This is a genomic window from Sphingomonas ginsenosidivorax, from assembly GCF_007995065.1.
GTDB classification, from domain to species: Bacteria; Pseudomonadota; Alphaproteobacteria; order Sphingomonadales; family Sphingomonadaceae; genus Sphingomonas; species Sphingomonas ginsenosidivorax.
The window spans coordinates 1-113,503 of the sequence record NZ_VOQR01000002.1 but is presented as its reverse complement, the minus strand read 5'-3'; the positions used below and the strand labels follow the sequence as shown (position 1 = coordinate 113,503).

General features: G+C 63.4%; 106 protein-coding genes and 4 pseudogenes (1 of these 110 cut by a window edge). 54 read left to right on the top strand and 56 right to left on the bottom strand.

Annotation, left to right across the window (positions count from 1 at the left end; genetic code table 11):
- Both FSB78_RS18695 and FSB78_RS18690 read right to left on the bottom strand, forming a co-directional pair.
- Positions 1-209, bottom strand: a protein-coding gene (locus FSB78_RS18695; protein WP_147084442.1) for an IS3 family transposase (it extends 912 nt beyond the left edge of the window). Within the gene, positions 1-209 belong to an annotated coding region that runs on past the window's edge; the region does not span the whole gene.
- A gap of 85 nt (positions 210-294) precedes the next feature.
- Positions 295-1,062 (bottom strand): MauE/DoxX family redox-associated membrane protein, encoded by a 768-nt coding sequence (locus FSB78_RS18690; RefSeq protein WP_147084394.1) that lies wholly within the window; start codon positions 1,060-1,062, stop codon positions 295-297.
- A gap of 62 nt (positions 1,063-1,124) precedes the next feature.
- Between FSB78_RS18690 and FSB78_RS18685 the strand changes: the two genes are divergently transcribed.
- Positions 1,125-1,532, top strand: a complete 408-nt coding sequence (locus tag FSB78_RS18685) for a MerR family DNA-binding protein (RefSeq protein ID WP_147084393.1) — start codon at positions 1,125-1,127, stop codon at positions 1,530-1,532.
- A gap of 2 nt (positions 1,533-1,534) precedes the next feature.
- Here the strand turns inward: FSB78_RS18685 and FSB78_RS18680 are convergent, their stop codons facing one another.
- Positions 1,535-2,113 carry a recombinase family protein gene (locus tag FSB78_RS18680; protein ID WP_147084392.1) on the bottom strand — a complete coding sequence of 193 codons (579 nt, stop codon included), beginning with the start codon at positions 2,111-2,113 and terminating at the stop codon, positions 1,535-1,537.
- Between the two features lie 367 nt (positions 2,114-2,480).
- Here FSB78_RS18680 and FSB78_RS18675 point away from each other — a divergent pair, with 367 nt between their 5' ends.
- Positions 2,481-3,656: a tyrosine-type recombinase/integrase gene (locus FSB78_RS18675; protein ID WP_147084391.1), complete on the top strand. Its 1,176-nt coding sequence runs from the start codon at positions 2,481-2,483 to the stop codon at positions 3,654-3,656.
- A gap of 249 nt (positions 3,657-3,905) precedes the next feature.
- On the opposite strand, the gene FSB78_RS18670 is transcribed toward FSB78_RS18675, so the two are convergent.
- Both FSB78_RS18670 and FSB78_RS18665 read right to left on the bottom strand, forming a co-directional pair.
- Entirely contained in the window at positions 3,906-4,097 is a 192-nt protein-coding gene (locus FSB78_RS18670; protein WP_147084390.1) for a hypothetical protein, read from the bottom strand.
- A 95-nt stretch (positions 4,098-4,192) separates the two neighbouring features.
- The gene (locus tag FSB78_RS18665; protein WP_147084389.1) at positions 4,193-6,277 is read right to left on the bottom strand and encodes a beta-glucosidase; all 2,085 of its coding nucleotides are present in this window, start codon (positions 6,275-6,277) and stop codon (positions 4,193-4,195) included.
- 243 nt (positions 6,278-6,520) lie between these two features.
- On the opposite strand from FSB78_RS18665, the gene FSB78_RS18660 reads away from it, so the two are divergent.
- Positions 6,521-7,180 (top strand): TetR/AcrR family transcriptional regulator, encoded by a 660-nt coding sequence (locus FSB78_RS18660; protein WP_158638047.1) that lies wholly within the window; start codon positions 6,521-6,523, stop codon positions 7,178-7,180.
- Between the two features lie 243 nt (positions 7,181-7,423).
- Here the strand turns inward: FSB78_RS18660 and FSB78_RS18655 are convergent, their stop codons facing one another.
- Entirely contained in the window at positions 7,424-8,344 is a 921-nt protein-coding gene (locus tag FSB78_RS18655; RefSeq protein ID WP_147084387.1) for an EthD domain-containing protein, read from the bottom strand.
- 22 nt (positions 8,345-8,366) lie between these two features.
- Entirely contained in the window at positions 8,367-9,428 is a 1,062-nt protein-coding gene (locus tag FSB78_RS18650) for an SDR family oxidoreductase (protein WP_147084441.1), read from the bottom strand.
- 102 nt (positions 9,429-9,530) lie between these two features.
- Here FSB78_RS18650 and FSB78_RS18645 point away from each other — a divergent pair, with 102 nt between their 5' ends.
- Complete coding sequence (locus FSB78_RS18645; RefSeq protein ID WP_147084386.1) at positions 9,531-9,911, top strand: winged helix-turn-helix transcriptional regulator; 381 nt, start codon at positions 9,531-9,533, stop codon at positions 9,909-9,911.
- A 127-nt stretch (positions 9,912-10,038) separates the two neighbouring features.
- Here the strand turns inward: FSB78_RS18645 and FSB78_RS18640 are convergent, their stop codons facing one another.
- The 3 genes from FSB78_RS18640 to FSB78_RS18630 all read right to left on the bottom strand — a co-directional run bounded on the left by FSB78_RS18640 (position 10,039) and on the right by FSB78_RS18630 (position 14,949).
- Positions 10,039-13,170, bottom strand: coding sequence for an efflux RND transporter permease subunit (locus tag FSB78_RS18640; protein ID WP_147084385.1), 3,132 nt, complete (start codon positions 13,168-13,170; stop codon positions 10,039-10,041).
- On the bottom strand, positions 13,167-14,258 hold the full coding sequence (locus FSB78_RS18635; protein WP_147084384.1) for an efflux RND transporter periplasmic adaptor subunit: 1,092 nt from the start codon (positions 14,256-14,258) through the stop codon (positions 13,167-13,169). The genes FSB78_RS18640 and FSB78_RS18635 overlap by 4 nt, the downstream gene beginning before the upstream one ends.
- 73 nt (positions 14,259-14,331) lie before the next feature.
- Entirely contained in the window at positions 14,332-14,949 is a 618-nt protein-coding gene (locus tag FSB78_RS18630; protein WP_147084383.1) for a TetR/AcrR family transcriptional regulator, read from the bottom strand.
- A 69-nt stretch (positions 14,950-15,018) separates the two neighbouring features.
- Between FSB78_RS18630 and FSB78_RS18625 the strand changes: the two genes are divergently transcribed.
- Positions 15,019-16,533 carry an efflux transporter outer membrane subunit gene (locus tag FSB78_RS18625; protein WP_242008460.1) on the top strand — a complete coding sequence of 505 codons (1,515 nt, stop codon included), beginning with the start codon at positions 15,019-15,021 and terminating at the stop codon, positions 16,531-16,533.
- A 20-nt stretch (positions 16,534-16,553) separates the two neighbouring features.
- Positions 16,554-17,009 (top strand): PaaI family thioesterase, encoded by a 456-nt coding sequence (locus FSB78_RS18620; protein WP_199743319.1) that lies wholly within the window; start codon positions 16,554-16,556, stop codon positions 17,007-17,009.
- Between the two features lie 172 nt (positions 17,010-17,181).
- Here FSB78_RS18620 and FSB78_RS18615 read toward each other — a convergent pair whose 3' ends face one another.
- The 5 genes and pseudogenes from FSB78_RS18615 to FSB78_RS18600 all read right to left on the bottom strand — a co-directional run bounded on the left by FSB78_RS18615 (position 17,182) and on the right by FSB78_RS18600 (position 20,883).
- Positions 17,182-18,297 carry a tyrosine-type recombinase/integrase gene (locus tag FSB78_RS18615; RefSeq protein WP_242008459.1) on the bottom strand — a complete coding sequence of 372 codons (1,116 nt, stop codon included), beginning with the start codon at positions 18,295-18,297 and terminating at the stop codon, positions 17,182-17,184.
- Between the two features lie 200 nt (positions 18,298-18,497).
- Positions 18,498-18,731, bottom strand: coding sequence for an integrase core domain-containing protein (locus FSB78_RS19800; RefSeq protein ID WP_422396736.1), 234 nt, complete (start codon positions 18,729-18,731; stop codon positions 18,498-18,500).
- 9 nt (positions 18,732-18,740) lie between these two features.
- Positions 18,741-19,498: pseudogene (locus tag FSB78_RS19795) on the bottom strand (IS5 family transposase).
- Positions 19,499-19,654: 156 nt separating this feature from the next.
- The gene (locus FSB78_RS18605; protein ID WP_147084381.1) at positions 19,655-20,308 is read right to left on the bottom strand and encodes a DUF2306 domain-containing protein; all 654 of its coding nucleotides are present in this window, start codon (positions 20,306-20,308) and stop codon (positions 19,655-19,657) included.
- A gap of 386 nt (positions 20,309-20,694) precedes the next feature.
- Entirely contained in the window at positions 20,695-20,883 is a 189-nt protein-coding gene (locus FSB78_RS18600; RefSeq protein ID WP_147084380.1) for an MBL fold metallo-hydrolase, read from the bottom strand.
- 162 nt (positions 20,884-21,045) lie between these two features.
- On the opposite strand from FSB78_RS18600, the pseudogene FSB78_RS18595 reads away from it, so the two are divergent.
- Positions 21,046-22,143 (top strand): annotated as a pseudogene (locus FSB78_RS18595) (IS3 family transposase).
- Positions 22,144-22,330: 187 nt separating this feature from the next.
- On the opposite strand, the gene FSB78_RS18590 reads toward FSB78_RS18595, so the two are convergent.
- Positions 22,331-22,774 (bottom strand): MarR family winged helix-turn-helix transcriptional regulator, encoded by a 444-nt coding sequence (locus tag FSB78_RS18590; protein ID WP_147084379.1) that lies wholly within the window; start codon positions 22,772-22,774, stop codon positions 22,331-22,333.
- 102 nt (positions 22,775-22,876) lie between these two features.
- Between FSB78_RS18590 and FSB78_RS18585 the strand changes: the two genes are divergently transcribed.
- On the top strand, positions 22,877-23,608 hold the full coding sequence (locus FSB78_RS18585; protein WP_147084378.1) for an SDR family oxidoreductase: 732 nt from the start codon (positions 22,877-22,879) through the stop codon (positions 23,606-23,608).
- 206 nt (positions 23,609-23,814) lie between these two features.
- Positions 23,815-24,711 (top strand): NAD(P)H-binding protein, encoded by an 897-nt coding sequence (locus tag FSB78_RS18580; RefSeq protein ID WP_147084377.1) that lies wholly within the window; start codon positions 23,815-23,817, stop codon positions 24,709-24,711.
- Here FSB78_RS18580 and FSB78_RS18575 read toward each other — a convergent pair.
- The 9 genes and pseudogenes from FSB78_RS18575 to FSB78_RS18535 all read right to left on the bottom strand — a co-directional run bounded on the left by FSB78_RS18575 (position 24,708) and on the right by FSB78_RS18535 (position 35,698).
- Positions 24,708-25,657 (bottom strand): annotated as a pseudogene (locus FSB78_RS18575) (integrase core domain-containing protein). The gene FSB78_RS18580 and the pseudogene FSB78_RS18575 overlap by 4 nt on opposite strands.
- Positions 25,658-25,931: 274 nt before the next feature.
- Positions 25,932-26,294, bottom strand: coding sequence for a cupin domain-containing protein (locus FSB78_RS18570; RefSeq protein WP_199743318.1), 363 nt, complete (start codon positions 26,292-26,294; stop codon positions 25,932-25,934).
- A 112-nt stretch (positions 26,295-26,406) separates the two neighbouring features.
- Positions 26,407-27,526, bottom strand: a pseudogene (locus FSB78_RS18565) (IS3 family transposase).
- A gap of 230 nt (positions 27,527-27,756) precedes the next feature.
- On the bottom strand, positions 27,757-30,102 hold the full coding sequence (locus FSB78_RS18560; RefSeq protein WP_158638046.1) for a TonB-dependent receptor: 2,346 nt from the start codon (positions 30,100-30,102) through the stop codon (positions 27,757-27,759).
- Positions 30,103-30,246: 144 nt separating this feature from the next.
- Positions 30,247-31,581 (bottom strand): MFS transporter, encoded by a 1,335-nt coding sequence (locus FSB78_RS18555; RefSeq protein WP_199743317.1) that lies wholly within the window; start codon positions 31,579-31,581, stop codon positions 30,247-30,249.
- Positions 31,582-31,814: 233 nt separating this feature from the next.
- Complete coding sequence (locus FSB78_RS18550; protein WP_147084374.1) at positions 31,815-32,612, bottom strand: EthD domain-containing protein; 798 nt, start codon at positions 32,610-32,612, stop codon at positions 31,815-31,817.
- A gap of 46 nt (positions 32,613-32,658) precedes the next feature.
- Entirely contained in the window at positions 32,659-33,228 is a 570-nt protein-coding gene (locus FSB78_RS18545) for an NADPH-dependent FMN reductase (protein ID WP_147084373.1), read from the bottom strand.
- Positions 33,229-33,293: 65 nt separating this feature from the next.
- The gene (locus tag FSB78_RS18540; protein ID WP_199743316.1) at positions 33,294-34,706 is read right to left on the bottom strand and encodes an amidohydrolase family protein; all 1,413 of its coding nucleotides are present in this window, start codon (positions 34,704-34,706) and stop codon (positions 33,294-33,296) included.
- Positions 34,703-35,698, bottom strand: coding sequence for a dioxygenase family protein (locus FSB78_RS18535; RefSeq protein WP_242008458.1), 996 nt, complete (start codon positions 35,696-35,698; stop codon positions 34,703-34,705). Before FSB78_RS18535 ends, FSB78_RS18540 begins: the two co-directional genes overlap by 4 nt.
- Positions 35,699-35,909: 211 nt before the next feature.
- Here FSB78_RS18535 and FSB78_RS18530 point away from each other — a divergent pair, with 211 nt between their 5' ends.
- Entirely contained in the window at positions 35,910-36,968 is a 1,059-nt protein-coding gene (locus FSB78_RS18530; RefSeq protein WP_147084372.1) for a maleylacetate reductase, read from the top strand.
- On the opposite strand, the gene FSB78_RS18525 is transcribed toward FSB78_RS18530, so the two are convergent.
- Positions 36,965-38,137: an alpha-hydroxy acid oxidase gene (locus FSB78_RS18525; protein ID WP_147084371.1), complete on the bottom strand. Its 1,173-nt coding sequence runs from the start codon at positions 38,135-38,137 to the stop codon at positions 36,965-36,967. The two genes, FSB78_RS18530 and FSB78_RS18525, sit on opposite strands and share 4 nt — an antisense overlap.
- Positions 38,138-38,315: 178 nt before the next feature.
- On the opposite strand from FSB78_RS18525, the gene FSB78_RS18520 reads away from it, so the two are divergent.
- From FSB78_RS18520 to FSB78_RS18410, 25 genes are all read left to right on the top strand, one after another.
- Positions 38,316-39,257 (top strand): LysR family transcriptional regulator, encoded by a 942-nt coding sequence (locus FSB78_RS18520; protein WP_147084370.1) that lies wholly within the window; start codon positions 38,316-38,318, stop codon positions 39,255-39,257.
- Between the two features lie 250 nt (positions 39,258-39,507).
- On the top strand, positions 39,508-40,026 hold the full coding sequence (locus FSB78_RS18515) for a nuclear transport factor 2 family protein (protein ID WP_158638045.1): 519 nt from the start codon (positions 39,508-39,510) through the stop codon (positions 40,024-40,026).
- Between the two features lie 46 nt (positions 40,027-40,072).
- Positions 40,073-40,993, top strand: coding sequence for an SMP-30/gluconolactonase/LRE family protein (locus FSB78_RS18510; RefSeq protein ID WP_147084368.1), 921 nt, complete (start codon positions 40,073-40,075; stop codon positions 40,991-40,993).
- 118 nt (positions 40,994-41,111) lie between these two features.
- A complete protein-coding gene (locus FSB78_RS18505) occupies positions 41,112-41,414 on the top strand; it encodes a YciI family protein (RefSeq protein ID WP_147084367.1) in 303 nt (100 codons plus the stop codon).
- 6 nt (positions 41,415-41,420) lie between these two features.
- A complete protein-coding gene (locus tag FSB78_RS18500) occupies positions 41,421-41,741 on the top strand; it encodes a Dabb family protein (protein WP_147084366.1) in 321 nt (106 codons plus the stop codon).
- Positions 41,742-41,801: 60 nt separating this feature from the next.
- Complete coding sequence (locus FSB78_RS18495) at positions 41,802-43,490, top strand: GMC family oxidoreductase (protein ID WP_147084365.1); 1,689 nt, start codon at positions 41,802-41,804, stop codon at positions 43,488-43,490.
- Positions 43,480-44,163: a 3-oxoacid CoA-transferase subunit A gene (locus tag FSB78_RS18490; protein WP_147084364.1), complete on the top strand. Its 684-nt coding sequence runs from the start codon at positions 43,480-43,482 to the stop codon at positions 44,161-44,163. Before FSB78_RS18495 ends, FSB78_RS18490 begins: the two co-directional genes overlap by 11 nt.
- Before the next feature lie 14 nt (positions 44,164-44,177).
- Positions 44,178-44,813 carry a 3-oxoacid CoA-transferase subunit B gene (locus FSB78_RS18485; protein ID WP_147084435.1) on the top strand — a complete coding sequence of 212 codons (636 nt, stop codon included), beginning with the start codon at positions 44,178-44,180 and terminating at the stop codon, positions 44,811-44,813.
- 11 nt (positions 44,814-44,824) lie between these two features.
- On the top strand, positions 44,825-46,033 hold the full coding sequence (pcaF, locus tag FSB78_RS18480) for a 3-oxoadipyl-CoA thiolase (protein ID WP_147084363.1): 1,209 nt from the start codon (positions 44,825-44,827) through the stop codon (positions 46,031-46,033).
- A gap of 285 nt (positions 46,034-46,318) precedes the next feature.
- Positions 46,319-46,777 (top strand): MarR family transcriptional regulator, encoded by a 459-nt coding sequence (locus FSB78_RS18475; RefSeq protein WP_147084362.1) that lies wholly within the window; start codon positions 46,319-46,321, stop codon positions 46,775-46,777.
- Positions 46,778-47,325: 548 nt separating this feature from the next.
- Positions 47,326-48,660, top strand: coding sequence for a plasmid replication protein RepC (repC, locus tag FSB78_RS18470; protein ID WP_147084361.1), 1,335 nt, complete (start codon positions 47,326-47,328; stop codon positions 48,658-48,660).
- A gap of 241 nt (positions 48,661-48,901) precedes the next feature.
- A complete protein-coding gene (locus FSB78_RS18465; protein WP_242008457.1) occupies positions 48,902-49,828 on the top strand; it encodes a replication initiator protein A in 927 nt (308 codons plus the stop codon).
- Between the two features lie 176 nt (positions 49,829-50,004).
- The gene (locus tag FSB78_RS18460) at positions 50,005-54,222 is read left to right on the top strand and encodes a strawberry notch-like NTP hydrolase domain-containing protein (RefSeq protein ID WP_147084360.1); all 4,218 of its coding nucleotides are present in this window, start codon (positions 50,005-50,007) and stop codon (positions 54,220-54,222) included.
- A gap of 127 nt (positions 54,223-54,349) precedes the next feature.
- Positions 54,350-56,428 carry a ParB/RepB/Spo0J family partition protein gene (locus tag FSB78_RS18455; RefSeq protein ID WP_147084359.1) on the top strand — a complete coding sequence of 693 codons (2,079 nt, stop codon included), beginning with the start codon at positions 54,350-54,352 and terminating at the stop codon, positions 56,426-56,428.
- A 140-nt stretch (positions 56,429-56,568) separates the two neighbouring features.
- On the top strand, positions 56,569-57,492 hold the full coding sequence (locus FSB78_RS18450; RefSeq protein WP_147084358.1) for an ArdC family protein: 924 nt from the start codon (positions 56,569-56,571) through the stop codon (positions 57,490-57,492).
- Positions 57,489-57,944 carry a hypothetical protein gene (locus FSB78_RS19600; RefSeq protein WP_242008456.1) on the top strand — a complete coding sequence of 152 codons (456 nt, stop codon included), beginning with the start codon at positions 57,489-57,491 and terminating at the stop codon, positions 57,942-57,944. Before FSB78_RS18450 ends, FSB78_RS19600 begins: the two co-directional genes overlap by 4 nt.
- A gap of 30 nt (positions 57,945-57,974) precedes the next feature.
- Entirely contained in the window at positions 57,975-58,211 is a 237-nt protein-coding gene (locus tag FSB78_RS19595; RefSeq protein WP_242008464.1) for a phosphoadenosine phosphosulfate reductase domain-containing protein, read from the top strand.
- Between the two features lie 245 nt (positions 58,212-58,456).
- The gene (locus FSB78_RS18440) at positions 58,457-58,666 is read left to right on the top strand and encodes a hypothetical protein (protein ID WP_147084357.1); all 210 of its coding nucleotides are present in this window, start codon (positions 58,457-58,459) and stop codon (positions 58,664-58,666) included.
- Between the two features lie 73 nt (positions 58,667-58,739).
- Positions 58,740-59,375 carry a hypothetical protein gene (locus FSB78_RS18435; RefSeq protein ID WP_147084356.1) on the top strand — a complete coding sequence of 212 codons (636 nt, stop codon included), beginning with the start codon at positions 58,740-58,742 and terminating at the stop codon, positions 59,373-59,375.
- 24 nt (positions 59,376-59,399) lie between these two features.
- Complete coding sequence (locus FSB78_RS18430) at positions 59,400-60,011, top strand: DUF6927 domain-containing protein (protein WP_147084355.1); 612 nt, start codon at positions 59,400-59,402, stop codon at positions 60,009-60,011.
- The gene (locus FSB78_RS18425; RefSeq protein WP_147084354.1) at positions 60,004-60,948 is read left to right on the top strand and encodes a hypothetical protein; all 945 of its coding nucleotides are present in this window, start codon (positions 60,004-60,006) and stop codon (positions 60,946-60,948) included. Before FSB78_RS18430 ends, FSB78_RS18425 begins: the two co-directional genes overlap by 8 nt.
- Complete coding sequence (locus FSB78_RS18420) at positions 60,941-61,162, top strand: hypothetical protein (RefSeq protein ID WP_147084353.1); 222 nt, start codon at positions 60,941-60,943, stop codon at positions 61,160-61,162. The genes FSB78_RS18425 and FSB78_RS18420 overlap by 8 nt, the downstream gene beginning before the upstream one ends.
- An 88-nt stretch (positions 61,163-61,250) precedes the next feature.
- Complete coding sequence (locus FSB78_RS18415; protein ID WP_147084352.1) at positions 61,251-61,562, top strand: hypothetical protein; 312 nt, start codon at positions 61,251-61,253, stop codon at positions 61,560-61,562.
- Positions 61,563-61,931: 369 nt separating this feature from the next.
- Complete coding sequence (locus FSB78_RS19175; protein ID WP_158638044.1) at positions 61,932-62,102, top strand: hypothetical protein; 171 nt, start codon at positions 61,932-61,934, stop codon at positions 62,100-62,102.
- 226 nt (positions 62,103-62,328) lie between these two features.
- A complete protein-coding gene (locus tag FSB78_RS18410) occupies positions 62,329-63,267 on the top strand; it encodes a DUF2493 domain-containing protein (protein ID WP_147084433.1) in 939 nt (312 codons plus the stop codon).
- Positions 63,268-63,351: 84 nt separating this feature from the next.
- Here the strand turns inward: FSB78_RS18410 and FSB78_RS18405 are convergent, their stop codons facing one another.
- Positions 63,352-64,545, bottom strand: coding sequence for a C40 family peptidase (locus FSB78_RS18405; protein WP_147084351.1), 1,194 nt, complete (start codon positions 64,543-64,545; stop codon positions 63,352-63,354).
- A 522-nt stretch (positions 64,546-65,067) separates the two neighbouring features.
- On the opposite strand from FSB78_RS18405, the gene FSB78_RS18400 reads away from it, so the two are divergent.
- Together FSB78_RS18400 and FSB78_RS18395 are read left to right on the top strand one after the other, a co-directional pair.
- On the top strand, positions 65,068-65,475 hold the full coding sequence (locus FSB78_RS18400; protein WP_147084350.1) for a single-stranded DNA-binding protein: 408 nt from the start codon (positions 65,068-65,070) through the stop codon (positions 65,473-65,475).
- A gap of 122 nt (positions 65,476-65,597) precedes the next feature.
- On the top strand, positions 65,598-65,936 hold the full coding sequence (locus tag FSB78_RS18395; protein WP_147084349.1) for a hypothetical protein: 339 nt from the start codon (positions 65,598-65,600) through the stop codon (positions 65,934-65,936).
- Between the two features lie 115 nt (positions 65,937-66,051).
- Here FSB78_RS18395 and FSB78_RS18390 read toward each other — a convergent pair whose 3' ends face one another.
- Positions 66,052-69,015, bottom strand: a complete 2,964-nt coding sequence (locus FSB78_RS18390) for a TrlF family AAA-like ATPase (RefSeq protein WP_147084348.1) — start codon at positions 69,013-69,015, stop codon at positions 66,052-66,054.
- On the bottom strand, positions 69,012-69,821 hold the full coding sequence (locus FSB78_RS18385; RefSeq protein WP_242008455.1) for a hypothetical protein: 810 nt from the start codon (positions 69,819-69,821) through the stop codon (positions 69,012-69,014). Before FSB78_RS18385 ends, FSB78_RS18390 begins: the two co-directional genes overlap by 4 nt.
- Before the next feature lie 732 nt (positions 69,822-70,553).
- Between FSB78_RS18385 and FSB78_RS18380 the strand changes: the two genes are divergently transcribed.
- Together FSB78_RS18380 and FSB78_RS18375 are read left to right on the top strand one after the other, a co-directional pair.
- Positions 70,554-71,039, top strand: coding sequence for a toll/interleukin-1 receptor domain-containing protein (locus tag FSB78_RS18380; RefSeq protein ID WP_242008454.1), 486 nt, complete (start codon positions 70,554-70,556; stop codon positions 71,037-71,039).
- A 390-nt stretch (positions 71,040-71,429) separates the two neighbouring features.
- Positions 71,430-71,834, top strand: a complete 405-nt coding sequence (locus FSB78_RS18375; RefSeq protein WP_147084346.1) for a single-stranded DNA-binding protein — start codon at positions 71,430-71,432, stop codon at positions 71,832-71,834.
- Between the two features lie 47 nt (positions 71,835-71,881).
- Here FSB78_RS18375 and FSB78_RS18370 read toward each other — a convergent pair whose 3' ends face one another.
- Both FSB78_RS18370 and FSB78_RS18365 read right to left on the bottom strand, forming a co-directional pair.
- Positions 71,882-72,736, bottom strand: a complete 855-nt coding sequence (locus tag FSB78_RS18370; protein WP_147084345.1) for an Abi family protein — start codon at positions 72,734-72,736, stop codon at positions 71,882-71,884.
- A 335-nt stretch (positions 72,737-73,071) separates the two neighbouring features.
- Positions 73,072-75,024 (bottom strand): competence protein CoiA family protein, encoded by a 1,953-nt coding sequence (locus FSB78_RS18365; RefSeq protein ID WP_147084344.1) that lies wholly within the window; start codon positions 75,022-75,024, stop codon positions 73,072-73,074.
- A gap of 632 nt (positions 75,025-75,656) precedes the next feature.
- Here FSB78_RS18365 and FSB78_RS19350 point away from each other — a divergent pair.
- Positions 75,657-75,821: a hypothetical protein gene (locus FSB78_RS19350; protein WP_199743313.1), complete on the top strand. Its 165-nt coding sequence runs from the start codon at positions 75,657-75,659 to the stop codon at positions 75,819-75,821.
- Between the two features lie 83 nt (positions 75,822-75,904).
- Here the strand turns inward: FSB78_RS19350 and FSB78_RS18360 are convergent, their stop codons facing one another.
- Complete coding sequence (locus FSB78_RS18360; protein ID WP_147084343.1) at positions 75,905-76,582, bottom strand: SOS response-associated peptidase; 678 nt, start codon at positions 76,580-76,582, stop codon at positions 75,905-75,907.
- Positions 76,582-76,908 (bottom strand): hypothetical protein, encoded by a 327-nt coding sequence (locus FSB78_RS18355; protein ID WP_147084342.1) that lies wholly within the window; start codon positions 76,906-76,908, stop codon positions 76,582-76,584. Before FSB78_RS18355 ends, FSB78_RS18360 begins: the two co-directional genes overlap by 1 nt.
- Before the next feature lie 253 nt (positions 76,909-77,161).
- Between FSB78_RS18355 and FSB78_RS18350 the strand changes: the two genes are divergently transcribed.
- A complete protein-coding gene (locus FSB78_RS18350) occupies positions 77,162-77,554 on the top strand; it encodes a DUF3768 domain-containing protein (protein WP_147084341.1) in 393 nt (130 codons plus the stop codon).
- A gap of 31 nt (positions 77,555-77,585) precedes the next feature.
- Here the strand turns inward: FSB78_RS18350 and FSB78_RS18345 are convergent, their stop codons facing one another.
- Positions 77,586-77,825, bottom strand: a complete 240-nt coding sequence (locus tag FSB78_RS18345) for a hypothetical protein (RefSeq protein ID WP_147084340.1) — start codon at positions 77,823-77,825, stop codon at positions 77,586-77,588.
- A gap of 1,510 nt (positions 77,826-79,335) precedes the next feature.
- Between FSB78_RS18345 and FSB78_RS18335 the strand changes: the two genes are divergently transcribed.
- The gene (locus FSB78_RS18335) at positions 79,336-80,016 is read left to right on the top strand and encodes a ParA family protein (RefSeq protein WP_147084338.1); all 681 of its coding nucleotides are present in this window, start codon (positions 79,336-79,338) and stop codon (positions 80,014-80,016) included.
- Positions 80,013-80,348 (top strand): hypothetical protein, encoded by a 336-nt coding sequence (locus FSB78_RS18330; RefSeq protein ID WP_147084337.1) that lies wholly within the window; start codon positions 80,013-80,015, stop codon positions 80,346-80,348. The genes FSB78_RS18335 and FSB78_RS18330 overlap by 4 nt, the downstream gene beginning before the upstream one ends.
- A gap of 486 nt (positions 80,349-80,834) precedes the next feature.
- On the opposite strand, the gene FSB78_RS18325 is transcribed toward FSB78_RS18330, so the two are convergent.
- The 12 genes from FSB78_RS18325 to FSB78_RS18270 form a co-directional block, all read right to left on the bottom strand.
- Positions 80,835-81,443 carry a TrbG/VirB9 family P-type conjugative transfer protein gene (locus FSB78_RS18325; protein WP_147084336.1) on the bottom strand — a complete coding sequence of 203 codons (609 nt, stop codon included), beginning with the start codon at positions 81,441-81,443 and terminating at the stop codon, positions 80,835-80,837.
- 1 nt (position 81,444) lies between these two features.
- Complete coding sequence (locus FSB78_RS18320; protein WP_147084335.1) at positions 81,445-82,122, bottom strand: VirB8 family type IV secretion system protein; 678 nt, start codon at positions 82,120-82,122, stop codon at positions 81,445-81,447.
- A 440-nt stretch (positions 82,123-82,562) separates the two neighbouring features.
- Positions 82,563-83,600, bottom strand: a complete 1,038-nt coding sequence (locus tag FSB78_RS18315) for a TrbL/VirB6 family protein (RefSeq protein ID WP_147084431.1) — start codon at positions 83,598-83,600, stop codon at positions 82,563-82,565.
- Positions 83,601-83,668: 68 nt separating this feature from the next.
- On the bottom strand, positions 83,669-83,938 hold the full coding sequence (locus FSB78_RS18310; RefSeq protein WP_147084334.1) for a hypothetical protein: 270 nt from the start codon (positions 83,936-83,938) through the stop codon (positions 83,669-83,671).
- Between the two features lie 2 nt (positions 83,939-83,940).
- Positions 83,941-84,660, bottom strand: coding sequence for a TrbJ/VirB5 family protein (locus tag FSB78_RS18305; RefSeq protein ID WP_147084333.1), 720 nt, complete (start codon positions 84,658-84,660; stop codon positions 83,941-83,943).
- Position 84,661: 1 nt separating this feature from the next.
- Entirely contained in the window at positions 84,662-87,028 is a 2,367-nt protein-coding gene (locus FSB78_RS18300; RefSeq protein ID WP_147084332.1) for a VirB4 family type IV secretion/conjugal transfer ATPase, read from the bottom strand.
- Positions 87,021-87,362 carry a VirB3 family type IV secretion system protein gene (locus FSB78_RS18295; RefSeq protein ID WP_147084331.1) on the bottom strand — a complete coding sequence of 114 codons (342 nt, stop codon included), beginning with the start codon at positions 87,360-87,362 and terminating at the stop codon, positions 87,021-87,023. The genes FSB78_RS18300 and FSB78_RS18295 overlap by 8 nt, the downstream gene beginning before the upstream one ends.
- Positions 87,355-87,681, bottom strand: a complete 327-nt coding sequence (locus FSB78_RS18290; RefSeq protein WP_147084330.1) for a TrbC/VirB2 family protein — start codon at positions 87,679-87,681, stop codon at positions 87,355-87,357. Before FSB78_RS18290 ends, FSB78_RS18295 begins: the two co-directional genes overlap by 8 nt.
- Before the next feature lie 15 nt (positions 87,682-87,696).
- Positions 87,697-89,004 (bottom strand): LPD7 domain-containing protein, encoded by a 1,308-nt coding sequence (locus tag FSB78_RS18285; RefSeq protein WP_147084329.1) that lies wholly within the window; start codon positions 89,002-89,004, stop codon positions 87,697-87,699.
- The gene (locus tag FSB78_RS18280) at positions 89,001-89,600 is read right to left on the bottom strand and encodes a lytic transglycosylase domain-containing protein (protein WP_147084328.1); all 600 of its coding nucleotides are present in this window, start codon (positions 89,598-89,600) and stop codon (positions 89,001-89,003) included. Before FSB78_RS18280 ends, FSB78_RS18285 begins: the two co-directional genes overlap by 4 nt.
- Positions 89,597-89,779, bottom strand: coding sequence for a hypothetical protein (locus FSB78_RS19790; protein ID WP_422396735.1), 183 nt, complete (start codon positions 89,777-89,779; stop codon positions 89,597-89,599). The genes FSB78_RS18280 and FSB78_RS19790 overlap by 4 nt, the downstream gene beginning before the upstream one ends.
- A 167-nt stretch (positions 89,780-89,946) precedes the next feature.
- Positions 89,947-90,630: a muramidase gene (locus FSB78_RS18270; protein ID WP_242008452.1), complete on the bottom strand. Its 684-nt coding sequence runs from the start codon at positions 90,628-90,630 to the stop codon at positions 89,947-89,949.
- 413 nt (positions 90,631-91,043) lie between these two features.
- Here FSB78_RS18270 and FSB78_RS19590 point away from each other — a divergent pair, with 413 nt between their 5' ends.
- The 8 genes from FSB78_RS19590 to FSB78_RS18230 all read left to right on the top strand — a co-directional run bounded on the left by FSB78_RS19590 (position 91,044) and on the right by FSB78_RS18230 (position 100,071).
- Positions 91,044-91,742: a hypothetical protein gene (locus tag FSB78_RS19590; RefSeq protein ID WP_242008451.1), complete on the top strand. Its 699-nt coding sequence runs from the start codon at positions 91,044-91,046 to the stop codon at positions 91,740-91,742.
- A gap of 3 nt (positions 91,743-91,745) precedes the next feature.
- Positions 91,746-92,069: a single-stranded DNA-binding protein gene (locus tag FSB78_RS18260; RefSeq protein ID WP_147084325.1), complete on the top strand. Its 324-nt coding sequence runs from the start codon at positions 91,746-91,748 to the stop codon at positions 92,067-92,069.
- 219 nt (positions 92,070-92,288) lie between these two features.
- Entirely contained in the window at positions 92,289-92,732 is a 444-nt protein-coding gene (locus FSB78_RS18255; RefSeq protein WP_147084430.1) for a hypothetical protein, read from the top strand.
- A 225-nt stretch (positions 92,733-92,957) separates the two neighbouring features.
- Complete coding sequence (locus FSB78_RS18250; protein ID WP_242008449.1) at positions 92,958-93,890, top strand: DUF7146 domain-containing protein; 933 nt, start codon at positions 92,958-92,960, stop codon at positions 93,888-93,890.
- 163 nt (positions 93,891-94,053) lie between these two features.
- Positions 94,054-94,815: an ImuA family protein gene (locus tag FSB78_RS18245; RefSeq protein ID WP_199743312.1), complete on the top strand. Its 762-nt coding sequence runs from the start codon at positions 94,054-94,056 to the stop codon at positions 94,813-94,815.
- A gap of 160 nt (positions 94,816-94,975) precedes the next feature.
- On the top strand, positions 94,976-96,514 hold the full coding sequence (locus tag FSB78_RS18240) for a Y-family DNA polymerase (protein ID WP_147084427.1): 1,539 nt from the start codon (positions 94,976-94,978) through the stop codon (positions 96,512-96,514).
- Positions 96,511-99,774 (top strand): error-prone DNA polymerase, encoded by a 3,264-nt coding sequence (locus tag FSB78_RS18235; protein ID WP_147084324.1) that lies wholly within the window; start codon positions 96,511-96,513, stop codon positions 99,772-99,774. Before FSB78_RS18240 ends, FSB78_RS18235 begins: the two co-directional genes overlap by 4 nt.
- Before the next feature lie 3 nt (positions 99,775-99,777).
- Positions 99,778-100,071 (top strand): hypothetical protein, encoded by a 294-nt coding sequence (locus FSB78_RS18230; protein ID WP_147084323.1) that lies wholly within the window; start codon positions 99,778-99,780, stop codon positions 100,069-100,071.
- Between the two features lie 197 nt (positions 100,072-100,268).
- On the opposite strand, the gene FSB78_RS18225 is transcribed toward FSB78_RS18230, so the two are convergent.
- The 5 genes from FSB78_RS18225 to FSB78_RS18205 all read right to left on the bottom strand — a co-directional run bounded on the left by FSB78_RS18225 (position 100,269) and on the right by FSB78_RS18205 (position 104,068).
- Entirely contained in the window at positions 100,269-101,009 is a 741-nt protein-coding gene (locus FSB78_RS18225) for an SDR family NAD(P)-dependent oxidoreductase (RefSeq protein WP_147084322.1), read from the bottom strand.
- Between the two features lie 29 nt (positions 101,010-101,038).
- Positions 101,039-101,665, bottom strand: a complete 627-nt coding sequence (locus FSB78_RS18220; protein ID WP_158638043.1) for a TetR/AcrR family transcriptional regulator — start codon at positions 101,663-101,665, stop codon at positions 101,039-101,041.
- Positions 101,666-101,813: 148 nt separating this feature from the next.
- The gene (locus FSB78_RS18215; protein ID WP_147084320.1) at positions 101,814-102,458 is read right to left on the bottom strand and encodes an RES family NAD+ phosphorylase; all 645 of its coding nucleotides are present in this window, start codon (positions 102,456-102,458) and stop codon (positions 101,814-101,816) included.
- Complete coding sequence (locus FSB78_RS18210) at positions 102,458-103,216, bottom strand: hypothetical protein (RefSeq protein ID WP_147084319.1); 759 nt, start codon at positions 103,214-103,216, stop codon at positions 102,458-102,460. The genes FSB78_RS18215 and FSB78_RS18210 overlap by 1 nt, the downstream gene beginning before the upstream one ends.
- Positions 103,217-103,666: 450 nt before the next feature.
- Positions 103,667-104,068: a MerR family transcriptional regulator gene (locus FSB78_RS18205; RefSeq protein ID WP_242008448.1), complete on the bottom strand. Its 402-nt coding sequence runs from the start codon at positions 104,066-104,068 to the stop codon at positions 103,667-103,669.
- Between the two features lie 69 nt (positions 104,069-104,137).
- Here FSB78_RS18205 and FSB78_RS18200 point away from each other — a divergent pair, with 69 nt between their 5' ends.
- From FSB78_RS18200 to FSB78_RS18190, 3 genes are all read left to right on the top strand, one after another.
- Complete coding sequence (locus tag FSB78_RS18200) at positions 104,138-104,800, top strand: cation efflux transmembrane domain-containing protein (protein WP_147084426.1); 663 nt, start codon at positions 104,138-104,140, stop codon at positions 104,798-104,800.
- 358 nt (positions 104,801-105,158) lie between these two features.
- Positions 105,159-105,479, top strand: coding sequence for a phosphoribosyl-ATP diphosphatase (locus tag FSB78_RS18195; RefSeq protein ID WP_147084317.1), 321 nt, complete (start codon positions 105,159-105,161; stop codon positions 105,477-105,479).
- 412 nt (positions 105,480-105,891) lie between these two features.
- Positions 105,892-108,255, top strand: a complete 2,364-nt coding sequence (locus tag FSB78_RS18190; RefSeq protein WP_147084316.1) for an FdhF/YdeP family oxidoreductase — start codon at positions 105,892-105,894, stop codon at positions 108,253-108,255.
- A 33-nt stretch (positions 108,256-108,288) separates the two neighbouring features.
- Here the strand turns inward: FSB78_RS18190 and FSB78_RS18185 are convergent, their stop codons facing one another.
- The 5 genes from FSB78_RS18185 to FSB78_RS19360 form a co-directional block, all read right to left on the bottom strand.
- Positions 108,289-110,112 (bottom strand): glycoside hydrolase family 15 protein, encoded by a 1,824-nt coding sequence (locus FSB78_RS18185; RefSeq protein ID WP_242008463.1) that lies wholly within the window; start codon positions 110,110-110,112, stop codon positions 108,289-108,291.
- Positions 110,105-110,917: a glucose 1-dehydrogenase gene (locus FSB78_RS18180; RefSeq protein WP_147084315.1), complete on the bottom strand. Its 813-nt coding sequence runs from the start codon at positions 110,915-110,917 to the stop codon at positions 110,105-110,107. The genes FSB78_RS18185 and FSB78_RS18180 overlap by 8 nt, the downstream gene beginning before the upstream one ends.
- A gap of 31 nt (positions 110,918-110,948) precedes the next feature.
- Positions 110,949-112,082 (bottom strand): Gfo/Idh/MocA family protein, encoded by a 1,134-nt coding sequence (locus FSB78_RS18175; protein ID WP_147084314.1) that lies wholly within the window; start codon positions 112,080-112,082, stop codon positions 110,949-110,951.
- Between the two features lie 172 nt (positions 112,083-112,254).
- Complete coding sequence (locus tag FSB78_RS18170) at positions 112,255-113,151, bottom strand: polysaccharide deacetylase family protein (RefSeq protein ID WP_147084313.1); 897 nt, start codon at positions 113,149-113,151, stop codon at positions 112,255-112,257.
- Positions 113,152-113,314: 163 nt separating this feature from the next.
- Positions 113,315-113,503: hypothetical protein (locus FSB78_RS19360; protein WP_206752118.1), on the bottom strand; the 189-nt coding region annotated here is incomplete at its 5' end.

The window sequence follows — 113,503 nt, the reverse complement described above, 5'->3', positions numbered from 1 at the left end:
AGCAGCTTCTTCAGCCGGCGGTTCTCGTCCTCGAGCGCCCGCAACCGCGCCGCCTCCGACACGGTCATCCCGCCGTACTTCGCCTTCCAGTTGTAGAACGTCGCGTCACTGATCCCATGCTTCCGGCACAGCTCGGCGGTCTTCACGCCGGCCTCATGCTCGCGCAGCACGCCAATGATCTGATCCTCGGTAAATCGGCCTCGCCGCATCACTCGTCTCCATCTGACGAGCTAACTTACCAATGGCATGATTTCCGGGGAGCAGGTCACAGCCTCTCCGCCCGAAGTTAACGGCTCAATGAGCCGCTGCGAGTGCAGCAGGCGCCACGATCATCCACAAGGCCATCGCTACCATCGTCACATTTTCCGTCAGCGACAGGAAGCCAAGAGGCACATTGCTGTCTCCACCTACGCAGGCGCATTTGAGTTCACGTTTGTCTACGTAAGCCGCCTTGACGACCGAAACCGCTCCGATCGTTCCAATGACGAGCGCGATCGGCACCGACAGCCAGGTCAGTACGCCTGCCGCCATCAGCACGCCCGCTGCCCCTTCCGCGTAGGGGTAGATGTAGGAATAGGGCACCCACCGGCTGGCGAGCAGATCATAGTTGAGGAACATACTCGAAAAGCTCTCCACATTTTGGAGCTTGAGCATGGCGAGCACGCACATCGAGAAGGCAATGAACCATTCACCCGCGCGCACCGTGAAGGGTGTGCCGAGCACGGCATAGCTGGCGGCTAGCGCCATCAGCGCCGTCATGGCGAACACCGCAATCACCGGCCGATAAGTGACGGCCTGGGAGTCGCGGGCCGCCTTGCCAAAAAAGCGGCGCAGATCGTCGTAGCCCCCGACCCGCTTACCTCCAATAAAGGTTTGAGGTGTCGTCTTGACTCCATGCTCGGCTTTGAACGCGTCCGTTTCCTCCCGCGTGCGCAGCCAATGGTCCTCCACCTCGTAACCTTGCCGACGCAGAAGATCCGTCGCCTTGATCCCGTAGGGACAGGTGTGGGTCGGCATTACCATCCGATAGATCGTCGCCCTCTTGGGCGCCAACGTCGCCATTTGTCTTCTCCGGCCTATGTGCCGACCTATATGGGATCCGTACCATAGTACGGAGTCAAGAAATGACCGGCATGACCATTGCGGGGCTTGCACGCGAGGGTGACGTGGGGGTGGAAACGATCCGCTACTACCAGCGCCGCCGTCTTCTCGAGACACCCGACAGGCCGAACAACTCCGGGTCCGGAGGCGGTATCCGCCGCTATGGTTCGGAGGATGTTCGCCGGCTGCGCTTTATCCGGTCGGCACAAGGCGCCGGCTTCACGCTCGAGGAGATTGGCGAGCTGCTCGAGCTCGACGCCACCGACGATCGTGTGCGGGCGCGGGAACTCGCCAATAAAAGGGTCGCAGCGCTAGATGCGAAGATCGATGAGCTGAAGCGGGTGCGGAGCTCGCTACACCGGCTCGCCCGCGAGTGCGGGGCCGGCTCGGAAGGCCCCTGCCCCATCCTGACGGCTTTTGAACCCGACTGACGCTATTTCCCTTCCGCGTTGATTGCATCTTCCATCGGCGCCGGAAAATGGCGGTAGATGGTCGGGATCGACACACCGATCATCGAGGCAACCTCGCGCCGCTTCACCCCAGACGCCAGAAGGGTGCGAGCCGCCTCCAGCTTTTTGGGCGTCATTACCGTCTTTCGGCCGCCCACCCTTCCCTGCCGTCGAGCCACATCCAGCGCGGCCGTCGTGCGCTCCCGGTTCAGATCGCGTTCCATCTCCGCCATGGCCGCCATGATGTGAAAGACGAGCTTCCCGGCAGTACCCGCCGTATCAATGCCATCCGTCAGCGAGCAGAACCCGATGCCGCGGTCGGCCAATTGTGCAGCGAGGTCGACAAGGCCTTTCATTGTTCGACCAAGCCGGTCGAGCTTCCATACCACGATTACGTCGCCAGCCCGTGCGTGAGATAAGGCGTCGGCCAAGCCCCCCAGATTGGCCTTGGCTCCGCTCGCCTTATCGGAAAAGATCCGCTGACACCCCGCCTTGTGTAGCGCGTCGGCCTGCATCGTCAGAGCTTGTTCGGGCGTCGACACCCGCGCGTAGCCGATCAGCATAGATCCGTCTCAAAACCCATCTCGCGCAGCTAACATGACACGGACCATGTGAGAAAGCGTTTTGATAAGCTGCGGCAGCCTGCTAGACGTTCTCACATGGTCGCGCTTCAAAATCGATCGTTTGCGGGACGGAGCAGAAGCTTCCTCGCCTCGCGGGCGGTGACGGCGCCTTGCAACTGCGGCAGGGTGTGAGTGTGTGATATCCACTGTTTTAAAACAGATGCACCTTTTGAGATCACAACCAAGAAGCGAAGATCGTCCCCGGTCCCAAGAATGCCGACAGCTGGGTCGGCTACGTATGTCGGGTCTAAGCGACTTCGGGTGATGTCCCGAGCTAGCCTCTCTCACTTTGCGATGCCGAGCAACCATGATCTCAGATGAGAAGCCTCCGCATACCGACGACGGAACCGCGACATCGGCTGTCGTGACCTCTGCGGACGACCTAGCGCCAAGCTTCGATCGTCCGGCAGATCTCGACGCAATCATCAGTGGTGCACTTACCGTGCTCGATCGCGTCGAACCTCAAGAGCTCTATCTTCCGGATCTGGCGCCCGACGATCAGGAGCGCGTCGACCATTTCCTGCGTCGAGGTCGCGCAGAAGCGACGCTGCAATCCTACCGGTCGGACTGGGACCTGTTCCTCGCCTGGTGCTCAGAACGACGCTATCGCTCGCTGCCCGCGACGCCGGCAACGGTCGCGGCGTTCCTGACCGAGCTGGCTACTACAGGTTTCACGCCTGCAGCTGACCAGTTCACAAAGACGGGCAAGCTTCGCATGCGGCGCGAGCCAAAGCCACTGACCCGGGCGACGATCGACCGCCGACTTGCCGCGATCGTGTTCGCGCATCGGATGGCCAAGGTAGAGCCGCCGACATCGCAGCCGGGCGCGAGCGACCTGGGACTTGTTGTCGGAGGCATCCGCCGCACCAAGAAGGACGATGAGGTCCACAAGAAGCGCGCGGCCGATGGCGACATTCTGCGCGACATGCTCCGCAGCATCAGAGGCGACGATCTGCGCGCACACCGCGACCGCGCGCTGCTCGCGATCGGCATGGGCGGCGCGTTCCGCCGCTCAGAGCTGGTGGCGATCACGGTCGCGCGGGTGACGCGCGATCCCGAGGGGCTCACCATCAAAGTGAAGTCGTCGAAGACCGACCAGTTCGGCGAGGGCCAGGGCGTCGCGGTACTCGACGGGCCGAGGCTCGAGCCGGTGCGCCACTATGAAACCTGGATCGAGAAAGCAGGGATTACATCCGGGCCAGTATTCCGGAAACTCACCCCGCAGGGTCGCCTCACCGACAAGGCAATGAGCACTAAGGGCGTGGCCCTAGTGGTCAAGGCGGCCGCGGCCACAGCCGGCTACCCGCCGGAGCTTTTCGCGGGCCATTCCTTGCGTGCCGGATTCCTGACCGAGGCCGGGCGACAGAATGCGAACCTGTTTAAGATGCGCCAGCACAGTCGGCACGCGTCGATCGACATGGTGGCGGAATATGTGCGGGACACAGAACGCTACCGTGATCACGCCGGCAAGGGGTTCATGTAGCGGCTCCCGCTCGGTCAGGCGTGCCTGCGGACAATGCTCAGACATCGGGTAACTGAAAGCACAAGACCGATCGAATCAGCCGAACGTCGGATCGAAGCCTAAAACAGCACGTGCTATCAGTTACCGTATCCTCCTGCTTCGCTCTGCAGGGTGCCAGACAACCCATAGGGAAACTGAAAGCACGAGAGTTTCCGGGATAAGGTAACAGATAGCACGAGAAGCGGAGCGCGCCTCTCGGCCGGTGAGGCCTCAATCCACTACTGTGCCGACGACGGCACCCCCGGCTCCACCCACGGTCACGCCCTTCTTCACGTCACCGTCGGTGGCCGCTGCGACGCCGGCGCCCCCCGCCGCGCCCAGCCCCGCGCCCTTCAGCGTCGAGCAAGCGGACAGGCCGCTCATGGCCAGCGTGAGCGCGGCGAGCGAGAAAATGGTCTTCACGGTTTTGTATCATTTGGTCAGTCATCGAGCGCGAACTGCGATGATCGGAGTGATGAATTAGGAAGCGGCCGTGTGAAAGCGAGCCGAGCACATGCTCAAGGCCCAAAGGTCGCCGCGGGGAGCTCAAGCGTCGCTTTAATGCCGGGATCAGCCGCGTCGTTCGCCAGACGGACCTCGTAGGTGCCAGCGGCGATCCGCCACAGGCGGGCGGTCGCGTCGTACCGCGCCAGCAGCCGGGGATCGATCCGCACCTCTATCCGCTCACGGGCCGCCGGGGCGAGATCGACGCGATCGAATCCGGCCAGTCGCGTGACGAAGCCACCCTTGCCGGGGCGGGCGACGTAGAGTTGCGGCACTGCCGCGCCCGCGCGGGCGCCGGTGTTGGCGACCGTGAAGACGGCGGTGATGCTGCCCTTGTCGGCCTGTACAGACAGGTCGCCGTGCCGGAAGCTGGTGTAAGACAGGCCGTGGCCGAACGGAAACAGCGGCGTCAGACCCTGCCTCGCATACCAGCGATAGCCGACGTCGGACCCTTCGACATCATAGTCGACATGGAACACGCCGCCTTTGGGTTTCAGACCGGGGTTCGACGTCGTCGTTTCAGGATCGCGCTGGTCGGGATGCGGTAGCTGCGCGACGCTTGCCGGGAACGTTATGGGCAGATGCCCCGACGGATTGACCCGACCGAACAGCACCCCTGCAATCGCCTCGCCGCCGCCTGATCCAGGATAGAAGGCGGCGATGACCGCGGGGACGTTGGCGAGCCACGGCATCGCCACCGGGCCGCCGGACTCCAGCACGACGATCGTCTTCGCATTGGCGCCCGCCACGCCGTCGATTAGCGCGTCCTGATCGTCGGGTAGGCCGAGCCCCTGCATGTCGAGCCCTTCCGACCGCCATTCCTCGGCAAAAATGACGACGATATCGGCCTTGCGCGCCGCGGTGATCGCGGCGGAGCGATCGGTCCCGTCGAGGAAGTCGACCTGCGCCGCATTGGCCTCTGCACGGATCGCGTTCAGTGGCGAGGAAGGGTGATAGACCTTCTTCATCTCCGTGCCCATGAACGACATGCCCTCGGTTTCGAGGCTGCCGACCGGGGTCACCGCTGACGAGCCCCCGCCCGCGAGCACGCCAACATCGGCGCGGCGGCCGATGACGAGGATGCGCTTCGCCCCCTTGGCGAGCGGCAGCGCGTCGCCTTCGTTCTTGAGCAGCACGAGCCCGCGCTCGGCCGCCCGCTGCGCGACCAGACGGTGCGCCATATAGTCGATCGGCGCGCCGGGCTGCGGCGGATTGTCGATGACGCCGACCGCATAGAGGCTGCGCAACTGCCGGCGCACCATGTCGTCGATCCGGGTCTGCGGGACTTTGCCCGCGGCGACCGCGGCCTGCAGCGGCGCGCCGAAATAGGGATCGGGATCGAGGTTGGCCCCCGACTGCACGTCGAGACCCGCGAGCGCCGCCTTGACCGTCGAATGGACCGCGCCCCAATCGGACATCACCCATCCCGGATAGCGCCACTCGCCCTTGAGGACGGTGTTGATGAGATAGGCGTTCTCCGACGCCCAGTGGCCGTTCACGAGGTTGTAGCCCGGCATCACCGCTCCCGGCTGGCCGATCTCGATCGCGATCTTGAACGCGAGTAGGTCGGACTCGTGCATGGCGGCGGGCGACAGGTCGGAGCTGACCAGGACGCGGCCGGTCTCCTGCGCGTTGACCGCGAAATGCTTGACGGTGGCGACGACGCCCTGCGACTGGATGCCGGCGACCGAATTGCCCGCGATGATCCCCGTCAGCAGCGGATCCTCGGAGACATATTCGAAGTTGCGGCCGCCACGCGGCTCGCGGATCAGGTTTGCGCCGCCGGCGAGCTGGACGGTGAAGCCCTTGGCGCGCGCCTCCTGCCCGACCAGCGCACCCGTTTCGCGCGCACCCTCGGGATCGAACGCGGCGCCGAGCAGCAGCGAGGAGGGCAGCGCGGTCGCGTTGTCGCCGGGGCGGACGCCACCGAGGTTGCCGACACCCAGGCTGGCGTCGCTCTGCTGCTGCGCGGGGATGCCAAGGCGCGGGATGGCGGGGTAATAGGCCGCCGAGCCGAGCGCGCCTTCGGGCTTCTTCGTGTCGCCGATCGGGATCGCCATCGGGCCGGAGATCCACGCGAACTTCTCGTCCTGCGTCATCTGCGCGACCGTCCTAGCGGCGCGCGCGTCCGGCGTACCCTCTGTTTCATGCGAATCGCTTTGGGGCTGCGCAACAGCGACGTGCGGCGACAACGACGATAATACGGCGCACGACACAGCGAGGCGGACCTTGGCAGGCATGACGATCTCCGGCAGGGATTTAACTATTAAAGATACGAGCAGTATCTTTAGTTCCATCGCGAAGTCGATTGTTCATGACGTGGCGTGTATTCATCCGTTATGATGGACGACCGATCGACGCTGGCGCAGGCGGACCCGAAGCGCAGGCAAGGCCGCCCGAGCGAGGCCGAACGGCGTGTCATCGACGAGCGCCTGATCGACGCCGCGTTCGAGATCTTCAGCGCGCAGGGGTTCGAGGCCGCCCGGATGGACAGGGTCGCGGCCGCTGCCGGCATCACGAAGATGTCGCTGTACCGACGCTTCCCCGGCAAGGGCGAGTTACTGGCTGCGGTGATCCAGCGTCAAGCCGCGCAATTGCACGCCGACATCCCGGTGCCGCCGATCGCGGCCGACCCGGTTGCCGACATCAAGGCGCTGATGTGGGCCTATCGGGAGCGGATCGGGGCCGAGCGGATGCTCGCGCTGCAGCGGCTGGCGCTCACGGCGTTGCGGGAAGACGCCGTGCGTCGGGCGCTCGCCGATGTGCGCGCACGCTATGTCGCGCCGGTCGACATGCTGGTCGACGCGGCGAAGGCGGACGGCGCGTTGCCGGCGTTGCCGACCGAGGAGCTCCGGGAGATCCTGTTCGACCTGCTCGTCAACGACGCGGCATCGCTGCCGCTGCACGGCTATCCGTCGGTCGACGACCAACGCCGGATTTTCCGCCAGCGCTGGCAGGTTCTGGAACAGGGATTACTGCAAGACGCAGCTACCAGTTCCTGACGGTATCGTTGGCGACACATCCGCAGTCGGTATCCTCCGCAGACATGGAGTCTCGGCTGACTGTCTGCTGGTCGAATGCCGCATTTCGTACGATGGCTGTGTACGCTACTCGCGCCTTTATCTGCGAGGGAACAACGGGCTGAAGCCGGGGGCGGCCGACCGCTCGTCGATGTCCGAGACGGGATGAGCGCTGAACAGGAGAGCCCCGTCATTCTCTTGGAATGCGCTCTTACGACCCCGCTTTCAATCGAGCGTGCCTGTCAGCATCAGGTGACGAACATCCTCCGCTGTCTGGTTGACCGCGCCCAGCTGCTCGATGAGCTGCGCCGGCCGACTTCCCCTCAGACCCGCAAGCGTCAGCTCCTTGTCGCGGACGTAGGTGTACATCCCGCTGACCGCGAAGGCGGTGACATGGCCGATACGCTGCTTCTGCTCGTCGATAGTGCGGGAAAAGCTGTCCGACGCGAAGAAGCGCCGCCGTGTGAGTGGCGTGGCGAAGGTCAGGTCCAGGATCGCCAGCCGTTCGCGTTCAGGCGGCACGGTATGGGCGACATCCGGCGCAGGCGGTGCAGGAGCGGCATTGTCATAGGCGTCCGGCAGATGCAGCCGAACGCGCAGTAGCGCCGGGTCGGTCGCGAGCGTCTCGGCGAAAGACGCCATGAAGGCCGCGAACGCCTCCGGAACTCTGGCGCCCGGACCGAAATGGACGTGCATCCGGTCGAGCGTGTCGTTGCCGTTGGGGCTCGGCTCCGCGATCCGATCCACCAGCGTCCGCGAGCCTTGGGGAAGCGCATAGGCAATCGTCGCGGCGAACATGTTCTGCTCATCCGAGAACAGGATGGATGACGCTTCGTTGAAGACGGCTTGATCGGCAGCGTTTGCAAAGCCGATCTCCACGCCGCCATCGAGCACATAGTCTGGAAACGGCGCGATCCCCTCCTGCGCAGGCCAGAGGTGCGCGTCCTGTTCGCGGTTGAGATGGTATTGGACGTACCAGGCCAGCCCCGGCACCCGCGAGCAGAGCGGGCCATGGACGTCGCGCCAGTAGGTCGCGAACACCTCGTGCGGGACCTGCTGCCGCTTCAGGACGGTCGTGTAGGTGTTGATCGCGATGGCGGCGTCGCGATCCGCGTAGTCAGCGTCGGGGCGATGTTCATGGGTCATGGCAGGTCTCGTGTCTGTCGGGTCAGGGGATCAGGCGATCGGTGCGCAACTGCTCGAACAGCGCAAAGAACGCATCGTCGGTAGGTTGGTAGCCCGTGAAGCCGAGCCTGCGGCTCTTCGACATGTCGGTCACCACCTCGATCGGTCGGCCGAGATCGGCATCGGTGTGCCACGGCGATGCGAGCCGGGAGAGGTCGGGTTCGACCAGATGGTCCCGCTCGGCGATGCGGCGCCACAACTCTGCGTCGTCCGCCATCTGTTGCTCGAGCGGCTGCGGCGTGCCGTCGAACGGTGCTGCCTCCAACCCGAACCATTTGGCGATGCGGGCCCACATCCACTGCCAGCGGAAGACGTCGCCGTTGACGATGTTGAACGCCTGATCGTGCGCCGCTTCGGTTTCCGCGGCCCAGAGAAGCTGCCGAGCGAGCTGTCCGGCATCGGTCATGTCGGTAAGCCCCGACCATTGCGCGGCCGAGCCGGGAAAGGTGAAGGGACGACCGGTCTCGCGGCAGAGGGTGGCGTAGACGGCAAGCGTCGTTCCCATGTTCATCGCGTTGCCGACCGCCTTGCCAATCACGGTATGCGGGCGGTGAACGCTCCAGGTGAAGCCGTCGCGCTCAGCGGCCGCGAATACCTCGTCCTCCTGCGCATAATAGAAGTTCTCGATGTCGAGCCGGCCTTGTTCCTCCCGGAACGGCGTCTGCGGCAGCTTGCCTTTACCATAGGCCTCGAACGGCCCGAGATAATGCTTGAGCCCGGTGACGAGCGCCACGTGGCGCGGCCGGGTCGGCTTGGGCAATCCGTGGAGGAGGTTGCGCACCATCGCCGAGTTGACGCGGATGTTCTCCGCCTCGCTGTCCTGCCGCAGCCAGGTTGTGATAAACACCGCGTCGGGTTCGATGCCGAAAAGCGCCGTCTTTGTCGCTTCGGCATCCTGCAGATCGGCCACGACCGGGTGCACGTTCGCCTGTCCGGTTGGCCGACGGGCAAGCCCATGCACCGTCCATCCCTGCTCGACGAGAAGCGCTGCGGTTGCGCTGCCGACGATGCCGCTTGCGCCCACTACCAATGCCGTCTTCGTCATACTGGTCTTTCCCTCGATCTCGATCATGCAGAGCTAGGCAGCGTCGCGGCCGGGTTCTAGACGGCACCAAACAGGCAACCAGGCACCAAGAGGTACCCACCGATGCAGCCCGGATCGACCGAGGACGAGTGGCGCGAGGACTGCGCACCGCGGCGCGTACTGGCGTTGTTCGCGACCAAGTGGACAAGCATGGTCCTGCACACGCTCCACGTGCGTCATCAGGGTGCCTGCCGGACAGGTGCTCTTCAGCGTAGCCTGCCGGGCGTGTCCAAGAAGATGCTGACCCAGACGCTGCGCGAAATGGAGGAGGTGGGGCTTGTCACCCGCCACGTGCAGAGTGCGATCCCGCCGGCGGTCGAATACAGGCTCACACCGCTCGGCCAACGCTTCGTGGAGCCCGTCGAGCTGCTCTACGCCTGGGGACGCGACAACGCGGACGCGCTTGACCAGCTCGGCAGCAGATCCTCTGCAAGAAGGCCCTGATTGCAGGACTAGACCGCGCTCTGATCAGAATGGACGAGCGTCTGACATCCCGACGCCCTGATCGGACTGTCATTGACCGATCCCGAACCTTTAATCGACCCTGATGTAGCTGAATAGGAAGCGACGATCACACCAGAGCGGGAGCGTTAGCAGTCGAAAGCTCTTCAGGCGTCTTGGCGGCTGGCCCGATCTGGAACCACAAGGCGTAAAGCGCGGGCAGGAACACCAGGGTGAGGACGGTGCCGCCGAGCGTACCGCCGATCAGCGTCACCGCCATCGATCCCCAGAACACCGAACTGATCAGCGGCACGAACGCGAGCACTGCGGCGAGCGCGGTCAGGATCACCGGTCGCGAGCGCTGCACCGTCGCCTCGACCACCGCATCGTACGGGGCCATACCGCCGCGTTCGTGATCGTGGATCTGGCCGATCAGGATCAGCGTGTTGCGCATCAGAATGCCCGCCAGCGCGATCAGCCCGAGGATGGCGTTGAAGCCGAACGGTTGCCCCGTCACCAGCAACGTCGGCACGACGCCCACCAGCCCCAGCGGTGCGGTGAGCAGCACGATCGCCATCGCGGACAGGCTGCGGACCTGCAGGATGATGACGACCATCATCAGCACGATCATGATCGGGAAGATCGGCGCAAGCGCCTTGTTGGCCTTGCCGGCTTCCTCGATCGAGCCGGCCATGTCGATGTGGTAGCCCGTCGGCAGCGTCGTGATCAGTGGCTGAAGTTTTTCCAACATAGCGGTGGAGACGTCGGGGGGCTGGAGGCCGTCGGCGATGTCGCCGCGCACCGTGATCGTCGGCACGCGGTCGCGACGCTGGAGGATCGGATCCTCCATCCGCACGTCGATCTGGCCGATCTGGCTGACGGGCACGCGCTGTCCGGCGCTGCCGGTCAGCGTGTAGTCGCCGATCCGGGCGGGATCGAGCCGATCCGCGCCCGCAGACCGCGCGACCACGTCGACGGTGCGGATGTCCTCGCGCGCCTGGCTGACCACCGCGCCGGTGAGCAGGAACTGCAATTGTTCGGCGACGTCGCCCGAGGTCAGGCCGAACGCGCGCAGCCGATCCTGATCGAGCACGAAGTGCAGCGCGGGAGCGCGGTCGCCCCAGTCGGCGTTGACCGTCCGCATCGACGGATCGGCTTGCAGCACGCCTTGCGCCCTCGCCGCGATCGTGCGGACGGTCGCGAGGTCCGGGCCGCTGACGCGGAAGGCGACGGGGAAGGGGGAATAGGGGCCGAAGGTTAGTTTCGTCGCGCGCACCCGCGCCTGCGGAGCGAGCCCGTTTACGGCGGCCTGGCGCAACCTGACGGCCAGCGCGTCGCGCGCGTCCTCGTCGGGGGTGAGGACGATGATCTTGGCGAAGGACGGATCGGGCAGTTCGGGCGACAGCGACAGGAAGAAGCGCGGCGCGCCCTGTCCGACATAGCTGGTGACGATCGTCGCCTCGGGCTGCTTGCGCAGCCACGCCTCGATCTGGCGGGCCGCGGCATCGGTCTGCGCGATCGCGGTGCCCTTGGGCATCTGCACCTCCACCAGCACCTCGGGCCGGTCGGAGGCGGGAAAGAACTGTTTCTTGACCAGCGCCATCCCTGCGCCGGCGACCAGGAACGCCGCCAGCGTCGTCAGCGTGACGAGCAGCTTGCGGCGGACCGCCCAAGCGATCAGCCCGCGCACCTTCTCGTAGCGCGGGGTCCGGTAGATCGCGTCGTGACCGCCCGCCACGGTCTTGATGTCCGGCAGCAGCTTGACGCCCATGTACGGCGTGAAGATCACCGCGACGAACCACGACGCGATCAGCGCGAAGCCGACGACCCAGAAGATGTTGCCCGCATATTCGCCCGCGGTCGACTGCGCGAAGCCGACCGGCATCAACCCGATGACGGTGACCAGCGTGCCCGCGAGCATCGGCGCGGCGGTGTGGCTCCAGGCATAGGCGGACGCGCGGATGCGGTCGTAGCCCTCCTCCATCTTTACCACCATCATCTCGATCGCGATGATCGCGTCGTCGACCAGCAGGCCAAGCGCGAGGATCAGCGCGCCCAGCGTGATGCGGTCGAGCGCGCGGCCCGTCGCCCACATCACCACCAGCACCACCGCCAGCGTCAGCGGAACCGCGGCGGCGACGACGATGCCGACGCGCCAGCCCAGACTGACCAGGCTGACGACCATGACGATCGCCAGCGCCTCGAGGAAGGTGTGCATGAACTGGTCGACCGAGTCGGCGATGTTGACCGCCTGATCGGTGACCGGCGTCAGCGTCATGCCGAGCGGCAGTTCGGCGCTGATCTTCGCCACCTCGTCCTTAAGCGATCGGCCGAGGTCGAGGCCGTTCCAGCCCTCGCGCATGACGACGCCGAGCAGCAGCGCCGGTTCGCCCTGGCTGCGCACGAGGAAGGTCGCGGGATCCTCGTAGCCGCGCGTGACAGTCGCGATCTCGGACAGGCGCAGCGTGTTGCCGCGCGCGACGATCGGCAGGTCGCGGATCTTCGCCAGATCGTCGAACGCGCCGTCGAGCCGCACGACGACCTGTTGCCCCTTGCTCTCGATCGCGCCCGCAGGCGTGACGAGGTTCTGCCTCGCGAGTGCGGCGAAGATGTCGCGCGGCGACACGCCGAGCGTCGCCAGCCGTTCCTCCGCGAACTCGACATAGATGCGTTCCGGGCGCTCGCCGACGATGTTGATCTTGTTGACGCCGGGGACGTGGAGCAGGCGCTGGCGCAACTGCTCCGCCTCGCGTGCGAGCAGGCGTTGCGGCTCGCCCTTCACCTTGAGCGCGTAGAGCGCGAAGGTGACGTCGGCATATTCGTCGTTGACGAAGGGCCCCACGACGCCGCGCGGCAGGCTGGCGGCCTCGTCGGACATCTTCTTGCGCGCCTGGTAGAACTCGTCCGCGACCGCGGCGGGCGGCGTGGTGTCGCGCAGCGTCAGCGTGGTGAAGGCGAGGCCGGGGCGCGTGAACGTCTCGCTGCGGTCGTACCAGCGCAGCTCCTGCAGGCGCTTCTCCAGCGGCTCGGCGACCTGATCCTGCATCTCCTGCGCGGTCGCGCCGGGCCAAGCGGTGACGACGGTCAGCACCTTGATCGTGAAGCTGGGATCCTCCGCGCGGCCGAGCTTCGTGAACGCGACGACGCCCGCCACGATGATCGCGATCAGGAAGAACAGCGTCACAGATCGCTCGCGCACCGCCAGCGCGGACAGGTTGAAGCGCGACGGGGTATCGCGCCGATCGTCGGGCCGACCGCTCATCGGGCCGCACCCGGCGCCGAGGCCGCGATGCGGACCCGCTGGCCCTGATGCAGCATATGCGCGCCCATCGCGACGAAGCGTTGCCCAGCGGCAAGCCCGGCCGCGACCATCGCGGTTTCCTCGCCGATCGCCGCCACCCGGACGGGGTGCCACGCGACCGTCGGCGTGGCGCCGGCGCGGACGATCCACACCCCCGGCCCGCGCCCGGTGTCGCGCAGCGCGCCGAGCGGCACCTCCATGCCCGCGGCCTTGCCCGGCAGGGCGAGCGCGACGGTGACGGTCGAGCCGAGCGGCGCGTGCGCCGCTGCCCCGCCCAGCACATAGCGCGCCTCGAACGTGCGCGATGCCGGATCGGCGGAGTCCGCCAATTGGCGCAGCGTCGCGCTGCCCCCGCTGCCGTCGATCGTGCGCGTGCGCGCGACCGAGCCCAGCCGTGGGCGCAGCGTTTCGGGCAATTGGACCAGCGCCTCACGCGGTCCCGACCGCGCCACGCGCACGACGAGCTGCCCTGCGGCGACGACCTGGCCCGGCTCGGCGAGCGTCTCCACCACGGTGCCGTCGGCATCCGCAAGCAGCGTAGCATAGCCAATTTCGTTGCGCGTCTGCCGCGCCTGCGCCTGCGCCGCGGACAGTTGCGCGCGGGCGGCGTCCGCTGCGGCCTTCGCCTGATCGTAGGCGGAAGCGGACACCGCGCCGGCGCCGACCAGATCGCGAAAGCGCCGTTCATCCGCCGCCGTCTGCCCGGCGCGTGCGCGGGCCGCGTCGACGGTGCCGAGCGAGGCGCGCGTCGCCAGCGCCAGATCGGCGGCATCGATCCGCATCAGCGGCTGGCCGCGGCGTACGACCTGCCCCGCATCGACGAGCCGCGCGACGACCTTGCCACCGATGCGAAAGCCCAGGTCGCTCTGCACGCGGGCCGCGACGATCCCGGTGAACTCGCGGGTGGCATCGCTCGCCGGACTGGCGGTCGTCACGCGAACCAATGGCGGCTGCGTACGGGGATCGGGCGCGGCATGGCCGCACCCCGCTACCGCTCCACCGAGCAGGATCGGGGCGGCGATGACACGATAATGACAGCTGTTCGGCACGCGACGATCCCTCCACGACGAGGCGGATCAATGTCGTCGAGTTACCGATATGTCAACCGGTCACATCTGATTGTCAGGGCGCTAGGCTGCGCAAGATCAGGCTGGTCACCTCGTTCTGCGCGTCCGGCAGCAGGTCGAGATTGCGTTCGAGGTGGAGCGGATCGATGAACGGCATCATCGCGTAGAAGATCGCGCGGCAGGTTTCGTCGAGCGGCGTCTTGCGCTCGAACTCGCCGTTTTCGCGGCCTTCGCGGACGAGCTCCTCGACGATCGAACGCAGCGTCGCCGCATAATGTCTCGCGGAATTCCATTGCTCGAGCGCGGACAGCGCGGCGACCTCGTAGATCTTGCGATCGTCGAAGAACAGCGCGACGCTCAGCGCGGTCACGCTACGGAACATCCGCCGGAACCGGTCGGTCGCGGTGCCGCCCTCGTCCATCGCGACACGCGCCTCCGCGATGATCCGGTCGAGCCGATCGCGGCAGATCGCCTCGCCGATCGCCTGCTTGGAGTCGAAGAAGCGGTAGATGTACGCCTTCGAGAATCCGATGGTGCGCGCGAGGTCGGCGACGGTCGTCTTCTGATAGCCGTAGCGCGCAAAGCAGGCGTTGGCGGCTTCGATGATCTGGTCGCGCACGACATGCTCTGCAGGGCCGCGCGCTAGGGTCTCGGGGGTCTGTGCCTGGCTCATCAGTCCCAATAATCCGATGTACCCGCATTGACAACAAGTGACCGATACGTCCATCAGTTACTCGATGCTGTGACCAACGAGCTGTCTGAGGTGTTCGAGATGCAATCCTTGCCGCGTGCGCCGATGTCGATCCTCGCCCTGCTGCTGGCGTCCGGCTGCGCGGTCGGGCCGCACTATGTCGCCCCGGTGTCGTCTGCGCCCGCGACCTATGTCGGCGGCGCGTCGGTCGAGGCGCGTGTCGTCGGCGCCGATGCCGTCGACATGGTGCGCTGGTGGCAGTCGTTCGGCGATCCGACCCTCACCGGACTGGTCGAGCAGGCATTGGCGCAGAACCTCGATCTTCGGCAGGCGCAGGTACGCGTCGTGCAGGCGCGCGCCGCGCTCGGGACCGCCAATGCCGCGCTGCTGCCGTCGGGGCAGGTCAGCGGGCAGGCGGGCGAGGTCTATCAATCGCTGGAGACGCCGATCGGACGTATCGGCAGCGCCTTTCCGCAATTCGAACGCTCGACCGAGACGTACGAGGCGAACCTGGGTGCGAGCTGGGAGCTCGACGCGTTCGGCGGGCGCGACGCCGCGCGCGATGCGGCGCGCGCGGACTGGCAGGCATCGGCGGCGGGCGCGATCGCGGCCCGGCTGGCGGTCGCGGCACAGACTGCGGACAGCTACATCCTCGTGCGCGCCTTGCAGGGACGGCTCGACGTCGCGCGCGCGCAGGCCGCCACCCAACGGCGCCTCGTCGATCTGATCGCGCTGCAATATCGCAAGGGCGTTGCCGCCGAACTCCAGCTTCGACAGGCGGAAGGGGCCGCGGCACAGGTCCGCGCGAGCGTGCCGGCGCTCCAGAACCAGCTCGATATCGCGATGAACGCGCTCGACGTGCTCGTCGGTGCGCAGCCCGGCGCGACCCGGTCGCAGCTCGGCGTGCCGGCCGCCATACCGTCGCCTCCGAAGGTCTCGGCCGCGGGTGGCCCGGCCGCGCTGTTGCGGCGGCGGCCCGACATCATAGCGGCCGAGCGGACGCTGGCGGCGTCGAACGCCCGGATCGGCGCGGCGATAGCGGAATATTACCCCAAATTCTCGCTCAGCGGTCTTATCGGGTCTGCGACGACGGCGGCAGGCGGGCTGTTCGGCGGCAATGCGACGCAGGCCAACGGCGTGCTGGGCTTGCGCTGGCGCCTGTTCGACTTCGGCCGGGTCGATGCGGAGATCCGCGCGGCGAGGGGGCGCAACGCGGAAGCGCTGGCGGCCTACCGCCTGACCGTGCTGCGCGCTTCGCAGGATGTTGAGGATGCGTTCTCGACGCTCGTCCAGCAGGAAGCGCGCGCCGCAGCGCTGACGCAGGGCGAGGCGTCGCTGGCGCGCGCGCGGGCGACGTCGGACGCCGCGTATCGGGGCGGCGTCGTCAGCCTGGTCGAGGTGCTGGACGCGGATCGACGCCTGCTGGAGACGCGCGACGGCGCGATCCAGGCGCGCGCGGCGGCAAGCCGCGGCGCAGTGGCATCGTTCCGCGCGTTGGGCGGAGGATGGGATCCGGTCGGCGTCGCAGCGCCGGTAGATGGCGGCGCGGTGATGGCCAGCCGCTAAAGCTGAAGGAGAGAATGACGATGTCATCGACCACGACCGACGGTCCCGACGGGCTCGCACAGGTGCGCGCGCTGCTCGCGGCCGGACGGCAGCCGCCGCTCGGCGAGAAGCTGGGGATCGCGCTGATCGAGGCGGATCACGGCCACGCCGTCTTCGAAGCCACGCCCGACGGTAGCTCATACAACCCGATGGGAGGGGTGCATGGCGGCTACATCGCGACGATCCTTGACAGCGCCTGCGGCATCGCCGCTCATACCGCGCTGAAACCGGGATACGGCTATACGACGCTGGAATTGAAGGTGTCGTTCGTAAAGGGACTCAGCAGCACCAGCGGCACGGTCCGCGCAACTGGCCGCCTGATCTCGATGGGGCGGCGCGCCGCGTTCACTGAAGCTACGCTTACTAACGACAAGGGTCAGGTCTGCGCGACCGCGACTTCAACGTTGCTGGTGTTCGAGGTGCCAACTGGAAGGTAGCTGGCGCGTTCCTCACAGCATCGTCCAAACCCTTCGCTAAATTGCGTGAGTTCTGGCGCGCAGGTGTAGACCTACAGCTACTGCGTCAGTTTAATCATTACAAGAGGGGGGCAAACCCTGGGCGCCCTGGTAAGCTTGCGACTAAAGAGGGGAGGGTCTTTAAATAGGGAACCTACAAGAATCGCTCGCCCGCGTGTTCGCGAAACCGCTCATGATCACGGACATATTCGGCTACCATCTCGAGAGATGCGTGGCGGCTGTGCTCCTTCATCTTGAAAAGGTTGGCGTTCTGCCGTCCGGCTTCAGTGAGAAAGCCCGCTCGCAGGCTGTGTCCGGAGAATGAATCGGGCGGGTAGCCGGCCGCGAGCGCTGCCGCCTTGACGACGAGTGCCACGCCCTGCGGGCTCATCGCTTTGTCTGTGAGGCGGCCTTGCGGGGTGAGCTTTCGGAAGACCGGTCCGGCGGCAATCCCAGCCTTGTCGAGCCAAGCGAGGTAATGGCGAAGCGGTTCAAGCCGCCGACCGTCGGGTATTGCGACCGAATGGCCATGGCCTTCTTGGTCAGTCTTTGATGAAGGAATCCGCACCAGCAGACCTCGACTGTCCTGCGTTACCCGGCTCACGGTGATCGCCACCAATTCAGAGCGGCGGAAGGCGCCGGCCATCCCGACGGCGAGCAGAGCCCTGTCCCGATAAGCGCGAAGGTCGTTCCCGACGACGCTCCGCAACATGTCCCGAAGCACATCACCATCAGCAGCTCGCTTCTTCCCCGGCACCTCGCCCTTTTTGTCTTTACGGATGCCCCGCATTGCCTTCTCCAGCCGTGCAGCGTCTGGTTGGCTGGTCGGAGGCTCCATGTCAGCTGCGCGATGCGCGAAGACGATCGCGGCCAACCGGCGCCCGATCGTAGCCCGGCCGAGCGGCGCGGGATGCTTGCGTGGCAGGAGCTTGCCGCGCTTCGTTCGTCTCGGTTCGGCAGGCACGTAACCACGCTCGGCGAGGAGAGTCAGAAATGCAGCGACGCTCGCCGGCGACGCCGGGAGCGGTCGATAGCCATTTTCCGCGCACCAGGTGCAGAACAGCCGCCAATCTGATTTATACGCGCGCAAGGTAGCGTCGGCAGAGGCCCGCGCGACATAGGCATCGACGCGTTCGCGATCGTCGGGCGCGAGTTGCGGCAAGAACGGCTCGAGCGACGTGACCTGATCGAGCACGACCACGGCGCCGGCCATGATCGCGTCGAGGTTGTCCGCGTTTGCGCCGGCGTCAGATGGGGTGTCAGTCACCACCAAAGCTTATCTGGGCCCGCTGCGATCGGCCAGCATGTTTTTAGCAGGAATCGGGCTTATCGCTAATTACGCGTTGGCTGCTGCTGGGAGTTTTTTTTGTTGAAATGCCGCTTCCTGGGAAAGAGGATGTGGCCGGACGGGGTGGGTGCTGGTGAGGGTCCGCCGGTTTCTCATCCAATCTGAAGTTGAGTTTCTGGCGCTCATTCGGCCGCTTTGATGGCCGCGGCGGCAGCATATTCGACCGGCGTCATCCAGCCGAGCGATGTGTGAGGGCGGCTCTCGTTATAGTCCCGCCGGACCTCGATCTTGGCTCTGGCGTCCGTCATGGAAAGGAACCAATGTGCGTTCAGGCATTCGTTGCGAAGGCGACCGTTAAACGACTCCACGAAGGCATTGTTGGTGGGCTTGCCCGGCAGGCTGAAGTCCAGCGTCACGCCGTTCTCCTACGCCCAAAGGTCAAATGCCTTCGAGATGAACTCCGGCCCATTGTCCACGCGAATGGTCTTGGCCGCGCCGCGGACCGACGAGATCCGTGCCATCGCCTCGACCACCTGCTCGCCCTTGATGCCCTGGTCGACGTCGATCGCCAGCGCCTCGCGCGTGAAGGCGTCCACCACCGTCAGTGCGCGCAGCCGACGTCCGTCGAACAGCGCGTCCGAGACGAAGTCCATCGACCACATCTCGTTCGCCGCCAGTGCCGCAGGTTGGCGTTCGTGGTTGGCAGCGCTGACGTTGCGCCTCGGCTTCTTGAGCCGAAGGCTGACCTGCCCGGCGGTCATGAAGAAGCTCAAGGGCCGCCCGTCCGCATCACTGACGGCGTGAAGCTTGGTGTTCATGCCGCCTTTAGTGCGACCGATTAGCCGTCCGAGGCTCCTTTTCAACTCGCAGGCTCGATGCCGTGCAATGTGCCTTTAGCTAGTCGCGCCGATCATGACCGTTTTCGGTACGGCTTCCGCTGCCGCAAGCCCCTCCATCATGGGCAGGAAAACACCCTTTCGCCCCACCGCTTCCAGCGCTTGTAGAGCGTCTTGTGCGGGCCATAGTCGTTCGGCGCATCACACTAGCGCAGCCCGTTGCGATTGACGAAGACGATGCCGCTCAGCACCCGCCGGTCGTCCACCCGCAGCTTGCCGTGGCTCTTGGGGAAATACGGCTGCAGACGCGGCATCTGCTCATCCGTCAGCCAGTACAGGTCGCTCATCCACGCTCTCTTCACGGAGCCTGAATCAGATCGCGCCTCCACATTGATAGGTCTGACCTTAGTCAAGTAGCGTGGCGAGCGTACCCATAGAAATATGGGCAAACTGGCTTCAGGATCTGCGCCCGCGTTGTGGGTGGCAGACGAACATCGATCCGCCTAGCCGTGAGTATCCTGTGCGCCCTTGCCAACTGGCCGAGCCGATAGGCTGAACTCTCGTAGATAGAGTTCCGCGAGCAACAGGTTCGGAACCCAGCTTAAAAAGGAGATCACCCGATAGCTTTCGAAGAAAGGGAGTCCGATCAATGTCGCAATTGGGACATAGACGCGCAAAGTCACTGCCGAGAGCGTCAGCGCCCATGAGCGGATCATCCACGCTCGATGATCATCGAACCGACGTAACAATGCGTATCGCAAACCTTGCGCAGTGACGCTAATCCAGGCCACGCCGAGAAGTCCGAAGCCGGCCGTTGCGATCGGCCCAGAAGAAGACCCAAACGCAAGTACAATGCCCGAAATGCCACCGAAGAGGCAGCTCAGAACGTACAGCCGACCAATGCCGCGGTGCGTTTCGAGCCACCGTGAACGAATGACACCGCTAAATTGGATCGAGCCGATTAGTAGCGCAGTGGATGCACTCGCGACATGCACGAGCAACCATGGCCGACGGAGCACGTTCGTTGCGATCGAAGGCGGCACCGGCCCTACTCCAGCGAGATATCGGAAGGATATGGCAGCGACCGCCGTCGCAAGGACGGTCAACGTAATCTTCAAGGGTTTGGCAAGTAATCTGGTTCGGAACTCAGCGGTCATTGCCTGCCTCTCTCTGTTGATCACTAGAATTCTATCCTTCGCGGCTCTTCATAGCCATGCTCTCAAGTGCGTAACTTCGTTGCCATCGTCCGAGATGACCTGCTGGTGAGCTGACGTCTTCAATGGCGTAAACGAGCACGCTGGCGATCGCTCGTCCTCACTGATCAACTATATAGGCCAACCACCGCACCCAATCACGCGCAGGGTAGTTACGCGCCTACGGTAGCAACCAGACTGTTCCAGGTCGCATGGCGGGGAACGCTCGCGCTTGATCCCGCGCAGATCAAGCGCGCTAGCAAGGTCCGCTACGGTTGCTCGTACCCTTCGTCGGTAAGCTCAAAAGTCCCCGAACGGCAGCCCAGGCCATTTTCCCGCGCCGAGAAGTTTTAATGCCAGAACGCTTCCTCCGGGTTCATGTGCTGCTCCTTCATGAACCAACGCAGAACGTAGGCGCCGATTGAAAGCATCGCTACGTCGATCTCACCGGAAGCAATAGCCGCCCGCGGAAAATGGAGGCCGTTGCCGAAGCCTGTGTCTCCGGCGAGATAGACAGTCTGATCGCCGAGGCGAAGCATAAACGCGTTCCAAAAGAGCTCGATTTCGGTCTGAAATCCCGCGAGTTGACCAGTGTCGTGCGGGTTCGATTCGAACGCTGGCTTTGACGTCCCCCCTATTTTTCCCTCCAGTTTGAGCGAGAGTTTTCCGGCCCTGTAGAGCCTGCGGGCGAGGAGCTGGATGTGAAGAAGTCGAAGTATACGGACGAGCAGATCGCGTTCGCGCTGAAGCAGGCGGAGACTGGTACGCCGGTGGCGGAGGTAATCCGTCGGATGGGGATCTCGGAGCAGACTTTTTACCGTTGGAAGAAGGTCTATGGCGGTCTCGGCGTGGGCGAGTTGCGGCGCCTGAAGTTGCTCGAGGAGGAGGATCGCAAGCTCAAGCAGCTGGTCGCGGACCTCAGCCTCGACAAGCATATCCTGCAAGACGTTCTGTCGAAAAGGTCTGAGGCCTGGGCGGCGGCGCGAGCTTGTCGCGCACGTCCAGGCGTCTCATGGTGTGAGCGAACGGCGCTGTTGCCTGGCGCTCGGCGTCGATCGGTCGTCGGTTCGATACCGTTCGCACCGGCCCGATCAGGCACCGCTGCTGTTGCGCATCCGTGATCTTGCAGCGACGCGGACGCGGTACGGCTACTCCAGGATCTACATCCTGCTGCGCAGGGAAGGATGGTTTGTGAACCACAAACGTGTCTACCGGCTTTACCAGGACGATGGTCTGAGCCTTCGGCTCAAGCGGCCCCGGCGCAACGTCAGCGCTGCCAACCGCCAGCGGCAACCCACGGCCTTGGCGGCGAACGAGATGTGGTCGATGGACTTCGTCTCGGACGCGCTGTTCGACGGACGTCGGCTGCGCGCACTGACGGTGGTGGACGCCTTCACGCGCGAGGCGCTGGCGATCGACGTCGATCAGGGCAACAAAGGCGAGCAGGTGGTCGAGGCGATGACGCGCATCACGCTGTCGCGTGGTGCGCCTAGGACCATCCGGGTGGACAATGGTTCTGAGTTCATCTCGAAGGCGCTCGATCGCTGGGCGTACGAGAACGGCGTTACGCTCGACTTCAGCCGTTTGGGCAAGCCGACGGACAATGCGTTCGTGGAATCGTTCAATGGCCGCCTGCGCGACGAGTGCCTCAACACGCATTGGTTTTTATCGCTGGAAGACGCCCGGGCCAAGATCGACGCCTGGCGGCGGGATTATACGAGAGCCGTCCTCACACATCGCTTGGCTGGCTGACGCCGATCGAATATGCTGCCGCCGCGGCTGCCAAAGCAACCGAGTGAACGCCGGATACTCACCCTCGACCTGGATGAGAAACCGGGGGACCTTCATACCAACCCCGGACTCCAGTTATGACTGGTAGAGCTTTGGGGAGCACGTCAGGCCAAAGAAAGCCTTGAAAGTCTACCACCTATCACAGCATTTTAGCTAGGTTTATGCGAGTTCCTAACAGCCCCTGTTATCGAAACATCAGGTCTGAGGCCCCAAACTCAAAGCGTGCTCTATTTTCTTGAGTAAGACGACAACCTCCTTTAAAAAGTATTCACTATCCGTGGCTTGAATAAGCCTATCCGTCCAAGCTTGCCTTATTTTACCAATGTTTATGTCGGCCAAAGCGGTTGGATATAAAAGGATACCACGACCGTCTTTTATATCAGCATCTCGCCGTACTAACCCCTTACTTTCCAAGCTTCGTAGAGATCTACTGAGGTTGCTTGTCGGTAAACCTGTAGCTGCGGCGGCATCGCTTGCCGATACTCCGGGGTTTTGCTGCACATAACGCATCACCGTAATCTCGATCGGTGTGCACGGACCGGGAACAAGATCGTCGGGCACCCTTAACTGGCGCGCGATCCCATGCACTGCGTCGGCAAGTTCGAAAAGAATCTGTTCGTCGTCCGGCACCACAATCATGAACCCCCTTGAAAGATAGCTATCAAGTGATAGCTATATGCTTCTACAGGCGGGGTTGTTGTCGACAGCCCTGATCCGACTGACAAACCAAAGGAGAATTTTATGGACATTAATGGCTCAGTAATGCTGATCACAGGCGCATCATCGGGGATCGGGGCAGCAACGGCAAGGCTCGCCTCAGCACAGGGAGCGTGTCTCATTCTGGCGGCACGCCGCGAGGATCGCATTCAGGCGCTCGCTGATGAACTAGGAAATGCCCTTGCCTTGCGCTGTGACGTCACGAACGCGGCTGAGGTTGTAGAGACGGTCCGGATCGCCGGCGACCACTTTGGACGTATCGATGTTCTGGTAAACAATGCCGGGCAAGGGCTGCAAGGATCCATTGAGGAAATACAAGTCGACGATTTTCGCGCACTCTTGGAGCTCAACGTTCTTGCGCCGTTTATGACGATGCAGGCAGTTCTGCCATTAATGCGTGCTCAACAACGGGGTAGCATCGTAAATGTGAGTTCGGGCATCATCTTCACGCCCCTCCCGAATACCGGAGCTTACAACAGCTCCAAGGCTGCCTTGGCGACACTGTCGAATGTAGCGCGTGCCGAGTTGATCGATACGGGTATTGTCGTATCTACGATGTTTCCGTTTATCACTGAGACCGAGTTCATCGTTTCGTTGAAGGCAGGATCAGAACAAGCGAAAAAAATGGAGGCTGGTGTAGCGAACTACCGTCACTCGCCTGAGCAGGTAGCGGCCGCAATTATTGAATTAATCCGGTCGGGCAACGAGCGAGCTGACCTCGTGCCGGTGCAGTTTGGGGGAACGTACAAAGGCTAGACTTCTTACCAAATCGATCCATGCGGCAAAATTATGATGGTCCAAGTCTCTCGGATCGACTCCGTAAGGAGGCTCAGGCGCGACGTCTGCTAGGCCCGTAATTAAGAATACTGAATGTCCTGGAATTCCCAGTCCAAGCGCTTTCCTGTCGTTGTACATGCTGCAGGCGAGCCGTTGAATATCGGCAAAAGATCGGAGCTCGGTTGATGATTGTTGTTACTACCCCTACTGGCAATATTGGCCGACATGTCGTCCGCCATCTTACTGAGGCGAGCGAACCTGTCCGCGTTGTCGCGCGCGATCCAGCCAAGTTGCCCCATGATCTGCGGGATAAGGTCAAGGTGGTGACTGGTTCGCATGGCGATGCAGCTACCGTTGATAAGGCGTTTGAAGGAGCGGATGCCGTATTCTGGCTCTGCCCGCCGTCCCCGGCGTCAACCCCTGCTGCCGCGACAGTGGACTTCGCACGGCCGGGCGCAGAAGCGATACGCCGGCACGGCGTCCGTCATGTCGTCGCGGTGACCACTCTTGGCCGGGGCACCTCATGGCAGGAGCATGCAGGCAACGCGACTGGTTCGATCCATATGGTTGATCTGCTTCGATCTACCGGAGTTGCGATCCGCGGCATCGCACTACCGGCCTTCATGGACAACGCTTTGAGAATGGTTGGCCTCCTTTGTGACGGTCGGATGCCCGGTCCGATCGCGCCCCACAAGAAACTACCCCACACTGCCGCCCGGGATAGCGCTGCGGCTGCTGCGGGGCTGCTAATCAATCGTAACTGGTCCGGGCAGGAAGACGTACCTGTCCTCGGGCCCGAAGATCTCTCATACTTTGATTTGGCGGTTATCATTTCTGAGGTGACAGGCCGAGATATTCAATATCAGCATCAGACGTACGAAGCGTATAAAGAAGCTGCCATGGCAAGTGGACTTACCGATGCATTCGCCCAAGGGTTTGTAGATATGCTGCGTGCTAAAGAGGAGGGGATGGACAACGTTGCATCGCGTGCCAAGGCGTTTATTGGCACAACTACTTTCCGACAATGGGTGATTGACGAATTACAGCCGGCTATGGCGAACTATAACGTTGCAAACACCTAGGTGTTTAGTTCCGGTATCTGAGAGATCGGATCGATGATGGGCCTATCCGGCTCTGACGTCGAGATTTTGGCGATCTATTCGTAAGGCGTGAGGCGACTGAGTGTCTTAAGCCGGCGGGCGAAATTTTAGGCTTCCATGAAGTCTTCGAGGTGCACTCGCAGTTGCTCGTGGCTCTCGTAGTGAAGGCGTTTGACGGTCGCTTCCTTAATCGTGCGGTTCATCTGCTCGACCTAACCGTTGGCCCAAGGTTGGTTCGCTTGGTAAAGCCGATGCTCAATGTCATTGGCTTCGCAGATCATGTCAAAGCGTATTTGGCGCAACCAGGCGGTGTTGCGGTTGCGTGGTTGCTCGGCGAACTGGATGCCGTTGGCGGTCAGGATCGTGTGAATGCGGTTCAGCAGGTGTTCCATGAACTCTCACGCTGTCCGTCGATCAGCCTTGCCGACAAGTTGAGTGACCTCGAACTTGCTGGTGCGGTCGATGCCGATGAACAGGTAAAGCCTGCCCTTTGTGGTCTGCATCTCAGCGATGGCCACGTGAAAGAAACCGATAGGGTAGCGCTTGGAGCGCTGTCGCTTCAGCTTGCCCCCTCATTGTCCGGCAGACGGGATATGCCATGACGCTGAAGGCAACTGTCAGCGCTGAGCGTGTCAGATGCGGCATCGACGGCTGCAACGCATAGAGGCAATCGTCGAGCGGCAGGAGTGTGTGACGCCGGAATGCGACGACCGCTGCCTCCTCGGCTTCGGTCAAGGTCGTGGAGCGAGGGGTCTTCGGCCCAATCTTCAGAAAAAGCCTCGACCTTCGCTCGCTTGCGCTACTTCGCCGCCGTCTTCGGGGTGATCCCAAGCTCTCGGCTCAGCGTCGAGAGCGAAGCTTGCGATCGCGGTATTGCTGCTCGGACAGCGTGCGTGGTCGTGGCGCTCCCGTGACGTACCTGTCCCATACTGCTTCCTTCCATTCTTACGAAAGGATCGCACCATCAAACCGTGGGATCAAACAGGTAACGGCCACGGCAGCGATGGCGTCGGGGCCATGGGCGCTGAAGTCGGTGCCCTTGCGAACCCGAAAATCAATATTATGCTGCCGCGGACAACATCGATATGGCGGCGTGACTCACCCAACGCCTCCGGTGGACCCGGCGCGGTTCACAACGACGTCCGCGAACTCCCTCGTTTAGATCGACGACTGGTGCGGTTGGCAGCAGCAGCGTAGCTAAGCTATAGCTGCTGCTTTAGAGTGCGGGTGCGCGAAGTCATTTCATTGCCGGTGTGCTTGGTATCAGCCGGCTCGATCAGAAGCACCCAGCATTCCTCCCGAGCCACGGGGTTATGGCGAACACCTCTAGGTACAGTCAGGAAGTCCCCTTTCTTAAGATCGACCGCGCCATCTTCGAACTCGATCCGTAGAGAACCTTTTACGATGTAAAACAATTCGTCCTGGCCATCATGGGCGTGCCAAATCAACTCGCCTTTCAGCTTCGCAGCCTTGAGAAGCTGGTTATTGACTTGGCCGATCACCTTCGGAGACCAATGTTCGGTGACGCGATCGAACACAGCGGTGAGGTTTGTAGGCGGCAGCACATTCATCTCCAACCAGCAACATAGTAGGACAGCATGGGAATAGCGGTGGCGGGGGCTCATGGCGATGCAAATAGTATGAAAGCCAGTTTAGCGGCTGACGTGCCGCCCGTTTTCAGGCCGCTGATACCTTAGTTTCGATGTCCATATGCCCCTGGCGTGGGCGGTTCGTAAACTCGGCGGGTGCCATCTTGCCAAGGCTGCTGTGCGGGCGCACGGTGTTGTAGTCCGTCCGCCATGCCTCGATGATCCGTCTCGCCGCAGCTAACGAGGAGAACAGGTGCTCGTTCAGGCACTCGTCGCGCAAGCGACCATTGAACGACTCCACAAAGCCGTTCTGCTGCGGCTTGCCCAACGCGATGTAATGCCACTCGACCCCGGTGTCCTGGCATCAGGCGAGGACGGCGTGACTGGTGAGCTCGGTGCCATTGTCGCTGACCACCATGCACGGCAGCCGGCGACGCTCGGCAATGGCGCTTAGCTCGCGAACGACCCGCCGACCCGACAGCGAGGTATCGACAATGCATCCCAGGCACTCCCGACTGTAGTCGTCGATGACGTTGAGCATACGGGACCGCCGGCCGAAGGCCAACGAGTCCGACACGAAGTCGAGCGATCAGCGCTGATTGGGTTGCTGCAGGATCGCCATCGGCGCCCGCGTTCCCAACGCGCGCTTGCGGCCACCACGCTTGCGGACGCTCAGTCGCTCCTCGCGATACAGCCGGTAGACCTTCTTTGAATTCATGCCTTTCCCTTCGCGCTTGAGAAGGATCGCCAGCCGCCGGTAGCCGAACCGCCGGCGGTCGTTGGCGATCTCGCGTATCCGCTTGCGCAAACATCGTCCTGCCCGCGTAGTGGCTAATAGTCCACGCCGACAGATTGACCCCGATCAGCCTGCAGGCGCGACGCTCAAATAAGCCGTGATCGGCCATTAACTTCTCCACCACAGCGTAGCGCTCCACAGACCGGGTCAGTTAGTTTTTTCCCAGCAGATTCTTCAGCTGAAACGTCGAGCATCGACTCCGCCGGCAGCTTCTTCAGCTGTCGGTTCTCATCTTCCAGCGTGCGCAACAGTGCGCCTCCGACACTGTCATCCCGCCGTACTTCGACCTCCAATTGTAGCTTGTAGCATCGCTGATCCCGTGCTTGGGGCACAGATCGGCCGTCTTCACGCCAGCCTCATGCTCGCGCAACGCCGCAATGATCGTATCTTCGGTAAAACGGCCTCGCGGCATCACTCGTCTCCATCTGACGAGCTAACTTACCAATGGCATTATTTCTGGGGAGCAGGTCATCCCCCATCGTCACCTCTTGTCCTCAGAATTAGGATCGAAGTTATCCATAACTCTAGGTCAATTCAGATTGGCGTCTGGTGACGCGATCCGAGCCTAACACCAAGTTAGGAAGGCGGTAGCTCACGTCTCCAAGCAATGAAACGACTTTTCGGATGTCCAGTCAATTCCGACTAGTAGCGATAACTAAGCGTAGCTCCAAAGGTACGAGGTTGACCTGTATATTTAATTACCACGTTGGGACCCGACTGGAAGGTGTTCGTCCAGTAATATTTGTCGGTGATATTTCGCACAAAGGCGACCAGACGCCAGCGGTCGTCGGGCGTCTCGATACCGACGCGGGCATCAAGAAGCGTATAGGAGGGAATGGCAAACAACGGGTTGGTACCAAGACCGGCGTGGGTCGCCCCTTGGTGATTAATACTGCCACCAACAAATGCCCGCATTTCGCTGGACAGGGCAAATTCATACTGGCCATCGCCGGTCGCCTGCCATTTTGGCGTCAGCGGGAGTGCCTCGCCTGAAAAATTTCCGAACTGCGAAAGCGCGTCATAGTTCAAAAAGTCACCTCGGATCTTGGAATCCACGTAGGTGGCGCCGGCGCTGATCGTCAGTCCCTTAGCCGGGCGCAAAGTCGCCTGGATCTCTCCACCAGTTATGGACGATTTGGGAACATTCACCAAAACGTTCAGGGAGCCGAAAATCTCATCGATCCGGCGACCGCGAAGTTGCTTGTTGCGATAATCGTAGTAGAAGCCAGCGCCATTGAGTTGGAGAGTCCTGTTGAAGGCTGTAAGCTTGAAGCCCGCCTCATAGGCGATAACATCCTCCTGAATCGCCGCGGCAAACTGCAAATAGTTTGTTGCATTTGCCACTGGAAACGCACCACTCTTATAGCCGTGGCTGACGTTCGCGTATAGCAGGGCCCGAGGAGTTACCTGCCAATTGATCGCAGCTCGCCAGGATACGTTGTCTTCATTGAGCTTCTCCCTATCGAGGATCGGCAGAAAATCGGGGCCCAGCGTAACGCAACTACCCGCGGGAAAGACCACTGGCCGCCCGAGCAGCCGACTTGCGGCAGCCGACTGCGTGGCAGCGAGATCGCCAGCGCCACTATCGTAAAGACAACCATTGAACTTGCGGTGGAGGTCTGTGTAGCGGACGCCTCCTTGTAAGGTGAGCGTATCGGTAAACCGATAATCGAGATTGCCGAAGATCGCGGCGGTGTTCACCTTCTGGTTGGCCGTCCCGATCGACTTCTTGAAGGGAAGGCTCGAGACGTCCGCGAGCGCATTGGCCGAGTCTTTGACGTTGTCGTACGAGTAGCTTCCGCCTAGCACATAACGAACACGGTCGATGTCTCCTGACAGCCGAAGCTCCTGCCCAAAATCACGCGAGGAGCCTGGGGTCGCGGCTGCGAAGTTTTGCACGCGGGTGCCATCGGCCGAGGTCACACTGTCGCGATCGAACGTGTCATAGGCCGTAATCGAGGTAAGCTGCATAGCGTCGTTGATATCGTAGTCGACGCGAACAGATGCCTGCAGGAAGTCGGCCTTGCGTCGATAGGGGTCGAGATCGTCCCAGTCAGCAGCGCGGTTGTTTCCTGGCGGCAGCGGCTGGGCTTTGACAACGGCCGGGGCGGACGGGAGCACTGCCACAAGTTGTGCGGCCTGGTTGTCGGAGCGGTCCGTGTAGCCGTTGACGTTTATCCGAACCTTGAGGCGGTCAGATGGCGTCCAGTCAAGCAGCACGCGGCCCATGAAGACGTCGCTTTTACCGCGCTTGGCATCATGCGTGTAGCTGTATTGCCAGTCGCCGCTATGCTCGTTGCTGAAGGAGATGCGGGCTTTCAAGGTATCGGAAATCGGGCCGCTGACGAAGCCCCCGACGTTCAGACGGTTGAAGTTGCCATAAGTCGCGTCGAACCCGGCTTTGAACGTGCTGGTCGGCTTTGCCGCGATGTAGTTGACCGCGCCTCCGGTCGAGTTTGCGCCAAAGAGCGTGCCCTGGGGACCTTTGAGTACCTCGACACGCTCGAGATCGAGTGTTGCGCCGATAGACATGATCGAGAACGGCAACAGGACTTCATCGACATACACACTGACGGCGGGCGGTGCGCCTAGGCTGGTATCATAGTAGCCGACGCCGCGTAGCGAGTAGACCGGGGCGCCATAGTTACTCTGGGTAAAGTTGAAGCCGGGGACGATTTTCACCAGATCGATGGCGCTCGTGATCCCCCTGAGCTTCAGGTCGTCTCCCGATGCGGCTGTGATTGACATCCCGACCCGGTTTGCCGTCTCCTGGCGCTTCTGTGCCGTGACAATGATATCCTGTACACCACCCTGATCTGCGGACTGCGCTGACGTTGTCGCCGCCGGGGCGTTCGCGGCAGGCGCTTCGGAAGCGCCCGGCGCCGTTACCACGGCCGGGGGTGAAGCAGTCTGGGCGCCCGCAACCGAAGCGCTCAGCAGCGGACACGACGAGACACTCATCAGCAGATATTTCGCCCTCTTAGTCATCATCATCCTCCCTCGTTATTTTTGCTTGATTGAGTGCAAACGCCCCCCCGCTCACAGACGACTGGGCGTCGGTGATGTCTGGACGATCGGCTTTTGTCGGCTTGCGCGACGATTAGGGTGGCACGCGCTTCATAGACGAGCCCCTTAGTTCGAGATGCTCATGCCGCGTGTTTCCGGAGACAGCGCGACACACAGCATCGAGATCAGGCAGAAGCCGATTAGGAAGGCGCAAACACCAACGACGGTGGTGCCCCCACTGGCGGCATAGATCGAGGTTACGATCAGCGGGGTGAGGCCGGCACCCAAGGTCGAGCCGAGTTGATAGCCGATCGACGCGCCGGTATATCGGGTCTGCGTGCTGAACTGCTCGCTGAGGAATGCGCCCAGGGATCCGTAGATCGGCCCGGCCGCGAACGACCCGAGCAGCCAGAAAGCCAGCACCGTAAGATAAGGATTGCCGGTTGTGACCAGCATGAAATTGGGGCCGACGAGCAGCAGCGAGAGCAAGAAGCCAACGAGCAGCACGGGGCGGCGACCGTACTTATCACTCAGGTGCGCGCAGACCGGAAACCAGGCCAAATTGACCAGATTAGCGATTGCCAGCGCAAACAGCGCAACGGTCGTATCGAAGCCAATCTTCTCGATGTAGGTCTGGGTGAACGTCGATCCGACAATGAAGACAGCAAGCGGCCCTGCCGAAATCACCACGGAGAGGATGACGGGCTTCCACTCCAAGCGTAATAATTGTCCGAGCGGGAAGCGGTTGTCGTTGCCTTCCCGTTCCAGTGCTTCAAGGAATACCGGGGATTCGCTGACCTGGTTCCGGATGTAGAGACCAAGTCCGAGCAGCACCGCACTCGAAAGGAACGGCAGCCGCCATCCCCAATCCAGGAATTGGTCGTTGGGCAAAAGCCTGACCAGGCCGAATGCGATCGAGCCCAGCACGGTACCTGTCGGCGCGCCGATCGCGATGAGTGAAGCGAAGAAGCCGCGACGAGACTGGTCGCCATGCTCGACCGCCATCATCAGAGCGCCGCCATACTCGCCCCCTACTGCCAGACCTTGGACAACCCGAAGGAAGACCAGCAAGGCCGGCGCGAGCCAGCCGATGGTCGCCGGCGTTGGAAGCAACCCGACCAGCACAGAGGCGATGCCCATCATCCAAATCGTGATGATCAGCATCCGCTTGCGCCCGAGCCGATCTCCGAAGTGTCCGAAGATAATACCGCCGAGCGGCCGCGCGATGAAGCCGGCGGCAAACGTCGCATAGGCCGCGACCGTGCTCATCAGTGGAGAAAGGTCGCCGAAAAAGACAGGCCCAAAAACAAGCGCGGCTGCGGCACTATAAAGGAAGAAGTCGTAGAACTCGATTGAACACCCGAGATAACCAGAGACGATCACGCGCCGAAACTCGCGTCGATCCGCGACAGCGTCAGACCTGTCGGGCAGGATCGGCTTATCAGACGCAACCATGCTCATGACTCTCCCTCACTGCTCGTGCCAAGTGCTGGCATCTTTGTTGGCGGAAGGAGACCCGGTCTTGCCGCAAGGCGGCATGGCAGCCGTCAGGAAGGCATAGAGATCACTTCCGCTACTATGAAAGGTAGAACACGATTCCAGCTTGATAAACGGCAGGTTGGATAAATCTCTTTTCCAGTGGCCGGAAAAATCGCTTTGATGAACGAGCTAAATCCATGGAGTCGGGCGTGGCGTCATTCCGGGAGGATGATGACCGGGTTGACGAGGCACGCGTATTCACGCCTGATTGAAAAATGGCCTGTCGGGTCGTCGCGTATGGCGACCTTGAATCCTCTCGAAGCGAAGGCTGTCACCGCCGCGTTCACCGTGTCGAACCAAAATTCGGAAGCGCCGTCGAAGTCCTCGCTCGCTTCGAGAGGCTCACCTGAAAGGTAGCGACTTTCGCCCGCGATCAGAGGATTTTGGCGATAGCCGCGAATTTCTTGCGTAAAGTCGACCTGTTCAAGGAGGCGGTCCTTGTGAGCGCCCTGCCAGTGCTCGATGAACGACTCTAGCGTAGTGCCTGGGTATCGACGATGGAAGACGATGACTTTCACCGCTGCGCTGCCGGGCAGAACGATGTGTTCGAGCGTCTTGAGAACAATGACGCGCTCGCGATCGAGGAAGCTCAATTCGTCGGGAACGACCTTATCGTGGAAAACTGGTAGCTGCGGAAAGGCGGGGCCGCCCTCGGTCCCTGGACGGACGAACACCTGCGTCACGCCATCATAGGGAAACGTCCAATCGCCGATCAGGCCTGATCCGATCAGGTGGTTCTGGACGTAACCGCTACGCAGCCGCGACCATTCCGGTATTGATCTCAGCAACGCTGCATGAACGTTCAGCCAATGATCGGTGAATTGCGCCTGCGTGAGGGAGGCCAGGCGTTTGAGAAGGTAGAGCGGCTTCTGTTTGGGCTGCGCCATTTCGGTGCCTCTGGAAGGGCTCGGCAGCAACGCTTCTGGGCGGCGGCCGGAAAGAAGGGCGATCATGACAACAGGCCCGCCCCATCGCGAGCGAGCCTGCCGGGTAGTGGGTTCAGTTCGTGCTGGTCATCCGCTTCACCGCACCGATCCAGTGATGGAAGGCCGTCATCTGATCGTTGGCAAACTTCTTGGTGACCTCGTCCCTACAGCTGCCATCCTCGGCAAATTTGCCAACCGCCCCGCCGATGAAGACCTCCGGTTTGGCAAGCACCTGCGCATTCATGAACAGCAAGACCTTGCGGAGATCATATTGCACGCGGGCACCGCCGACCGGGCCGGGCGAGGCCGAGAGAATGGCTACCGGCTTATAGTTGAACGGCTGATCGTCGCCGCGGCTTACCCAATCGAGGGCATTCTTGAGCATGCCGGGAATGGAGTAGTTATATTCCGGTGTGGCGATGACGACGGCATCGGCCTTCCTGATCCGCTCGCGCAGCGCCACGACTGACGCTGGAAGCCCTTGAGCGAGTAGGTCGCCGTCGAACATCGGAATTTCACGCATGTCGATGAGATCAAGCGACATTTGCTCCGGCATCGACTGGCCGATCAGCTGAAGCGCTAGGCGATTAATGGAACCGGCACGCAGACTACCGCAGATTCCGACTATATCGAGTTGGGTCATGATAATTGTGTTTCCTTGAGGTTGGGTGGCGGTGATCCGCCGGCTGATGCGCACTTGATCGCGCGCTATGAGTCGCCGAGCAGAGACCGGAGGCCGACGTCTGCGGCGAGGCGTGCGCCCGAGGCGCGCAGCGGATCCAGCCATGCCGCCGGGTCGAGCGCTCGGCCCATCTCATCGACGAGCGCACCGCGTCGCTTGCGCCAGATACCCGCGACCATAACAGAGGCGATGTTTGCCAGGCTGGTCTGCATCAGCGCGCTGTTGATGAGATCATGTACAGGCTGCATATTAGGAAGGCGCGCGTCGATCAGAACGATATCCGCGTCCTTGCCGGGCGTCACCGAACCAATCCGATCGAGTTGCCCGATCATGCGGGCGCCCTCGATCGTCACCCACCGAAGCGCCTCGGCCGTCGCGATCGTCGATGTCGACGGAATAGGTGCCTGATCGACGGCAGCGGCTGAACGGAACGCGGCGTTATCGAGCGAGCGCTGGTGGACGAGCGCGGTGCGGGCTGCGGTGAACATCTCACCGGACAGGCCGGACTCCAAATCCACGCCGATCGATGGCGCGACACCGCGATCCCGCAGCCGGCCGATGATCGGGTGGCCATGGCCCTGTGTCATCTCGTTTTCCGGTGTGACCGAGAAACTCATTCCATGATCGACGAACCGGTCAAGCCGGTCGTCCCCAAGGTCGTTGCCATGGACGATATTGATGTGGGGCCCGAGAAGGCCCTGCTTCTCGAGTTTGTCCCAGCCTCCCGGCTCGCGCGGCGCCCCCCCCCCTTGGTGCATCGACGCAGTAAGGTTGAGCTCGCGCGCTAGAGCGAAGTCGGCTAGGGAAACCTCGAGTGTCGAGTAATGCGGCCCGAGGATCGCCATGCCGAGGCTCAGCAGCGACCCCGGGCCAAAGCGGGCCTGGGATAGCAGTCGTTCGACCTCTTGGCGGGGATGTGCGACCTCCCAGAATGGCCGTTCACCGGGTTTAGGGTCTGGCTTCGGGCTTCCGTGGAAGAAGGCGGCGCGGATACCGCTACGCTCAAGACCATCGATCGCTGCATCGGTATGAGCAGGGGTCGGATTATTGTGACACCAATCGACGAGGGTCGTTGTGCCCACGTTCAGCTGGTTCATAGCACCCGCATAGGTGCCAATTTCAAGATCAGCGGGCGTAAATCTGGTCGCCAGGCCGGCATGAACCCAGCGGAAATATTCCGCGAGCGTCCAGTTGCTGGCGACGCCGCGTAGCGCTGTCTGCCAGGTATGCATGTGCGCGTTGATAAAGCCGGGCACAATGATGGAACCCGTTGCATCGATGCTTTCGTCGACGTCATCAGCGCTGATCGGAAGATCGACGCCGACGTCGCGGATCTTCGTGCCCTCGATGAGGATCGAGGCGCGATTGAGCACGCCGATCTTGTCATCCATCGAAATCAGGCCCGCGCCGGTGATCAGGGTTCGCTTGTCGCGCATCATGTCGCTCGCGTGGCTGATGCCCGCTTCCGCCGTACCGGCAGTTCCCCTTGTACAGCGAGCGGGTTCAGGACAAATCGGAAATCCATGGTGTAGAACGCTGTCTCGCTGTGCCCGCCATCAGGGGTTTCCCCGGCGGGATGCTCGATCCATTTGGTGATGAGCGAAGAGCGCACCCCAAAAACGGCGTCCGAATCTAGATACTTGTCACCCTCGCGGAAAACGTGGGTGATCAGGCGCTCATACCCTGGTGCGGTTATCATGAAGTGCAGGTGCGCCGGCCGCCAAGGATGCCGACCGAGCGCTTCCAGCATCCGCCCAACCGGCCCGTCGTGGGGGATTGGGTAAGCTTCGGCGCGGACCGTCCGAAAATGAAATTGACCGCGTTCGTCCGCGTTAAGGGTGCCGCGCGCGTGATGCTCATGGGTTCCGTCAGGAAGCGCGTCGTACTGGACATCATACATCCCCGTAGCGTCCGCCTGCCAGACCTGTAGCTCGGCACGCGGAACCGGCTCGTCGTCAAGGCCGACGATGCAGCCCTTGACGAAACACGGCTCCCCTAGGACGCCTTCCGAAACGTCCTCTCCCAGTTCGAAATGCGGAGAGCCTTCGACATGGAAAGGACCGAACACAGTCGCCTCTGTGCATTCACGGGGCTTCTTGTTGTTCAAGGCAGTTACCAGCATAGAGAGGCCGAGCGTGTCGGACAGCAGGATAAACTCCTGCCGCACGTCGGTTGTGATGTGGCCCACGTTCGTAAGGAACTGAATCCCTTCAAACCACTCCGCTTCGGTGAGCTGAACGTCCCGCGCGAAGGCGTGAAGATGCTGCACCAGGCTGGTCATCACCTGCTTGAGTCGGACACTTTGCGCTCTCGCGTGCATCGCGAGAACAGCGCGGGTGATATTGTCTTCGTCGAGGTTGCGCATGGGTTCGCCCAATTTCACCAATGGCGCGAGGTAGCGGTGAGCACGAACGAACACCAAGCCAGCCACGCGGAAATCATATTTCCGCCCGCTGGAACAACGGCTGCAGTGCATAACCGGACGTTCGATATTGTCTGACCTCGCATGCCGGTCCGCGATCGTTCCGGCTGGTGGAAGGTTGTTTTGCTCGGGGGTGGCATGATCCGCGTTAGGCAGGTGTGTATCTGATCGGCTCTGGCTCTACCGTCGTGCGATCCCGCACGCCTGGAGATATCCCGCGATGGACTTTGTTTACGCTGCTAATCCGAGCCGTGTGGTGTTTGGTACAGGTACTATCGAGCGCCTTGGCGACGAAGCGGAGCGGCTTGGTCTTGAGCGGTTGCTCATTGTCTCAACCGCCGATCAGACTGACCAAGCGCATCTCGTAGCCTCCCAACTCGGTGCACGCGCGGCCGAGATGTTCGCCAACGCTGTGATGCACACACCCGTGGAGGTTACCGAGCGCGCGATGTCAGTCGTCGGCGACGCACGGGTTGACGGCATTGTCGCTGTCGGCGGCGGTTCGGCGATTGGGCTCGGGAAGGCACTGGCGATGCGCACCGATCTTCCGCAGATCGCTGTGCCGACCACCTACGCCGGCTCCGAGATGACCCCGATCCTCGGCGAGACGAAGGATGGGGCGAAAGTTACGCAGTCAGACTCAAGGGTCCTGCCGGAAGTCGTGGTCTATGACGTGGATCTCACCCTGTCGTTGCCACCGAGGTTATCCGGCACGAGCGGCCTGAACGCCATCGCGCACGCTGTGGAGGCGTTATATGCGCGCGACCGCAATCCAATCGTCTCGCTGATGGCGCTGGAGGGCATCGGAGCGCTGACGCAGGCGCTGCCTGGGATCATGGACAATCCCGACGATCGCGGTGCACGCGCCAAAGCGCTCTATGGTGCGTGGCTGTGCGGCACATGCCTTGGAGCCGTCGGCATGGCGATTCATCACAAGCTTTGCCATACGCTCGGAGGTTCGTTCAACCTGCCGCACTCCGAGACGCATACAATCGTGTTGCCGCACGCGCTCGCCTATAACCTGCCGGCGGTGCCGGAGGTCAAAGCGCAGCTAGAGGGGGTGCTGGGGCCGGACCCGGCTCGGGCGCTCTACGAGCTGGCGGGAACCGTAGGAGCAGCGCGCGGGCTGAAGGACTTAGGTATGCTTGGTACCGCGATCAACGAAGCAACCGAGCGCGCCTTGGCCAACCCCTACTGGAACCCACGAGCGCTCGAAAGCGCCCCTATCTGCGCTCTGATCACGCGGGCCTGGAACGGGGAACCGCCGCAATCAGACTAAGCAGCGGCTGTTCGGCCCGCGGGGACGAACGGACCGGAGAGCAGGATATCTCTGCTGACCGTTCGGATGTCTCGGTGCCCGCAAAGCGCCATCGTCACATCCAATTCATTGCGGATGATCTCAAGGCAACGCGCTACTCCCTCCTCGCCAAGCGCACCAAGGCCGTAGAGGAATGGCCGCCCGATCATCGTCGCATGCGCACCCAATGCGATGGCCTTAAGTACGTCCTGGCCCGAACGGATGCCGCCATCGACCCAAACCTCGGTTCCGCTACCAACCGCGTCTACGATTGCTGGCAGCGCCTCAATAGAACTCGGGGCGCCATCCAATTGTCGACCGCCATGATTGCTGACGATCAATGCATCGGCTCCAGAATCCGCCGCAAGCCGTGCGTCCTCCGGATCCATGAGGCCTTTCAAGATAAGCTTGCCACCCCAAAGCTTGCGGACCCATTTAACGTCGTCCCAATCAAGCTTCGGATCGAACTGCGTGGCTGTCCACGACGATAGGCTGCTGACATCCTCGACGCCCTGTACGTGTCCGACGATGTTGCCGAAGCTGTGGCGGCGGGTGCGCAGCATCGATGTCCACCAGCGCGGCTTGGTCGCAATGTTCACGATATTCGGGATCGTGAGCTTGGGGGGGGCCGACAGCCCATTACGCAGGTCTTTGTGGCGTTGACCGAGGATTTGCAGATCGAGGGTCAGGACGAGAGCGCTGCACTTTGCAGCGCGTGCCCGCTCGATGAGCCGCTCCATGAACCCGCGATCGCGCATCATGTAGAGCTGGAACCAGAAAGGAGCGCTCGTGTGGGTGGCAATGTCCTCGATTGAGCAGATGCTCATCGTCGACAAGGTGAACGGTATCCCGAATTTCTTGGCAGCGCGCGCGGCGAGGATTTCGCCGTCCGCATGCTGCATCCCGGTTAAACCCGTCGGCGATAAAGCCACTGGCATGGCGACAGGAATGCCGACCATCGTCGACGCTAGCGTGCGATCCTCCATGTTCACCGCCACGCGTTGCCGAAGCTTAATCTTGGCAAAGTCCGTCTCGTTGGCGCGGTAGGTGGTTTCCGTCCAGGATCCTGAATCCGCATAATCGTAGAACATGCGCGGTACGCGCTTCCGAGCCAGAAGCCGAAGGTCTTCCACGCAGGTAACGATGGGCATGCTTTCCGACCTTCTCTGGAGGTCCGTACGAGCAGTCCGAAGAGCCTCCAATCCTCAAACTACGCACATCGTATGGCAGCAGGGCTGCCGACGTTAGCGCCAATAGGTTCAAATGACATTTCCGCCAGATGGAACTATCATGGCGTCCAATCACCAATAATTAATAGCGGAGAGATGCATGGATCGGTGGAGAGAGGTCGAGGTTTTTGTCCTGACCGCAGAGCTTGGTAGCCTCTCGAAAGCGGCTGAAGCGCTGGGCATGTCCAATGCGGCAACCAGCCGGCATCTATCGTCTCTCGAGGAACGGCTCGGTGCCCGCCTGATCCATCGAAGTACCCGACGGCTGACGCTCTCGGAAGTCGGCGAGAGTTACTATAGCAGCTGCAGGACGTTCCTGGGTGACATGCGCGAAGCGGATACCGCTGTAAACGCGACCAGCCTTAATCCGACAGGCGTTCTTCGCGTATCTGCATCGCTGTTCTTCTCGGTGCATATCGCCCCCCTGCTTGACGAATACACGGCGCGCTACCCTAACGTTACCGTACATGTGGAGGTCGCTAATCGATACCATGATCTGGTTGATGACAATATCGACGTAGCGATCCGCGCACGCGAGTATGAAAACGATTCGGCAATCATGATCCGCCGCCTGGCACAGACACGCCGGATACTAACCGTGTCACCTGAATACCTCGCCAAGCACGGGCCACCAGAAGGGGTCGAATCCCTCTCGAGCCTGCCAATGCTCATCTACACGTATGATAAATCACCCAATGACTTGGTTCTTCGCCGCGGCAAAGAAACCGCGCAGGTCAAATTAAAGGGGTTGCTGGAATCGAATGACGGCCATGTGCTGCGCGCCGCTGCCCTAAAAGGCATGGGCATTCTCGTTCAGCCGAAATGCGTAGTTTATGACGATCTGATTGCTGGTCGCCTGATATCGGTCCTCGACGAATGGGACATGCCGCGGCTCCAGATCAATCTCGCCTTTCAAAGTCGCCGGCACATGTCGGCGAAAGTCCGAACTTTCATCGACTTCCTGGTCGAGCACTTTCATCGGATGGACTACGAAAGCAAGTGGACCAGCTTCGATCGAGATCCGGTCGGATTGGAGAATTAGGACTGAGTGCCTTCCAGCCGCCTTCCCTAAGACCCCGGCTCACAAGGCCGATGAAGACCGCGCGGCTCTGAAAAACCGCGATCTTTCCGCCAAACGGAAAAGACATTTCGCCGGATCGCCTTTATCCGAGCGCGACTTCCGGCGTAAAACCTGGGCCCGGGAAATGGAGTTTAGCCCGCGGGTTTACGCACGCGGTCACCGTGCGCCGTTAGGTTTAAAGGCTTGTCGGCAGCGAAATTTGGGGAGAGACATGGAAGATAGCGATATTGAGGCTCTGAAGAAGCGCCTACAAACGCTTGAGGATCGAAACGCCATAGTCGACACGCTGAACCAATATGGTCAGGCGCTGGATTACGGTGATTTCGACCGGTTGGTCGACGTCTTCACAAGAGACGCGATTCGAGAAACGAAGCGTCTCGACGGTTCAGTGAACCGCTGGGAAGGCGAAGCCGGCACGATCGACTTTGCGCGCCGCCATTCGCATGCGCCGGACCTCTACCACAAGCACCTTGCCTTCAATCCGCGCGTCCAGATCGACGGAGATACCGCCGAAGTGGTGAGCTACATGTTCCGTTTCGATCCACGCGACGGCGAGCCGTCGTTCATCTGGGGTATGGGCCGCTATCTCGACAAACTGCGCCGCGAGGCGGACGGGAAGTGGCGGATCACGCACCGCATATCAGAGATCGAAGATCAATGGCCTGGCCGCTTCGCTCTCAAGGGCGGCCCGGGTTCGATCCCTGCATCTGATCCCGTCAGCGCGCAGTGACACAGGCGCAAGGCGTTCAGTACAGTTTAAAAGCGAGCGAGCGATAATGCTTCACCTGCCCCTTCATCCCGATTTCGAGCGTCTGATCGATCTCGACGCTGCCCCTCGGCAGGTCGGAACTGGCTATATTTGGATTGAAGGGCCGGTGTGGCACCCGAGCGAGGACTATCTTCTTTTCTCCGACATCCCCGGTGACGTTCGTCGCCGCTGGGACGGTGTCGCGATCACCGAGGTGATGCGTCCCAGTCATAATGGCAACGGAATGACTTATGATCGGACACTAAACCTTCTCATATGCGAGCAGGCAAAGTTCGCGGTAACCCGCTATTCGCCTGACGGTAAACCCACCATTCTGGCAACGCATTTCGAAGGTCGCACGCTAAATAGTCCGAATGACATCGTGGTGCGCGATGATGGGTCAATCTACTTCACCGATCCGCTCTACGGTCGAATGCCGGAATTCGGCGGTGTCGATATCGCGGCCGAACTCGGTTTCCAAGGCGTCTACCGCATTCCACCCGATGGTGAAGAGCCACAGTTGCTGGTTGACCGAGAAACCTTCGGTCAGCCCAACGGACTTTGCTTCTCACCCGACGAAAGACTGCTCTACATCAACGACACGGAGCAGACGAACATCCGCGTCTACGATGTTCAGTCCGATGGATCGCTCTTTAATGGTCGGATATTTGCGGATGGCATCGTGCAAGATGATGATCCCGGCCTCCCGGACGGAATGAAATGCGACGAGCTTGGCAATGTCTGGGTGACCGCACCAGGCGGACTCTGGGTCTATTCGCCGGACGGCGATTTGATCGGAAAGGTGCAGACGCCTGAGCGCGTCGGCAACTTCCATTGGGGTGGGCGGGATTGGCGGACTTTATACCTTGCTGCGTCGTCGTCTCTTTACACCCTCGAAACAAAGATAGGGCCGCGGAAAGAGCCGTTCATGCTCGGGTCCGCGATCTGAAGATCGGTCATGGACGGCGATTGCAGCCGTCCGAAAGAAACGTGGCTGACCAGAGTGATCAACTATACTCGCCGGGTAATGCGCGCGCTTGACCGGTTAAATCGACAGGAGTTGTGCCGTGTTATTTGCTTTTTATCTCATTGACCGTCCGGCCGCTGCAGATCTGCGGAAGGAGGTCCGTCCCCGGCATGTGGCCTATCTTGCTGCTGTGGCGGACAGCATTGCGTTTGCCGGTCCATTACTGAGTGACGACCTCCAATCGTCATTGGGGAGCCTGCTCGTCGTCGACTTTCCGGACCGAGAGGCTGCGGAACGATGGGTAGCAGGCGAACCGTTCACCGCTGCCGGTATTTACGCAAACTGCACCGTCCATCCGTTCAATAATCTTTGGCCTCAAAAGGTCGGCTTTCCGGAAAGCTGAGAAAGCATGCCTGTCAAACATATTGTCATGTGGGACGTGCGCGGCGATTCTACGGCGGAAAGAGAGCGAGTTGCTCACCTTGTGAAGGCAAAGTTCGAGGCGCTGCGCGGCGAAATCCCCGGGCTCCTCCTTCTCGAGATTGGCATCGACACGAGCCGCATCGAGTACGCTTGCGACGTCGTTCTCTACAGCGTCTTTAATAGCCAGGAAGCCCTATGCGCTTACGCGACCCATCCAGCGCACGTGCGGGTACGCGACGAATTGGGCGACCTGCGCATCCGCAGGCACCAGGTGGATTATCCCACGCTGGACGAGGTCGCAGCGTAGTGCGGGCCAACGCACCTATGGCGATTTGTTTGCCGCCGGCGCCAACGGTGAGAGACGCGTATGCAAACTGACGTTCTCGTAATCGGTGGAGGCACGGCAGGTGCCATCATGGCTGCCCGTCTTTCGGAAAATAGCCTCTGTAGAGTCGTTCTTTTGGAGGCAGGCAGGGACGTTGGGATCCCGGAGCCGGATGACGTCCGCGACCCCTTCCCCGCGGCTACGCTGAATGAGGAATACTTCTGGAGCGGTCTTACCGCGAGAATGCGCGATGATGCCGTGCCGGCCCCCTATCCCCAGGCGCGCGTCATGGGAGGCGGCTCTAGCATCAACGGAATGTTTGCTATGCGAGGCACGCCTTCGGATTATGCGCGATGGGCGGAATCTGGTGCCGAGGGCCTCTCCTGGGAAGAGGTTGTGCCCTACTTCCGGAAGATCGAGAATGACCGGGAGCGCCAAGATAGACCTGCTGGTCCGCATCCCATCTCCCGCATCCCCAAAGAGCAATGGCCGCCCTTCGCCCGGGCGATGGAGCAGGCGGCGGAACGCTCCGGCCTGCCCTATCTGGTAGACATCAACGAGCAGCCCGGCGACGGCTTCTTCGCCATTCCAAACGCGATCGATGACGCGGCTCGCGTGACCTCAGCGAGTTGCTATTTGACCGCAGAGGTCCGCGCGCGGTCCAATCTGCAGATTCTTGGCGATACGCACGTCACCCGGCTATGCATGTCCGGCACCGAAGTGACGGGGATCGAAGCGGTACGCGAGGGCACTATCATCAATGTGCACGCGCGCCGGATTATCGTGTCGGCAGGCGCGATCTATTCCCCGGCCCTCCTCTTGAGGTCAGGTATCGGTCCCGGCGACGAGTTGTCGGCTATTGGTATCGAGCCTGTACTGGAGCGCGCGGGCGTCGGCCGAAATCTTCAAAACCACCCATATATGTTTTTTGCGCTGACGCTCCCGCGCGGGAAGCGTATCGCGAACCATCTGAGACGCTGGGCCTTTGCCGGACTAAAATCATCATCGAACCGGCCTGGCACGCCGCCAAGCGATTTGTTCAATTTTGTGATCGGCAGGGTTAGCGGGCAGTCCTATGGGCCGAGTTTTGCACTGGTTGGAAGTGCGCTCTATTCCCCAAAATCCCGAGGAACGGTCACGCTCAATCCAGACGATCCGCAGGGTAATCCCAACATCAATTTTCGCTTCATGTCGGACCCTGACGACCCGCCCCGTATGATCCAAGCTGCCCGGTGCGCAGAGCAAATGCTCCGCGACCCCGGCGTCTCCGCCGAATATAACGAGGCTTTTCTGCTGCCCGGAGCCCTGGCGGTCAAGCAGTTCAATCGACCAGGTCTAGCCGGAAAGTTTCTAGCGTTAGCCGCAGAAGCCGCCGCGAGCGCACCAACGCCGATCCGACGGGCAATTTTCAGTCGCGCTTTCAAGAGCGGCGCGCCAGCGGCTTTCCACGGCGGCGGGCGGACGGTTTCCGATCAGCAGATCCTCTCGTCGATTAGCCCAATGGGGCATCCCGTGGGCACCTGCGCCATGGGACGCGCCGACGATCCGATGGCGGTGGTCGATGAAAGTTTTCGGGTCTACGGCACCACGAACCTGTACGTTGTCGATGCCTCCGTTATGCCAAGCATCCCCGGGGCGAACACCAACCTACCGACAATGATGCTCGCAGAACTTGCGGCCGAGCGGATCAGCGCTTCCTTCGAGCGGGAGGACAGTTCGAATGATCGATAAGTCTATCCGTCAAGTAGAGGCGGCTGTGGCTGACATCCATGACGGGGCGTCGGTGATGATCGGTGGCTTCGGCACTGCCGGAATGCCCGACGATTTAGTCGAAGCCCTCCTAGCCTCAGGCGCGCGGGATCTCACGATCGTTAATAACAACGCCGGCAACGGCGAGCGCGGCGTCGCAGCACTCATTCGGGAGGGCCGGGTCCGCAAAATCATCTGTTCCTTCCCACGCCAGTCGGATTCGCATCACTTCGATGCAGCCTATCGGGCTGGAGAGATCGAACTGGAGTTAGTGCCGCAAGGCAATCTTGCGGCACGCATCCAAGCGGCCGGTGCGGGCCTTGGCGCGATTTTTACGCCTACTGGGTTCGGGACGCTTCTCGCCGAAGGCAAGGAAACGCGCCGCATCAATGGTCGCGACTACGTCCTAGAACTCCCAATCTACGCCGACTTTGCGTTAATCAAGGCGCACCGGGGCGATCGCTGGGGCAACCTCGTTTACAGCAAGACAGCCCGGAATTTCGGCCCGATCATGGCCAGCGCCGCGAAAATTACGATCGCGCAGGTCAACGAAATCGTGTCCTTGGGTGCACTCGATCCCGAAGTCATCGTGACGCCAGGTATCTTCGTGCGGCGCGTTGTGGAAATCACCTCTAAGCCGGTAGTTGCGGCATGACCGGAGTTGCTAGTGTGCAGCGTTTATCCCGTGACCAGATGGCAGCACGCGTCGCCGAGGATATCCCGGAGGGGGCCTATGTAAATCTCGGCATTGGCCTGCCGACCAAGGTTGCGAATTATCTGCCGCTCGAGCGGGAGATCGTGCTGCAGAGCGAGAACGGCGTGCTCGGCATGGGGGCGGCACCGGCTCCTGGCGAGGAGGACTGGGAGTTGATCAACGCAGGCAAACAGGCAGTGACCCTGCTTAAAGGTGGCAGCTTCTTTCATCATGCAGACAGCTTCGCGATGATGCGCGGCGGTCATATTGATATCTGTGTGCTTGGCGCCTTCCAAGTGTCGGTCCGAGGCGATCTCGCCAACTGGCATACGGCAGAAGCAGGCGCGATCCCGGCCGTCGGGGGAGCAATGGATCTCGCAATTGGTGCGCGAGAGACCTTCGTGGTGATGGAACTCCTGACTAAGCAAGGCGAAAGCAAGCTCGTGGAGGCTTGCACCTACCCTTTAACGGCGCTCGCTTGCGTCTCACGGGTCTATACGGACCTCGCAGTCTTCGAGATTCGTAAGAAAGCAGTGCGCGTTATCGAGATGGTCAAGGGCCTATCTTTGGACGAACTCGGCCGTCTTACGAACCTTTCGCTCATGGCATGAAAGGAAACGTCATGGCAGAAGCCTTGATCTGCGATGCTGTTCGAACGCCGATCGGGCGTTACGGCGGCGCTCTAGCGAGAATTCGTGCGGACGATCTGGGAGCACTTCCCCTTAAAGCACTCCTGGAGCGCAGTCCGGAATTGGACCCGGTCGCGATCGACGAGGTCTTCTACGGCTGTGCCAACCAAGCAGGCGAGGACAATCGCAATGTCGCTCGGATGAGCCTGCTGCTAGCGGGGTTACCGTACACCGTGCCGGGCGTCACGCTCAACCGGCTGTGCGCGTCCGGGCTTGAAGCTGTCGGCGCCGCTGCGCGGGCAGTCCGCAGCGGGGAAATGGCGATCGCCATTGCTGGTGGCGTAGAGAGCATGTCGCGCGCGCCCTTAGTCATGGGAAAAGCCGGCAGTGCGTTTGGCAGGACCCAGACGCTAGAGGACACCACTATGGGGTGGCGCTTCGTCAACCCCTCGCTCGATGCGCTTTACGGTACCGAGACAATGCCGCGAACGGGTGAGAACGTGGCACGCGACTTTGGTATATCGCGCGCCGATCAAGACGCGTTTGCGCTCCGCAGCCAACAGCGTGCGGTTGCTGCTCAGGCGAACGGCTTCTTCATGAAAGAAATAATCCCGGTCTCTGTGCCAGGTAAGAAGAAAGGCGAAACGTTCGATGTTGTGGTCGACGAGCATCCGCGTGCCGCCACGACAATCGATGTGTTGCAGAAGCTCAGACCATTGTTCGGGGCGGACGGTACAGTCACAGCCGGCAACGCGTCCGGCATCAATGACGGTGCTGCGGCGATGGTGATCGCGACAGAAGAGGCGGCTCGGACCCACGGGTTTACACCGAGAGCGCGTATCCTTGGCATGGCATCGAGCGGGGTCCAGCCACGCGTTATGGGGATTGGTCCCGTGTCAGCGACGCAAAAGCTCATGGAACGGCTTGGTCTTGCCATCACCGACTTCGACGCGATCGAGCTAAATGAGGCCTTTGCTAGCCAGAGCCTGGCAGTCATGCGCACGCTTGGTCTTGCCGACGATGCTGAGCACGTCAATGCAAACGGCGGCGCAATCGCCCTCGGCCATCCTCTTGGAATGTCCGGAGCTCGGATTGCCATGACATTGGTGCATCAGCTTGAGCGAATTGGCGGGAAGCGCGGTCTCGCTACGTTGTGTGTCGGTGTAGGAATGGGGCTCGCGTTAGCTATCGAAATGCTTTAATAATCAAACAGCGGGCCTTGCACCCTCACCTCCCTGAAAGTCTCTCCGAGGCATATCGGGTTACGGCCATGCCCACCTCGATTGGCGGAAGGGCACGAGCCCGGCTCAGCTCGCTTTACACACAACGAAATCAACATCGTGGCCGCAGCTGGGACCGTTTGGTCGTTGCTAATCGGCTGTAGGCAATGGTCGAGCCGATATAGCTATTGATCGTGTGACGTCCCCCTGGGACCTCCCGTCTAGCGCGTCACGTCGAGCCTCATGTTCGGAAGGATCGAGACGATTATGGCTACGACATTTGAAGGAGACGAGCTGATCGACGTTGTCGTTCGCCTGCCTCGTAAGGCGATCGAGGACACTTTGCTGACCGCACGGGCATCGAACCCAGAAAGTGAAGAGCGCCGGCACCTCGCCGCCAAAGCCATCTTAGCGGGGCGCCGGCGACGGGCGAAAAAATTCGCTGGTGTCCGGTTCTATGATCCTAGCTGGGACATGATCTTGGAGCTTTATGTGGCCACGATTGAACAGCGTGCGCTCGCCGTCTCGGAACTCTGCAGCCTGAGCGGTGGATCGACCACCACAGCCTTGCGGCACATAGAAAATATTGAGGCCCTCCGGTACATCAGCCGTGGTCCAGACCCCGACGATCGGCGCCGTCTGATTGTGACCATGTTGCCATTGCTCGAGGACTCGTTGAACCAGTGGCTCGACTTACAGATTGTCGCTGAACAACTCGGTCTCTGAGTTAAGCAAGCGGCCTTGATCTTCGGATATGCGTTCCCGTGCCACTGAAAAGAACGCTTTCTTGCCGCGCTACATGCCACCGGGCGACTGCCGAATCACCTCGCTCTCACGCCGTTACTGAAAGCACGAGTAAAAGCGCGACGGCGTTACCGATAGCACGTGCCCTAGCGGCACCGCGTTATCGATAGCACGAGCGACGATCGGCGCTTCGTTATCGATAGCACGTGATTATCCCGGGTTTCGTTACCGATAGCACGATTCATTCCACACGACTGACTGGCCGGCGGTGCTTAACAACTGGCGCTGTGGATCGGCTCATCGCCGACCGCCGCCGTCCCACCCGGGCGGGCGTCACATCGAATTAAGGGGTACGCTGTGCCGACATGAAAAACCCGGCACGACGCCGGGCTTTTCGGGACGCCTGCTAGGGCGGAAGTGAGAAACCTCACTTAGCTGGCTCCCTTCCATATTGCCACCCTCAAAGCGCCGTTCGTGGCGCCACGGGGTTGTTTTGTCTGCACGGCCTCCCCTCCCAGGGAGAACGAACGATGGCTGCTGCCCAGAGCCCCGGCAGGGGACTGCGTCGGTTTGACGAGCATGCCGCCAAGGCGACAAAGCTTGTCGAGGAATTTCGCGGGCTCGACACCGGCATCGCGCCTTCTAACGCGCTTGCGGCGCTCAAGCGTGCGGCACCTTATATGGGTGTTCCCTCGCGCGTGGTCTCCGTGATTGATCTCCTTTTTGCCTGGACGAAGCCGCAGGACTGGCAGGGAGGGCAAATCCCGGTCGTTTGGCCGTCGAACGACCTGCTCGCGCAAAAGCTTGGAGTGACCGTTCGTCAGGTCCAAAAGCTCCTGAATCAGGCGCAGGCGTTCGGTCTCATCAGCTTTCGAGATAGTCCCAACGGGCATCGTGGAGGACGCCGCGGGGTCGAGGGCTTCATCACGTGGGGTTACGGCATCGTCCTCGCTCCGATCGGCACCAGGATACAGGAGTTCGTAGCTCGAGCGGCCAAGGGAGCCGCAGAGGACGCGGCACTGACAGTGCTGCGCAAGCGCCTTGCCGCCAGCCGCAGAAATATCAGGGCCTTGGCCCAAACTGCATTCGACGCCGGGCTCCACAATCTGAAGGCGGACGACGATCTCGCTTTGGCGCTGATGGCTACCGATCAGATGCGCGGTGTTCGCGACACTGGCCTTCTCACAGCCTGTGTGGAGCAGATCGAGGAGCGTGCGCGTCGCCTTGCCGAGGCTGTGGCGGCCGAGATCATCGACCCCACCGGTTCCTTACATAAGGACAATAGTTCATGCTGGGATGCCTCTGAAGACATCGACTCTACAACTACAAAGCACCTCCAATCTGCTAACGCAGATACCCGTAGCGGCTTGGCGAAAAAGAGTAGTGGAAATGAGGGCGCCCTCCCCTCTCAACCTCAGACCGCCGTCGAGGACGATCTGGAGAAGCACGGTGTCGATCCGGGGTTCATCATATCGATCGCGCCGGAGCTCTGTTCCGGTCTGTTCTATCGCGATGGGTCGTGGGGCGAGGTGGTCGCCACCGCGGAGCGACTTGCGGGCCAGTCGGGGATCAGCAGTCACGCGTTCAAGGAAGCGTGTCGCATCATGGGTCAACGAGGTGCTGCTGCCTCGGTCATCGCCACCATCCAGAAATACCGGCGCGGCGAGGTCCAACGGCCTGGCGCGTATCTTCGTGGAATGAGCAGCAAGGCTGGGAAGGGCGAATTGAACCTCGGGCGAACGCTCCACGGGCTCAAGGACACGAGCCACGCTGTTGCCATGCGCGGGATGTCGGATGGGACCGACGCGACGCCGATCGGGAGCCTGATGTCGCGGCTGGTTAACCGGGGAGTTGGACTTCGGTGACGGGATCTCATCATCTTTTCAGTGACCTGCACGTCGAACTGCGCACCGGGTCTCGCCAAGGCACCCACGGCGTTACCGATAGCACGAGTCATGCTGGTGTTTGCCGCGGCCCGCACCTGCCAAAATGTCAAACCCGTCCCGATTTGCCGACTAAATCGCTCCAAATCCTCGTGCTATCGATAACGCGGTCGCTTATCCGACTGCAGGTTTGTGCCCGATCCGTTATAAGCCCTTTTGCTGGATGAAGCTGGTGGGAGCCCCGACGATGGATTCGCGAGAAGTCGCTCTCACACAGGGCAAGCTGTTCGACTATCTCGACAGCCCGCTGCACGGAAAAGTTCGCGGCGAACAGAGCATTATGGACTTTCCGCTATTCTCGCTGGCGAAGCGGCCTCAGATGGAGGCGATGACCTATGAGATGGACGGCGTCAAAATCGAGATCAAACCCAGTTCGAGCGGTATCGCGACGATGTGGGATAAAGAAGTCCTGATCTACGTTCTTTCGCTGATGGTGCAGCATATTGGCCGGACTGGTGGTGAAGTACAGAACGTATTCACCTTCAACGCACATGACTTTTTCAGGGCCACCGGCGTTGCCCGCCCTTCAAAGCGGGATTACGATCGCTTTATCGAAGCGCTCGGTCGTCTGCAGGGCACGCAGATTCGCACTAACATCAAAACCGGTACCGTTGGTACAAAGGGCTTCTTTTCCTGGTTCGCGGAAGCGCAGGCGACCACTCGCGAAACGGCAAGCGGCGTCGATCAACTCATGCCGGTCCGCGTCCAGCTCTGTGATTGGCTCGTCCGCGCGGTCTCGCGTGACAGCCGCATCTATGATTATCACAACGACTATTTCCGTCTCGGCTCGATCGAGCGGCGCCTTTATGAGTTGGCGCACTGCTATTGTCGTGATGAAGAATATGAGATGCCCTTGGAGATGCTGGGTGCCAAAATCGGCTCATCATCGCCGCTCCGCACTTTGAAAAGCCAGCTAAAGAAGATTGCAGCTGAGAATAAGATTCCGAGCTATTCGATCGACGTTCGTGAGGTCGTCCCCGATGTCCCTGCACGTGATAAGCTCGGCCGGAGGGTCGGAAAGCCTGAAACGGTCGTTGTAATGCGGCCGAAGGATCGATCGGGCGGCGGTCGGGCCGCATTGGCCGCCTAAGATCGAAGCATATGCCTGACACGCTGCCCGATTAGGGTCTGACGATGTGTCCCAACCGGTTGAGACAGTTTGCTTCGCGGAAGCGACACTCCGCCAAGAAGCGGGGTCCAGAGGAGAGGGAGCCTTCGGCTTGTTGATCCGGTGATGAGCACCGGGCGACAGACCGGAGGCCCACGATGCGCACTTCAGCCGCAGCTCTCGAACTCGATTTCACCGAACCGTCGATCACCGCAGCCAAGGCGGTCGCGTGTTCCATCGCTCAGAACGGATCCCTCCAGCGCGAGACGCTGCTGTGGGTGATGGAGCAAGCCTATGGCGGATCGTCGGCCGATGGCCGCTGGTCCCTCCGCGACGCCTACGACATGCTCGAACTCGCCGAGGTCATGCACCTGGCGAAAGCCGATCTCCCCGCTGATCCTGGCGCGTGCCTCACCGCGCTCACCGAGCTGGTCGCGAGCCTGCCGACGCACACGGTTCGTAGCGAGGAGCAGATCGAACTCCAGCAATTCTCCACGCCTGCCCCGATCGCCTACCTCGCTGCGCTCGCCGGCCGGATCGCGGCTACGGATCTGGTCCTCGAACCCTCTGCCGGCACCGGTCTCCTCGCCGCCTTCGCGCACCGCGCGGGCGCGCGCCTCGTCCTCAACGAGATCGACCCCGCGCGCGCCGAGATGCTCGCCGCAGCCTTCCCTGGCGTGGCTGTCACCCGGCACGACGCCGAGCTGATCCACGATCTCCTTCCATCGACGATCCGGCCAACGGCCGTCCTCATCAATCCCCCCTTCTCGCGCAGCATCGGCCGTCATGCCGACCCGCTGGCCGCGTTCCGGCACCTGCGTGCCGCGTTGATGCGGCTTGCGGCCGGAGGCCGCTGTGCCGCGATCCTGCCCGATCGCGTCGACACCTCAAGCCGCGCCTGGGCGAAGGCGACCGAAGGATGCACGCTGACGCTGCACCTCGAGCTGCCGGCGAACGCTTATGCCAAGCATGGCACCAGCCAACCTGTGAAGATCATGGTGCTGGAGAAAGGCACCGGCACGCCTGCCGAGCTGATCCGCTGCGCGTCTCTCGGTGACGCGCTTGCCGCGATCGGCGCCGGAAAGTCGGCTCCACCCGTCACGCCTGCGGCCCGCCCGCTGTCGCTGCTCGCCCGCCCTGCCGGTCGCAGCTCGCTGCTTGGCGGAGCGCTGAGCAAGTCGCGCCTGACCGCCCCTGCTCCGAAAGTGGCGCAGTCACAGGCCGCGCACACGATCGACTATACCGTGTTCACCGATCCGCTCCCGACCGGCGAGTCCGTCGGCGTGTACCTGCCCTATCGGCCGAGCCGGATCGCGATCGCGTGCGCGTCCGCCCATCCGACCGCGCTGGTGGAATCGATCGCCATGGGCTCGATCACGGCGCCCCGGCCGTCCTACGTCCCTACCCTCTCGCAGTCGGTCGTCGACGCGAAGACGCTCTCCGACGCCCAACTCGAAACGCTGATCTATGCCGGGGACGCCTTCGAGCGCGACATTCCCGGCCTGTTCAAACCCGTCGAAGAGGGCCTGTCGCTTACTCCGGACGAGAATGGCCGCGCCTATCGCACCGGCTTCTTCCTCGGCGACGGCACCGGCGCCGGCAAGGGCCGCCAGGTCGCCGCGATCATCCTCGATCAATGGCTCCGCGGTCGCCGCAAGCACATTTGGATCTCGAAGACCGAGACCCTGCTCGAGGACGCGCGTCGCGACTGGACCGCCGTTGGCGGTCTCGCGCTCGACATCCAGCACCTCAACCAGTGGAAGCTCGGCACCCCCATCGGCGCCGGGGAGGGCATCCTCTTCCTTACTTATGCGACGCTCCGCTCCAATCGCGGCGACAAGGGCACCCGCCTCCAGCAGATCCTCGAATGGGTCGGCGACGACTATGACGGCATGATCGTGTTCGACGAGGCGCACGAGATGGCGGGTGTCGCAGGCGGCGAAGGCCGCTTCGGCACCAAGGACGGCTCCGACCAAGGCATTGCCGGTGTCCGCCTGCAGAACCTCCTCCCCCGCGCCCGCGTCCTCTACGTGTCCGCGACGGGCGCGTCCGACGTCAACAACCTCGCCTACGCGACCCGGCTCGGGCTGTGGGGGCCGGGCACGGCGTTCGCCGATCGCCGGACCTTCGTCGACAGTCTGCGCCGTGGCGGGATCGCGGCGATGGAGCTGATCGCCCGCGACCTCAAGATGCAGGGGCTCTATGTCGCTCGCGCCTTGAGCTTTGCCGGCGTCGAGTACGACATCCTCAATCACAACCTAACCCCCGACCAGATCGAGGTGTACGATGCCTATGCCGACGCTTGGGCGATCATCCACGCGAACCTGCGCGCCGCGCTCGACGCGACCCGCGTGACCGACAGCTTCTCGAAGGACACTTACAACAGCGGCGCCAAGGCGGCCGCGCTCTCCATCTTCGAGTCCACCAAGCAGCGGTTCTTCTGCCAACTGCTCATCGGCATGAAGCTGCCTGCCTTGATCCCCGCGATCCGCGCCGATCTCGATCGCGGCGAGAGCGTCGTGATCCAGCTTGTCTCCACGTCGGAGGCGATGCTCAACCGGGCGCTTGCCGCGCTGACGGTCGAGGAACGCGCCAACCTCGACATCGAGCTTTCCCCGCGCGAGTTCGTCATGTCGTACCTGACGGCCGCCTTCCCGGTCCGGCAGATGAAAACCTATGTCGACGACACCGGCAAGACCCGCTCAGAACCGATGTCGGATGAGGACGAGCGGCCCGTGTTCAGCCAGGAGGCGCTCGAAATGCGCGACAACCTGGTAGAGCAGCTTTGCGCTCTTCCCGTCGTCGGCTCCGCCCTCGATCATATCATCGGGCATTTCGGCACCGATGCGGTCGCCGAGGTGACGGGGCGCAGTCGGCGCGTCATCATGGACGCGCACGGTCGCCAGCGCGTCGAGAGCCGCAGCCCGCGCACCAATCTTGCCGAGACCGACGCCTTCATGCGCGGTGCCAAGAAGATCCTGATCTTCTCCGATGCTGGCGGCACCGGCCGCAGCTATCACGCGAGTCTGACGTGCGAGAACCAAACGCGTCGCAACCACTATCTCCTCGAGCCGGGCTGGCGTGCTGACGCCGCCATCCAGGGGCTCGGCCGCACGCATCGCACCCATCAGGCGACCGCGCCGCTATTCCGGCCGGTGTCGACTGATTGCCGGGGCGAACGCCGCTTCATCTCGACGATCGCGCGCCGGCTCGACAGCCTTGGCGCGCTCACGCGCGGCCAGCGGCAGACGGGCGGACAGGGCCTGTTCGATCCGCGCGACAATCTCGAAAGCGACTATGCGAAGGAGTCGCTGGAACAGTGGTTCCGGCTGCTCGCTGATGGCAAGCTGCGCTCGACCACGCTCGACCAGTTCCAGAAGCTGACCGGCCTCGAGCTGGAGGGCGAAGGGGGCGGTCTCAAGGAAGACCTGCCGCCCATTCAGCGCTGGCTCAATCGCATCCTGGCACTGCGCATCAGGCTCCAGAACGCGATCTTCGACGAGTATCTCGGTCTGATCGAGGCGCGCATCGAGGCAGCTAGGCAAGCCGGCACGCTCGATCTGGGCGTCGAGAGCATCAACGCCGAGCGCATCACCATCCTCGATCGCACCGTCATCCGGCGCGACCAGACCAGCGGCGCCGAGACCGAGATCCTCCGGCTCGAAACCGAGGAACGCTACAAGCCGCTCGCGCTCGATCGCGCGTTGCGGATCCTCGGCGACGATGCACGGCCGATGGTGAACCGGAAATCGGGCAAGGCCGCGATCCGGTGCAGCACCTATTCGCTGACCGACGACGATGGCGAGATCGTGCGCCGCTACGAGCTGGTCCGCCCGACCCGCAGCGAGCGGATGCGGCAGGATCTTCTCGTCGAGACGATGTGGGAGGAGGCGAGCGACGATGAGTTTGCCGCCCTGTGGCAGGCTGAGGTCGAGGAGATGTCGGGCAAGACCCGCACCAGCACGCTCTACCTCGTCACCGGCCTGCTCCTGCCCGTCTGGGATCGCCTGCCCGACGATCACGTCCAGGTCTGGCGGCTCAACACTGACGACGGCGAGTCCTTCCTCGGCCGCATTGTCCCTGCCCCGCTTGTCTCCAAGCTCGCGGACGCCTTCGGCATCGCCGCGACCATCACAGTCTCGGGGGCAGAGACCGCCAAGCACGTCATCACCAGCGGCGAGATCGCGGCCGTGGGCGCGTACCGGCTGAAGCGCAGCCTGGTCGCGGGCCAGCAGCGCCTCGAACTGCTCGATTGGCCGCACACGCGGCTGCCTGAGCTGAAGGCGGCCGGCTGCTTCACCGAGATCATCCAGCACAAGACGCGGATGTTTGTGCCCGTCGCGACCGCCGCGACCGTGATCGACCGGATCACCTGACGAACCAAGGACTTCCTCTCCGCTCGATCAAAGGGAGGGGAGGAAGCCTTCGGCTTTTTGAGCTTGGAGGACCAGGCTTGCGTGACCGTCGGAACGGCTGCGCTGATCCCCGAATGGAGTATGACCGATGATCCAGTCCGTGAAGGTCAAGAACCTGTCGCTGTCGAAGGACAACGTGCGCAAGTCGAACCGCGATGCCGGCATCGACACCCTCGCCGCCAACATCGCAGCCCAGGGGCTGTTGCAGAACCTGATCGTCACCCCGCTCAAGAAAGCGGGTACGTTTACCGTGAAGGCAGGCGGTCGTCGCTTGCGCGCGCTCCAGCTCTTGATCGAGCAGGGCACCCTTCCCGCTGACCATACCGTCCCGGTCCTTGTGCTAAGCGACGACGACAACTCGATCGAGGTGAGCCTCGCCGAGAACTTCCAGCGCGTGCCGATGAATCCGGCCGATGAATGCACCGCGTTCAACTTCCTGATCCAGAAGGGCATGACCGCCGAGGACGTCGCCAAGCGTCAGGGCGTCACCACCCGCTTCGTCGAGCAGCGCGTGCGCCTCGCCGAGCTGGCGGCGTGCGTCTTCGAGGCGCTCGCCACAGGCGAGATCACGCTCGGCGTCGCGCAGGCATACGCCGTCACCACCGACATCGACCGTCAGGCCCGCGTGTTCACCCAGATGAACAACTCCTACTATGGCGACAATCCCGACAATATCCGGCGCGCCATCCTCAACGGCACGGTCAAGGCTAACGACGCCAAGGCCCGCTTCGTTGGTCGCGATGCCTATGTCGCCGCAGGCGGTCGCATCGAGGGCGACCTCTTCGCGACCGAGGGCGACGAGAACTGGATCGACGTCGATCTGATCGAGACGCTCGCGGCCAAGAAGCTGGAAGCGGCCGCGGCCGAACTGGCGCAGGCCGAGGGCCTCGCGTTCGTCACGCCCATAGCGGCCACGCACGTCCCCTACGACGTCGCGAACCAGCTCCACGAGTTTCACGCTCCCGCGCGTGCGCTCACCGAGGAGGAAACCGCGCGTGTCGAGGCGCTGTCGGCCGAGAACGACACTCTGGTCGACCAGCTCGAGCAGGAACTCCCCGATGGCAGCATCGAGGCCGAAGCCGCCAGCGCGCGCATCGAGGCGATCGAGCGCGAGCTGGAAGCGATTGACGATGCCCGTCACGAGATCGATCCAGCGGTGAAAGCGCAAATCGGCACGTTCGTCTATATCGGCGGCGACGGCGAGCCCCGCGTTCACACCGGCCTGTTCAGCGAGAAGCCGGTTGTCGACCCCAACGCACCGCCCAAAGCGTCAGGCGGCGCAGCCGGTGACGGTGATGCCGGCGACTTCGATCAGGGGCCGAAACTGAGCGCCACGCTGATCGACGAACTGGCGACCCGACGCCGCCAGATCCTCGTCGCGCACCTCGCCAGCGATCCCTCAATGGCGCTTGACCTGACCATCTTCCTGATGGCGCAGAATGTCGTGTTCGAGCAGAGCCACATCCCCAATCACTCGACCCTGAAGTCGGGTGCAGCCGCCTTCCCGATCTTCGCCTTCCGCGACGAGGGTTCGATGGCGTCGCAGACCATCGACGACCAGCGCCAGCGGCTCGACACAAGCTGGGCGGGCCACAAGACCATGACCGAACGGTTCGACGCCTTCCGGGCGCTCGATGACGAGGCCCGGGGCGCATGGGTTGCATACTCGATAGCACGAACTCTCGAACCGACGCTCAACGTCGCCGAGGGCTATCGCAGCAACGGCTTCCACGACCATCTCGGCCGCCTCCTCGACATCCAGGTCGAGAATTGGTGGCGCCCGACGGCCGAGAACTTCTTCGGCCGCGTCAAGAAGGGCGTCATGCTGGAAGCGCTCGAGGAGATTGGCGGGCCGATTCTGCGCGGCCGCTACAAGGACGCCAAGAAGGGCGACCTTGCCGCGACCTGCTCGTCACTGTGCAACGGTCAGGGCATCGTCGAGGCCGAGATCCGCGAGAAGGCGACGGCCTGGTTACCCGAGGCGATGCGTTTCGAGGCGCAAGAGAAACCCGCCAGGACGGCGCTTCGCTCCAGCTTCGTCGATGACGAGCGCGGCACAGACCCCGACGAGGACGAGGATACCGACACCGACGCCGGCGCCGACATCGATGATGAGGGCACCGACCACGATCAGGACGACGATCAGCATCTGAGCGAGGCGGCCTAGCCCCTCCCTCCCGCGTAGTTCGAGGCGACTGGGGGCGGCACTCTTCGCGAGTGCCGCCCCTCTTTTTGTGACCCGACACCGCCCTTCCAGAGGGGAGGAAGCTGACGCGGGTCGCCTCAACCAGATCAGGAGAACGTGTCATGGCACAGACCAACGACAAGCCGTCGCCTGCCGACATCATCACCAACACCATCATCGACAAGCTAGAATCGGGCGTGCGCCCTTGGGTCAAGCCTTGGCGCCCCGGCCTTGGCGGCCGTCCGCTGCGCGCGACCGGCGACCCCTACAAGGGCATCAACTGCTTCTGGTTGTGGCTGTGCGCCGAGGGCGCGGGCTACAACTCGCGCACCTGGATGACGTACAAGCAGGCGCAGGCGCTTGGCGGCCAGGTCCGCGAAGGCGAACGCTCGCAGATCGCCATCTTCTACAAATCCTACAGCAAGACCGTAGAATCCGTCGTCACCGGCGACACCACGGACGAGATGCGCCGCGTGCTGCGCTCCTACGCCGTGTTCAACTGCGACCAGATCGACGGTCTTTCGCCGGAATACTACCCGAGCCCGGTCAGCATCGTCCCTCCCGCTGACCAACTTCCCGACCGCGCGCAGCGCTTCATCGACGCGCTGCCGGCGAAGCTCCAGATGCGCGGCGATCGCGCGTTCTACGACCGCATCGCCGACAGCATCACCATGCCGCCCGTCGAGCTGTTCTCGACCCGCGCCTATTGGGCCTCGACGCTCGCTCATGAGGCGGGCCATTGGAGCGGCCATCCCGACCGCCTCGATCGCACCTTTGGGAAGCGTTTCGGCGACGACGCTTACGCGTTCGAGGAGCTGTGCGCCGAGATGACCTCCGCGCTGCTCGGTGCCGATCTCGGCCTGCCGACCTCGCACATGGACGACCACGCCGCGTATATCGGCTCGTGGTTGAAGGTCCTGCGCAAGGACAGCCGCGCGATAATGACCGCAGCCGCCAAGGCCGAGGCCGCAGCCGGCTACCTGCTCCGCGCAACGGGTCTCGTCGTCTCGGCCGAGTCCGAGGATCAGATCCGTGAAGCAGCATGACCGCGCAGGACGCCCGCCTCGACCTAGGCGCCTACCGGCGCTTCGTCGTGGCGTTCAGTGGCGGCAAGGACAGCCTTGCCGCCCTCCTGCACCTCCTCAGCCTCGGCGTGCCTCCGCACGCCATCGAGCTGCACCATCATGATGTCGATGGCCACGGCCCGAGCTTCATGGATTGGCCTTGCACGCCCGGCTATGTCCGCGCGATCGCCGAACATTTCGGCATCGCGCTCTACGTCTCGTGGCGCGCGGGCGGCTTCGCGCGCGAACTCGCGCGGGACGACGCACCAACCGCGCCGATCGCGTTCGAGACGCCGACCGACATCGGCCGTGCCGGAGGTAACGGCCCTGCGGGCACGCGAGGGCTCTTTCCCCAAACGTCTCCCGATCTTCGGGTGCGCTGGTGCAGCCCCGCGCTGAAGATCGACGTCCTTGCGGCCGCGATCCGGAATTAGTCACGCTTCCTTGACGGCCGCACGCTCGTCATCACCGGCGAGCGCGCCGAGGAAAGCCCGTCCCGCGCGCGCTATGCGGCCTTCGAGCCGCACCGCACGTCCACGCTCGCTCGCGCCGTCGACCATTGGCGTCCGGTCCACGACTGGGCCGAGCGGCAGGTGTGGGATTTGATCGCACGATCGCGGATCCGGCTCCACCCGGCCTACGTCCTGGGGTGGGGCCGGCTATCCTGCCGAGCCTGTATCTTTGGCTCCCCCGCTCAATAGGCGACGCTTCGCCTCGTCTTCCCATCCGCTTTCCAGCGCATCGGCGCCTGCGAGGCGGCGAGCGGAAAGACCATTCATCGCTCCCTTAGCGTGTCGCAGCTCGCCGAGCGCGGAACACCCTTCCCGGCCGCGCTGATTAACCCGGACGAACTCGCCCAGGCGGACGATCCGACGTGGTGTCTTCCGATCCTTGCGGATCGTTGGACACTCCCTGCCGGCGCCTTCGGCGACCATGCAGGTCCGCCATGAAGTCGCCGCGCCGCTTTGACCTCATGCGGCTTCTGGCTCGCGGCCCGGAAGATCCGCTGTGGGAAGCCGAGAAATCGGGATGGCGCTGCTTCGTCATGGGCAGCGACCGTTGCCATTACCGCCGAGGGAGCAAGCTCCGCACGGCTTGGCAGAACGGATACGACGCAGCGTCACGCTCGACCGATCCTGCGGGCCTGATGCTGTGACCATCGGCCCTCCAAGAGAGGGGAGGAAGCCTTCGGCCTTTTGGGCGCGCCCTGGCGCTCAGGAGGTTCGGCCATGTTCTACGACACGCATTACCGCCACAACGAGGCGCTTTCGCCCGAGGCACTCACCACCCTCCCCGCGGCGCTCCACGCTCTGAACGCAGGCGTCGACGACTGCCGGCGCGCCGGCAAGCCGATCGAGCGCGACGCGTCGATCATCCTGCTGATCCGCAACCTGGCCGCTGTCGCTGAACGCGACATGCCCAGCACCAATGATCTGCGGCTCCGCTGCGCGGAAGACCGCATGACCGTCATCGCCAGCTCGGCCCTGCTCGCCATCGCCGGCAACAGCGTCGCCGGCGACGCCGCGGCGAAGCGGACCTTCCATCGTCAGGCGCGCCTCGCTCTGGCTTCGCTCGCCGAGGCGATCGGGCTCTCGGCGCACGACGTCCGCATCAACACCGACGCAGGCGGTATCACCGACGACGGCACGACCGAACTGCGCCACGCGGACCTGTCGATCCGCGTGCGTCCGCACAGCTTCCTCCCCGACAGTGAAATCACCTTCAACCGCTGCTGGGGTGGCGAACACGCTGGCCCCGTCGAACGCGCGCCGATCGCCGAGCTGCTGGACGCGGCCGCGTTCCAGCGCCGGCTCGCTGCCACGGTCGGCGACGTAGGCGCTCCGCGCCTCGCCGCTGCCGCCTGATCCTCTAATTCCAGGAGCATCGTCATGGGTTGGCTCTTCATGCGCGATATGGGCGGCCACGCCACGCCGCGCGCCTATCTCGACAACCAGTTCACGTACACGCGCGACGATCACCGTCTCACGGTCCTCGCGTCGTCTATGGTCGGCTCGACCTATTACGCCGCTTGTGAGCGCGTCGAGAGCAACAAGGATCGCGAGGTCTTCGCGGTCGTGTGCCTCACCAAGCATAACCCCCGCTCTACCGACGGCCACGTCTTTGGGTACAAAGACATGACCGAACATATGGGACCGTGCGAGAGCGACTGCCCCGCCTCGATTCTCGACGCGCTTACCGACACGGACAGCGAATACGCCGTGAACTGGCGCGCGCGCTGCCGCGCCAATCTGATCCGGCGCAAGCTGGAGCAGGCCAAGCCGGCCCCGAAGCCCGGGCAGACCATCATCTTCGATGAGCCCATGCGCTTCAGCGACGGCAGCGACCGCGCCCGCTTCGAGGTCGTCGCCAATCCCAAGGGCAAGACGCCCCTTTTCCGCGACCCGGAGAGCCGCGCGATCTGCCGGATCCCGGCTTTCCGCAAGCGGACCTACCGCATCGTTCACGCCGCGATCGTCGTCAGGGGCGCGGCCAATGGCTGACCGCCCGCCCGTCATCGCCGCCTGGGGTGCCGGCGTCGATTCCACCGCGATGATCGTCGAGCTCGCCGAACGCGGCGAGCCCATCGATATGGTTCTCTTCGCCGATCTCGGCGCCGAGAAATCGAACACCTATGCCTTTATCCCGCTGTTCCGGGCGTGGATGGCAGAGCGCGGCATCGCGTCCGAAATCGTCCGCTACCAGCCCCGCAACTTCAAACACTGGCCGCCCTACGCGGGTATCGCCGAGAACATGCTCACCAACGCCACCCTGCCCTCCGTGGTCTTTGGTGGGGGGTCCTGCTCGCAGAAATGGAAGGCGGCCCCGCAAGATGCGTGGACCGCCAGGTGGGAGCCGGCGCGCCGCTGCTGGAACGCAGGCGGCCGTGTCGTGAAGCTGATCGGCTATGACGCCTCGGGACGCGACACGCAGCGTTATCACCACGCGATCGGGTGCGAGGATCCTCGCTACGCCTATCGCTACCCTTTGCGGGAATGGGGTTGGTCTCGCGCCGACTGCGAGGCGCGCATTGCGCGCGCCGGCCTGCCCGTCCCGCCCAAATCGAGCTGCTTCTTTTGTGGCAGCATCAAGCCCGACGAGGTGCTGGAGCTTTCGATTCCGGAGCTGCGCGTCATTGTGCTGATGGAGGCACGGGCCAAGCCGCGCCTCCGCAACGTCGACGGCCTTTGGCGCAAACCGGTGCTTGGGCGTCGCGGTTCGACGCCGCGCCCCGGTAGCATCACCGAGTTCATCCGCGAACGCGGCCTCCTTCCCCCGGCCGAGATCGACCACATCATCGAGACCGCGCCTTTGGCGCTGCTCGACTTCCAGGCGGTCCAGGCCGCGCTTCCCGTCGAGCAACGCGCCGCGATGGGGCGCTGGCTCGACGACTTCCATCGCGCGACCGACGCGCTTGAAAGGAACTGGCTCCATGCCTAGCGCCGTCATCAAGCAGTTCGTCGTGGAAGGCGCAGCCGACTTCCCACTCGCGATGTTGACGGCCGACGAGTGCTGGCCGGCGCGCGCCGCTGATGCGGCTGCGATCACCGCCAGCCAGCTCGGTGCCGGTGCGGCTACGCCGCCCCGCAAGATCATCCTCGCGACGGTCTCGAAATATGCGCCCAACCGCCAGCGCTGGATCGCCGCTGGCTGACGCGTGATCGCCTGAAACAGCCCCCCGGAGGGGAGGCGTCGTTTGGACAGATGAGCCTTCGGCTCCTGGTCGAGAAAGGATCATCATCATGCGCAGCGTTGCCGTTTACCTCACCCAACGGCTCTATGGCGGCCCCGAGGAAGGTGGCTGGTGGTACGACGCCGGTGAACTCTGCACCGACCCGGTGCTGACCGCCTTCGGCGTCACCTTCTCCGACGGTCACGAGGACCGTGCCCGGCGAATGTCGAACGAGGTTCAGGCGTTTCTCGATCGCGACTGGAACACCGGCGACCACACGCGGCCGATCAGCAGCGTCCTCTCCGCTGGACGCTTCGAGGCCCGCGTCCACGATGGCTGGCCCCCTCTCGCCTATCCGGCCGAGCGTCCTCGCTACGAATGACCCGAACCGCTTGGGTCTCCCATTTTGCCACCCTTCAGGAGTCCGGTCCCATGAAGACCTTCACCGGCCCCTTTCGAATACCCTGCCCATTACCGTGCGGAAATCACGGTCGAGGCGGAGGATGTCGTCAGCGCCTGTCGCTCCGCGATCGATGCGTCACACACGACCGACGGGTGGAAGAGCCTGGACACGGAGCATCCCACCTATGTCAGCGCAGTCGCAGAAGGTGCCGACGTCGATCCTTGGCGCTTCGTCCCCGATGGAGGCGACGCCTGAGCCCTGCCCGTCCCGGGCGTGTTCTCTGGTGTGGCGGCCTGCGCGGGCTATGCCGCAACCCGGAGCGAGGATCTGGTGGACCAGCTCCGCATCATGATCGACGCGATCGACGCCGATGGAGGGTTGAGGATCACCCCAGCGGCGATGGTACGTCTGTGCGGAACGGGGCAGGCCATTCTCGACGACATCGCGCGGTGTGGGCTGAGCCCGAGAGGTTCGAAGGCGGCAACGATTATGGTCCCGGCCGCGCCCGACGCCACCTGACGCCCGACAGCCTTCCGCCAGAGAGATGCGGCACATGGGCGGCCGCGAGACCCCCGCAACCGCAAAAATCCGGGCCGAGTTGCCGCTCTGCGGCTGCCCGCACCACCCCGGTTTTTGCGGTTTCCCTGCGCTGCTCTTCGGTGCGGGCGCCTCTTATTCGGCCGCCCAGGAGGTGCGCATCCGGCGGATAGGCCGCCGGCCTCGATCAGATGAAGGGCTTGACCCCATGACCACTTCCCTCGCTGCCGCACTCTCCGCACTGGAGCTGGGACACCTCGAACCCCGCGCCGAAGATGTCTCGGGCATGTGCCCTCCCTCGACCGACGCACTTGAGCAGACCACCACCGCTATCTGGAGCGACCTCTTCGCAACCCTCCAGAATACGTCGCTCGAGCGCGACATCGAGGAGATGGGCTGGGGCCTGGTCAATCTTTTCCACCGGGCCGCGGCGAAGAAGCACGCGACGATCGACCGTCTCACCGACGAGATCAGGCTCCTCCTGGCCGAGCAGGACGGGTCGGAGATCAACACCTCCAACCTCGAGGACAAGATCGACCTTGCCAAGAAGATCGAGGAAGCGGCCACCTGCTACGAAGTGATGCGCGACACCGCAGCGGCGCACTACATCCGCGAGACCGGCCGTTCCTGGATCCCGTCGACCGGCAACCGCATTTCGCTCGGGGTCACGTCAGCGATCGTCGACGGTCGAGCCTTCCTCCAGGCTCGCCGCGAGCGCGCCCGCGACGCCAACACGGCACAGGGCACTCCCGTCGTGTTTGCCGGGGGACGGCTGACCTTCCGGACCGACGAGGACATGAAGGCGTTCGGCGACAACCTGCTGCGCACGCTCAATGCGGTTTGGGAGCGCGTCGGCGACATGTATCTCGTCCATGGCGGCGACATGAAGGGGATCGAGCGCATCGCGGCATCCTGGGCAGAACAGCACGGTATCCAGCAAGTCCGCTTCGGTCTCGATCGCAAGCTCGGCGACCGGGCCGGCTTCCGTCGGAACGAACAGATGCTCTCGCTGAAGCCCCGGTACGTCATCGCCTTTAAAGGTAACGGCGTGACGGAGCGCTTGGTGATCGACGCGAAGAAGGCCGGCATCCGCGTCGTCGATCGCCGTGGTCCCCTCGGCACGCCGCCAGCGGCCATGTCGGGGTAAGGCCATCCCGATGAACGCTACCAATCCCTCCGGTCGCCGTTTGAGCGGCGACCGGAAGATCGGCCCAGTGCTCTGCTTTCTTGGTTACGTGACGACCCTGCCGCTCCGTTCGAGGATCTCGAGCGCTGCCTGATTGCGCCGCGCGATGCCTGCCGCAGCCGATCGTTCGACCGGAAGGTAGAGCTTCAAAGCCTCCGATCGGTCCGGCCCCCGCCTTTCCCAGGCATCGATCGCCTCGTTGCGCTCATCGAGCTGGACGATCCCGGCCTTGAGCATACCCTGCATGGCGTCAAGGTCGACGTCGGGCTTCTCCGCGAACGATTGCGCAATCGCCATCATCATCCCCTTGCCGTCGACGTTCTCGATCTCGGTGAGCAGGGCAGCAAGCTCACCACCGCGTAGCGACGCGGCGAGGCCTCTATCGAGCGCGCGCACGTCGCGATCGAACGCATCGCGTCGACCATCCAGAACAGCGCTCCGCCGATCGATCGCCTCGGTCAGGAGCTTCAGGATGCTATAGAAGGCCGGCTGCGCCGCCAGCCCGGCTTCCGGATAGGCGGCGATCAGCACCTCCACCATCGGCCAGACCGCGCGGGCACAGTTGGCGGACAGTTCGGTCTGCCGCGCTGAGAGCGTCGGTGCCCTGTCGCCGTCCAACGCCGACATCGTCTCCGCGTTTCGGGGCATAAGTCCCGACCGGAAGGCCGTGGACGTCAGGTCGATGAGACCGCTCAGCTTATCGAGCGTTGCGGGCGTCGTCCGATAGACCGGCGTCTCTCCAAACAGCGACGCGCCCGCGCTGAGGAACACCTGCGCTACCAGCGCGGAGCAGAAGATCCCATGATCGTGAACCCGATCCAGGATTCCGGCCGGGAAGACCGATCGGACGGCGCGTGCCACGGAATAATCGCGACCGATCTCATACTGCGCGAGCTTCGCCGCTTCCCTCGCAACGCTCCGGTCGGGATAGCGGAGCAGTCTGACATTGGCGATGTCATGGGCGAAGCATCGAGCCAGCGACAAAGTGCTGACGCCGGTGCCGATCGCCTCCACGAACACGGGCGGGCTGGAGCAGATGAGGGCGTGGCTGAACCTGCCGCCCGTCATCCGTCGGATCGCCCCCGACTGCTTCAGACCCACGCGATCATCGCTGAAGACGTTCGAGGTGAGCAGGATGTCCCCCGCCTCGACCAATTCCACGCGCGGTAACGCGACCATCTTTCCGTCATACCCCGGCCTGCTTGCAGTTGGGGCAGACGTCTCGTCACGGCTGTTCATGTCTCGAAGATGGCGATTGCAGCCCGCCTGTTGAAGATGGGCATCGTGCGCCGGAGGGCCATTGCCAATGGCGCAATCGGGATCTCTCGCCGCTGTCCCACCTAGGCGAGCCGGATGGTAATTGCAGAGCGTGATAGTGTCGTGAGGCGGCGTATCGCCGGACAAGCCTCGCCGGCGTCGGACTGCCCGGTCCCGGGTGCGATGGCATCACCGCAGTGACCGGTGCGGATCGGAGCGTGTGAGACGTGAAAACACTCAGGAGCGAGCTTCCCCCCGAGCTTCCTCGCTCAGCGCCTGCCGACGGCGCCATCCCCTCTTGTTCCTGAACGACCTAAGCCGACCGACCATCGGCCCCAACCCGCGTGTCGTCGGACCGTGTTGCCGCTGACGCGGCTGCCCGCACCACTCCTCACCACGGGGTTCCCCTTCGCTTGCGCTACGGTGGAGCCGCCGGCCTGGTCGTCTTCGACGGTGTTCAGCCGAGGGGACGGACCCCGAGGCAGACACAGAAGGAACCTCGTCATGAAGAACCTCGTCATCCTCGCCGGCAACGTCGGCAACGCTCCCGAGACCCGCACCACTCAGGGCGGCACCAAGATCACCAGCTTCAGCCTCGCGACCTCGCGTCCGAAGCGCGACGGCGAGGGCAAGGTCCTGAAGGACGAGCAGGGCCGGCGAATCGACGACACCGAGTGGCACCGCATCACCTGCTTCAATGGTGTCGCCAAGTCGGTCGCGGACAACGTCGAGAAGGGCCAGAAGCTGATGGTCACCGGCCGCATCCACTATACCCGCTGGACCGATCAGCAGCAGGTCGAGCGCTTCGGTGTCGAGATCATCGCCGACGAGGTGACGTTCCTCTCCTACGGCAAGTCGCGGCAGCAGCAGGGTCCGACGCAGGACAACGAAGAGGACGATATCCCCTTCTAACGGCCTCAGCCAGCCCGGGAGCCTCGGCTCCCGGGCAACGCTGCCATAGGCTTCACCGGCGTACCCTTTCTTGTGAGCTGCGGCGAACGGCACCATCTCGAAGCGTCAGACAGGAGGGTTTGATGCAGAATTTGTTCGGTGTGAAGCCGCAACCACCGATGGAACAGCTCTGGCTCGACACGCTGCTGCAGGTGCTCAAGCCGTCCGCGCAACGCGGCATTCGCCGCTTCACGATGGCCGACGTGCAGCGGCTCATGGCCGAACCGCTCGACCACGTACCCCACCACGTCCGCGCGCCGGGCTTTGCCGCGGCTACAGGATGGATGACCGCGAAGGGATTCTGGCTTGAGCGGGCCGATGGCAGCTTCGTCCTCACGCCCGCGGGAGTCGATGCTCTGGGTGTCAGCGGGTCCGACGAGGAAGCCGCCTCAGAGACCCCACCATCTGCTCCTGGTTCCTGATCGCTCCCGCTAGTCAGCACCGCCGCGATCGATCGCACGAGCAAAGCGTCGACCACTCTCCCGCCTCAGCCGCTATGCGCGTGGTGACCAGCTTCTCGCAGCGTCTCCCATGGGCTTAGAGCCCGACGCGCAGGCGGCGGGCCCGCTCCTTGAACGCATCCTCGCCGCCCTCGAGGATGGCGCACACCCGCTTGCGAATGTCCTCCTCGTCTAGTCCGCCAGACCGGTAGGAGATTGGCGGCATGGCGCCCGGCACATGCGTGCCCGCCTCCGCGATGATGATCTGATCAGCATCGGTGTTGATGACGAGATTGGCGTTGTGCGTTACCATGATGACTTGGCGCTGGAGCTTGGCCTGCGCAAACAGCGGAACCAGCTCGTCAAAAATTGACTTGGGATCGAGATTTTCCTCCGGCTGATCGATGATCAGCGGCCGGTCATCGGATTGATCCAGTGCAAGGTACAGCAGGAGCAACACGATGCCCCGCGTCCCCGGCGATAGGTTGCGGATATCGGTGCCTTCGTACCGAACCGAATATTGCACGCTGATGTGATCTGTACTGTAGAGCCACTTTGCGAACGCCCGAAGCCAGGTACGGTGCGCAGCGGGATCGGTCTCGCTCACCCGCGAGCTCGCCAGTAGCACCTGATCGTGTGCTGTGCGGAAGGCCCGCATCGCGTCGGAGACCTCTTCCGCTGTCCCGCTCAACCACGCGCGGCAAAGACGATCGTCGGCCAACTCGAGCAACGTCCCGCGTCCCTTGAACGGTCCGGCTTTGCGCAGATCGACGAAGGCCTCCCCCGCGCGCGCCCATTGCTGGACGTTCGCGACCCGTCGCACCGTGAAGGACAGCTTCCCCAGCGTTCCCGGCGCCGCCTCGAGCCTCGTCTTGATGGGCGCGTAGAGGTCATTGAGAACCCGCTCCTCCGCGATCACGGCCGCGAAGACGTTGCGATAGGCTCGCGTCCGTTCAGTAATCAGGGCTTCCCGGCGCTGGGCCGCGCCGTTCGCATCCGCCAGGCGCTCCTTCAATGCCTTGGCGAGATCACCCTCGCTCGTCATGCGGTTGGTCAGCTGTGTGAACTTGTCCTGGGTCGCGCGATCGACGTTGATGATCTGTCCCAAGCGGAAGATCTCGCGCTCAAGCGTTGCCAACGGCTGACGCGCCAGCTCGCAGTCGGGCGGTAGCGGCGCGGGAGGAATTGCAGGATCGGGGGGCACGCCCTTCCAGGACGCACCACTCGCCCGCGTCTTCTTCAGGCGATCGGCCAGCAGCTCTTCGACCTTGCCGACGAAATCGGTGCCGAACGGATCCCAGTCGGCATCCTTGAGGCCGCTCGAGCCAAACTTGGCTTGTAGGCGACGCAGCGTTTCGGGCGACTGATTGTGCCGATAGTCGGCAACCTCGTCCTGCAAGGTGAGGAGCTGCTGCTCCTGTACGCTGAAATGCCGGACATAGCTCCGCACGGTCTCGGCCGCGGCACTAACATCGGTAAGGCGTGCGGCCGTCAGTGCGTCGCCCTTCTTCACCAGAGCCGCGCGCTCCTGCGTTGCCCGCGCCACGGATTGCTCGCGTTCGGTGATGAGCTTCTGCAGCGTGGCGATGCTCTTGGTTTTCTCGATCTCCTCCCCGATCCGATCCGACAGGTTGATCAGGGCGGTCTCGTCCCGGCTACGGGCTTCGCGGTGGCGCGCGGCCCTCAGGTTCAACAGCGCGTCGAAGTCTGTCGCGCCGTTGCGAGTGCTGACCGAGTGGGAGTCGAAGACGACGCGTTCGACCTCGCGGAGCAGCTCGTCCGAGACGCCATCCGACGAGCACAGCCGGTCGACGAACTGCTGTGACAGATATTGGGCTCGTCTGATCTGGAAGGTGTCGTCTTCCGTCGCGTCCGCGATCGATCGTTCATCAGCCGAGCCCGCCGCCCAGCGGATCTGCACGGCGACGTCCTCAAGAAACTCCCGAGCGCGCCACAGGAAGGACTGCCTGTTGCGCTCAAGCGGCAGCGGCACGGCGTCACACCCGGCAACAATCATTTCGGCAAGCGCGGTCTTGCCCGATCCCCGTGCTCCGATGATCGTGACGAGGCCCGGATTAAGAGGAATGTCGGGCGTCGCCGCCCAGAGCGCATCACGGATCGCCACGCCGGTGATGACCTGGGATCGCGACGCACCTGTCGGCGGGACTTCGCCGACGAAGGCGCGTTCCGGCGTGATGCACGCCTGCCGAAGCGCATCGAAGGTCGGTGCCCCTTTGATCCAGCTGAAGCGGTTGCCATAGGGCGCGCCAACGCGATCGAGCTCGTGCGCATCGCTGCCGTGCAGACAGGGCTTCGCCCTGTCGTACTTTCGTTGGAACTCCTCAGCCGACAGCTTGCGGCCCAACCAGAAGTCTCGATCCCCGGGCGTCGCGGAGAAGACCGCACGCGCGAACTTCTCGACCTCCCGCCGCAGCGTCGCATCGGCACCGTCGCGAAGCCCCGAAGTGCCGTCCGCCCCCGCCGCGACGGCCACGATGATATTCTCCCGTGCCCAGCGGAAGCTGCTGAAAGTCTCTTTCAGCTGCTCGAAGCTGACCTTGAACTGCGTCGAGCCGAAGCGCCGTGCCGCGCCCTCGTCGCGGATGGAAGGGTCTGCTCTGAAGCCCAGTCTGGCAAGGTCAGCGGGCGTGCAGCTGAAGCGATCGTCGAGTGCCGCGAAGGTGATGTTCGACAGGATGCGGTTGAGCTCGGTCAGATGATCCGGGTCTTCTGGCGAAACGAGCAGGTGGACGTTCACCCAGGCCCCGGCCGCAGTACCGAGGCCGAGGCGCATCTCAATGTTCGGGAACAACGTCGTGCAGTCGGGGAGCCGACCCTCTTCGTCTTTGGCCTTGCGAAGACGGGCATAGGTATCGGTGTTGTAATAGTCGGTGAGGCCGATCACCTCGAGCGCCGGCGTGATGCCCTCCAGCTTCGAAAGGTAATCCTCCCACGCGGTAGCGCCAGCGAACAGATCATTGAGCTGCGTGCCCGGAGCATGGACGTGGGGATCCCAGCGTCGCCATACCGATCCGACACCCGCCCGGTTGTACGACGTCATCGCTCCCCCCTCCCGCCTTCGTTCAGCCCGTCCGGCGGTGAACCCTGCGCGATCGTCCACTCGCGACCTGTACGAGCCTGGAGTCTAGCAATGATCTTTGCACCGCGCTCAGCGAATATCTCGTCGAGCGCGTCGACGAGCTTCGGCCAGTCGTTCGACCCGCCGATATAGACGCCCAGCCGCGTTCCCAGGGTGATGACGAAGCGACCATCCTCCTCCTCGACGATCCCCATCTCGTCGTTGACCGAGTGATGCTCCTCGACGTGGGCGTAGCGCTTGTTGCGCAGGTCGATGATCTCGTCGTGGGCGGCGCGGAGCGGCTCGGGCAGCGCATTGCGCGCGAAGCCGCTGCCAGCGCCGCCGGTGTAGAGGCGGGCGTAGGTGGCCAGGAACGCCGTCGTCAGCATATCGAGTTCGAGCAACGCTTCCATGTCGGCCTTGAAGCGGTACTCGGCCAAGCGATCGCCCACGTGTCGAAGCACGACGACGTGGTAGTAGGAAAGAGATAGCCGCGAGAGCTGCTTCAGCTCGTTGTCGGCCAACGCGAGAACCCGCCGCCCCTCCTCGGCCCGGGCTTGCAGCGCGAGCCGCCACTCCTCCGGCAGGTACTGCATCGCCTCTTCCGGGATGACGTAGTAACCGCCCTTCCCGTCATCGTCCGCATCGTCGTCCAGGTCCGACCCGGCCACAGGCTCCGTCTCGACGTGAGGAAACAAGGGTTCGACGATGTCGCGAGCACCGGTGCGGGCATGCGCCGGCATCTGCATCGGTTCTTCCGCTCCAGACCTCAGATCATCCTTATCCATGGCTCAAACGTGCCGCAAAAGTCCGGTTGGTCAAGGTCGCGCTGCTATCGTCCGTGACGGATGGCGTCTCCCCCCTGACGCCGGGACCATCGCTCTATTCCGCTCGCCGCTCCACCGAGCCCCGTTGAGTCTCGGCCCTATCGGGTGACGATTGACTGACGGGGGCCCAGCCACGAGGGAACTTCTTTCCGAAAATAGGCAACATCTCCGCGTCTGAGGCCCGTGTGATGCCGGGCGTCGTGCGCAGGCGACGAGTTCGTTGGTATGGTCCGTGGAACGGGTCGTACGATCCCTTCGCCTAACACCGAGAGGAAGGCCGAGAGGCTCCTCTCGAGCCGTGAGACGGGAGGGGCGGGCATCGAACCCGCTCCGCTTAAGCTGATCGGACCACTCTGCCGGGCTTCCGTAGGCCAAGGTCATCATCGGTCTAAGCAGCGATCAAACATTGATTGAAATCGATCAACGACAGCCCGATATTTAGAACAATCTAGCAACACGGGAGGTCGTCGCATGGCTCAGTGTACAGCGCCCCGGGAAGGTCATCGAACCGCAAGCGCAGCCGCCAATTGTCCTGCATGCCGGTACAAGAGTCGTTACGGTGGAAGCTATGGCGGCGGGTATGGTGGCGGCTATGGTGGCGGATACAGCCCCTCTCCTTCCCCTTCGTATCGAGCATCGTCGGGGCGTGGTGCGAGCACCGTCAAGGCGAAATGGTCCAAGCCGACATCCACCGTGTACTACACGCCGGTCGAGGCCAGAGCGCTCGAGCCTATCCGTGAGACGGTCGAGAAGCGCGCTTCCCTTCCCGATGTCCGCGAACTCTTCCTGTGCCATGCCTGGGCTGACCGTCTGGATGACGCGACCAAGCTTTATAACCTCCTGATCGCGCGCAACGTTTCGGTCTGGTTCAGCGAGAAGGACATTCCCCTCGGATCGTCCTTTCTTCGTGAGATCGATCGCGGCCTCGCCAAGTCACGTGTCGGCATCGTCCTGGTTACACCCGCGCTACTCACGCGCCTCCCGTCCGGCGGTGTCGCCGACCGGGAGCTTTCCGCGCTGCTCGCAACCGACCAGCTCGTACCTATCGTTCACAACACCACCTATGACGCCTTGCGCATGGTCAGTCCGCTGCTCGCATCGCGCAACGGCCTCTCGACGGAAGACGACTCTTTGGAGATCGTCGCGGATAAACTGGCCGAGCTGGTGAAAACGTCCTGAAGGGTCAGCGAGTGCGAACGGCAAGCCAACCCGCTCAGCCGCGTCGCTCGCTGATACCATGAGACGCCGGTCCGTAGGTTTGACCGGACGGCTGAAGTCGAGTGTCACGCCATCCTGGTAGCGACCAGGTCCTGATCGTCGGATCGTCGGCATTTGCACTGCCGTGGGGTTCATCCCCTCTCTTTCCTGAACGACCTAAGCCGGCCGTCCACCCCCTCCAACCCGCGATCATTCGGGCCGAGTTGCCGCTTACGCGGCTGCCCGCACCACCCCTTTGATCGGGGTTCCCCTCCGCGTCTTCGCGCTCCGGTGGAGAGGTCGTCCTGACCGTCTTTGACGGTGTTCAGTCGAGGGGACGATCCCCCGGCGGAGCAAAAAAGGAACCTCGAAATGCAGAACCTCGTCATCCTCGCCGGCAACGTCGGCGCCACGCCCGAGACCCGCTCCACCCAGGGCGGCACCAAGATCACCAGCTTCAGCCTCGCGACCTCGCGCCCGAAGCGCGATAGCGAGGGCAAGGTCCTCAAGGAGAACGGTCACCGGGTCGAAGATACCGAGTGGCACCGGGTCACCTGCTTCAACGGCGTCGCCAAGACGGTCGCCGAGTATGTCGAAAAGGGGCAGAAGGTGATGGTTCGCGGTCGCATCCACTATACCCGCTGGACCGACCAGGAGAACATCGAGCGCTACGGCGTCGAGATCATCGCCGACGAAGTGACGTTCCTCTCCTACGGCAAGTCCCGCCAGCAGCAGGACAATCGGCAGGACAACGACGACGACGACATTCCCTTCTGATCGAGGCGGATCGGCCCGGGAGCTTCGCTTCCGGGCCTTCGTTCGCGTCAGTAACCCACCTCGGCAGGCTGAACCTCCGGGAACCGCGCAAGGATGCGTCCGACATCAGCGACGATCCCCACCGGCGCGCCACGTTGGGTCAGAAGATGGTCGAGGCATTCGAGGATCGCCTTGAGCTTGTTTCGCGGCGCGGTTGGGACAGCTGCACGCCTGAGGCTCTGGGGCTGTTTCTGGAAGCTGCGATTGAACAGCCGGTCGTGGTGCGCGCAGATGTTGCGCACGTCGACGAGACACTCGAGCCAGCTGGTGAACACCTGATCGCTCGGCACCCCAAACTGGGTCGCGATATGCGTTCGTACCGAGCCCTCGAGACATTTGAAGATGCGCACCGAACGCCCGAAGGTGAGGAACTCCTTCATGGTCCAGATCGGGGGTAGAATGGGCGTCGCGTAGGTGTGCCGGTAATGTGCCGCACGCTGGTCCTTGGACTGGCTATAGGCGGTCATGAAGCTCTGGAGCGCCTCGAGATTGGCGCCCGCGTCCTTGAACGCCGCCAGATCAAAGTACGGATGACTGCCAAAGCCGTCGCTCAACGCCTCCGACATGGCGTTGCGCAGCAGGAGTTCGAACTGTCCGACAGCGGCGAAGCACGCATCGCGCAGCAGGCTGTCGCAGTCGTAGAGCCGCAGGATCTGCTGGTAGGTCGTTCCCGGGCGGAACGGTCGGTTGGCGACGCCGAGCTGGCGTCGGCTGAGAAAGTAGATCCGTAGCCGCTCGTACCCGACAAGGTCGATCTTGCGCGCAGCCACGTTGGGTCGCTTGACGATCAGCCCACGGCTCCGCAGATGAGCGACGCGCTGGACAGCCGTTGCATGCGGTTTGGTATAGGGCGCGAGCGTCATCTAAAAACGCGAAGGGCCGCCCTTTTGCACTCCCCGAAAGGACGTGTGGCGGCCCGTGACCACATCGAGATAGCGCGGTGACGTGATTTTCGCAAGAGGCTTGCTCCCAAGTTCCTGCCTGGTGAAGTGCTAACACGCCATTCCTGACGGTAGCAAATAGCCAAGCCGTCGTTGTCGATGCCTAGGACGGCCAAGTCGTCCGTCGACCCGACCAGCCGATCCGTTCACCACCGCGCCGGGTCCCACCAAGCGATATCAATCCTGGCAAAACCCCTATCGGGCCCGCTCCCTCCGCCACACGCCTGTGCGCATCGCGAACCCAACAGCCTCGATTATCAGCGTCGCCGTCGCCCCCCTGCCTGTAGGGTCAGCGTACGGATCGCGAGATCGAGGCCATGATCGGTCCCGCACGCCTCCCATGGCGAGCAGCCGAGTGCGGTCGCGTGATTTCTGACCGCGAATTCGCGCAACTCGGTCGGGTAGAGTTTCGCCACCGCAACGCTCAGCTTCTCGCGTCGGGCGGCAATCGCTACGGCCTCAGCACGATCTGCCTCGCGGCGCTTGCCGATCCTGGCGAGCGCCGCGATACACAGATTCAGACCGGCTTCCGCGCGGCTGCCTAATGCCAGCGGCGTGTCGTCCGATCCCTCGAGCGGTGTGAGCAGCCATGAGGCAGCCTCTGCCGCCAGTGTGCGTGTGGCCACGCTGCGCAGTCGTTCCACCCGGTCTGCGGCCTCGCGTGCCCGCCGCGCCGTGCCCCGCTCGATCGCCCGGTAACGGGCTCCCTCGAGCGGCAGGTCCAAAAGGTCATCGACTGCCTCCTCACCGCCGGCGACCATTGCGGCGAGCGCGCGCAACGTCGTCATCAGGTCGCTACAGGGAGTGCCGCCTGCCACCAGCAGATCGTCAGGCGAATGGACGTCGCCCGGGAGAGCGCGCTTCAGCCAATCCTGTGGCTCGAAATCGACCGTCTCCGCGATCGGCAGGTCGGCGAGCATTTCATCGATGAGCGTATGCGCGGTTTCGGTGCGCCGATCGATCTCGAGCAGACGGCGCTGCTCCCGCTTCAACTCCTGCGAGATGTCCTCGGGCAGACCATAAACGCCGCTTCCTTCCGACTGCAGGGCACCGGCCATGCAAAGCGCTTCGAGATAGTCCTCCACTGCCTCGCGCGGAAGCCGAATCTCGGGATGATGCCTGCGAACCCACGCGTGTATCGACGCGTTTGGTGGTTCGACGAACGAAGGCGCGATCAACGGCTCAAGGTAGTCGATCGTACTGTCCAGCGAGAACGTCCGATCTTCGAACGTGCGCGGATCGGAGACGACGACGAATTGCTCCAGCAGACTGGCCTGCCATTCCTCCCGCGTGACGGACCACCCCGCGCCAGCATCCGAGATCCCGATCAGCTCGCCGCCATCGTTCGCGATCAACTGAGCGAGCGCGCTGTCTGCAACAGGCCGGACGTGCCGACGTGCGACCGCCACGGCGTCCAGCAGGTCCCTGCCCGCCGCTTCGATCGCCGCGGCCTCGCGGCGTTTCCGGTCGGCTTCCTGCGCTGCCCGGCGTTGCAGAGCCGATGCCCGCCTCGCGGCAGCAGCGGCCAATTCCGCGCGCAGCCTCTCCTCCGCCCGATCGCGCCTGGGGTTGCAGAGCCACTTTCGCGGCGCTTCCCGCAGCAAGCCGCGCTCAATCGCCGTCATGTCCTGGCACGTCCGCAACTGGCGCAGGTTGATCTCGATCGCGGGCCAGCCCCTGGACTGGATCAGCGCGATTTTGTCTTCACCGCACGGATGCGTCACGCAGATCTCGACGATCAGCTCGCGCCCGTCGGCCAGGATCAGCACGATGTCCGGGACGATCCGTTCGAGACGACGCTCGGAGCGCACGTCGCTGAACTCCATCCATCTCGCCGCGCTTTCCTCTCGCGAGATCCCGTCGACAACCGCGGTCACCACCGGCGTCCAAATTCGCTTTCGCTTGATCAGGAGCTGCTTGGCCCAGAAATGCGCGTTCGTTTCCCGGCCGCTTCCACAACCGGAGTTGAGGCCCTGATGCGCGAAGTGCGCGGCCTTCTTCGTTCCCTTGCGAGCGATCAGCCTGGCCTTGCATGCAGGGCAGCTCAATCGGCACTTCAATCCGCGTCGCGCGGCGTTGATGTGGACGACGTCGCCATTGTCATCGACGCCCCAGACAAGATCGACGCCAAGACCAGCAAAGGCGGCGTGGTCGACGAAACCAAAGGGATTAGGACTTAACCCGTCCATGCCGACCGGCAGCTCCTCCATGGTTCGAGCACTATACGATCGCCTGGGTGTTTTCGAGCTTCACATGGGAGTTGACGCGTAGCTCTTTGATGCCGGTTCTGGACGAGGTGTCACGTCCAAGCGAACGGGTAGAGTGACAAAGCAAGGTCTTGGGGCGTCTCCCGGCCTGGCGGCCGGGACCGTCGCTCTACTCCGCTGACGCTCCGCCGAGCCCGCGGGCGGTCTCGGCCCATTCGGGTAACGATCGACTGACGAGAGCGCTCGTCTACGGAAATCTCTTTCCCAGAACCGGAAACGTCTTTCCGCGGACGATGTCGCTGGGACCGGCCGCTCGGCGCGGCACACAGCCTTGGTCGGCATGAGACGCGGAAGGGGCGCGCAGCCTGAGTTGATGGATCGATGCACCGGGCGGGGTGCGCGTGTCGGGCGGTCCAGCGCTGCCCAGGCGGCGTCCGGCCGTCGTGCTTCACCCCGCTCTTGGAGGCGCAATCCTTGGGCCGGGTCGGAGCCTTGTTCGATCAACCCGCAAGGGGTCCGGGCGCTTCGCTACGGCTTTCTTGCGTGCCGCAAGAAAGTGATCGCGGCCCCTCCCCGTCCTGTCGGGCGCCTGTCGAGCGGGGATGAACCCCGCCGGCTTCACAGGAGCCTCGAACATGTTCAACGACATCTGGATCGCCCGCAAGAACGCCCTCAACCTCGCCCGGAGCCTGATGGTCGCCACCATGGTGATCGCCGTCGGTACCCAATATGCGGTCATCACCGCCGAAGACCACGACAGCTCGCTTACGATCGTCAACGAGTATGACCCCTTCGCCTGATCTCCACGGGGGCCGAAAGGCCCCCTCCCCTTTCGTCGCCCTAGTGGCATCAGGGCGGGCATCGAACCCGCCCTGATGCCTTGTCACGCGTCGACCTCGATCAGGTCTCCCCGCGGCGTCTCGTCCTGGTGATGCATTGCCCCATCGTAGGGCCGCACCAGTGCCGACGCTTCTTGGGCACTGCCGTCAAGCCAAGTGAGCAGATCGCGAGGATGTAGGATCACCGGCATCGCCTTGGGATGCCAGGGCTTCACGGTCTCGTTAGGTTCGGTCGTGCCGAAGGCGAACGCCTCGCCGCGCTCGGTCGGCCGCCACAATCCGGCGAAGAACCCGATCGGCTGATCCGGCAGCGAGAACCACATCTGTTTGGGTAGATTGTCATCCCCCTTGCCGCCGTCCGGATGCGGCTCCGCGAAATGCGTGAACGGCACGATGCAGCGTCGGTCGGGTGTTTTGAGCGACGGCGTCCACATAGTCGACGACAGGTTGCGCGCGTTGGTCACGTACTTGTCGAGCTTGACCTCTGGGTTTCGCTTGCTCGGTATCTTCGTCGGGAAACCCCATTCCATCAGAACGATCTCGAGCGGCCGGTTTCCGCCCGCCGCTCGCCGTACGACAGGACCATGTCGAGCGGTCTTCTTCCCCGTCGGGAAGATCTCTCGCGCCGGCGGGAACTCCTCGTCCGGCGCATACGGGGCATCGAACCCGCACGCCCGCAGGACGGCCGCCTGCTTCGCCGAGATGCGATACCGATTGCACATCAGCCCGTCGCCGTTTGCGAAGGAGGCAGCGCGGCCAGGCTCTCGATCAGGACCGGATTGCGCAGCAGCGTCGTCCAGTGGCCACCATAGGTTCTAGAGGCCAGGTAGATCGTCGAGCCGAGGCAGCCGACCATCCGGCAGCGCTCCAGTCGGTCGACGAGCGAGTGCCCCGCCCCATGTCGCGCCACGACATCGGCAAGCTCGACGCGGAGAAGCGTCCCGCACTTCACGCAACGGCTCCGGACCAGCGCGTTCAACCGCAGCATCGCGCCGGCACTGTCCATCCAGTGAGGCCACAGGGCAATGATGTCGGCGCCGTTCTCCACGGGAGGCACGATAGTCCTACGGTGCGGCGGGCGTCCAGCATCCAGGATCCTCGGTCGGTCCCCCCTCCCCCACCGAGCCCGGTGTGTCTTTCGGGCTCCGATGTCCTCGCCGCGGCGCGCACCCAGGCAAGCCCGCGGGCGGGCTTCTCCACTCTCGTTGCGACCCTTCGGGTGCATGGGCGCGCTATGCCCCGGCGGTCCTGTCGCCTGTCGAAAGGCCCCGATCGGCGGGGTCGAAGGCAAGGAGACCATCATGGCCCAGGATACACCCCAGCCCGCGCGCGCACCGATCGATCATGGCGAGATCGCCCGGCTGAACGACTGGCTGCGTGCCAACATCACGAGCCCAGGAGACAACCGCATCGTCATGACGGCGGGGGTCGCCAACCTGATCGGCGACGTGGCGCTGTTCCGGGGGTTCCGTAAGCGCGCCGAACTGCTGCGCACCGTCCGTGACTACGAGACCTTCGAGCGGAGCATCGATCCGCACGGACACCGCGACATGGGTGCGTTCGATTTCGAGGGGACGCCGTGCCTGTGGAAGATCGACTATTACGACCGCAACCTCGAGAGTGGCTCCGAGAACCCCGCTGACCCGTTCGAGACCGTGCGCGTCCTCACCATCCTGTGCGCCGACGAGTGGTAGGCTCGACGCCCCGGCGGGTAGCCGCCGGGGCTTACTCCGCTCTCACATAGGGGTGCTGGCCGCGGAGCAACTCGACCGCCTTCTCGATCGCGTCGCGATCATCACCCTCGCCCCGCACCGCGACGCGCCAGTTGCTGCGCGGATTGAACACGATCGGAAGGATTTCGACCTCCCCGATTAGCTTGTCCCAGCGGCTTGTGCGGGTCTCGGTCGCGCCGGCAATCAAGGTGACCAGTGTCGCGCGCAGTTCGGTCGGGGTCGGCGTACTCATCTTCCTCCCCTACCCTTTCAAGATTGAGATTATGCGTTCTCAGGTCCCGGACAGTCTGACGGCTGGTCGAAGCCGGCGTCAAGGATGCGCGGTCCCCCCAAGTTGCGCGTCCGTCCGCTTCGCTGCCTGACCCGTAATTCGGCACCCCCGCGCCCGGAGCCGCGTTAGCCACGCGGTCCTGTGACCCCGGACCTGGCCATCCGTCCCGCCCCCTCCGTCCAAGACCGATCCTATGGAGGTTCCCATGCTCAGTCCGGCTGCGCGACCACCTTCACGACCCGTCGGTATCGCAGCGATCGACGCCGAAGTCGCCGCAGATAGCCCCCTGCCCTGCGGCCGTTCCGGGAGCATGCGTGCTGCTCGGGTCTCTCTGGGTGGAGCTAGGGCGCGGCTTCGAGGTGACGGACGACATTGCCGGCTCTTTCTGCACGCATGCGGTGTTCGGGCTCGATAAGGCATCAATGCCTCTCCCGAGGGGGACGTTCGACTAGGCCAACATAACCCTTCGCTCCCCGCGACCCGCCGTAACCGATGTCTCACATGTAACCGCTGTGTATTGCTCATCTCACAAGTAGCCCGGGGATCGTCGCTCAGGCTTTCGAGCGCACCCTCGTCGGATGAACATAGGGTGGATCACGACCCTTACGAACTGAACCGCGGCAGTCTCTCAAAGCCGATACATTCACGAGGGGCTGGTTACGTGTAACCGCTGTCTCGCAGGTGTTACGCGGATTCGCCGGAGGTATGAGGTCGTCCGCGCCGATGGAGGTCAATTGGTGGGCTGCTTCCGGCTGCCGTCGAGAAAGCGAACCGCTGTATCTGTCGTGAGCGCAGTAACCGCAGAGGGCGTCGTAACTGCGGTGTTCGCTGCACCCGCTGCGCCCGCTGCGCCCGCTGCGTTCGCTGCGTTCGCTGCGTTCGCTGTGTTCGTTGCGTTCGCTGCACCCGCTGCACCCGCTGCACCCGCTGCGCCCGCTGCGCCCGCTGCGTTCGCTGTGTTCGTTGCGTTCGCTGCGTCCGTTGCGTACGTTGCGTTTGTTGCGTCCGTGGTGTTCGTTGCGTCCGCTGCGTCCGTTGCATTCGCTGTAACTACGCGAACCGCCGGAGTGGCAGGGCAGCAAGGTTTTGCAGCGCTCCCAGCGGCGTTGCCTAGAATGGTCCGTGCACGACTTGATTAGGGGGTGGAGGACTACGAGGCTATTTCTATGTGGAGACATGTAACCGCGCGATCCGCGCGAACCGTGCGACCCGCGGGGAGCGCGACGGCATAGTGGCTGGTCGACCGCGACGACAAGCGCTGTCGATTGAAGTGCCGAGCGAAGCCAGTGGCCCCTGAACGCTGCGTTGCTCCGTCACCAAGCAGCTCCACACGAAGCACCTCACCGAGATTTGTAACCGTTGCGTCGCACCGAACCGCTGTACCAGCTCTAACCGTTGTGACTTGCCGAACCCCGAGGAGAATATTAACCCAACGGTTCATCACGCCTCACTCGCTCCATCGGAGACTCTAATGCCGGTTATCACGCTGTTGTCACCGAAGGGGGGCGTGGGCAAAACCACGACAGCGCTCCTGCTCGCTACGGAGCTCGCTGCGCAAAACGCGAACGTGATCCTGATCGACGCCGATCCGAACTTCCCACTTTCGAAATGGGCGGCACTACCTGGCAAGCCCGACAACATCGAGGTGATAGAGGAGGTCGACGAGGAGACGATCATCGATACGATCACGGAAGCGCGCAAGCGGGCCAAGTTCGTGATTGTCGACCTGGAGGGCAGGGCGTCCGGCCGCGTCACCAATGCTCTTCTCGTCTCCCATCTCGCGCTGATCCCGATGCAAGGGTCGGCCTTGGATTCGAACGAGGCCGCTCGGGCGTTCAAGAACGTGCGTCAGGTCTCGAAGCACCGAGAGACCCCGCTGAAGTTCGCCGCGGTACTCGCCAAGACACAGGCATCCGATCGTCTCTGGCCCCGTGACCTGAAGCAGATCATCGTCGGTCTTCAGGAAGCGGGCATTCCCGTGATCAACACGGCTCTAGCCGATCGCGGCGCCTTTCGGGCGCTCTTCAGCCTCGGGGGAACGCTCGCCAGCCTGAAGAATACCGATGTCGGCTCGCTGACCACGGCTCGCTCGAACGCCGCGGCTTTCACGCTCGACGTTCTCAACCTCCTGAATGAAAAGGTTCCGGCATGACCTCCGGCACTGGCCGCCCCGGGCTCGCAAGCTTCTCACTTGATGAGGACGACGACATCCCTGTGCCGACACCGCAGCAGCGTGCTGCGGCGAGGGCAGGGGGGGAGAAGCTGGGCTTCAAGTCGGAACCTGTAGAAGCGCCAAACAAGCGTCCGACCGCTCCCGCGCGCGAGGCGGTCTACACCGCTAACTTCCATATCCGGACCACGCCGGAAGACCGGGAACGTTATGACGATTTTGCCTATCGGCATCGCATGAAGAAGGGCGAGGCCATGCGCCTGCTGCTCGATCTTGCAGAGGAAGCCGAGGCCGCGCGCGCCAAGAAGAAGTAGGGAACGTTGGTGGCTTGATCCATCTGCCCAATATCGAGGGGCAGGGGAGGGGGAAGACGCCGCACGGCGCCACCCCAGCCACGGAGCAAGCGGTTACAACGAACGCAGGTAACCGCACGCTCCCAATCGGATCGTTTGTTGCGCCAGGCGTAAGGTGACGGCACCACCGAGAATCCAGGATGCCTTGTTAGACGTCCTGTCGGCCGTCAGCCGTCGATGATGCCACCTCGGCGCGCCGGCTGGGGTCACGGGCACGAGCAAAAGCGCCGTATCAGCGCCGGGAAGCAGCCGACGTTTCCTCCAGCTTGCCTCGAGCGCCGCAGACATGCCTTGCGTGGACTTTCAGGCTTTCGCTCGATGCGGATGGGCTCGCCGGGATAAAACCGGCCAGTTTATCGCAACGCGTACCGGATCGAGTCGGAAAAGCGCTTGCCCACACCGGCTGGCAGCTGCTCGTTCGCCGTCAGCTTGGCAGGCTCAAAGCTTCTAACAAAGAGCATCAACATACGCTTGCAGCGTTATCGTGCCGCGGATCGGATTGTCCGGCATCTCGAAGTTCCCATCGACGCTGACACCGGTCATGCGGGCATAGGTCCGCGGCGATCCTTCGGCATTGGTGACGACGATGAGGTTCGTCGGACCGGCTCTCTCACGCGGCTTGAGGAAGATGATGTTGCCGACAGGCGCGATCTGCCATGAAATCGTGTCGCCGAGTGCGGCTTGGGTGATCGTCTCGCCGGGGCCGAACTGTATCTGGATGGCGTGACGGAAGCTGCCTTGGACCGAGACTACTTGGTCGGGATCGTAGTTGATATTGCGGACCCGGGCATCTTTCGATCCTGGCTTCGGCACCTCGGTCGCCCGCGCGGGGCAGGGGGCCAGTGCCGCGGAGACGGCACCAAGGGTCGAGAAGAGCACGAGGCGGCGCCAGATTGCACCTACGCCGCGCCAGACTCGGCTCTGCGAGCCGCGTTTGGTCAGAGAAAGCTTTGTGGCAGGCGGCGACAATCGCGCCGCCAGCCGCTTGCGCAGTTCGGGCAAAGAGACTGGAGCGATAGTCTGGTCGGTCGCCGGATGGGTAGTTGGGTCGATCATGTCAGGCCTCCGGGTCCGAGCGGTAGTTGACGACCTGGAAGCCGAGCGGATTGAGGTTGCGGTCTTTCTCGTGCTCTGGGGCCGTAGTATATCTGAAGGTCAGAATCGCATTCCAGTTCTGCGCAACTGGAGCGCTCTGTCCGAAGGTGATGATCTTCGTGAAGCGGACCTGCGCGACGGTCGGGCTCAGGAAGCTGATCGTCCTGATGGCGATCGAGACGAAGCCCTTCCCGCCGTAGATGTTGGACGGGGCGTTCCTGTTGCTTGACTGCACGTTGCCAAGATACCGGCTCGCTTCGGCCTGATCGCTCATCAGCATGACGGCGTAGGCGTTCTCGCGGGCGGCATCGTTCAGCCAGCCTTCGCGCAACCGAACATATTGCGAGATGAAGTACCGATTGACGGCATCGTCGTAGGTGCGCGGCTGCGGGCCCTTGAGGGCCGTCACGATCTCCGTCTCGCCCGAGGTCTTGTCTACCCGTATGACGTAGGGTTGTACTGTCTTCAGCGGCGTGAGCATCGCGACGGCAGCAACCGAGGCGACGGCGAGCGCGCAGGCCCCGCCCGCCACGATCCAGGCAAGTCGCTTCGACTGGATAGCGTCACGCATCCGATCGTACTCCCACGTCCTTGCCGTCTCGAGGTACGTCGCCTTGTCCTCGGCTTTCACGCGCGCCATCGCCGCAATTCCTTCATCAGCATGAGTAGGACAGCTCGCTTTCCACCTGCGACGTTTGCGGTGCCGGCTGTATCGAGCGGCGGTTCAAGCTCGGCGTGGGCACCACCGCCGAGCCCGATCCCGGATCAACCGATGACGGCGACGGCACGGAGGACGGTGCCGGTACCACGTCCGGAGCCCGCGCCCGTTCGGGTGCGGCCATTGATCGGTTACCGCCCTGCGATGCTGGGAGCGGGACAGGGAGCGTCGGGAGGATCGTGCCATACAGGTTCGCCGGGCGCCGGTGCTTGCCGTCGCACACGACGGGCTTGCTGATCCGGGTTCCGGCACAGCCGGCGAGCGCGAGCGATCCGAACGCGACCATCGTCAATGTTTTCATATGATCTCCGTTCGTGTGATCCGCGCCGCGCGCATGGTTGAGATTGTGCCCGCGAGAATCGCTAAGTCCCTCGGCTGATCGACCCACCGGCCCGTGTCTCCGCTGCAGCAGGCGGGCGCGCCTGTACCGCGCGCCGGAACATCAGACGGTTCGTCAGCATGTTCGCACCCGTCATCAAGAAGCCGTGGCCACCCGAAGCAGCGCCACCCGCGATACCCCCGGAAATCGAAGGCGACTGGAAGAAGAAGATCGTCCCGACGATGTAGATCGCTGCGCAGGAGATGGTGGCGACCACCATCACGCCCGCGCTCAGTGTCAGATAGGTGTTCTCCATCGTCACGAAGGCAGTACCGTCCCCGATCGAGCCGAGGATGCCGTCCATCGCTGCCTCCTGCAGGCCGGTGATGAACTTGGTCATGATCGCCATGACGACCATCAGCAGAATGTAGTTGACCGTCTGCTTGAGCCAGCCGTCGAACAGCCATCTCGACGAATTGAACAGCAGGCATGCGAGCGCGAGCGGCGCGAGCGCGACGCAGATCGATACCGCCAGCTTGGCGAAGATGACGATGCAGAACCCGACGGACGCGGAAAGGAAGGCGAAAACGTACAGGATGGCAATGCAGAGATAGGTGATGAGCGAGCAGGTCAGCTGGATAAGCGGAGTACGGAAATCGGTAATCCCGCGGGATGCCTGCGCCTGGACCTTGGTGTTCGCATCCACCATCCGCTGGCCCAGTTTGCCCGTGTCGGACACGTAGGTGTCGAAGGTGGTGCCCGGGTTGGTCACCGGTGTGCCGGACCCTGCAGCGATGATCTCGCTTGGCAGATTGGTGGCCACGTTGACGACGAAGGTCGTGTAGCCAACCGCACTGGCCGCGGCGAGCGCGAACCCGACCTTGCCCGCCTGGAACACGAGTTCGCGAAGTGGCGCCTGGATCGCGCCACGAAGGACCGCAAAGCCGAGAAGCAGAAAGTAGATGGTCGCGGCAAGGGCAAGCGGCGCCGCCACGAAGCTGACGAGTCCCGACCCGAAGGTCGCTACAGCGCCCGCAATCGCCGTCTCGACATAGCCATACATCGTCGTGAACAGCGTCATGATGTTGGGCGCAGCGGCCATGCTTGGATCTCGAGCCCTTGGAGGTGCTTAGACGACGGAAAATGACGTCACTTCCGAACAGTGTTCGCCTTGAAGAAGTCCGACTCCTTCTTGCCCGCGCTCAACTGCGCGAATGAGATCGTCGCCTCCTGCGTGGTCGAGCAGCGATCGCTCTTCTCCGCAGGCGCGAGCTGGCTAAATTCGCCGGTGTCGCACTTCCCCTGCCACTCGCTGAGGAGTGCCCGGTCGGCGATCAGCTGCTGTGCAGTCGGGACCGCAACCTCTCTCTGGCAGCCGCACATCATGATGAGCACGCCTAAGGTCATCAGCTTGCGCATCGTCATCTCCGGATGGTGTTGGCTTGAAAGAAGGCGGATTCATTGCGGCCGGCCGACACTTGAGCGGCGCTGGCGGCCATGCTTGCCTCACTGGCCTGGGCCATCTGCATCGCCTGCATCTTGATCAGGTCGTTCTGGAGCTGTGCCTGTTCGGCCTGAAGCCGGGCTTGCAGATCCAGCACGTCTTTGGGGTCTCTCGCGCTATCGAGCTGCGCACGAAGCTGATCGATCCCTTGCATCCGCGTCTGCGCGACGCGTAGGGTATTCTCGCCGAACGCGGCGGTCGCCGCAGCCGGACCGGTAGAGTCCCGCAGCGCCTGGCTATAGGCGGCGTCCGCATCCGACGAGCCCGTCGGCGTTAGCCCGTAACGCGACTGGATGTTGGCTGCGACGGTCCCGAGCGATCCTATGCGGGTCAGGTCGCCACCCAGGAGGGTCGCGGCGTCGATGGTCTCGTCGGGAAGGATGTTCCTGATCTGCGGTTGAAGCAGGGACGTTGCCACGCGGTTGATGTCGGTCAGCTTCTGTAGCGAGTTGAGCGCAGTCGTTGCGGTCCGGATTTGCTGCTCTCCCTGTTGGATCATGGTGGCGGTATGCTGGACGGTCGCGAGCGCTTGCAGATAGCTGGAGGAGTCAAACACCGGGATGCCCTGCGCGGCAGCCGGCGAGGCGAAAGCAGCGATCGAAGCCGCGGCCATCATGAGGGTATATTTGAATGTCATGTCAGCTTCTCCGCTGGTTGGCATAGAAGGCGGGCAGCCACGCCGTCGGATGGCTGCCAGCGATGGCGATGGCTTCTTCCATCGCAACGAGCGTCTCCTCACGACCGGAAAGGACCTTGAGCTCATTGGGCATTCCGCCGAGGTCGAGCTTGGCGACGATCGATGTCTGGCCCTGTTTGACGAGAAAGCAGCGGCTTTCCGGGGTCAGATCGTCGCGGATCAGCCGATACTCCGCGTCGGTGAGCCCCAGGCCATCGCAATAATCCGACCGCTTCGCGTCGGCGTTGGGGAGGAGGATCTTGGTGGCGGTCTGCTCGATGATCGAATGCGCGATCGGGGAGCGCAGTGCATCGGCCGGCGACTGGGTGCCAAACACCATGAAGGCGTTTCGCTTACGGAAGGTTTTCAGCCCATCCTGTGCAAAGGCCCGGAAGGCGTCGTCCTGAAGCGCCTTCCAGAACTCGTCGATGTCGACCACGACCCGCTGGCCGTCGAGCAGCTCGTCCACGCGGTGGAAGAGATACAGCATCGCCGGTGTGCGGATTTCCGGGTTCTCGAGGAACTGGGTCATGTCGAAGCCGACGAACCGCGCCGCCATCGAGACCTCGTCCTCCGGTCCGTCGAAGGCCCAGCCCAGCGCGCCGCCCTGGCACCACCGTTCGAGACGCGCTCCGATGCCTTCGGCGTCGGCGTAGCCGAGCATCTCACGCAATGCGCCGAATGAACGGGCGTGTGCTGGCAGACGCATCACCGCATCGATGCCTTCGTCGATCAGGCGTTCTTCTGACACGGAAAGAGGTCGGCTCTCGCGCCGCACGAGCACTCGGATGAACTGGCGAAGAAAGGCGATATTGTAGGCGTTCGGGGCGAGCCCCTTTAGCGGCGCGAACCCGGTCGGTTGCCCGTTGCGAAGCGTCAGATAGGTGCCACCGCAAGCCCTGACGAAGATCTCGGCGCCGCGGTCCTTGTCGAAGAAGACCTGCTTGGCGCCGGTCTTCTCGAGTTGCGCCTGAAGGAAGTTCTGGAGAACGGTCTTTCCGCCCCCGGTCGGTCCGATGATGAGCGTGTGTCCGATGTCGGCACGGTGGAAGTTGAACCAGAAGGACGAGCCTGCGCGCGTCTTGAGCAGCGTGACTGCATCGCCCCAGTGGTTGCCGTTCTTCCGTAGAGCGGGAAACGTATAAAAAGGGCTGAGCGCCGCGAAATTGCGGCTGTTGAGAACGGCCGGCCGTGCCCGCATCCGAAAGTTGCCCGGAAGCTGCGCCCAAAAGGCTGCCTCCAGCGCGACGTCTTCGCGCGCCATCACCATGCCCGTGTCCGCAGCGGCCGATCGGGCGATGGAGAGGTGATCGAGGAGACGCTTCGGATCGTCGTCGATGACCGAGATCGAAAGATGGTGTTCCCCCATGACGAAGCGGTTCGCCATCAGCTCGTCCTGCCCATCGAGCAGTTCCAGCGCCTGACTGACTCCGGCATCGTCCGAGGACGTCATCTGCCGGTATTTTTTCGAGAAGCGTTCGCTGGCGACAGACTTCACGAGCGGTGCGAAGCTCTGAGTCAGCACGAACGGGAAGTCGAGCTTGAGCAGGCTGTTGAACTGCCCGGGTCGCGTGCTGGCAACGTACTCGCGCACCCCGAACATGCCGACGAATTGCGATTTGTGAGGAAGGCGGATCTCGGCCGCTTCGCGCCCGAAGACTATCCGCGACTGGTAGAGAGCCTGCCCGAGACGTCCGTCCACGAGCGGGATGCGGACACGGTCGCCGGTAAGGATAAAGTGCAGCACTTCCATCGGCTTCGAGAACAGGATGCCGTCGTGCTCGTACAGCGACAGCCGGTCGGGAGCAGCGTCGACCAGGAGCGATTCGAAATCTCGGCACTTGTCCGCCATGATGGCCATGGCTCGGTCGTCGGTCTCGCCACTCGGGCGGCGCGCGCCGAACCACCGCGTTACCTGATCGCCGGCCATGTTCGACGGGCGCACGATGATCGTGACGTAGAATTCGTTATGGTAGAGGACCGTCTCCCGCAGCTTGTCCGCATAATGGTTCTGAAGCGTCCGCGCGAAGTCGGAGTGAAAGTCACCGCCGAGGTTCGGATCCGTCTCGGTGCGGACGAGATGCGTCCACAATGCCACGCGGTCGTCCCCGATCGACCGCCACGCGATGTTCAGCTTGTTGTGCCAGGTATTGAGGTCGGTGGTGTCGCTGGTTTCGAACGGCCGTCCCTCGACACGGTACATTCGCATGAGCGACCCGTCCTCCAGTGCGACCAGCGTGTCATCGATGTGCCGCGTATAGGGGATGAATTTGATGTCATCGGCTTCCCTGAGCGCAATCGCCTTATGCTTCAGCGCGGGGTCAGTCATTGCCGAACCGCTTCCGCTTCACGCCCTTGCCGAGGCGTACGGGCGAGTAACTCCCACCACCCCAGAACTTGCGGTTTCGCGATACAAAGACCGTCTGAAACCATAAGCCCCATAACCGGAAAGCATTGTAGTCGTAGTGAACGACCATTCGCGCCGGGAAGTACAGAGCGCCGAACAGCGCCAGCGGGTAGAAGGGATTGTGCATGATTCCCCAGAGAACCATGCAGATCATGATGATCGGCAGGACGGCTTCGAGCGGAAGCCCCATGAAAACGGACGGTCTGGTCATCGCCAGGAAGACCTTGTCTTCTGCAAGCTTCTCGGCCTCAGCCACCCGTGCTCATCCAGCCGACGATCGTCGTCGCCGAAAAGATGATGCCGATACCGATCAGCACCGTGACGGCGCGGCCCCAATCCATTCGGCCGGTCAGCTTGGCATAGCCGACGGCCATGACGGCGATCACCCCGACAACCGACGCGATCGTCACCATCCAGTCCTTGATGGTGTTGAGGCCACTCTGAATAGCTGTCCCGCTGCTCTGTGCGAGCGCGGGTTGCGCGATCGCGACGAGCGCCAACATGCCGGCGATGCCGACTAGCTGGCGAGCACGCTGATCCGACATCATCCTGCCGGCCGTCGGTGTGAAATGCATACGAACCTCCATGGTCTATCGCTCAAGATCGGGACGGGTCTGGATCGGCTCGATCTGCCGAACGTGTGTTGGCTCACGCACGGAGACATCGAGGCCGCGCCGCAGCGCGTCTGAGATCATGTGCCGGCTTTCCAGGTTCGCGGAGGCCATGCTCATCGCGTCACCCTCGAACACCTTGCCGATATGCTGCTCCATCACGCGCTGTGCCTGCATCGCACCGGCAAGGCGGGGGTCGGTTCCGGCGCTTCCTTCCGTCCCGTGCAGGAAGAGTTCGGCGAGTTCGTCGCCCTCGCGTCGGCGCAGCACCGCCGAGCTTGCGTCCGGGTCGGTAGCCGTCCCGGGCTGCTCGGGTTGAAGCCGATCATCCGACGGGGTGGGCCTGTCGGGCTTCTCTGCGTGGCCCCTATCGGCGACAAGCGTGGCGATCCCCGTCGGGGGCGCGTCCGTGTCGCGCGTCAATGTGTCGCGACGAGAGCCGGAGCGCGCGAGAGAGACCGCGGTCGCGACCTCCGTATCCCACTTCTCCGCCCGCCCCAGTTCCCGCAGCGCCTCGGGTTCGTAGCCGGCCCGTCCGAACGCCTCCACTACCGCCGGGCTTGCCAAGGCGCGGTCGAGCGCGACGCCCAGTGCACTTCCATTCTCGTCGATCCGCTCGTGCTGCACCTCACGGACGAGGGCGTTGGTCGCACCCGGTAAGGCGTCGTGGAGGGCCGTTCGATCCGCAGTGAGCGCGCTGATCTTGAGCAAAAGCCGGCTGTCGGCATCTGCCAAGCCGACGTCCTCCGAAGGGGTCCCTTTCTTCTCAGTAACCTCTGCAAGGGGAGTCACCGCTTGCACGGCCGTACCGGGTGATCGCTTCATCTCATCGGGCGCCGGCGTCGCAGGCGTCAGATCGCGTCTCGCGATGTCCTCCCGACGAGCAGTCGCGGACTTCTCCTGCTCGATGAACGACGGCTCGTATCCGTTGACCTCGAGGCCGGATCGGGTAGCCGCCGCCCAGACCGCCTTTCGAAAATTCGGCGAGCCATCGACGTCGATCCGGTCCCAACCGTTGAACTGCGCGATCTTGACCAACGCCTGGATCGTCTCCGCATCCTCGGCGCGCGCGACGATCCGGCTGGCCTTGCCCCCATCGGCGATCTCGATGAATGGTGCGTCGCGTTGCCCGGGCCGGAAGAGACCGAAGCGCTGCTGGCCCTCCGGCGCGTCGACAGCGCGGACTTCGTAGCGATCCGCGATGTCGGGAGGGATTGCGAACTCGGTCGACGGGCGTTGCTGCTCGACCTCGGGCTGCCCGCGCGAGACGCTGTTCTCGGTGCTCACTTGAACACCTCGATCTCGTTCGCGTCGACCTGACCCACGACCCAGTCGTCGGACCGGGACATAGGCTTTGCAGCCACGGTCGTCGTAGCAATCCGCAGCGGTGCAACCGGCAAGGCAGGGGCCGCCGGGATCGACCCCAATGAAAGGGCCCGGGACCAGACGCGGCCCACGTAACCGTTCCGCATCCCGCGCGTCATCGTGCCCGTGTTGTAGAGCGAGTAGGTGGCTGAGATTGCGTCGAGCCCGTCATAGTAGCGGCTCGCAGCGTCGAAGTTGGCTTGTAGGACGCTGGAAGCGAGACTGATGTTGGTGCACGGCTCGAACGCCTGCTCGACCGTCACACCTAGACGAGAGAGATTGGCCGAGTTGATCTGCGCAAGGCCGATGTCGACGGTATATCCGGCCGCCATGTAGCGCCGCACGATGGCTGCGCCCTCCGTGCTCGACCGAGCACGGACCCGCGGACCCTTGTTAACATTGATCTGCAGAGGATCGCCGCCGCTTTCCGTCAGGACGAGGGGAACGACCGCCTCAGTTGCGATCGCCGGTGCGCACGCTTTCGCCAACGCGACGATGGCGGGCACGTCGTAGATCACTGTGGGAGCACCGTCTGGGTCCGCGTGTCGAGCGCGTAGCGTGACGCCGAGCCATCTGCTTGCGTGATCGTCAGGTCATAGCCGTGCCTGACCGACCTCGTGCGGATGCCAACGCCGGTGCAGGTCGGGAACGAGCCGCCCAGGGCAAGGACGTTCCATAACTTCGTGATCGGAGGCACGCACGCGGCATAGGTTGTGGGCGATCCCGGCGTAGCGAGACACAGGATCACCTGGCATCCCCAATCCGATGCGTACGCAGGCTGCGGAATCGCGAGTGCCAACACGCCTGCGATCGGGAACTCGAGAGCGCCCGCCACTCCTGCAAGCTTCCTCGAAGCCTGTCGGATCATGAACCACCTCGTTGGTTTGCGCGCCATTCGGCCGCTGCGAAGACGTCCCACTGCGGAGGCGCCGTCGCAGAGGTCTGAAGGCCCAGCCCTGCCGTAAGAGCTGGTGCCGCGCCCTCCTGGAGCACGCGAGCGGCACCGGGGCCGGCACCGGCGACATTGATCATCCACTCCTCATCGTCCTCTACCCGGCGAGGCTGATCGATGACCTGCCCCGAGCGAGCGAATGCGAGGTGCCAGTGGTTTGAATGGCCGCGGTCGCCTGGGCCAAGGAGTTCGATGACCTGGAAGCCGCTCGCTTCCATCACTGACCTGAGCTGCGCACGGGTGATCGAGCCGACGCCGGCCGCAGGCACGAAGTCGATCGCTTGGCCGAACTTGTGCCAACTGTAGCGAGCACCGTAGCTCGCGTTCATGGGCCGGATCGTGTTGGTGATGCGGGCATCGAAGGTCCGACGCAGCAAAGCGCTGACGCTCGAGACCTCGGCGCCGCCGTTATCGACGATGCGATCACTCGCTTCGCCGGTGTGCGCCAGCGCGCACGGGTCGAAAACCGATGCCGGCGTGATCTTGAAGGTCGAGAAATCCCGACCGTTAATGCGAAGCGGACCAGCCTCGAAGTCAGCGCCGAGCGCGAGCAGGTCGCGGATCGTTGCCTCCGCCTCGGCTTGGTTGGCGGGCACCCGGGTAAGGACCGCACCCGTACGAACTCCGATCGCAAACGGCCCCGGTGCTCCGGCTGCGTTTAGCCCCATCGCACAGAGTTGTACCGCCTTTGCTACAATACTCGCCGGAAGCACTGATGATGTCCCGCCATTGACCACTCGGAACGGATAGCCAATAAACTAAATGGCATCCATATTAACAGCTTAAGTAATGGCGGACGTTGCAACAACGTCTATCTTGGAATGAAATTAAGGGAAATCTGGAGCAAATGAAGTCTTGCCTTGTCCTAGGCCGTTTCGCCATTCTATGCCGCTCAATAATCAGATGAAGGCGATCCCGCTTCAAAGCCGACGACGACACGTCATGACGAGGTCGAGACCGTGCGAGCCAAGTTCTGTGAGTTCGAGGTGACCATACCGGAAAATCGCAGATGAGGTTCCGTGCGCTATTCGGCGGGCTTTTCTTCATCGTGGCGGTCGCACACTGGCATGGATCATCAGCCTTTCGGAGCGTTGCGACAGGTCAGGATGGCCAATCCTGCCCAAGCGCGAGCGACGCTCGGTTCTGCGCCGCGGTAATTGGCCTCGCTGCAGCATTTCGCGACCCCATTTTGCAGCCGAACCACGGCAACATCCTCCCGCCGCCGCAGACACCGGGAGCAATCGATCCCGCTATTACACAGGCGACGATTGATACGACGATCTGTCGGCCTGGCTATGCTGGCAGGGCCCGGCCAGCGCTCGAGATCTCTGCGCCGTTCAAGCGGCGTCTGATGAATCTGCAATATCCCGGGCAGCGCATGGCCGACTACGAACTCGACCATCTGATCCCGATCTCCATCGGCGGCGCGCCGTTCGACAGGCGCAATCTCTGGCTTCAGCCCCGCCGGGGGCGGGCCAATGCCGCCGACAAGAACAAGCTTGCCTACGTCTTGTGGCGATTGGTGTGCGAACACCGCCTACCGCTGCGGATCGCGCAGCAGGCGATAAGCCGCGACTGGACGCAGGCCTATGCCATCTATGCGACGCGCGAAAACGTGGCGCGGTACCAATTTCACTCCGACGAAACCCTATCGGATTCGTCACGCGGCGCATCTGCCGACAATTTGGACTTCCAGAAAAAGGAGTGAACGATGCCACAGAATATCGCCGAATTCCGTATCATCGGGAGGATCGGAAAAATCACGACCCGCGAGCGGGTGACCTATGTCAGCGTCGCCGCCAACTACAATCGTCGAGATGGAGACGATTGGAAGAAGGACACCTATTGGAACAGTGTCGTCTGCTTCTCGAACGTGACGCAGCAGATCGAAGCCGCAGCGAAAGGGGATTTGGTACACGTCACCGGTCGCGTCCGGGAGCGCAGCCATGGTGAAGCCAGTGACGTCGCGTACCGCACCGAGCTGATCGCCGACACGTTTTCGGTGCTCTCGAAGAGCGATGGCGAGGAGAGTTGATCATGACGGTGAGCGGCTTTCGGAACTGTAGAGGCACCTCCTCCCCGCTCTCGCGGCGGCATGCCGTTCTGGCGGACCAAATCGCCCGCTTCAGCGGCGCGCTCTCCCGGACCGGCGTGAAGCCCGCATCTGTTGCGGACAGCCGAATAATGATCTCATCTTCATCGTACAGGCAATTTTCTCCTTTCGTTCCGATGTCGGATGAATCAGAGTCTCCTCATGCCGATCCGTCCGGAACATCGCTGGCTGTATCCGATCGATTGGCCCGAAATCAGCAGGATCGTCCGCTTCAAGCGTGCGGGCGGCCGCTGCGAGCACTGCCAGCGACCTCATGGCCGGCGGGTCGCGCAGCTAGCTGGTACGGCAGGGGTGTGGTGGGACGCCGAGATCCGCGCCTGGCGCGACGGTACCGGCCGGCGGCTTCGACAGCCACCCTCGTTCGTTTCGCTCGATGCGATCCGCATGACCCGCAGACCTGTCTATCTCGCTACCGCTCACCTCAACCACGACCCGACGTTCAGCGGACCGCGATGGCGCAACCTCGCTGCGCTGTGCCCCCGGTGCCATATGATCCACGACGCTCCGGAACATCGTCGACGTCGATGGTGGAATGCCTTTCGTCGGCGTGCGCTGGGCGACCTTTTTACCGGCCGCTACACCTAACGTCGGCTCGACTGTGGCCGCCTCCGAAATGCGCGCACTGCCCGTTCGTGCTTTCGAGTAGATTGTGTTCCAACCAGTGGAGACGTGGGAGGGCGGACCGCAACGGCGCCCTCGTTCTTCCGCAGGGCACCAGCGACCAGCTTGTTTCCTCGCGTCTCGTCAGCCTGCGCTCGGCAGGAGAGGCGAGGTTGCCGTCCGGATATTTGGTACTGTCCGGAGGCTCCATTGCTCGATTTCCATCAAACCCACGGAACAATGGCGATGGCGCGACTTCCGCTTGATGCCTCGTCTCGCGCTCAGGCCATCGTCGAGCAGCTCGGCGGGGTGTGGCACGGTACGCGCGGCGAGTGCCGCTGTCCCGCACATGATGATTCAACACCGAGCCTCTCCGTCCGGCTCGGCGATACGGCGATCCTCTTCCACTGTTTCGCTGGCTGTACGCCCGTCGAGGTCATGAAGGCCCTTCAGCGCAATCGGCTTCACGATCGCAGCGCCGTGGTGATGCCGACAGACACGCCCAAGCGTGACATGGGGGCGTTGGCTGTTCGCCTGTGGCGGGCAAGCAGACCGATCGCCGGCACGCTTGCCGAGGAGTACCTTATCGCTCGGGGGCTTTCGCCGCCCTTTTCGAGGGCCTTGCGCTTCAACTCGGAAACCATTTTGGGCGCTGGCAGCGCCAGGCGGGTCATGCCGGCGCTTATCGCGGCTGTCGAAAACGATGTCGGCATCGTCGCCGTACAGCGAACCTTTCTCCACCCGACGAACGTGCTCCAGAAGCCGATCCCCAAGCCAAAGGCCGCCTTGGGTCTGCTCGGGGTAGCTGCGATCCGACTGGCTCCGGCGACGGATGAACTCGGTCTCGCGGAGGGTGTCGAGGACGCGCTCTCGGCGATGGCTTGGTTCGGTACACCGACATGGGCGCTCGGCGGCGTCGAGCGGCTTGCCTTCGTTGCAATCCCTGAGAAGGTACGGCGTGTCATCGTCTATGGTGATCGAGGCCGAGCCGCGGAGCGACTATTGGAGAAAGCGCGTGAACACCTGACCGCGAACGGTCGCGAACTCGTCAGCCGGGTGCCGGAAAACCAAGACGACTGGAACGATGCCTGGCGAGCACGCCTGCGGCTCGCAAGCGATCCGACGATGCAAATGCGGGATTGAAGCGACAGGCAACCGCCTAATTCACGCTCCGCTGTAACCGTCCGCTCCGCTCGGACACATCGGCAAACTTCAGCGACGGTTCGCTGCGCCAGAGCCCGTTTACGACTTGACCAATCGGACTCAACGCTGGAACATAAAGGGAACAACCCGAGTTTAAATTCCCATGCCTGCTGCTATCCAACATCTACCCGCGACCATAGCTCAGCTGCGGACGATCGCGACGCCGGTCACCGACCATCGCATCCTGCCGTTCGGCATCGAGCAACTCGATCGGCGACTCGGGGGAGGAGGGCTTCGGGCAGGTGCGTTGCACGAGGCGGCGGCGCTCAGCGCTTCGCTGGCCGACGAGGCGGCGGCGACGCTCTTCCTGGCCGGTATTGCCGCGCGAGAGGCGGCGGCGCTGGGCGGACCGGTGCTGTGGGCGAGCTGCCGCACCGATCTGTATGCGCCCGGACTCGCTCAGGCAGGACTGCCGGCGGCAAACGTGATCCACGCGCAGCCCCATGACGATGCGGCGCTGCTCGCCGTCGTCGAGGATGCGGTTCGCGATGGCACGCCCTCGGCGATCGTCGCGGAGGTCGGCAAGGTGTCGATGGTCGCCACCAGGCGGCTGCAGCTCGTGGCGGCGGATGCCGACATGCCGGTGCTGCTGCTCCGACGCCGGCGGTCGCGCGAGCGTGATCCGCTCGACGAGCCGTCCGCGGCGTGGACGCGCTGGCGGGTCGGCAGCGCACCGTCGGCACGGTTCGGCGTCGCGGGCGTCGGACGGTCGCGCTGGCTCGTCGAACTCGCCCGTCAGCGCGGGGGCGAACCTTTTTCTCTGATCGTGGAGGGCAGCGATGGGACGGGTCGTCTCGCTGTTCCTGCCGCACTTGGCCATCGAGCGGCTGAGACGGCAGGAACGGTCCGCGTCGCGGCAGCCTGACCGCCCGCCGCTCGAAATCCCCGTCGACGACGATCCCGGTGCCTGCTCCGTCCCGCGCGGCGGCAACTGGCGGCCGGGCGCGCGCTGGGCACGAAGCATGCCGACACGCGTGAACGTGCAAGGCGATATCGCGGCGCTGCCAGCGCATGCGCGGCCGCCTATGCGCGAGCTGGGGCGGCGTTCCGAAGCAGCCGACCATCCGTTCAAGGGACGCTTAGCGTTGCCCCGGACCGTGGCTACGACCCTGGTTCCAGACGTCGCGCATGCGCCGCTCGCGCTGATCGACAAGGTCGGTCGACGCGAGGAGGTGGTTGCCGCCTGCCCAGCAGCGGTCGGTCTCGGCATCCACGTCGGCATGGCCGTTACCCACGCGCGCGCACTCGTGTCCGATCTCGACGTCCGCCCCGCGGAGCCCGCCGCGGACGCCGCGCTGCTCGACCGGCTGGCGCTGCTCGCTGTGCGGCGATGGTCGCCGATCGCCGCCGTGTCGCCGAACGACGGCCTCTTACTCGACCTCGCCGGCTGCGATCACCTGCACGGCGGCGAGGAGCGCTTCTGTCGGCGGCTGCTCGCCTTGTGCCGTCGCGCAGGCTTCACTGGACGAGTCGCGGTCGCGGACACGCCGGGCGCCGCCCATGCACTGGCGCGATACGGGCGGGCAGACCTGATCCGCGTCGAGGCAGGGGACACGGCCGCCGCGATCGCGCCTCTGCCGGTCGCCGCGCTGCGGCTCCCGCCCTCTCCGCTAGAAGCCGCGCGCAAGTTCGGCTTCGAGCGGATCGCGGACCTGCTGCCGGTCGCACGCGGGCCGCTGGCACGCCGTCTGGGGCTTGCCGCAATTAAGCGGCTGGATCAGGCGCTCGGCGCGGTGGCCGAGCCGATCACACCGCGCGACGACCCGGAGGTGCCGATGGCCGAACGGCGGCTGCTCGAACCGATCGGCACGGCGGAGGCCATCGAGCAGGTCATGGCAGACCTCCTCGGTGATCTCGCAGAGGTCCTGCAGCGGCGGGGTCTCGGCGCCCGGTCGCTGCGCCTCGTCGGGCTGCGCGTCGACGGTGGCGAGCAGGTGGTGGCGATCGGAACGTCCCGGCCGACGCGCGAGATCTCACACCTCCTTCGTCTCATGAAGCTGCGCATCGAGCGGATCGATCCTGGCATGGGACTGGAGCAGTTCCGGCTGATCGCGCCGCATACCGAGCCGCTCGATGCGGTCGACCTCGGCGCGGTCCTCGCCGGCGACACGCTCGTGCGCGATCCCGCCCGGCTGGTCGACGTCGTCGCCGGGCGGATCGGCGCGCGCTCGGTCTACCGGAACGCTCCCGTCGACAGCCATGTGCCGGAACGGGCCGTCACCCGCTCCGACCCGGTGATGGTGCCCGGAACATGGCCCGACTGGCAGCGTCCCATCCGCCTGTTCGCGCGTCCGGAACCGCTGTCGCGGGTGATCGCGCTGCTGCCCGACCAGCCGCCGCGTCGCTTCGAGTGGCGGGGGCGGACGCACGCGATCGTCGCCGGCGATGGGCCCGAGCGCATCCATGGCGAGTGGTGGCGCCGCGATGCCGAGGTCTGGGCGGTGCGGGACTACTACCGCGTCGAGGACGAGCATGGCGGTCGCTACTGGGTGTTCCGCCGCGGCGATGCGGTCGAGGAGACGACCGGCGATCTCAGCTGGTGGATACACGGCGTGTTCGCATGACCGACTATGTCGAGCTGCAAATGCTCACCCACTTCTCGCTGCTCCGCGGCGCATCGAGCGCGGAGGAGTTGTTCGCGGCGGCGGCGCTTCTCGGCTACCCCGCGCTCGGCGTTGGCGACATCGGCACCGTCGCGGGCGTGGTCCGCGCCTGGGAGGCGCAGAAGGCGACCGGCGTGCGCTCGATTGCGGGCGCGCGGGTCGATCTCTCCTGCGGCCGGCGGCTGCTCCTCTATCCGACCGATCGTCCCGCCTGGTCGCGGCTCACACGGCTCCTCACCGTCGGCAAGAAGCGGGCAGGGAAGGGCGGGTGCCTTCTCCACTGGCACGATCTCCAGCCCTGGTCGGAGGGGCTGATCGCCATCCTGCTGCCGCACGAGGCGGATGCCGAGAACCGTGTCGCGCTCGCCGACCTGAAGACGGTGTTCGGCCGGCGCGGCTACATGGCGCTGTTCCAGCGGCGAAGACCGAACGACGCGGTTCGCATCGACGCCCTCGCCCGGCAAGCAGGCGAGGCAAGCGTCCGCGCCGTCGTGACCGGCGACGTGCTCTACCACGCGCCCGAGGTTCGCCTGCTCCAGGACGTGGTGACGGCGGTGCGCGAGAAGTGCACCGTCGACGAGCTGGGCTACCGGCGCGAGGTCAACGCCGACCGCGCGCTGAAGCCGCCGGCCGAGATGGTGCGGCGGTTCAGGGCTTATCCCGACGCGCTGCGGGCCAGCGTCGACATCGCCCGCGCCTGCACCTTCGATCTCGGCGAACTCGCCTACCAGTATCCGCATGAGCGGCTGGTCGAGGGACTGACCGCCCAGGGGGCGCTCGAGAAGCTGGCGAACGAGGCAGTCGCCCGCATGTTCGAAGGCGCGGTGCCGACTGCCTACGCCGATCAGATAACGCACGAGCTGCGGCTCATCGGCGAGCTCGGCTACGCTCCCTACTTCCTCACCGTCTACGCCATCGTCCGCGAGGCGCGCCGCCGCGGCATTCTCTGTCAGGGACGGGGCTCAGCGGCGAACAGCTGCGTCTGCTTCGTGCTCGAGGTCACCTCGATCGATCCGATCAAGCACGAGCTGTTGTTCGAGCGGTTCGTATCGGGCGAACGCCGCGAGCCGCCCGACATCGACGTCGACTTTGAGCACGAGCGGCGCGAAGAGATTATCCAGTGGATCTACGAAACCTACGGCCGCGACCGGTCGGCGCTGACCGCAGTCGTCCAGCGCTACCGTGCGCGCGGCGCGGTGCGAGACGTCGGCAAGGCGATGGGCCTGCCGGAGGACTTGACCTCCTCGCTCGCGGGCCTCGTCTGGGGCTGGTCCGCGGAAGGGGTCGGCGAGAAGCAGGTCAACGAGCTGAACCTCGACATCGCCGACCGGCGTCTCCGGCTGACGCTCGATCTCGCACGCAAGCTGATCGGGGTGCCCCGCCACATGTCGCAGCACCCTGGCGGCTTCGTCCTGACGCACGACAGGCTCGACGACCTCGTGCCGATCGAACCCGCTGCGATGGAAGACCGCCAAATCATCGAATGGGACAAGGACGACATCGATGCCCTGAAGTTCATGAAGGTCGACGTGCTCGGTCTCGGCATGCTCGGCTGCATGAACCGGGCCTTCAATCTGCTGGAGGAGTCGAAAGGCGTGCGGGTCGGCATGGCCGATCTCCAGGACGACGATCCATCGGTCTACGCCATGATTCAGAAGGCGGATACGCTCGGTACCTTCCAGATCGAAAGCCGCGCGCAGATGTCGATGTTGCCGCGGATGAAGCCGCGCCGCTTCTATGACCTCGTCATCCAGGTCGCGATCGTGCGACCGGGACCGATCCAGGGTGACATGGTTCACCCGTACCTCCGCCGTCGCGAGGGGCTGGAGAAGCCGGAATACCCGCGCCCCGAGCTGCGCGCGGTGCTCGAGAAGACGCTGGGTGTGCCGCTCTTCCAGGAACAGGCGATGAAGGTGGCGATCGTCGGCGCCGGGTTCACGCCGGCCGAGGCTGACCAGCTGCGCCGCGCGATGGCGACGTTCAAGTTCACCGGCGGGGTGAGCCACTTCAGCGAGAAGCTCGTCGAAGGCATGGTGGCGCGTGGCTACCCGCGTGAGTTCGCCGAGCGCACTTTCCGCCAGTTGGAGGGCTTCGGCAGCTATGGCTTTCCCGAGAGCCACGCGGCGAGCTTCGCCAAGATCGCCTATGCGTCGAGCTGGATGAAGCATCATCATCCCGACGTGTTCTGCGCGGCGCTGATGAACGCCTATCCCATGGGCTTCTACGCGCCCGCGCAGATCGTCCGTGACGCCCGCGAGCACGGCGTCGAGGTGCGGCCGCCGTGCATCAACGCCAGCCGCTGGGGCTGCACGCTGGAGCCGACCGGCGGGCGCTACCTCGCCGTTCGGCTCGGGCTGCGGCAGGTGCGTGGGCTGTCCAACGCGGATGGCGCCGCGATCGTCGGCGCACGCAGTACGGCCGCGTTCGAGTCGGTCGAGGACGTGTGGCGGCGCTCGGGCGTGCAGCGTGCTGCTGTAGAGAAGCTCGCCGATGCCGACGCCTACCATGCGTTCGGCGCGGATCGTCGGCAGGGATTGTGGAAAGTGAGGGGGCTCGGCGAGGCGCCGCTGCCATTGTTCGCAGCCGCCGACCGGATCGCCGACGGTATCAGCGCCGAAGGCATAGAGCCCGACGTCGCGCTCCGGCCATTGACCGACGGCCGCGAGGTGATCGAGGACTATCGCACGCTCCAGCTATCGCTGCGCGCCCATCCGTTGTCGTTCCTCCGCGACGAGCTGTCGGGCCGCGGCGTGACCCGCTGCGGCGACCTCGCGGGCATCCGCGATGGGCGGCACGTCGAGGTCGCCGGGATCATCCTCGTTCGGCAGAAGCCGGGCTCAGCGAAGGGCGTGCTCTTCATCACCATCGAAGACGAGACGGGCATCGCCAACGGTATCCTCTGGCCGGACCGCTTCGAGGCGCAGCGCCGCACCGTCATGTCGGCCTCGATGATCGGCATGAAGGGTAGGGTACAGAAGGAGGGCGAGGTCATCCACGTGATCTGCGACCGGATCATCGATCACGGCGACCTGCTGACTCAGGTCGGCGCCATGTCGTTCCCGCACCAGACCGGCCGCGGTGACGGTGCCCGTCACGCCGGTTCGCCCGATCGAGGCGACAAGGGCTGGAGCCCTCTTCCTCGCAATTCCTACTGGCCGCCGCACGCCGACGGCATGGATCCCGAGGAGGTCGTGCGGTTCAAGTCGCACGACTTCCGCTGAGCTGTGACGGCGCTCCCGCGCGGCCAGCGGATCATCATCGCCCTGTCGATCCACATCCTGCGTACCGGCGTCGCCCGCTGCTCCGACACAAGGGTCGACAGCGCCGAGGTGCGCCTGGCGCTACGCTGCCTGCTGCCGCACTGCCCCAAGCGCTGGCCGCTCGAACTCTACTGGGACGCGGCGCAGCAGGAAAACGAGATCGGCCGAGCACAGGGCGTCACCGCGGCCTTCAACGGGATCGTCAGACAGTTGCGTCGCGCGGGGCGGTACGAAGAGTCCATCGTCCCGGTTCAGTGACCCAAACCGTAAAGCTACTCTAGCTTCACCTGCAAAAACTCGGATTAGCCGCTTTCGGCGCGCTCGGCGAAAGCGGATCATTGATAAAGTCGCCGGGGCCACCTTGGGGTGAGGGGGCAAGCGACTCCGGCGCATGGTTGCAGGCATTGCATCAGGATGCATAAGCTACCGCGCCACCACGCCTGGCACATCATGGCTCAGAGGTGCATGCCGCCATTGGCTTGGATGCACTGACCGGTGATCCAATGCCCTGCCGGGGAGGCAAGGAACGTTACCACAGGCGCGATGTCATCTGGCTTTCCGAGGCGTCCGAGCGCCGTTTGGGCAGCGATGGCTTCCATCACGCCGGGGTAATCCCGAACCGAGTTGATGAAGTCCGTATCGGTCGCGCCCGGCAGTACCGCGTTCACAGTAATTTGCCGCTTGGCGACCCCAGCCGCCAGCGACCGGGTGAAGGCATTCACCGTGTTCTTGGACATCGCATAGACGATGTACTCTGGATAGGCCGCGATCGACACCGTGGACGAAGTATTGATGATGGAGCCACCATCCTGCATTTTGGGTAGCAGCGCCTGCGTCAGGAAGAACATGGCTTTGACGTTAGTGTCGAACACGGCATCATATTGGTCACGCGTCGTTGCCAAAATATCCGCTCCGTCCGCAATGCCGGCATTGTTGACGAGGATATCGAGCGTCTCGACTTGGCCAACGAGCGCATCGATCGCTCCCGGATCGCGCAGATCCGCCTGTACGCTCTGCGCGTTGCCGCCATTGTCGGCGATAACAGCGACCGTCTTGTCCGCAGCCGCCTTGTTTCCGGAATAGTGGACCATCACATGCGCGCCGGCTTTAGCAAGATGCATGGCGATGGCTTGGCCAATCCCACCTGATGCGCCCGTTACCAGCGCAATTTTTCCGTCAAGCGTCTTATTGGTCATGTCGATTTTCCTGGAAAGAGGGAGGTTCGTCACGCAGAGCTGTCGGCGCTGTTTGATGTATTTCCGGCGATGAAGAGCGATGTGACGCCGATGATATGGGCGAGCAGTTCGCCATCCCCCGGACGAGTATCCAGGCCACAAACCGCGCGCAGATGGATATCTGCCCGAAGCAGTCCCATGAATTGCTTCGCGGAGGAAAGCGCGTCGGGGCATTCGATCTGACCGATCGAGTGGAAGTGCGCCAATCCGAGCGCCACTGCCTCATCAGCTGGGTCGAGTGCTTTCTCGGCGTAGATCCGGGCTATCTGTGGATGCCGAACGCCTTCGCTAAGTACCAACCTGCTGATATCCAGCGCACTGGACTCCAGCATCGCCGGTAGCATTCTAGTGCCCGCATCGATGAGATATTCACGGACATCCTTGTATCTCGTTAGATCGCCATTGAAGTCAACGAACATGTCTTTGCAGCACTGCAGCATGACCGCTTCGAAGAGCGCACCTTTGGTATCGAAATATTTGTAGAGCGTACCCTTCGAGCCGCCCAGGTCCGCCGCAATCCCCGACATCGATGAACCGCCATACCCGTCGCGTGAGAAGACCTGCCGGGCGACCTCGACGATGGTGGTGCGTCGATCGTCGGGCGTAGAACGGCTCAAGCGTGTTCTAGTGACCATACCGTACGGTTATGGAGATCACGCGTGAATTACAATGGGAAATTTCCATCGACCTCCGATAGCCGCAATGCCCGTATCCCGAGCCCCGCGTCAGAGGCAGCAACAGTCGCATGAGTGGTTGAGCGTTGTCTCAGACGATTAGGGTCACACCCGAACGGTCTGCAAGTGCCCTGAACCGCATTGCGAGCACCGGATCGGCGTCGATCCGGGTCGAGCTGACCACGCTCAGCGCCCCGGAGGGCAAGCGATCGCCGAAGAACATCATCGCCAATGATGACGGATAAGCTCGTGATTCCCAGACCATCCCGTGTGTGCCGACATCCTTGCGGTGAAGCGCGGCCGCCCAGCGCCGCGTGTCAGGGAACTCGTGCGCAGGCGTATCGATCAGCTGGTTCCGCGCGAGGCCCAGCTTCATCAGGTCCGGCGCAAGGAAAGAGCGTAGCGCCAAAGGACTGGTCACCCGCAGCACCGAGCAACGGACCTCCCCAAGTTTGCTCAAGGGATAGGTTTTGAACGGCTGCGCGGGATCGAGATCGTGGAAGATCGTCTCGTACACCGCCGCCTCGAACTCTTGCGCGGCATAGGCGGTCGGCACGCGCTTGCGCACGGGTCCGATCGGTGCAAACCGGGAGGCGCCAAAACCCGGATTGAAGACGTTGCCAGCAAGCTTCTCGGCGTGGATGCGCCAGAGAACCGCACCCACGGGCAGATCAGTAACGTGGGTCGCAAATGCAGTTGGCGGTTTGGGAACGATACCGGTCGGCGCGAGCACCATCACCCGCTGATCTCGTCGCTCTCGTGCGCCGCGGCTTCAAGGACACCCGCTTCATTCTCGAGCATCTCCCGCGGCGCGGGACCACCGAGCCAGGAGTTGGACGACACGAACCAGAAAGCGGTCTGCCATTGCGTCCGGCTCGCCGGCAGGACGTCTAGGATCTTCTTGATGAGGGGGAGCGGCTTGCCGTCGGCGTCAAACAGGAAGGCCGGGAAACGGTCCTGTCCCTGATACGGGACCGCGAAGACGCGGCGCTGCGCCTTCCAGCGCGCGGCGGTCTGGTGACGGTTCTTGGCTTGGTGTCCCGCCCGCGCTGCGACCTCGGCCGAGGTGAGCGTCTCGACCTCGTGCATGAAGCGCTGGCGGATGGCTGTGTTGTCGGCCGCAACCGCGGTATGAAACTCAGCCATAGGATCATGGGTGTCGGCCAGGACGTCGAGGAGTTGCTCGATCTTGCGCTCGAGGTGCCGCGCGCGGACGTCGGGCAGCAGCTTGTCAACGATCGCGTAGAGTGCCTGTCGATCCGGGTCGGCTGCGATGCCAGTGGCGGTCAGCTGCTCAATCGCGTGATCGACGGCCGTTCGATACTGTTTCGAGAAGCCCTCAACGGTGGGTGCTATATATAAGGTGTCGTCGATCACGTCGGATCGCGTGGTCCCGCGACGCTTGGCCGGCTTGGCGCGCGCGGTTTCGACCAGGCTGGCGAACACCAGATTGGCGAAGGCGCCGGGATCAATAGCGTTGGCGAGGGTCGCCATGGGCAGCTCCTACGTTAGTCTCGCTAACATATAACTCTAATAACCGGCATTACCATCCTTCGGGCAACGATTCCGCTTAGTCTCGCTAACTTATAAGCGGTCTAACCGCCTAAGCCACACTCAATGTATTTTCCAGTAACACCTCTTCCTGGAAAAAAGATAGAGGGCGCACCACGCGGGTCGTTATCGGCGTCTCGCCCTCAACGAACATCGATCACGGCGAGCTGTCCGGACGCTTAGACCCTCAAACAGAGACGAACCTCCGAACGAGTGGCTTTCGTGAGGCTTGAAGAAGCGCTCCGTCGAGGCTCACCCAGATGGATGAATGTGGCACGTAAAATCGCCGGGTCAGCTGCGAAGCGCTAACCTTTATGCACCGTTTTTGAGAACGCGTTTCGAGAAAGCGCTTCTGCTTGGCAAGATCGTGAGGCTGCGCGGAAGGCGCGACGATCAAGCTGGACCCAAAGCCGCGATAATTCTGCAGTCGGCCACCATGTTGCGGCTACAGGAGTCGATCAGCGAGTCCAACTCGCCCGCGAGCGCCGTCAGGTCAGCTATCTTCCGCGTGATCGCATCCCGATGCTGGTTGGCGATCACGTCCACGGCCATGCAGGACTGATCGCGACGATCGGCGAGCCCCATCAGCTCTCGCACCGCATCGATCGAGAAGCCGAGATCGCGCGCCCGGCGAATGAAGGACAGCCGACGCAGGTGCTCGCTCTCATAGGTTCGGTAATTGCCGGCCGACCGCGCTGGCGCCGGCAGCAAGCCGATCTGTTCGTAATAGCGGATCGTCTCGACTTTGGCGCCCGTCGCCGCGGCCAGCCTCCCGATTGTCAGTTTCTCAGACACAGCGCTTGACCCTCTAGCGACTAGAGGGTGCATATACGCTGCCAGATCGATTTTTTCGAGGTGGCGAAGATGGCCTGCACGAGCTGCGCGTCCGACAAGGTGGGCACCCTCAACGACCCGAAGTGGCGGCGCGCGCTGTGGATTGCGCTCGCCAACAACGGCGGCATGTTCGCGGTCGAAATCGTCGCAGGGATTACAGGCGGGTCGAAAGCGCTGCAGGCTGACGCGCTCGACTTCTTCGGTGACGCCGCCAATTACGCGATCAGCCTTGGTGTCGCCGGGATGGCGATAGCCTGGCGCGCGCGCGCCGCGATGCTGAAGGGAGCGACGCTTGCTCTGCTCGGGCTCTATGTCCTGCTCGCGGCGGGGTGGGGCGCGCTCCACGGTGCTGTGCCTCATGCCGAGGTCATGGGCGTCGTGGGGGTTGCGGCGCTGATCGCGAACGTCCTGGTCGCGGTGATGTTGTACCGCTTCCGCAGCGGTGACGCGAACATGCGCTCGGTTTGGATCTGCTCGCGAAATGACGCGATCGGCAATATCGCCGTGGTGCTGGCGGCGGGTGGCGTCTTCGGTCTGAACAGCGCGTGGCCCGATCTAGTGGTGGCCGCGCTGATGGCAGTGCTCGGGCTATCGGGCGGCTTCCAGATCATGCGACAGGCGCGCACCGAACTGCGGCCCGGTTTAATGCCCGCCCCTTCCAATTACAGGCTGCCGGGACATGGCAATCGGTAAGCTCTAGGATGGTAGCACAAGCCGAGCGCTGGTCGATGAGCTTGTTACGCTTGTTCCGATTGCGATCTTAATGGATTAAGGCGCCAGCGATCATCGAACGTGTGAGCATCAAAGTATAGCCATGATGATGCACCGGGATATCGTCTTGGTTCTTATCGACAAGGGTCACATCGACAGGAAAGCCGGCACGCGTGACCGTCTCAGCAAGACGGTCTACGGCCGCCCCCCTGTTCGGGATTGAAGAGGGACCAGGCAATGCGATGCATTTGTCCGGGCACCATGAGGTACCAGAGCCACGGTTTGCGGGGCCAAGCAAAAGGAATTGACCCGCCCTCGGTGCTGGGTCAGCAGGCTGAACATGGCTGATCCCATCTTAGACCGCCTCGAGACGACGATCCGTGCGCGACGCGACGCCCCCGCCGACGCCTCCTACACCGCTAGTCTCTTCACCAAGGGTCGTACAAAAATCGCTCAGAAGGTCGGCGAGGAAGCGGTCGAAACGGTGATCGCAGCCTGTTCCGGCGATGGGGCGAGCATCGTGTATGAGGCGGCGGACTTGCTGTTTCACCTTGCGGTCCTGTTGGCTGATGCTGGGCTGAGTTTGAAGGATGTACGGGCCGAACTTGAACGGCGCGAGGGCGTAGGCGGGCTCGTCGAGAAAGCTGGGCGGACCGCTTGATACGTCGTGCCGAACTTCGTCCGGCGTACTGACCGCTGCAACCGTTCAAACCGAATCAAGCACTCTTCTAAGGGCCGCTTGGCAATCCAGCGCGCCCGCCAGTACCTACAGCAGCGGACCGCGCGGCGCGGAGACTCCGTCGCTGTCGGCCGATCGGGACGAAGCTAACCAGTTCAAGGTTGTGGGGGAACGGCCTGGTGACGTCGTCCTTGCGAGCCGTCCAAGGGCTTCGCTACAAAGCTGGGTAGCCAAGGGCGTACCTTGCCGACTCCGTGGTGGCGCATAGCTCTGCGTTCGTCACGAGCATGGTATTATTATACGTGCTGAGGGACGTGACCTTCGTATGCGAACATCATCGTAGCAAGCGAAGGCCGGCGGCGGGGCAGCGCGGCTTAGTTGTGGAGAGTATGGTATGCATCGCAAGCGCCCCGAGGGGATCAAGGACTATACTGGCCCGGCCGGCGGCTGGGGCGCGCTGAAGGCAGTTGCGCTCACCCTCAAGGCGCAGCAGATCGTCCAGCGCGGCGCGCAGACCTTGCTCAAATCGAACCAGCCCGACGGCTTCGATTGCCCGAGCTGCGCGTGGCCGGACCCCAAGCACACCTCGTCATTCGAGTTCTGCGAGAATGGCGCCAAGGCGGTGGCCTGGGAATCGACCGCGAAGCGGATCGGCGCCGACTTCTTCGCGCAGCACAGCGTGGCCGAGATCTGGGAGCAGAGCGACCATTGGATCGAAGGCCAGGGCCGCATCACCGATCCGCTGCGGTACAATGCCGAGACCGATCACTACGAAGTGGTCGAATGGGATGAGGCGTTTGCCGCGATCGGCGCCGGCCTGGCCAGGCTCGACGATCCCAACCAGGCCGAATTCTACACCTCGGGGCGCTGCTCCAACGAGGCGGCGTTCCTTTATCAGCTGTTCGCCCGGCTCTATGGCACCAACAACTTTCCCGATTGCTCCAACATGTGCCACGAGGCGACCTCGGTAGGGCTGCCGCAGTCGATCGGCATCGGCAAGGGCACCGTCAGCCTGGAGGATTTCGACCACGCCGATCTGATCCTCTCGATCGGCCACAATCCCGGCACCAACCACCCGCGGATGATGGCGACGCTGCGCGAGGTTGCCCGCCGCGGTGGCCGGATCATCGTGTTCAATCCGCTCAAGGAACGCTCACTTGAGCGGTTCGAATCGCCGCAGTCGGTGATCGAGATGGCGACCTTTTCGGCGACGCCGATCGCGACCAACTATCTGCAGGTGAAGGTCGGCGGCGATGCCGCGGCGCTGAAGGGTATCGCCAAGGCGCTGGTCGCGATGGACAAGGCCGCCACCGCCGCCGGCGAACCGGCGGTGCTCGATCATGCATTCATCGCCGAGCATACCGCCGGCTTCGACGCGCTGGTCGCCAATCTCGAGGGCAGCGACTGGGCGGATATCGTCCACGCCAGCGGGCTCGGCCAGAGCGACCTCGAGGAGGTCGCGCGGCTCTACGCCCAGTCGACCGCGACCATCGCCTGCTATGGCATGGGCATCACCCAGCACCGCACCGGCACCAGCAACGTCCAGCAGATCGCCAATCTGCTGCTGCTGCGTGGCAACATGGGCCGGCCGGGCGCCGGCATCTGCCCGTTGCGCGGCCACAGCAACGTCCAGGGCGACCGCACCGTCGGCATCACCGAACGGCCGACCGCGGCGCTGCTCGACAAGATCAAGGAGGTGTTCGCCTTCGAGCCGCCGCGCGCGCATGGCCATTCGGTGGTCGAGAGCATCGCCGCGATGCGCGACGGCAAGGCCAAGGCGATCGTCTGCCTCGGCGGCAACCTGGCCATCGCCTCCTCCGATCCGCAGGCCTGCGCGCAGGGCTTCCGCAACATGGAGCTCGCAGTCCACATTACCACCAAGCTCAACCGCACCCAGCTACTGATGGCCAAGGGCGACACCTACATCCTGCCTTGCCTCGGCCGCACCGAGCGCGACCTGCAGGACGGCACGCCGCAGGCGGTGACCGTCGAGGATTCGATGTCGATGGTCCACGCCTCGCGCGGCTTCCTGATGCCGCCGGGCGACAACGTCCGTTCCGAGCCGTGGATCGTCGCGCACATCGCCAAGGCGACGCTGGGCGGCAAGGGCGGGATCGATTGGGACGGCTACGTCGCCAATTACGACCTGATCCGCGACAAGATCGAGGCGGTGTTCCCCGCCTTCAAGGACTACAACAACCGCATCCGCGAGCCGGGCGGCTTCCACCTGCCCAATTCGGCGGCCGAGCGGGTGTGGAACACCGACACCGGCAAGGCCAATTTCATCGTCTCGCCCGGCGTCGAGGAGGACGAGACCACCGCCGACCCGACGGTGATGCGGCTCACCACGCTGCGCTCGCACGATCAGTACAACACCACCATCTATGCGCTCGACGATCGCTATCGCGGCGTCTTCGGGCGGCGCGACATCCTGTTCATGAACGCCAAGGAGATCGCGCGGCTCGGCTTTGCCGAGGGCGACGTGATCGACGTCACCACCGCGCTCCAGTTCAAGCGCGACGACCGCATCGTCCAGGGACTGACGCTGGTCGAGCATGCGCTGCCCGACGGCTGCTGCGCCTCCTACTATCCCGAGACGCAGCCGCTGATCGCGCTGGAGGACCATGACCTCCAGAGCCTGACGCCGTCCTACAAGTCAGTCCCCGTCCAGATCCGCCCCGCCGGACCCGACGACGGGACCGAGCGCCTCGTCGCACGCGCCGGCGTGATCGGTCGGTCCGTCGAACCTAAAGGCTGACCGCCATGCACCGGCCAGCGCCCGACCGGACCATCAGGGCTGCCAGTTGGGCCGGTAAGCTGGATCGAGGCGTCGATCGATGAAATAGGCCGCGCTGATGAAGGCGAGATGCGTCAGCGCCTGCGGGAAGTTGCCGAGCGGCTGGCCACGTCGGTCAAGCTCTTCCGAAAACAGGTCGAGCGGGTTCGCATAAGCCATCCCCTTGGCGAGGGTCATCTGCGCCTCGTCGATCCGGCCCGCGCGTGCCAAACATTCGGCATACCAGAAGGTGCAGGTCGTAAACGCGCCCTCGCCACCCTCCAGCCCATCGCCATTGCGGTAGCGGTAGATCAGTCCGTCGTCGCGCAGACGTTCGCCGATCGCGTCGAGCGTCGTCAGCCACACCGGATCGGTCGACGACACGAACCGCACCAGCGGCATCATCAGCAGCGCGGCATCCAGTTCGGTGCCGCCCCGCGACTGCACGAAATGGCCGTGTTCGGGATGGCGGAAGTTCGCCCATACGTCGGCGACGATCGCGTCGCGGCTTTCCGACCATTCGACCAACGGCGCCGGCAGCGACCGTTTCTTCGCCAGCCGGATCGCCCGGTCCAGGGCCACCCAGCACATCACCCGCGAATGGAGAAAATGCCGCGGTTCGCCGCGCATTTCCCAGATCCCGGCATCGGGCTCCTGCCAGTGCGCGATCACATAATCGACGATGCCGCAGATATGCTGCCAACCGTCATGGCTGATCGCCGCGCCATATTTGTTGGAGAGATAGATGCTGTCGAGCAGCTCGCCGAAGACATCGAGCTGGCTCTGCGCATGCGCCGCGTTGCCGATCCGCACCGGGCGGCTGCCCGCATATCCTGCCAGATGCGCCAACTCCTGCTCGTCGGCCGCTTCGCTCCCGTCGAGCGCGTACATGATGCGGATCGGATCGTCGGGCGTGGATGCCATCACCCGTTGCCCGGCCCATTGCCGGAAATGCTCCGCCTCCTCGATGTAGCCCAGCCGCATGAACGCATAGACGGTGAACGATGCATCACGGATCCAGGTCGCGCGATAGTCCCAGTTGCGTCCTGCCCCCGTCGCCTCGGGCAGCGAGAAGGTCGCTGCGGCGGCGATCGATCCGTGCCGGGCAGAGGTCAGCAGTTTAAGCGCCAGTGCCGATCGCAGCACCTGTTCGCCGCCACCGCCCCTTGTAGCTCGATCGTCCCGCCCAGCTGCGCCAAGCCGCGGTGGTGGACGCGATTTCCGCCGTGACCTGTGCGTCGTCGGGCCGCGCGAGCGTGTCGCCGCCAAGCACGAACCAGGCGCTTTCCCCCGGGTCAGCCTGACCTCGCCGATCGCGTCGCCGCCATTGCAGGCGAGCGGCATCGACGCGAATAGCCGTAGCGCAAGGTCGGGCGTATTGAAGCGCACGCCCCCTGCTGTTGCCGCTGCCGTCGGCACCTCGCGAGCATAATCGAACCGCGGCGCGCAGCGTACGGCAAACACGATCGTTCCCCGTGTCACCGTGATCCGCCGAATCACACATTGTGCGCCGCGATCGGAATGTACCCGCGCTTCGGGATGGGGCATCAGGTCGACCAGCTCGGCACTGCCCCCTTCCGACATCCAGCGCGTCACCAGCACGTTGGTGTCGGGAACGTAGAGCTGCATCACCTGCGGATCGTCCAGGTCCGGCCTGATCGAAAACGCGCCGCCATCGCCGTCGATCAGATCGGCGAACACCGTTGGACTGTCGAGCGATGGCCAGCACAGATAGTCGATCGTGCCGTCGCGCGCGACCAGCGCCGCGGTTTCGAGGTCGCCGATGATGCCGTGATCGCCGATGCTGCGCAGTGGCGGTACTGCTTGCGCGTCATCCATTGTCACGGAACTCAGGGTAAAGCGACATACCGCCATCCACGAACAAGGTCGTGCCGGTTACGTAATCCGCCTGATCCGATGCCAGCCAGACCGCGGCGCGGGCGACATCCTCGGGCTCGCCGATCCGGCCGTAGGGGATCAGCCGCAACAGCTTTTCCAATGCCGCATCGCTGTCCCACGCATCCTTGTTGATCGGCGTGCGGATCGCACCCGGTGCGATTGCGTTGACGCGGATGCTATCGGCTGCGACCTCTTGCGCCAGGCTGCGGGTCAGCATGCGGGTGCCGCCCTTGGCCGCGGCGTAGTTGATATGCCCGGCCCATGGGATGATCTCATGTACCGAGCTCATCGCGATGATCGTGCCCGCGCTGCGCGCCGGGCGCCCTTTGCACGGCTGAACGCGAAAGCGGCGGACCGCCTCGCGCGCGCACAGGAACTGCCCGGTCAGGTTGACGTCGATCACCGTGTTCCAGTCGGCCAGCGACATGTCGGCGACCGCAGCATCCTTCTGCACGCCGGAATTGGACACGAGCACATCGATACGGCCGAACGCCTCTGCCGCGACATCGAACAAGCGTGCGACGTCCGCCTCGTCCGACACATCCGCCTGCACCGCGATCGCGCGACCGTTGTCCCCGACGATGCGCTCGACCAGCGCATCGGCACGGTCGCCATCGGATCGATAGTTGACCACCACCGCCGCGCCTGCAGCCGCCAGCGCCTCGGCCACGGCGAGGCCGATCCCGGAACTCGCGCCGGTCACGATCGCGGCGTGGTGCGCCAGCAGTTGCTCTTTAAAAGACATGGATCGATCCTTTCGGGGGCAGGAGTTGAGATCAGTCGCCTGTCGGCGATGCCGCATTGACCGGATCGGGTGCCGAAACCGCGCGCAGGGTGCGTTCCTGAACGTCGGGATCAATCCGCCGGGTTCGTCCAATGTGCGCGACCTTGACCGGCAGCTGCGTTTTCAGCGCTTCGACGATCGCCTCGACGACCAGCAGATCGGCCAGTCCCTCCTCGCCGTCCGGCTCGGGGCTGCGATCCTCCAGAATGCATTCGGAGAAATACTGCAACTCGCCTCCGAATTGGTCGGTAGCCTTGAATGTCTCCTGGCTGTCCTTGTCGCCGATGCGACGACGGTGAGCGAGACCCTGGCCGAAGCCGAACGCGGGATCCATCTGGATCGAACCCTTCGTGCCCGCAATGGTCAGGATGTCGACGTTGTTGGCGTAATAGCTGACGGTAAACTGCGCGAGGCGGTTGCCCGGCATGCGTAACGTCACCGCAAAGGTGTCGTCCAGATCGCCGAAGCCTGATTCCGGGTGGCGCGTCGCCACTGCCGAGACGACTTCGAGCGGCTCTGCGCCAAACAGATAGCGGATCGCATTGATCGGATAGGGCGCCATGTCGAACAGCGGCCCAGCCTCGATCCCGCTCGTCGCGCGATGATTGGCCGGATCGACCATCTGCGTGAAACAGGCGGTGAACGCGATCAGGTCGCCGAGTTCGCCGGCCCTTATCCGCCGGATCGCATCCAGCGTCGCGGGTTCGAAGTGCAGGCGATAGGCGGTCATCAGCTGCGCCTTGCCCTTCGCCGCCGCGGCCATGATCCCGCGCGCCTTGGCCGACGAAACATCAAGCGGCTTTTCGCTGAGGACGTGGATGCCAGCCTCGAGCGCCGGCACCGCGAATTCGGCATGCCGCCAGTTGGGCGTGGCGAGGTAGATCGCATCGATCTCCCCCGACGCGAGCAGCGCGGGGAATTGCTCGTAGCTGTAGAGGTTCTTGACGCCGTAGCGCTTGCCCACCTTCGTCAGCTTCTCCGGGTCGCCGGACACCAGGGCGGTGATCGTCGAGTTGCCGGTGTGCGACACGCCCGGCATCAACGCCTCCTGCGCGATGTCGCCGAGACCGACGATGGCGTAACGGACCTTGCGGCCGCCGAGGCCGAGTGCCGAAGCGATGCTCATTTCAAACTCCTGATCGGAAAAGTCTGGCCTAAACGCCCAACCGGGGGCGGATGGGTCCCACCACGATGATGTGCTATGGGCAGAGGCCTGTCCGCCCGACCCACAACACATCATCCGCACGTAAGCGTTCTTCTAGTGGAGGACGGAAGAACGCCTCTGAACTTCCAGTCCGCTACGCAGCGGGTCCGGGCAGCCCCGTCTCGGTCGGCGACCCGCGACTGACGATCGGTGTCGGCGAACCCTTGGTCTGCAAGGCATAGCTGGCGATCTCGTCCTTGCGCGCGAACCACACGCCGGGCTTCGATTTGGCATAAGTGAGAAACCGATCGAGAAGCCGGACGCGATTGGCATGTCCCGAGATACGGTCGTGCAGCGATATGACCATCATGCGGCGCCGATGCGCGCCTTCTTCATAGAGCTGATCGAATTCGTCCTTGAGCGCCTGCTCGTAGGCGATCGGATCATAGCCCTCGAACGGGAACGACGAGATATCATTCATGTGGAAGGTATAGGGCACTGTCACGAAGTCGCCGCCCGACAGGGGCACGATGAATGGCTCGTCCCGGCTGGGTTCGTCGATATGATATTGGAACCCAAGCTCCTGCAGGATGTCGAGCGTACTGGGGGAGTTTCGCAGCCAATAGGCGTTCCAGCCAACCGGCTTCACCCCGGTAATCCTTTCGATCGACGCCACGCAATCTGCGATGAAGCGCCGCTCCTCGTCAGGTTGCATCGCGTAGCTGTTCTGCCACGTGCGCCCGTGCGCAGCGATCTCGTGGCCCCGCGTGGCGATTTCCAGCGCTAGCTCGGGTTCCTTTTCGATCGCCTGTCCAATTACGAAGGACGACAGCTTGATGTCGTGCTTGTCCATTAGATCAAGGATGCGAGGGATACCTTCATGGACGCCATAGGCGAAGAAGGCGTTCGTCGGCAGATCGGGCAGGCCATCCTTGATCGGCTCAGGGATCGGGCCATCCGCACCCGAAATCGGCTGGCCACCACCTTCGAACATCAAGCTGAGGGAAATGGCGAGGCGTGCCCCGTCGGGCCAGAATGCGTTGTCGGACATGTGCCGTAATCCTTTGAAAGTCTCGTTTCACCCGGATCGGCGGACCGGACACCCGTCGGCACCGAAGCCTGCACTTCAGTCTGGAATGGCCGGTCCTACCGGGTCTACACGTCGATCTGGCCGTTGTGGCAGATCTCGATGACTTCGCCGTCGAGGCCCATGATCATGGCGATGCGGAAGGGAGGTTCGGCTCACCTACCAGTTCGCGACCCTGCGGCTCGGTATGCACCGTAGCACCTGCGGCGACAGCGCGCGCGACGACGCGATCGACGCTCTCCGGGCTGGCTGCCTTGAGCGCGACATGGACGATGCCGGGCTCCACCTTTCCGTCGAACGGCGCCGTCTTGACACT

What these genes read in the sequence shown, in the direction of transcription:
- FSB78_RS18690 (WP_147084394.1), bottom strand. Translation starts at nt 1,062, where the DNA reads ATGGCGACGTTGGCGCCCAAGAGGGCGACGATCTATCGGATGGTAATG.
- FSB78_RS18685 (WP_147084393.1), top strand. Translation starts at nt 1,125, where the DNA reads ATGACCGGCATGACCATTGCGGGGCTTGCACGCGAGGGTGACGTGGGG.
- FSB78_RS18680 (WP_147084392.1), bottom strand. Translation starts at nt 2,113, where the DNA reads ATGCTGATCGGCTACGCGCGGGTGTCGACGCCCGAACAAGCTCTGACG.
- FSB78_RS18675 (WP_147084391.1), top strand. Translation starts at nt 2,481, where the DNA reads ATGATCTCAGATGAGAAGCCTCCGCATACCGACGACGGAACCGCGACA.
- FSB78_RS18665 (WP_147084389.1), bottom strand. Translation starts at nt 6,277, where the DNA reads ATGACGCAGGACGAGAAGTTCGCGTGGATCTCCGGCCCGATGGCGATC.
- FSB78_RS18660 (WP_158638047.1), top strand. Translation starts at nt 6,521, where the DNA reads ATGGACGACCGATCGACGCTGGCGCAGGCGGACCCGAAGCGCAGGCAA.
- FSB78_RS18655 (WP_147084387.1), bottom strand. Translation starts at nt 8,344, where the DNA reads ATGACCCATGAACATCGCCCCGACGCTGACTACGCGGATCGCGACGCC.
- FSB78_RS18650 (WP_147084441.1), bottom strand. Translation starts at nt 9,428, where the DNA reads ATGACGAAGACGGCATTGGTAGTGGGCGCAAGCGGCATCGTCGGCAGC.
- FSB78_RS18645 (WP_147084386.1), top strand. Translation starts at nt 9,531, where the DNA reads ATGCAGCCCGGATCGACCGAGGACGAGTGGCGCGAGGACTGCGCACCG.
- FSB78_RS18640 (WP_147084385.1), bottom strand. Translation starts at nt 13,170, where the DNA reads ATGAGCGGTCGGCCCGACGATCGGCGCGATACCCCGTCGCGCTTCAAC.
- FSB78_RS18630 (WP_147084383.1), bottom strand. Translation starts at nt 14,949, where the DNA reads ATGAGCCAGGCACAGACCCCCGAGACCCTAGCGCGCGGCCCTGCAGAG.
- FSB78_RS18620 (WP_199743319.1), top strand. Translation starts at nt 16,554, where the DNA reads ATGTCATCGACCACGACCGACGGTCCCGACGGGCTCGCACAGGTGCGC.
- FSB78_RS18605 (WP_147084381.1), bottom strand. Translation starts at nt 20,308, where the DNA reads ATGACCGCTGAGTTCCGAACCAGATTACTTGCCAAACCCTTGAAGATT.
- FSB78_RS18600 (WP_147084380.1), bottom strand. Translation starts at nt 20,883, where the DNA reads ATGCTTCGCCTCGGCGATCAGACTGTCTATCTCGCCGGAGACACAGGC.
- FSB78_RS18590 (WP_147084379.1), bottom strand. Translation starts at nt 22,774, where the DNA reads ATGATTGTGGTGCCGGACGACGAACAGATTCTTTTCGAACTTGCCGAC.
- FSB78_RS18585 (WP_147084378.1), top strand. Translation starts at nt 22,877, where the DNA reads ATGGACATTAATGGCTCAGTAATGCTGATCACAGGCGCATCATCGGGG.
- FSB78_RS18580 (WP_147084377.1), top strand. Translation starts at nt 23,815, where the DNA reads ATGATTGTTGTTACTACCCCTACTGGCAATATTGGCCGACATGTCGTC.
- FSB78_RS18560 (WP_158638046.1), bottom strand. Translation starts at nt 30,102, where the DNA reads ATGACTAAGAGGGCGAAATATCTGCTGATGAGTGTCTCGTCGTGTCCG.
- FSB78_RS18555 (WP_199743317.1), bottom strand. Translation starts at nt 31,581, where the DNA reads ATGAGCATGGTTGCGTCTGATAAGCCGATCCTGCCCGACAGGTCTGAC.
- FSB78_RS18550 (WP_147084374.1), bottom strand. Translation starts at nt 32,612, where the DNA reads ATGATCGCCCTTCTTTCCGGCCGCCGCCCAGAAGCGTTGCTGCCGAGC.
- FSB78_RS18545 (WP_147084373.1), bottom strand. Translation starts at nt 33,228, where the DNA reads ATGACCCAACTCGATATAGTCGGAATCTGCGGTAGTCTGCGTGCCGGT.
- FSB78_RS18540 (WP_199743316.1), bottom strand. Translation starts at nt 34,706, where the DNA reads ATGATGCGCGACAAGCGAACCCTGATCACCGGCGCGGGCCTGATTTCG.
- FSB78_RS18530 (WP_147084372.1), top strand. Translation starts at nt 35,910, where the DNA reads ATGGACTTTGTTTACGCTGCTAATCCGAGCCGTGTGGTGTTTGGTACA.
- FSB78_RS18525 (WP_147084371.1), bottom strand. Translation starts at nt 38,137, where the DNA reads ATGCCCATCGTTACCTGCGTGGAAGACCTTCGGCTTCTGGCTCGGAAG.
- FSB78_RS18520 (WP_147084370.1), top strand. Translation starts at nt 38,316, where the DNA reads ATGGATCGGTGGAGAGAGGTCGAGGTTTTTGTCCTGACCGCAGAGCTT.
- FSB78_RS18515 (WP_158638045.1), top strand. Translation starts at nt 39,508, where the DNA reads ATGGAAGATAGCGATATTGAGGCTCTGAAGAAGCGCCTACAAACGCTT.
- FSB78_RS18510 (WP_147084368.1), top strand. Translation starts at nt 40,073, where the DNA reads ATGCTTCACCTGCCCCTTCATCCCGATTTCGAGCGTCTGATCGATCTC.
- FSB78_RS18500 (WP_147084366.1), top strand. Translation starts at nt 41,421, where the DNA reads ATGCCTGTCAAACATATTGTCATGTGGGACGTGCGCGGCGATTCTACG.
- FSB78_RS18495 (WP_147084365.1), top strand. Translation starts at nt 41,802, where the DNA reads ATGCAAACTGACGTTCTCGTAATCGGTGGAGGCACGGCAGGTGCCATC.
- FSB78_RS18490 (WP_147084364.1), top strand. Translation starts at nt 43,480, where the DNA reads ATGATCGATAAGTCTATCCGTCAAGTAGAGGCGGCTGTGGCTGACATC.
- pcaF (WP_147084363.1), top strand. Translation starts at nt 44,825, where the DNA reads ATGGCAGAAGCCTTGATCTGCGATGCTGTTCGAACGCCGATCGGGCGT.
- FSB78_RS18475 (WP_147084362.1), top strand. Translation starts at nt 46,319, where the DNA reads ATGGCTACGACATTTGAAGGAGACGAGCTGATCGACGTTGTCGTTCGC.
- repC (WP_147084361.1), top strand. Translation starts at nt 47,326, where the DNA reads ATGGCTGCTGCCCAGAGCCCCGGCAGGGGACTGCGTCGGTTTGACGAG.
- FSB78_RS18465 (WP_242008457.1), top strand. Translation starts at nt 48,902, where the DNA reads ATGAAGCTGGTGGGAGCCCCGACGATGGATTCGCGAGAAGTCGCTCTC.
- FSB78_RS18460 (WP_147084360.1), top strand. Translation starts at nt 50,005, where the DNA reads ATGCGCACTTCAGCCGCAGCTCTCGAACTCGATTTCACCGAACCGTCG.
- FSB78_RS18455 (WP_147084359.1), top strand. Translation starts at nt 54,350, where the DNA reads ATGATCCAGTCCGTGAAGGTCAAGAACCTGTCGCTGTCGAAGGACAAC.
- FSB78_RS18450 (WP_147084358.1), top strand. Translation starts at nt 56,569, where the DNA reads ATGGCACAGACCAACGACAAGCCGTCGCCTGCCGACATCATCACCAAC.
- FSB78_RS19600 (WP_242008456.1), top strand. Translation starts at nt 57,489, where the DNA reads ATGACCGCGCAGGACGCCCGCCTCGACCTAGGCGCCTACCGGCGCTTC.
- FSB78_RS18440 (WP_147084357.1), top strand. Translation starts at nt 58,457, where the DNA reads ATGAAGTCGCCGCGCCGCTTTGACCTCATGCGGCTTCTGGCTCGCGGC.
- FSB78_RS18435 (WP_147084356.1), top strand. Translation starts at nt 58,740, where the DNA reads ATGTTCTACGACACGCATTACCGCCACAACGAGGCGCTTTCGCCCGAG.
- FSB78_RS18430 (WP_147084355.1), top strand. Translation starts at nt 59,400, where the DNA reads ATGGGTTGGCTCTTCATGCGCGATATGGGCGGCCACGCCACGCCGCGC.
- FSB78_RS18425 (WP_147084354.1), top strand. Translation starts at nt 60,004, where the DNA reads ATGGCTGACCGCCCGCCCGTCATCGCCGCCTGGGGTGCCGGCGTCGAT.
- FSB78_RS18420 (WP_147084353.1), top strand. Translation starts at nt 60,941, where the DNA reads ATGCCTAGCGCCGTCATCAAGCAGTTCGTCGTGGAAGGCGCAGCCGAC.
- FSB78_RS18415 (WP_147084352.1), top strand. Translation starts at nt 61,251, where the DNA reads ATGCGCAGCGTTGCCGTTTACCTCACCCAACGGCTCTATGGCGGCCCC.
- FSB78_RS19175 (WP_158638044.1), top strand. Translation starts at nt 61,932, where the DNA reads ATGATCGACGCGATCGACGCCGATGGAGGGTTGAGGATCACCCCAGCG.
- FSB78_RS18410 (WP_147084433.1), top strand. Translation starts at nt 62,329, where the DNA reads ATGACCACTTCCCTCGCTGCCGCACTCTCCGCACTGGAGCTGGGACAC.
- FSB78_RS18405 (WP_147084351.1), bottom strand. Translation starts at nt 64,545, where the DNA reads ATGAACAGCCGTGACGAGACGTCTGCCCCAACTGCAAGCAGGCCGGGG.
- FSB78_RS18400 (WP_147084350.1), top strand. Translation starts at nt 65,068, where the DNA reads ATGAAGAACCTCGTCATCCTCGCCGGCAACGTCGGCAACGCTCCCGAG.
- FSB78_RS18395 (WP_147084349.1), top strand. Translation starts at nt 65,598, where the DNA reads ATGCAGAATTTGTTCGGTGTGAAGCCGCAACCACCGATGGAACAGCTC.
- FSB78_RS18390 (WP_147084348.1), bottom strand. Translation starts at nt 69,015, where the DNA reads ATGACGTCGTACAACCGGGCGGGTGTCGGATCGGTATGGCGACGCTGG.
- FSB78_RS18385 (WP_242008455.1), bottom strand. Translation starts at nt 69,821, where the DNA reads ATGGATAAGGATGATCTGAGGTCTGGAGCGGAAGAACCGATGCAGATG.
- FSB78_RS18375 (WP_147084346.1), top strand. Translation starts at nt 71,430, where the DNA reads ATGCAGAACCTCGTCATCCTCGCCGGCAACGTCGGCGCCACGCCCGAG.
- FSB78_RS18370 (WP_147084345.1), bottom strand. Translation starts at nt 72,736, where the DNA reads ATGACGCTCGCGCCCTATACCAAACCGCATGCAACGGCTGTCCAGCGC.
- FSB78_RS18365 (WP_147084344.1), bottom strand. Translation starts at nt 75,024, where the DNA reads ATGGAGGAGCTGCCGGTCGGCATGGACGGGTTAAGTCCTAATCCCTTT.
- FSB78_RS19350 (WP_199743313.1), top strand. Translation starts at nt 75,657, where the DNA reads ATGTTCAACGACATCTGGATCGCCCGCAAGAACGCCCTCAACCTCGCC.
- FSB78_RS18360 (WP_147084343.1), bottom strand. Translation starts at nt 76,582, where the DNA reads ATGTGCAATCGGTATCGCATCTCGGCGAAGCAGGCGGCCGTCCTGCGG.
- FSB78_RS18350 (WP_147084341.1), top strand. Translation starts at nt 77,162, where the DNA reads ATGGCCCAGGATACACCCCAGCCCGCGCGCGCACCGATCGATCATGGC.
- FSB78_RS18345 (WP_147084340.1), bottom strand. Translation starts at nt 77,825, where the DNA reads ATGAGTACGCCGACCCCGACCGAACTGCGCGCGACACTGGTCACCTTG.
- FSB78_RS18335 (WP_147084338.1), top strand. Translation starts at nt 79,336, where the DNA reads ATGCCGGTTATCACGCTGTTGTCACCGAAGGGGGGCGTGGGCAAAACC.
- FSB78_RS18330 (WP_147084337.1), top strand. Translation starts at nt 80,013, where the DNA reads ATGACCTCCGGCACTGGCCGCCCCGGGCTCGCAAGCTTCTCACTTGAT.
- FSB78_RS18325 (WP_147084336.1), bottom strand. Translation starts at nt 81,443, where the DNA reads ATGATCGACCCAACTACCCATCCGGCGACCGACCAGACTATCGCTCCA.
- FSB78_RS18320 (WP_147084335.1), bottom strand. Translation starts at nt 82,122, where the DNA reads ATGGCGCGCGTGAAAGCCGAGGACAAGGCGACGTACCTCGAGACGGCA.
- FSB78_RS18315 (WP_147084431.1), bottom strand. Translation starts at nt 83,600, where the DNA reads ATGACGCTGTTCACGACGATGTATGGCTATGTCGAGACGGCGATTGCG.
- FSB78_RS18310 (WP_147084334.1), bottom strand. Translation starts at nt 83,938, where the DNA reads ATGCGCAAGCTGATGACCTTAGGCGTGCTCATCATGATGTGCGGCTGC.
- FSB78_RS18305 (WP_147084333.1), bottom strand. Translation starts at nt 84,660, where the DNA reads ATGACATTCAAATATACCCTCATGATGGCCGCGGCTTCGATCGCTGCT.
- FSB78_RS18300 (WP_147084332.1), bottom strand. Translation starts at nt 87,028, where the DNA reads ATGACTGACCCCGCGCTGAAGCATAAGGCGATTGCGCTCAGGGAAGCC.
- FSB78_RS18290 (WP_147084330.1), bottom strand. Translation starts at nt 87,681, where the DNA reads ATGCATTTCACACCGACGGCCGGCAGGATGATGTCGGATCAGCGTGCT.
- FSB78_RS19590 (WP_242008451.1), top strand. Translation starts at nt 91,044, where the DNA reads ATGAGGTTCCGTGCGCTATTCGGCGGGCTTTTCTTCATCGTGGCGGTC.
- FSB78_RS18260 (WP_147084325.1), top strand. Translation starts at nt 91,746, where the DNA reads ATGCCACAGAATATCGCCGAATTCCGTATCATCGGGAGGATCGGAAAA.
- FSB78_RS18255 (WP_147084430.1), top strand. Translation starts at nt 92,289, where the DNA reads ATGCCGATCCGTCCGGAACATCGCTGGCTGTATCCGATCGATTGGCCC.
- FSB78_RS18245 (WP_199743312.1), top strand. Translation starts at nt 94,054, where the DNA reads ATGCCTGCTGCTATCCAACATCTACCCGCGACCATAGCTCAGCTGCGG.
- FSB78_RS18240 (WP_147084427.1), top strand. Translation starts at nt 94,976, where the DNA reads ATGCGCGAGCTGGGGCGGCGTTCCGAAGCAGCCGACCATCCGTTCAAG.
- FSB78_RS18235 (WP_147084324.1), top strand. Translation starts at nt 96,511, where the DNA reads ATGACCGACTATGTCGAGCTGCAAATGCTCACCCACTTCTCGCTGCTC.
- FSB78_RS18225 (WP_147084322.1), bottom strand. Translation starts at nt 101,009, where the DNA reads ATGACCAATAAGACGCTTGACGGAAAAATTGCGCTGGTAACGGGCGCA.
- FSB78_RS18215 (WP_147084320.1), bottom strand. Translation starts at nt 102,458, where the DNA reads ATGGTGCTCGCGCCGACCGGTATCGTTCCCAAACCGCCAACTGCATTT.
- FSB78_RS18210 (WP_147084319.1), bottom strand. Translation starts at nt 103,216, where the DNA reads ATGGCGACCCTCGCCAACGCTATTGATCCCGGCGCCTTCGCCAATCTG.
- FSB78_RS18200 (WP_147084426.1), top strand. Translation starts at nt 104,138, where the DNA reads ATGGCCTGCACGAGCTGCGCGTCCGACAAGGTGGGCACCCTCAACGAC.
- FSB78_RS18195 (WP_147084317.1), top strand. Translation starts at nt 105,159, where the DNA reads ATGGCTGATCCCATCTTAGACCGCCTCGAGACGACGATCCGTGCGCGA.
- FSB78_RS18190 (WP_147084316.1), top strand. Translation starts at nt 105,892, where the DNA reads ATGCATCGCAAGCGCCCCGAGGGGATCAAGGACTATACTGGCCCGGCC.
- FSB78_RS18185 (WP_242008463.1), bottom strand. Translation starts at nt 110,112, where the DNA reads ATGGATGACGCGCAAGCAGTACCGCCACTGCGCAGCATCGGCGATCAC.
- FSB78_RS18180 (WP_147084315.1), bottom strand. Translation starts at nt 110,917, where the DNA reads ATGTCTTTTAAAGAGCAACTGCTGGCGCACCACGCCGCGATCGTGACC.
- FSB78_RS18175 (WP_147084314.1), bottom strand. Translation starts at nt 112,082, where the DNA reads ATGAGCATCGCTTCGGCACTCGGCCTCGGCGGCCGCAAGGTCCGTTAC.
- FSB78_RS18170 (WP_147084313.1), bottom strand. Translation starts at nt 113,151, where the DNA reads ATGTCCGACAACGCATTCTGGCCCGACGGGGCACGCCTCGCCATTTCC.